This is a genomic window from Pseudomonas asturiensis, assembly GCF_900143095.1.
In the GTDB taxonomy this organism is placed as follows: Bacteria; Pseudomonadota; Gammaproteobacteria; order Pseudomonadales; family Pseudomonadaceae; genus Aquipseudomonas; species Aquipseudomonas asturiensis.
In genome coordinates this window covers 1-115,343 of record NZ_FRDA01000003.1, presented here as the reverse complement: position 1 = coordinate 115,343, position 115,343 = coordinate 1, and the positions used below count along the sequence as shown (strand labels likewise).

General features: G+C 59.7%; 102 protein-coding genes (1 of these 102 running past the window's edge). 65 read left to right on the top strand and 37 right to left on the bottom strand.

The annotated features are described in order from the left end of the window. Both BUB69_RS06185 and edd read right to left on the bottom strand, forming a co-directional pair. Positions 1 to 691 carry the 5' portion of a glucokinase gene (locus tag BUB69_RS06185; protein ID WP_073163463.1) on the bottom strand. It extends 275 nt beyond the left edge of the window, so only the first 691 of its 966 coding nucleotides appear in the window; it begins with the start codon at positions 689 to 691; its stop codon lies beyond the left edge, outside the window. Further along, positions 688 to 2,514 (bottom strand): phosphogluconate dehydratase, encoded by a 1,827-nt coding sequence (gene edd / locus BUB69_RS06180; protein WP_073163461.1) that lies wholly within the window; start codon positions 2,512 to 2,514, stop codon positions 688 to 690. Before edd ends, BUB69_RS06185 begins: the two co-directional genes overlap by 4 nt. A 219-nt stretch (positions 2,515 to 2,733) precedes the next feature. Here edd and gap point away from each other — a divergent pair, with 219 nt between their 5' ends. The 16 genes from gap to BUB69_RS06100 all read left to right on the top strand — a co-directional run bounded on the left by gap (position 2,734) and on the right by BUB69_RS06100 (position 21,990). Beyond that, positions 2,734 to 3,735, top strand: a complete 1,002-nt coding sequence (gene gap, locus BUB69_RS06175) for a type I glyceraldehyde-3-phosphate dehydrogenase (protein ID WP_024686710.1) — start codon at positions 2,734 to 2,736, stop codon at positions 3,733 to 3,735. 141 nt (positions 3,736 to 3,876) lie between these two features. Further along, the gene (locus BUB69_RS06170) at positions 3,877 to 4,395 is read left to right on the top strand and encodes an RNA polymerase sigma factor (protein WP_122697256.1); all 519 of its coding nucleotides are present in this window, start codon (positions 3,877 to 3,879) and stop codon (positions 4,393 to 4,395) included. Positions 4,396 to 4,505: 110 nt separating this feature from the next. Beyond that, positions 4,506 to 5,411, top strand: coding sequence for a FecR family protein (locus tag BUB69_RS06165; protein ID WP_073164327.1), 906 nt, complete (start codon positions 4,506 to 4,508; stop codon positions 5,409 to 5,411). A gap of 117 nt (positions 5,412 to 5,528) precedes the next feature. Next, positions 5,529 to 8,102 carry a TonB-dependent receptor gene (locus BUB69_RS06160; protein ID WP_073163459.1) on the top strand — a complete coding sequence of 858 codons (2,574 nt, stop codon included), beginning with the start codon at positions 5,529 to 5,531 and terminating at the stop codon, positions 8,100 to 8,102. A gap of 109 nt (positions 8,103 to 8,211) precedes the next feature. After that, positions 8,212 to 8,826 (top strand): biliverdin-producing heme oxygenase, encoded by a 615-nt coding sequence (locus BUB69_RS06155; protein ID WP_073163456.1) that lies wholly within the window; start codon positions 8,212 to 8,214, stop codon positions 8,824 to 8,826. Continuing rightward, positions 8,823 to 9,293: a YbaN family protein gene (locus BUB69_RS06150; RefSeq protein WP_073163454.1), complete on the top strand. Its 471-nt coding sequence runs from the start codon at positions 8,823 to 8,825 to the stop codon at positions 9,291 to 9,293. The genes BUB69_RS06155 and BUB69_RS06150 overlap by 4 nt, the downstream gene beginning before the upstream one ends. 70 nt (positions 9,294 to 9,363) lie before the next feature. Beyond that, positions 9,364 to 9,720 (top strand): DUF5064 family protein, encoded by a 357-nt coding sequence (locus BUB69_RS06145; RefSeq protein ID WP_073163452.1) that lies wholly within the window; start codon positions 9,364 to 9,366, stop codon positions 9,718 to 9,720. Positions 9,721 to 10,143: 423 nt separating this feature from the next. After that, positions 10,144 to 11,652, top strand: coding sequence for a sigma-54-dependent transcriptional regulator (locus BUB69_RS06140; RefSeq protein ID WP_073163449.1), 1,509 nt, complete (start codon positions 10,144 to 10,146; stop codon positions 11,650 to 11,652). Between the two features lie 170 nt (positions 11,653 to 11,822). Continuing rightward, the gene (locus tag BUB69_RS06135; RefSeq protein ID WP_073163447.1) at positions 11,823 to 13,553 is read left to right on the top strand and encodes a PAS domain-containing sensor histidine kinase; all 1,731 of its coding nucleotides are present in this window, start codon (positions 11,823 to 11,825) and stop codon (positions 13,551 to 13,553) included. After that, on the top strand, positions 13,538 to 13,939 hold the full coding sequence (locus tag BUB69_RS06130; protein ID WP_073163445.1) for a response regulator: 402 nt from the start codon (positions 13,538 to 13,540) through the stop codon (positions 13,937 to 13,939). Before BUB69_RS06135 ends, BUB69_RS06130 begins: the two co-directional genes overlap by 16 nt. Further along, entirely contained in the window at positions 13,936 to 16,044 is a 2,109-nt protein-coding gene (locus BUB69_RS06125; RefSeq protein WP_073163442.1) for an EAL domain-containing response regulator, read from the top strand. The genes BUB69_RS06130 and BUB69_RS06125 overlap by 4 nt, the downstream gene beginning before the upstream one ends. Positions 16,045 to 16,357: 313 nt before the next feature. After that, on the top strand, positions 16,358 to 16,741 hold the full coding sequence (gene gcvH, locus BUB69_RS06120; RefSeq protein ID WP_024689095.1) for a glycine cleavage system protein GcvH: 384 nt from the start codon (positions 16,358 to 16,360) through the stop codon (positions 16,739 to 16,741). A 10-nt stretch (positions 16,742 to 16,751) separates the two neighbouring features. Continuing rightward, complete coding sequence (gene gcvP / locus BUB69_RS06115; RefSeq protein ID WP_073163440.1) at positions 16,752 to 19,616, top strand: aminomethyl-transferring glycine dehydrogenase; 2,865 nt, start codon at positions 16,752 to 16,754, stop codon at positions 19,614 to 19,616. A gap of 73 nt (positions 19,617 to 19,689) precedes the next feature. After that, positions 19,690 to 20,814 (top strand): glycine cleavage system aminomethyltransferase GcvT, encoded by a 1,125-nt coding sequence (gene gcvT, locus BUB69_RS06110; protein ID WP_073163438.1) that lies wholly within the window; start codon positions 19,690 to 19,692, stop codon positions 20,812 to 20,814. 394 nt (positions 20,815 to 21,208) lie between these two features. Further along, the gene (locus tag BUB69_RS06105) at positions 21,209 to 21,421 is read left to right on the top strand and encodes a cold-shock protein (RefSeq protein ID WP_003227496.1); all 213 of its coding nucleotides are present in this window, start codon (positions 21,209 to 21,211) and stop codon (positions 21,419 to 21,421) included. 83 nt (positions 21,422 to 21,504) lie between these two features. After that, entirely contained in the window at positions 21,505 to 21,990 is a 486-nt protein-coding gene (locus BUB69_RS06100) for an RDD family protein (protein ID WP_073163437.1), read from the top strand. A gap of 73 nt (positions 21,991 to 22,063) precedes the next feature. Here BUB69_RS06100 and lptG read toward each other — a convergent pair whose 3' ends face one another. Continuing rightward, positions 22,064 to 23,125 (bottom strand): LPS export ABC transporter permease LptG, encoded by a 1,062-nt coding sequence (lptG, locus tag BUB69_RS06095; protein WP_024689100.1) that lies wholly within the window; start codon positions 23,123 to 23,125, stop codon positions 22,064 to 22,066. Next, a complete protein-coding gene (gene lptF / locus BUB69_RS06090; protein WP_073163435.1) occupies positions 23,118 to 24,239 on the bottom strand; it encodes an LPS export ABC transporter permease LptF in 1,122 nt (373 codons plus the stop codon). The genes lptG and lptF overlap by 8 nt, the downstream gene beginning before the upstream one ends. Positions 24,240 to 24,557: 318 nt before the next feature. Between lptF and BUB69_RS06085 the strand changes: the two genes are divergently transcribed. The 3 genes from BUB69_RS06085 to BUB69_RS06075 are packed head-to-tail and all read left to right on the top strand — an operon-like array spanning position 24,558 to position 26,987. Beyond that, positions 24,558 to 26,048, top strand: a complete 1,491-nt coding sequence (locus BUB69_RS06085) for a leucyl aminopeptidase (RefSeq protein ID WP_073163433.1) — start codon at positions 24,558 to 24,560, stop codon at positions 26,046 to 26,048. A gap of 56 nt (positions 26,049 to 26,104) precedes the next feature. Next, a complete protein-coding gene (locus BUB69_RS06080) occupies positions 26,105 to 26,533 on the top strand; it encodes a DNA polymerase III subunit chi (protein WP_073163430.1) in 429 nt (142 codons plus the stop codon). A gap of 7 nt (positions 26,534 to 26,540) precedes the next feature. Next, entirely contained in the window at positions 26,541 to 26,987 is a 447-nt protein-coding gene (locus tag BUB69_RS06075) for a DNA polymerase III subunit chi (RefSeq protein WP_073163428.1), read from the top strand. Between the two features lie 29 nt (positions 26,988 to 27,016). Here the strand turns inward: BUB69_RS06075 and BUB69_RS06070 are convergent, their stop codons facing one another. Next, complete coding sequence (locus BUB69_RS06070; protein ID WP_073163426.1) at positions 27,017 to 28,114, bottom strand: RHS repeat-associated core domain-containing protein; 1,098 nt, start codon at positions 28,112 to 28,114, stop codon at positions 27,017 to 27,019. Positions 28,115 to 28,295: 181 nt separating this feature from the next. Here BUB69_RS06070 and BUB69_RS06065 point away from each other — a divergent pair, with 181 nt between their 5' ends. Together BUB69_RS06065 and rlmF are read left to right on the top strand one after the other, a co-directional pair. Then, positions 28,296 to 31,142, top strand: coding sequence for a valine--tRNA ligase (locus BUB69_RS06065; protein WP_073163424.1), 2,847 nt, complete (start codon positions 28,296 to 28,298; stop codon positions 31,140 to 31,142). 210 nt (positions 31,143 to 31,352) lie between these two features. Then, complete coding sequence (gene rlmF / locus BUB69_RS06060; protein WP_073163421.1) at positions 31,353 to 32,357, top strand: 23S rRNA (adenine(1618)-N(6))-methyltransferase RlmF; 1,005 nt, start codon at positions 31,353 to 31,355, stop codon at positions 32,355 to 32,357. A 489-nt stretch (positions 32,358 to 32,846) separates the two neighbouring features. Here rlmF and BUB69_RS06055 read toward each other — a convergent pair whose 3' ends face one another. Further along, positions 32,847 to 33,128, bottom strand: coding sequence for an HU family DNA-binding protein (locus BUB69_RS06055; protein ID WP_004882926.1), 282 nt, complete (start codon positions 33,126 to 33,128; stop codon positions 32,847 to 32,849). A 394-nt stretch (positions 33,129 to 33,522) separates the two neighbouring features. Here BUB69_RS06055 and yejK point away from each other — a divergent pair, with 394 nt between their 5' ends. Both yejK and BUB69_RS06045 read left to right on the top strand, forming a co-directional pair. Beyond that, complete coding sequence (gene yejK, locus BUB69_RS06050) at positions 33,523 to 34,524, top strand: nucleoid-associated protein YejK (protein ID WP_073163419.1); 1,002 nt, start codon at positions 33,523 to 33,525, stop codon at positions 34,522 to 34,524. Between the two features lie 5 nt (positions 34,525 to 34,529). Further along, positions 34,530 to 34,880: a glutaredoxin family protein gene (locus BUB69_RS06045; protein ID WP_073163417.1), complete on the top strand. Its 351-nt coding sequence runs from the start codon at positions 34,530 to 34,532 to the stop codon at positions 34,878 to 34,880. Positions 34,881 to 34,914: 34 nt separating this feature from the next. Here the strand turns inward: BUB69_RS06045 and BUB69_RS06040 are convergent, their stop codons facing one another. From BUB69_RS06040 to BUB69_RS05995, 9 genes are all read right to left on the bottom strand, one after another. Beyond that, entirely contained in the window at positions 34,915 to 37,122 is a 2,208-nt protein-coding gene (locus BUB69_RS06040) for an alpha/beta hydrolase (protein WP_141121824.1), read from the bottom strand. Between the two features lie 192 nt (positions 37,123 to 37,314). Then, positions 37,315 to 38,247, bottom strand: a complete 933-nt coding sequence (locus BUB69_RS06035) for a glutathione S-transferase family protein (RefSeq protein ID WP_073163413.1) — start codon at positions 38,245 to 38,247, stop codon at positions 37,315 to 37,317. Positions 38,248 to 38,311: 64 nt separating this feature from the next. After that, complete coding sequence (locus tag BUB69_RS06030; RefSeq protein WP_073163411.1) at positions 38,312 to 38,632, bottom strand: GIY-YIG nuclease family protein; 321 nt, start codon at positions 38,630 to 38,632, stop codon at positions 38,312 to 38,314. A gap of 10 nt (positions 38,633 to 38,642) precedes the next feature. Beyond that, positions 38,643 to 39,134 carry a nuclear transport factor 2 family protein gene (locus BUB69_RS06025; protein WP_073163409.1) on the bottom strand — a complete coding sequence of 164 codons (492 nt, stop codon included), beginning with the start codon at positions 39,132 to 39,134 and terminating at the stop codon, positions 38,643 to 38,645. An 84-nt stretch (positions 39,135 to 39,218) separates the two neighbouring features. Then, positions 39,219 to 40,451, bottom strand: coding sequence for a CynX/NimT family MFS transporter (locus BUB69_RS06020; RefSeq protein ID WP_073163407.1), 1,233 nt, complete (start codon positions 40,449 to 40,451; stop codon positions 39,219 to 39,221). Between the two features lie 167 nt (positions 40,452 to 40,618). Further along, on the bottom strand, positions 40,619 to 41,383 hold the full coding sequence (locus tag BUB69_RS06010) for an amino acid ABC transporter ATP-binding protein (RefSeq protein WP_004886196.1): 765 nt from the start codon (positions 41,381 to 41,383) through the stop codon (positions 40,619 to 40,621). A gap of 10 nt (positions 41,384 to 41,393) precedes the next feature. After that, on the bottom strand, positions 41,394 to 42,491 hold the full coding sequence (locus BUB69_RS06005; protein ID WP_073163404.1) for an amino acid ABC transporter permease: 1,098 nt from the start codon (positions 42,489 to 42,491) through the stop codon (positions 41,394 to 41,396). Between the two features lie 10 nt (positions 42,492 to 42,501). Then, positions 42,502 to 43,683: an amino acid ABC transporter permease gene (locus tag BUB69_RS06000; RefSeq protein WP_073163401.1), complete on the bottom strand. Its 1,182-nt coding sequence runs from the start codon at positions 43,681 to 43,683 to the stop codon at positions 42,502 to 42,504. 70 nt (positions 43,684 to 43,753) lie between these two features. Then, on the bottom strand, positions 43,754 to 44,782 hold the full coding sequence (locus BUB69_RS05995; protein WP_073163399.1) for an amino acid ABC transporter substrate-binding protein: 1,029 nt from the start codon (positions 44,780 to 44,782) through the stop codon (positions 43,754 to 43,756). A 483-nt stretch (positions 44,783 to 45,265) separates the two neighbouring features. Here BUB69_RS05995 and BUB69_RS05990 point away from each other — a divergent pair, with 483 nt between their 5' ends. Both BUB69_RS05990 and rhlB read left to right on the top strand, forming a co-directional pair. Continuing rightward, positions 45,266 to 45,925 carry an alpha/beta hydrolase gene (locus BUB69_RS05990; protein ID WP_073163395.1) on the top strand — a complete coding sequence of 220 codons (660 nt, stop codon included), beginning with the start codon at positions 45,266 to 45,268 and terminating at the stop codon, positions 45,923 to 45,925. Positions 45,926 to 46,042: 117 nt separating this feature from the next. Next, positions 46,043 to 47,509, top strand: coding sequence for an ATP-dependent RNA helicase RhlB (rhlB, locus tag BUB69_RS05985; protein ID WP_084537056.1), 1,467 nt, complete (start codon positions 46,043 to 46,045; stop codon positions 47,507 to 47,509). An 83-nt stretch (positions 47,510 to 47,592) separates the two neighbouring features. On the opposite strand, the gene BUB69_RS05980 is transcribed toward rhlB, so the two are convergent. The 8 genes from BUB69_RS05980 to BUB69_RS05945 form a co-directional block, all read right to left on the bottom strand. Beyond that, on the bottom strand, positions 47,593 to 48,243 hold the full coding sequence (locus BUB69_RS05980; RefSeq protein ID WP_073163393.1) for a DUF799 domain-containing protein: 651 nt from the start codon (positions 48,241 to 48,243) through the stop codon (positions 47,593 to 47,595). Beyond that, a complete protein-coding gene (locus BUB69_RS05975; protein WP_175561662.1) occupies positions 48,240 to 48,641 on the bottom strand; it encodes a DUF4810 domain-containing protein in 402 nt (133 codons plus the stop codon). Before BUB69_RS05975 ends, BUB69_RS05980 begins: the two co-directional genes overlap by 4 nt. Then, positions 48,641 to 49,330, bottom strand: a complete 690-nt coding sequence (locus BUB69_RS05970; protein WP_425439352.1) for a CsgG/HfaB family protein — start codon at positions 49,328 to 49,330, stop codon at positions 48,641 to 48,643. Before BUB69_RS05970 ends, BUB69_RS05975 begins: the two co-directional genes overlap by 1 nt. A gap of 201 nt (positions 49,331 to 49,531) precedes the next feature. Beyond that, positions 49,532 to 49,981 carry a molybdopterin synthase catalytic subunit MoaE gene (gene moaE / locus BUB69_RS05965; RefSeq protein ID WP_073163391.1) on the bottom strand — a complete coding sequence of 150 codons (450 nt, stop codon included), beginning with the start codon at positions 49,979 to 49,981 and terminating at the stop codon, positions 49,532 to 49,534. A gap of 2 nt (positions 49,982 to 49,983) precedes the next feature. Then, entirely contained in the window at positions 49,984 to 50,229 is a 246-nt protein-coding gene (gene moaD, locus BUB69_RS05960; RefSeq protein WP_024686407.1) for a molybdopterin converting factor subunit 1, read from the bottom strand. Further along, positions 50,226 to 50,711: a cyclic pyranopterin monophosphate synthase MoaC gene (moaC, locus tag BUB69_RS05955; protein WP_073163389.1), complete on the bottom strand. Its 486-nt coding sequence runs from the start codon at positions 50,709 to 50,711 to the stop codon at positions 50,226 to 50,228. The genes moaD and moaC overlap by 4 nt, the downstream gene beginning before the upstream one ends. A gap of 235 nt (positions 50,712 to 50,946) precedes the next feature. Continuing rightward, positions 50,947 to 52,341 (bottom strand): PhoH family protein, encoded by a 1,395-nt coding sequence (locus BUB69_RS05950; protein WP_073163387.1) that lies wholly within the window; start codon positions 52,339 to 52,341, stop codon positions 50,947 to 50,949. A gap of 294 nt (positions 52,342 to 52,635) precedes the next feature. Beyond that, positions 52,636 to 53,814 carry a polysaccharide deacetylase family protein gene (locus BUB69_RS05945; protein WP_073163385.1) on the bottom strand — a complete coding sequence of 393 codons (1,179 nt, stop codon included), beginning with the start codon at positions 53,812 to 53,814 and terminating at the stop codon, positions 52,636 to 52,638. A gap of 183 nt (positions 53,815 to 53,997) precedes the next feature. On the opposite strand from BUB69_RS05945, the gene yaaA reads away from it, so the two are divergent. From yaaA to BUB69_RS05865, 16 genes are all read left to right on the top strand, one after another. Then, entirely contained in the window at positions 53,998 to 54,777 is a 780-nt protein-coding gene (gene yaaA, locus BUB69_RS05940) for a peroxide stress protein YaaA (RefSeq protein WP_073163383.1), read from the top strand. Positions 54,778 to 55,593: 816 nt separating this feature from the next. Continuing rightward, entirely contained in the window at positions 55,594 to 56,910 is a 1,317-nt protein-coding gene (locus BUB69_RS05935; RefSeq protein WP_073163381.1) for a nucleotide sugar dehydrogenase, read from the top strand. A gap of 98 nt (positions 56,911 to 57,008) precedes the next feature. Then, the gene (gene alg8, locus BUB69_RS05930; protein WP_073163378.1) at positions 57,009 to 58,490 is read left to right on the top strand and encodes a mannuronan synthase; all 1,482 of its coding nucleotides are present in this window, start codon (positions 57,009 to 57,011) and stop codon (positions 58,488 to 58,490) included. A 40-nt stretch (positions 58,491 to 58,530) separates the two neighbouring features. After that, a complete protein-coding gene (locus BUB69_RS05925) occupies positions 58,531 to 59,700 on the top strand; it encodes an alginate biosynthesis protein Alg44 (RefSeq protein ID WP_073163376.1) in 1,170 nt (389 codons plus the stop codon). A 2-nt stretch (positions 59,701 to 59,702) separates the two neighbouring features. After that, positions 59,703 to 61,115 (top strand): alginate biosynthesis TPR repeat lipoprotein AlgK, encoded by a 1,413-nt coding sequence (gene algK / locus BUB69_RS05920; RefSeq protein WP_073163375.1) that lies wholly within the window; start codon positions 59,703 to 59,705, stop codon positions 61,113 to 61,115. Next, a complete protein-coding gene (locus BUB69_RS05915) occupies positions 61,112 to 62,593 on the top strand; it encodes an alginate export family protein (protein ID WP_073163373.1) in 1,482 nt (493 codons plus the stop codon). The genes algK and BUB69_RS05915 overlap by 4 nt, the downstream gene beginning before the upstream one ends. A 26-nt stretch (positions 62,594 to 62,619) precedes the next feature. After that, entirely contained in the window at positions 62,620 to 64,230 is a 1,611-nt protein-coding gene (gene algG, locus BUB69_RS05910; RefSeq protein ID WP_073163371.1) for a mannuronan 5-epimerase AlgG, read from the top strand. Between the two features lie 14 nt (positions 64,231 to 64,244). Beyond that, entirely contained in the window at positions 64,245 to 65,684 is a 1,440-nt protein-coding gene (locus tag BUB69_RS05905) for an alginate O-acetyltransferase AlgX-related protein (protein ID WP_073163369.1), read from the top strand. 8 nt (positions 65,685 to 65,692) lie between these two features. Next, positions 65,693 to 66,832 (top strand): mannuronate-specific alginate lyase, encoded by a 1,140-nt coding sequence (locus BUB69_RS05900; protein ID WP_024686395.1) that lies wholly within the window; start codon positions 65,693 to 65,695, stop codon positions 66,830 to 66,832. 133 nt (positions 66,833 to 66,965) lie between these two features. Continuing rightward, positions 66,966 to 68,522, top strand: a complete 1,557-nt coding sequence (locus BUB69_RS05895) for an MBOAT family O-acyltransferase (RefSeq protein WP_073163367.1) — start codon at positions 66,966 to 66,968, stop codon at positions 68,520 to 68,522. Between the two features lie 10 nt (positions 68,523 to 68,532). Next, a complete protein-coding gene (locus BUB69_RS05890; RefSeq protein WP_073163364.1) occupies positions 68,533 to 69,708 on the top strand; it encodes an alginate O-acetyltransferase in 1,176 nt (391 codons plus the stop codon). A gap of 12 nt (positions 69,709 to 69,720) precedes the next feature. Next, positions 69,721 to 70,386, top strand: a complete 666-nt coding sequence (locus tag BUB69_RS05885) for an alginate O-acetyltransferase AlgF (RefSeq protein ID WP_024686392.1) — start codon at positions 69,721 to 69,723, stop codon at positions 70,384 to 70,386. Positions 70,387 to 70,500: 114 nt separating this feature from the next. After that, the gene (locus BUB69_RS05880) at positions 70,501 to 71,952 is read left to right on the top strand and encodes a mannose-1-phosphate guanylyltransferase/mannose-6-phosphate isomerase (RefSeq protein ID WP_073163362.1); all 1,452 of its coding nucleotides are present in this window, start codon (positions 70,501 to 70,503) and stop codon (positions 71,950 to 71,952) included. Between the two features lie 261 nt (positions 71,953 to 72,213). Next, positions 72,214 to 73,581 (top strand): PI-PLC domain-containing protein, encoded by a 1,368-nt coding sequence (locus BUB69_RS28810; protein WP_175561654.1) that lies wholly within the window; start codon positions 72,214 to 72,216, stop codon positions 73,579 to 73,581. Between the two features lie 713 nt (positions 73,582 to 74,294). Next, entirely contained in the window at positions 74,295 to 74,759 is a 465-nt protein-coding gene (locus tag BUB69_RS05870; protein WP_073163358.1) for a multidrug transporter, read from the top strand. Between the two features lie 17 nt (positions 74,760 to 74,776). Further along, complete coding sequence (locus tag BUB69_RS05865; RefSeq protein ID WP_073163355.1) at positions 74,777 to 75,595, top strand: SDR family oxidoreductase; 819 nt, start codon at positions 74,777 to 74,779, stop codon at positions 75,593 to 75,595. Positions 75,596 to 76,469: 874 nt separating this feature from the next. Here the strand turns inward: BUB69_RS05865 and BUB69_RS05860 are convergent. The 4 genes from BUB69_RS05860 to BUB69_RS05845 are packed head-to-tail and all read right to left on the bottom strand — an operon-like array spanning position 76,470 to position 81,216. Next, positions 76,470 to 77,324 carry an efflux RND transporter periplasmic adaptor subunit gene (locus tag BUB69_RS05860; RefSeq protein ID WP_073163353.1) on the bottom strand — a complete coding sequence of 285 codons (855 nt, stop codon included), beginning with the start codon at positions 77,322 to 77,324 and terminating at the stop codon, positions 76,470 to 76,472. Positions 77,325 to 77,347: 23 nt separating this feature from the next. Next, on the bottom strand, positions 77,348 to 77,548 hold the full coding sequence (locus BUB69_RS05855; RefSeq protein ID WP_073163351.1) for a DUF1656 domain-containing protein: 201 nt from the start codon (positions 77,546 to 77,548) through the stop codon (positions 77,348 to 77,350). Then, complete coding sequence (locus BUB69_RS05850) at positions 77,538 to 79,724, bottom strand: FUSC family protein (protein WP_073163349.1); 2,187 nt, start codon at positions 79,722 to 79,724, stop codon at positions 77,538 to 77,540. Before BUB69_RS05850 ends, BUB69_RS05855 begins: the two co-directional genes overlap by 11 nt. A gap of 1 nt (position 79,725) precedes the next feature. After that, positions 79,726 to 81,216, bottom strand: a complete 1,491-nt coding sequence (locus tag BUB69_RS05845; RefSeq protein WP_073163347.1) for an efflux transporter outer membrane subunit — start codon at positions 81,214 to 81,216, stop codon at positions 79,726 to 79,728. Between the two features lie 184 nt (positions 81,217 to 81,400). Between BUB69_RS05845 and BUB69_RS05840 the strand changes: the two genes are divergently transcribed. Both BUB69_RS05840 and BUB69_RS05835 read left to right on the top strand, forming a co-directional pair. Then, positions 81,401 to 82,348 (top strand): LysR family transcriptional regulator, encoded by a 948-nt coding sequence (locus tag BUB69_RS05840; protein ID WP_073163345.1) that lies wholly within the window; start codon positions 81,401 to 81,403, stop codon positions 82,346 to 82,348. Between the two features lie 88 nt (positions 82,349 to 82,436). Continuing rightward, positions 82,437 to 83,411 carry a 2-hydroxyacid dehydrogenase gene (locus BUB69_RS05835; protein ID WP_073163343.1) on the top strand — a complete coding sequence of 325 codons (975 nt, stop codon included), beginning with the start codon at positions 82,437 to 82,439 and terminating at the stop codon, positions 83,409 to 83,411. A 173-nt stretch (positions 83,412 to 83,584) separates the two neighbouring features. Here BUB69_RS05835 and BUB69_RS05830 read toward each other — a convergent pair whose 3' ends face one another. Continuing rightward, a complete protein-coding gene (locus BUB69_RS05830; RefSeq protein ID WP_073163340.1) occupies positions 83,585 to 84,487 on the bottom strand; it encodes a DMT family transporter in 903 nt (300 codons plus the stop codon). A gap of 136 nt (positions 84,488 to 84,623) precedes the next feature. Between BUB69_RS05830 and BUB69_RS05825 the strand changes: the two genes are divergently transcribed. Further along, positions 84,624 to 85,502: an AraC family transcriptional regulator gene (locus BUB69_RS05825; RefSeq protein WP_073163338.1), complete on the top strand. Its 879-nt coding sequence runs from the start codon at positions 84,624 to 84,626 to the stop codon at positions 85,500 to 85,502. Here the strand turns inward: BUB69_RS05825 and BUB69_RS05820 are convergent. The 3 genes from BUB69_RS05820 to BUB69_RS05810 are packed head-to-tail and all read right to left on the bottom strand — an operon-like array spanning position 85,499 to position 87,749. Beyond that, positions 85,499 to 85,828 (bottom strand): DUF3325 domain-containing protein, encoded by a 330-nt coding sequence (locus tag BUB69_RS05820; protein ID WP_073163336.1) that lies wholly within the window; start codon positions 85,826 to 85,828, stop codon positions 85,499 to 85,501. The two genes, BUB69_RS05825 and BUB69_RS05820, sit on opposite strands and share 4 nt — an antisense overlap. Next, a complete protein-coding gene (locus BUB69_RS05815) occupies positions 85,828 to 87,378 on the bottom strand; it encodes a PepSY-associated TM helix domain-containing protein (protein WP_163032074.1) in 1,551 nt (516 codons plus the stop codon). Before BUB69_RS05815 ends, BUB69_RS05820 begins: the two co-directional genes overlap by 1 nt. Before the next feature lie 20 nt (positions 87,379 to 87,398). After that, on the bottom strand, positions 87,399 to 87,749 hold the full coding sequence (locus BUB69_RS05810) for a DUF3649 domain-containing protein (RefSeq protein ID WP_073164308.1): 351 nt from the start codon (positions 87,747 to 87,749) through the stop codon (positions 87,399 to 87,401). A gap of 163 nt (positions 87,750 to 87,912) precedes the next feature. Here BUB69_RS05810 and BUB69_RS05805 point away from each other — a divergent pair, with 163 nt between their 5' ends. The 6 genes from BUB69_RS05805 to BUB69_RS05780 all read left to right on the top strand — a co-directional run bounded on the left by BUB69_RS05805 (position 87,913) and on the right by BUB69_RS05780 (position 94,383). Further along, positions 87,913 to 88,443, top strand: coding sequence for a sigma-70 family RNA polymerase sigma factor (locus tag BUB69_RS05805; protein ID WP_073163331.1), 531 nt, complete (start codon positions 87,913 to 87,915; stop codon positions 88,441 to 88,443). Then, positions 88,440 to 89,417: a FecR domain-containing protein gene (locus BUB69_RS05800; RefSeq protein WP_073163329.1), complete on the top strand. Its 978-nt coding sequence runs from the start codon at positions 88,440 to 88,442 to the stop codon at positions 89,415 to 89,417. The genes BUB69_RS05805 and BUB69_RS05800 overlap by 4 nt, the downstream gene beginning before the upstream one ends. A gap of 357 nt (positions 89,418 to 89,774) precedes the next feature. Next, positions 89,775 to 92,123, top strand: coding sequence for a TonB-dependent Fe(3+) dicitrate receptor FecA (gene fecA / locus BUB69_RS05795; RefSeq protein ID WP_073163326.1), 2,349 nt, complete (start codon positions 89,775 to 89,777; stop codon positions 92,121 to 92,123). Positions 92,124 to 92,620: 497 nt separating this feature from the next. After that, entirely contained in the window at positions 92,621 to 93,049 is a 429-nt protein-coding gene (locus BUB69_RS05790; RefSeq protein WP_073163324.1) for an HPF/RaiA family ribosome-associated protein, read from the top strand. Positions 93,050 to 93,492: 443 nt separating this feature from the next. After that, positions 93,493 to 93,825, top strand: a complete 333-nt coding sequence (locus BUB69_RS05785; protein ID WP_073163322.1) for a DUF3509 domain-containing protein — start codon at positions 93,493 to 93,495, stop codon at positions 93,823 to 93,825. 228 nt (positions 93,826 to 94,053) lie between these two features. Continuing rightward, a complete protein-coding gene (locus BUB69_RS05780) occupies positions 94,054 to 94,383 on the top strand; it encodes a YXWGXW repeat-containing protein (RefSeq protein ID WP_073163319.1) in 330 nt (109 codons plus the stop codon). Between the two features lie 50 nt (positions 94,384 to 94,433). On the opposite strand, the gene BUB69_RS05775 is transcribed toward BUB69_RS05780, so the two are convergent. Then, positions 94,434 to 94,922 (bottom strand): phosphate-starvation-inducible protein PsiE, encoded by a 489-nt coding sequence (locus BUB69_RS05775; RefSeq protein ID WP_073163317.1) that lies wholly within the window; start codon positions 94,920 to 94,922, stop codon positions 94,434 to 94,436. A 348-nt stretch (positions 94,923 to 95,270) separates the two neighbouring features. Between BUB69_RS05775 and BUB69_RS05770 the strand changes: the two genes are divergently transcribed. From BUB69_RS05770 to BUB69_RS05745, 6 genes are all read left to right on the top strand, one after another. After that, the gene (locus BUB69_RS05770) at positions 95,271 to 95,537 is read left to right on the top strand and encodes a YebG family protein (protein WP_073163314.1); all 267 of its coding nucleotides are present in this window, start codon (positions 95,271 to 95,273) and stop codon (positions 95,535 to 95,537) included. Positions 95,538 to 96,224: 687 nt separating this feature from the next. Further along, on the top strand, positions 96,225 to 97,463 hold the full coding sequence (gene wecB / locus BUB69_RS05765) for a non-hydrolyzing UDP-N-acetylglucosamine 2-epimerase (RefSeq protein ID WP_073163312.1): 1,239 nt from the start codon (positions 96,225 to 96,227) through the stop codon (positions 97,461 to 97,463). A 163-nt stretch (positions 97,464 to 97,626) separates the two neighbouring features. Beyond that, complete coding sequence (locus tag BUB69_RS05760) at positions 97,627 to 99,843, top strand: cellulose biosynthesis cyclic di-GMP-binding regulatory protein BcsB (protein ID WP_073163310.1); 2,217 nt, start codon at positions 97,627 to 97,629, stop codon at positions 99,841 to 99,843. A gap of 12 nt (positions 99,844 to 99,855) precedes the next feature. Further along, positions 99,856 to 101,976: a glycosyl transferase family protein gene (locus tag BUB69_RS05755; protein ID WP_073163308.1), complete on the top strand. Its 2,121-nt coding sequence runs from the start codon at positions 99,856 to 99,858 to the stop codon at positions 101,974 to 101,976. Further along, positions 101,973 to 103,937: an NfrA family protein gene (locus BUB69_RS05750; protein WP_073163305.1), complete on the top strand. Its 1,965-nt coding sequence runs from the start codon at positions 101,973 to 101,975 to the stop codon at positions 103,935 to 103,937. The genes BUB69_RS05755 and BUB69_RS05750 overlap by 4 nt, the downstream gene beginning before the upstream one ends. Positions 103,938 to 103,971: 34 nt before the next feature. Further along, positions 103,972 to 104,844: an alpha-amylase family protein gene (locus BUB69_RS05745; RefSeq protein ID WP_073163302.1), complete on the top strand. Its 873-nt coding sequence runs from the start codon at positions 103,972 to 103,974 to the stop codon at positions 104,842 to 104,844. Positions 104,845 to 104,937: 93 nt separating this feature from the next. On the opposite strand, the gene BUB69_RS05740 is transcribed toward BUB69_RS05745, so the two are convergent. Then, positions 104,938 to 105,957, bottom strand: a complete 1,020-nt coding sequence (locus tag BUB69_RS05740; protein WP_073163300.1) for a Leu/Phe/Val dehydrogenase — start codon at positions 105,955 to 105,957, stop codon at positions 104,938 to 104,940. Between the two features lie 163 nt (positions 105,958 to 106,120). Between BUB69_RS05740 and BUB69_RS05735 the strand changes: the two genes are divergently transcribed. Beyond that, a complete protein-coding gene (locus BUB69_RS05735; RefSeq protein ID WP_073163298.1) occupies positions 106,121 to 106,924 on the top strand; it encodes a SirB1 family protein in 804 nt (267 codons plus the stop codon). A gap of 185 nt (positions 106,925 to 107,109) precedes the next feature. Here BUB69_RS05735 and BUB69_RS05730 read toward each other — a convergent pair whose 3' ends face one another. The 3 genes from BUB69_RS05730 to BUB69_RS05720 all read right to left on the bottom strand — a co-directional run bounded on the left by BUB69_RS05730 (position 107,110) and on the right by BUB69_RS05720 (position 109,378). Beyond that, the gene (locus tag BUB69_RS05730) at positions 107,110 to 107,667 is read right to left on the bottom strand and encodes a hypothetical protein (RefSeq protein WP_073163295.1); all 558 of its coding nucleotides are present in this window, start codon (positions 107,665 to 107,667) and stop codon (positions 107,110 to 107,112) included. A gap of 235 nt (positions 107,668 to 107,902) precedes the next feature. Continuing rightward, the gene (locus BUB69_RS05725; protein WP_073163292.1) at positions 107,903 to 108,814 is read right to left on the bottom strand and encodes an SDR family oxidoreductase; all 912 of its coding nucleotides are present in this window, start codon (positions 108,812 to 108,814) and stop codon (positions 107,903 to 107,905) included. A 111-nt stretch (positions 108,815 to 108,925) separates the two neighbouring features. Beyond that, entirely contained in the window at positions 108,926 to 109,378 is a 453-nt protein-coding gene (locus BUB69_RS05720; RefSeq protein WP_073163290.1) for a flavodoxin, read from the bottom strand. 152 nt (positions 109,379 to 109,530) lie between these two features. Here BUB69_RS05720 and BUB69_RS05715 point away from each other — a divergent pair, with 152 nt between their 5' ends. Together BUB69_RS05715 and BUB69_RS05710 are read left to right on the top strand one after the other, a co-directional pair. Continuing rightward, positions 109,531 to 109,986, top strand: a complete 456-nt coding sequence (locus tag BUB69_RS05715; protein WP_073163288.1) for a PAS domain-containing protein — start codon at positions 109,531 to 109,533, stop codon at positions 109,984 to 109,986. A gap of 77 nt (positions 109,987 to 110,063) precedes the next feature. After that, positions 110,064 to 110,666 carry a hypothetical protein gene (locus BUB69_RS05710; RefSeq protein WP_073163286.1) on the top strand — a complete coding sequence of 201 codons (603 nt, stop codon included), beginning with the start codon at positions 110,064 to 110,066 and terminating at the stop codon, positions 110,664 to 110,666. Between the two features lie 210 nt (positions 110,667 to 110,876). On the opposite strand, the gene BUB69_RS05705 is transcribed toward BUB69_RS05710, so the two are convergent. Next, positions 110,877 to 111,839, bottom strand: a complete 963-nt coding sequence (locus BUB69_RS05705; RefSeq protein ID WP_073164303.1) for a MerR family transcriptional regulator — start codon at positions 111,837 to 111,839, stop codon at positions 110,877 to 110,879. Positions 111,840 to 112,073: 234 nt separating this feature from the next. Here BUB69_RS05705 and BUB69_RS05700 point away from each other — a divergent pair, with 234 nt between their 5' ends. The 6 genes from BUB69_RS05700 to BUB69_RS05675 all read left to right on the top strand — a co-directional run bounded on the left by BUB69_RS05700 (position 112,074) and on the right by BUB69_RS05675 (position 115,238). Continuing rightward, positions 112,074 to 112,643, top strand: a complete 570-nt coding sequence (locus BUB69_RS05700; protein WP_073163284.1) for a putative antibiotic biosynthesis monooxygenase — start codon at positions 112,074 to 112,076, stop codon at positions 112,641 to 112,643. A 259-nt stretch (positions 112,644 to 112,902) separates the two neighbouring features. Further along, positions 112,903 to 113,607, top strand: coding sequence for a dihydromonapterin reductase (gene folM / locus BUB69_RS05695; RefSeq protein ID WP_175561660.1), 705 nt, complete (start codon positions 112,903 to 112,905; stop codon positions 113,605 to 113,607). Positions 113,608 to 113,628: 21 nt separating this feature from the next. After that, positions 113,629 to 114,192, top strand: coding sequence for a GTP cyclohydrolase I FolE (gene folE, locus BUB69_RS05690; protein WP_073163282.1), 564 nt, complete (start codon positions 113,629 to 113,631; stop codon positions 114,190 to 114,192). Beyond that, positions 114,192 to 114,563 carry a dihydroneopterin triphosphate 2'-epimerase gene (gene folX, locus BUB69_RS05685; RefSeq protein ID WP_024688638.1) on the top strand — a complete coding sequence of 124 codons (372 nt, stop codon included), beginning with the start codon at positions 114,192 to 114,194 and terminating at the stop codon, positions 114,561 to 114,563. Before folE ends, folX begins: the two co-directional genes overlap by 1 nt. Before the next feature lie 44 nt (positions 114,564 to 114,607). Then, complete coding sequence (locus BUB69_RS05680; RefSeq protein ID WP_073163279.1) at positions 114,608 to 114,904, top strand: DUF1244 domain-containing protein; 297 nt, start codon at positions 114,608 to 114,610, stop codon at positions 114,902 to 114,904. Continuing rightward, positions 114,897 to 115,238, top strand: a complete 342-nt coding sequence (locus BUB69_RS05675) for a HopJ type III effector protein (protein WP_073163277.1) — start codon at positions 114,897 to 114,899, stop codon at positions 115,236 to 115,238. The genes BUB69_RS05680 and BUB69_RS05675 overlap by 8 nt, the downstream gene beginning before the upstream one ends. Positions 115,239 to 115,343 lie beyond the last annotated feature (105 nt).

The following is a 115,343-nucleotide window of genomic DNA, read 5'->3' as shown; positions in this document are numbered from 1 at the left end:
CCGCGACCGGGTCGCCTGCCAGGGCTGCCGTGGTGATTGCAGCCGGCGACTTGAGCTCAGGCTCGATATCGTCCAGCGCGCAACTGACCTGATACAACAGCAACAGGCCCGCACCGCTGAGCACCACTTCGGCGCTGACATGTTCGTGCTCGGCCATCAGACGGGTCCACAGCAGGGCCTCGCGCGCGGTACCGATCGGCAGATCGACGTGCCCGCCCTCACCCGGCAAGGCCAACCAGCGGGTTTCGCTCTCCTTGATCAGCGTACCCACCCCCAGCCCGGTGCCTGGCCCGACCACTGCGCGTGGACGGTCCGGCTTGCCGATCCCGTGACAGACTGTCAGGTACTCGTCATCCTTGAGCCGGGTCATGCCCAGCGCCATGGCGGTGAAATCGTTGATCAGCAACAGGTGGTCGACTTTCAGGTCGGCGCAGAACTGCGTGCGGCTCAATTCCCAATGACTGTTGGTGAACTGGAACAGGTCGCCATCCACCGGCCCGGCCACTGCCAGGCAGACGTAGCCGATGTCGCCGCGCTGCAACTCCAGGTCCTGAAGGTAGACCTCGATGGCTTTCTCCGGCCCGACATAGTCGATGGTCGGGAATACCCGGACAGAATGCAGTGTGTCGTCTTCCCAGATGGCAAAACGTGCATTGGTACCGCCTATATCACCGACCAGGGCCAACTTCACTTAAGCGTCTCCAGACTAGAGGTAAAGGCGCTGGCGCCCTGCTCTGCGGAGCTGAAGGCCATGCGCATGAATCCAAACAGCTCCCGACCGCAACCGACACTGTTGTCGATCTGGCAGGTAGCAGGTTCTCTGGCGTTCAATTCTGACGCCTCGACCAGAACTTGCAACGTCCCTTTCACACCATCCACGCGAATCACGTCACCATTCCGCACTAGTGCCAAAGGGCCACCAACAAAGGCTTCCGGGCAGACGTGAATGGCGGCCGGAATCTTGCCCGAAGCACCGGACATCCGTCCATCGGTGACCAACGCGACCTTGAAGCCGCGGTCCTGCAGCACGCCCAGAAACGGCGTCATCTTGTGCAGCTCAGGCATACCGTTACAGCGCGGCCCCTGAAAACGCATGACCGCGACGAAATCGCGTTCCAGCTCGCCCGCCTTGAATGCGTCGGCGAGTTCCTGCTGATCCTGGAACACCCTGGCCGGGGCTTCGACGATCTGATGCTCAAGCGCCACGGCAGACACTTTCATCACGCCACGGCCCAGGTTGCCTTCCATGACCCGCAGGCCGCCTTCCGCAGAGAACGGACGGGACACAGGGCGCAGGATGTTCTCGTCGAGGCTTTCCAGCGGACCTTCGCGCCACACCAGTTTGCCGTCTTCGAGGAACGGCTCTTTGGTGTAACGACTCAAACCGAAGCCGGCTACGGTATTGACGTTTTCGTGCAGAAGACCGGCCGCCAGCAGTTCGCGGATCAGGAACGACATGCCGCCTGCTGCCTGGAAATGGTTGATGTCGGCTTTGCCATTCGGATAGACGTGGCTGAGGGTCGGCACGACTTCCGACAGATCGGCCATGTCCTGCCAGGTCAGCTTGATACCGGCGGCCATGGCGATGGCAGGCATGTGCAGGGTGTGGTTGGTCGAACCGCCCGTGGCGTGCAGAGCGACGATAGAGTTGACCAGCGAACGCTCATCGACGATTTCACCGATCGGCATAAAGCTGCCGCTCTGCATGGTCAGGCGCGTCACCTGATGCGCCGCCTCGGCGGTCAGCGCATCACGCAGCGGGGTGTACGGATTGACGAACGAAGCGCCAGGCAAATGCATGCCCATGACTTCCATCACCAACTGATTGGTGTTGGCAGTGCCATAGAACGTGCAGGTGCCGGGGCCGTGATAGGACTTCATCTCCGAGTCCAGCAATTCTTCGCGGGTCGCCTTGCCTTCGGCATAGCGTTGGCGCACGTCGGCTTTTTCCTTGTTGGAAATACCGGACACCATCGGACCGCCCGGCACGAAAACCGTAGGCAAGTGACCGAAGCGCAATGCCCCCATCATAAGACCCGGCACAATCTTGTCGCAGATACCCAGCATCAGCGCGCCGTCGAACATGTTGTGCGACAACGCAACCGCCGTGGACATCGCAATCACTTCGCGGCTGGCAATCGCCAGTTCCATGCCCGCCTCACCCTGCGTCACGCCATCGCACATCGCCGGTACACCGCCGGCAAACTGACCGACCGAACCAATGTCACGTAAAGCCTGTTTGATCAGGGCAGGAAAGTGTTCGTAAGGCTGATGCGCCGAGAGCATTTCGTTGTAGGAGGAAACGATGGCGATGTTGGCCGCGTTCATCATTCGCAGGCTTTGCTTGTCTTCAGGACCGCAGGCGGCCACGCCGTGAGCGAAGTTGGCACATTGGAGTTTGCCGCGCATCGGGCCATCGCTCGCTGCGCCGCGAATCAATTGGAGATAGCGCTGACGGGTATCGCGACTGCGAGCGATCAGCCGCTCGGTTACCTCAAGAATGCGGGGATGCATGTGATGAACTCCAGGCTAACGTCTATGGTCACCCGTAAAGACGGTTCCGATGATCGGGGCCGAATGCTTTTTCGCAAAGGCCTGATTTCGATCAATGGGGCATGCCTTTCAGGCTTGTAGTTGTAGATAAAACAAAATATTGCCACTAAAAAGGCTTGTTTTCTATTTCTATGAGAATAATCTTGTAATTCCAACAACAAATTTATGAAGGACGGCTGTATGACTCTTCGTATCGCAATCAACGGTTTTGGCCGCATCGGCCGCAACGTCCTACGCGCACTCTATACCCAAGGTTACCGACAGGACCTGCAGGTCGTCGCCATCAACGATCTGGGCGATAGCGAAATGAACGCTCACCTCTTGCGCTTCGACACTGTACACGGCCCATTCAGCGGCACAGTCGAATGCGACAAGGAAAGCCTGACGGTCAACGGCGACCGCATCTCCGTGAGCGCAATCCGCAATCCTGCGGAGCTGCCATGGAAGTCGCAGAATATTGATGTGGTGTTCGAGTGCACCGGCCTGTTCACCAGCCGTGATAAAGCGTCCGCCCACCTGACTGCCGGCGCACGCAAGGTCATCATCTCCGCTCCGGCCAGTGGCGCAGATGCGACCATCGTCTATGGCGTGAACCACGACACGCTGCGTCAGTCGCACCAGATCATCTCCAGCGCCTCGTGCACCACCAACTGCCTGGCGCCGGTTGCCCAGGTGCTGCACCGTGAGCTGGGTATCGAAAGCGGCCTGATGACCACCATTCACGCCTACACCAACGACCAGAACCTGATCGACGTCTACCACACCGACCCGTACCGCGCGCGATCGGCCACGCAGTCGATGATCCCGAGCAAGACCGGCGCCGCCGAAGCAGTGGGCCTGGTGCTGCCGGAACTGGCTGGCAAGCTGACCGGCATGGCCGTGCGAGTCCCCGTGATCAACGTGTCGCTGGTTGACCTGACCGTCACCCTGAAACGTGAAACCACCGCTGAAGAAGTCAACGCGCTGATGAAAGAAGCCAGTCAGCACTCCAAGGTACTGGGCTACAACACCCTGCCGCTGGTCTCTCACGACTTTAACCACAACCCGCTGTCGTCGATCTTCGACGCCAACCACACCAAAGTGAGCGGCAAGCTGCTCAAGGTGCTGTCCTGGTACGACAACGAGTGGGCGTTCTCCAACCGCATGCTGGACAACTGCCTGGCGCTGCACAACGCCGAGTAAGGCAGCCAGCCCGATCGTGCCGATGCTCTGCATCGGCGCGCTCAATCTGCGCCTGGACACATAAAATAACCACGGCCCACTTGACCAATGACGCAGATGATAAGCATTATCATTTGGTTCAACCGCTGGTCGAGCACCTCTGTGTCGCAGTCTCACTTCAACGATGTCTTTATCGCCCGGCGCGATGTGCTGCTGCGCACGTTGCAGCGCATGGTGGGCAACCGTAGCGCTGCCGAGGATCTGCTTCAGGAAACCTGGCTGCGTGTCAGTCGGGCGCTGAACGAACGCCCCATCGATCATCTTGAGCCCTTCGTCTTCCAGACTGCGCGCAACCTGGCGCTGGACCATCTGCGTGCCCGGCGCATTCGCGGCCGTACGCTGATCGAAGACGTCCCGCTCGCCCAACTGGAAAGCGTCGTGGCTCAACTGAGCGCGCCGGAAGATGCCGCTCACGCCAAACGCCTGATCGACAGCCTGAGCGCGAGTCTCAGCACCTTGACCCCACGCCAGCAGTCGATCTTCACCCTCAGCCGGCTCAACGGGCAGAGTTATCTGCAAATCGCCGAGCAGTTGAATGTCTCGGCCAGCACCGTACAAAAAGAACTGAAACTGATCATGGCGATCTGTGTCGGCGTCGTCTCAAGGCTTGACCCGCCCTGAGTGCTGACGCAGGCTGCCAGTCCCTCACCCCGACCGCTACCGATTCAGGACTGCCGAGGAACACCGTGCCCCCAGAAACACCAGCACAAGACGTGCTGAGCAACCGCGCAATGGATCAGGCGTTGACCTGGCTGATTGAGCTGGAAGGCGCTGATGAGCAACAAAACAGGCTCTTTCAGGAATGGCTCAATGCCGATCCTGAACACGCGCGCGCCTTCGACAAAGCCCAGGCGATCTGGAATGGCGTGCCCGTGCAACAGGCTGCCGCGCAACTCGCCGAGCCTGGCAAGCGGACACCCTGGCAGCGCGCTCGTGCGCACTGGAAACCCTTGGCCACGGCAGCGGTTGTACTGCTCGCAGTGCTGAATTTCAGCAACCTGCCGTTACGCCTGCAGGCCGATCATTTGACCGTGGTCGGCGAGCGCCAGCGTCTGGAGCTGGCCGATGGGTCGCAGGTACTGCTCAATACCGACTCGGCGTTTTCCAGCCAGATTGGTGATACGCAGCGCTCGGCGCGCCTGTATCAGGGCGAAGCGTACTTCAACGTGCCTGCTCGCCCCGGCCTGCCGATGGAAATCGAGGCCGGTCCAGTGCGCATGCAGGCCGACAGCACTGACTTTTCCGTGCGCTATCTGGACGGCGTTGCGCAGGTGCAGGTCCAGCGAGGCGCGGTGAACGTGCAGGCCATTCGCGGCGACTCAAGCGTTAACCTCGGTGCCGGGGAAAGCGTACGCATAGGGCCCGGGGGCTTTGGCAATCGAGAAAAACTCGACGCCAATCGTGATCTGGCCTGGGTGCAAGGCCGCCTGATTTTTGATAACTGCCCGCTGAGTGAAGTGCTGGCCGAAGTGCGTCGCTACTACCCCGGCTGGATCATCAACACCAATGCACAGCGAGGACACATAGCGGTGACCGGCAATTATCGTCTGGACAATCCCCTGGACGTGATTCGCTCGCTGGCACACATCACCTCCGCCAGCGTGCACGAGATGCCCGCGCTGGTGATCATCAACTGACCGAACTTTTTTTACTCGATAGCCGCTGGTCGTTCGTCTAGTCATTGTCAATGCAAATTATTCTCATATGAGAAACGTGCGCAACACTAGAACGAAAACCCACAGGGAGCGTTATCGATGTCGTCCAACCCTACGCCCGCTGCTCATCACCGAGCACGGTTTACCCTCTCCCTTTTGACGCTTGCGGTGCTGAGCGCCGGCTTGCCGATGACGTCCGCAAGCGCTGCCGACGAGAACGCGCACCCCACTCGCGCCGCAGGTACCTACGCGTTTTCGATTGAACGACAGCCGCTGGTCTCGGCGCTGAACGCGTTCAGCCGCGTGACCGGCTGGCAGGTGGGCGTGTCCTCTGATCTCACGCAGAACGTGGTGTCATCGGGAGCCAACGGCAACCTGACACCCGCCAGGGCACTGGACGCTCTGCTGGCGGGCAGCCCGTTGAGCTACCGCTCGCTGGGCAACAACACGGTGGTGCTGGAAAAACGCATCGCGGGCGTGATGGCGCTTGAGCAGATCACCGTCAGCGCCACCCGTCAGGCGCAGGATGTGGCCACCGTTCCCAGCACCGTCAGCGTGCACTCACGCCAAGAACTGGACCGCCGTAACGTCAATACCCTTCGCGATCTGGTGCGCAATGAGCCGGGTGTTTCGGTCGGCGGTGCAGGCCAGCGGGCCGGCACCACGGGTTACAACATACGCGGCATCGATGGCGACCGCATTCTGACCCAGGTCGACGGCGTCGAAGTGCCCGACAGTTTCTTCACTGGCCCTTACGCGCAGACCCACCGCAACTACGTCGACCCCGAGATCGTCAAGCGCGTGGAAATCCTCCGCGGTCCGGCCTCGGCGCTGTATGGCAGCAGCGCCATCGGCGGCGTGGTGAGTTATTACACGCTGGACCCGGACGACATCATCAAGCCCGGCAAGGACGTCGGTGCACGGCTGAAAACCGGCTACAACTCGGCCGATGACAGCTGGCTGAATTCTGCCACGCTGGCCGGACGTCAGGGTGATCTCGACGCCCTGCTGCACCTCAGTCAGCGCAACGGCCATGAGACCGAATCCTACGGCAGCACGGGCGGTACCGGTCTGAACCGCACCGAGGCCAATCCGCAAGACGCGCGCACCACCAACGTCCTGGCCAAGCTGGGATGGAACTACGGCGACGGCTCGCGTCTGGGCCTGACCTACGAAAAGTACAAGGACGATCGCGACACAAACCTGAAAAGCGCCGTCGGCGGGCCGTTCAACCTGGGCACCGGACTGGGCATGTATCAGTCGCGCGAAGGCAACGACACCATTACCCGTGAACGTTTCGGCGTCGAAAACAGTTTCGCCCTCGACAGCCTGCTGGTCGACAACGTCAAGTGGAGCCTGAACTACCAGACCGCCAAGACCGACCAGACCACACAGGAGCGCTACTTCCCGTTCTCCCGTGACGTGAACCGCTCTCGCGACACGGTGTATCAGGAGAAGCAGTGGATCTTCGATGCGCAACTCGACAAGGCGTTTTCCATTGCCGGCACCGATCACGTGCTGACCTACGGCACGACTCTCAAGCAGCAGAAAGTCACCGGGCTGCGCAGCGGCAGCGCCACCTGCGCGCGGGTATTTGGCTCGTGCCGCGTATTGGGTGCCGACAGCCCGAGCGACCGCCTGGCGGCGACCAGCGATTTCCCGGACCCGACCATCAACAGCTACGCCCTGTTCGCTCAGGATCAGATCAGCTGGAACAACTGGACCTTTCTGCCGGGCGTGCGCTACGACTACACGAAACTTGATCCGAAGATCACGCCTGAGTTTCTCAACTCGGTCAGCCTGACGGATGCCAGCCAGGCCAGTGACGAAAGCAAGACCTGGCACCGAGTGTCGCCCAAACTGGGCGTGACCTACGCGTTGACCGACCAATACACCTGGTATGGTCAGTACGCCGAAGGTTTCCGCACACCATCGGCCAAGGCGCTGTACGGACGCTTCGAAAACCTGAGCGCAGGCTACGTGGTGGAACCCAACCCGGATCTGGAACCCGAGAAAAGCAAGAGCTATGAAACCGGTCTGCGCGGCCGCTTCGAATCCGGCTCGTTCGACCTCGCGGTGTTCTACAACACGTACCGCGACTTCATCAATGAAGACGCCATCACGCCGGGCTACAGCGCGCTGACGTTCCAGTCCAACAACATCAAGCGCGCCACCATCAAAGGCGCGGAGTTCAAGGGCCGTTTGAATCTGGACAGCTTCGGTGCTCCGCAAGGTCTGTACAGCCAGGCCTCCGTGGCTTACGCCCACAGCCGCAACAACGACACCGGCGAGCCCATCAACAGCGTCAATCCGCTGACCGGCGTGCTGGGCCTGGGTTACGAGCAGGTGCCATATGGCGGCTTGCTGAGCCTGACGCTGGTCAAACGCAAGAACAGCGTGGATGAAACCACCTTCCATACCCCGGACGGCACCTCCAGCCAGTTCAAGACACCCGGCTTCGGCATCCTCGACCTGACCGGCTACTACAAAGTGACTGACGATGTGACCGTCAATGCAGGCCTCTACAACCTGACCGACAGGAAGTACTGGCTATGGGACGACGTTCGCGGCTACGACGGTGTCGGCGAAGCCGGCGTGACCGCGCCGGCCAATCTTGAGCGCCTGACCCAGCCGGGCCGCAACTTCAGCGTCAACGTGGTGTGGGACATCTGAACCGCGCACCAAACCCACGCCGCCGAATCCGACGGCGTGTTTTTTTACGCTCAAGGGTTTGACCATTCGTCTATTCAACAAGCCCCTATGATCAGCAAGGAAGACCTCGATGACACTCGAACACGCGCGCCCGGCCCTGCGCTCCCAACGCCTCAATCAGATTACCCACGCACCGCACGAGCAACTGGACAAGGCCGTCAAGGCACATGCCCCCTTCGACACCCTGAACAGCTACGCGCGTTTTGTGGTCGCCCAGTACCTGTTTCAGGCCGAACTGCAGAGTATTTACAACGACACGGCGCTTCAGGCGATCATCGCCGACCTGCCTGAACGCTGCCGGGCGGAGCAGGCCAGGGCTGACCTGGCGGACCTTGGCCTGCAGACGCCGTCACCGGTTGCCGGTGCCGTGCAGCAGCCGACCCTTGCCCAGGCGCTGGGCTGGCTGTTCGTCTCCGAGGGTTCCAAGCTGGGTGCTGCGTTTTTGATCAAACGTGCCGTGGCGCTGAACCTCAGCGAAAACTTCGGTGCGCGCCACCTGGGTGAACCTGCTGGCGGTCGGGCGGCAGGCTGGAAAACCTTCATCAAGACCCTTGATGAACAGCCCCTCACGGTCGAGCAGGAAGCTGAACTGGATCAGGGCGCTGTCGAGGCGTTCGAGCGTTTCAACGTTCTGTTGCAGCACGCTTACGCCGAAGCGCCTACAGCCGAAGTGGCACACGCATGAAAAAGCGCCCGGTGCTGTTAAGCTGGCCGGGCTTTTCGAACCTGCCTGTAGGAAACATGACGTACAAACCGCCCGGCTCCAGACTTTCACGCTTTCTGTTTGGCATCCTCGCCTATGCCAGCCTGGGCATAGGCATTGCCGCGATTTTCATCCCGGGGCTGCCCACCACCGAATTCATCCTGCTGGCCGCCTGGGCAGCAACGCGCAGTTCGCCACGCTTGAATGCCTGGCTGGAAAACCATCGCGTGTTCGGTCCGATCCTCTACAACTGGCGCAACGGCCGACTGGTCACGCGCCGCGCCAAGATCAGCGCCACCGTCAGCATGCTCTTCTGCGCAGTCATGATGCTGAGCCTGCTGACCCATGTCTGGTGGTTGTACCTGGCGATTGCCGGCATGGGCCTGGGCAACCTGTGGATATGGTCGAGACCTGAGCCGGTCAGGGCTGAGGGTTCCCCGCCCCGCTGATGCGTGCGGCTGAACCGCTCTGGCACCCGCGGTGTCCTACAGGGACACTCAATTTTATGGGGCAATCTCCATGTTCGAGCCAGGCCATTTGCACATGACTCACGCGGCGTTTCAGCGATCGGATGTTTCCTACGACATCCACTTGCGTTACGAACTGAGCCAGGACCCCAAGGAAGGAACCGGCATCCACTTCACGATGCAGGGCCAGATCAATGACAAAAGCTTCTCCGAGGTGTTCCGACTGCCCGGTGACCTGGCCTTCAACTTTGCCCACGACGCCGGGCGCATCGCCCTCAGACACGGCCTGCCCCATAGCGACGCACTGCCGATTGCCAAGCATCCCGAGTACGACCGCATGTTCCAGGATATCCGCGACAAACTCGGCGCAGAGTCCGGCGACCCCGTGAAGCCTGAGCATCTGGAGTAACAGGAGCCTGCCTGCCGACCGATGAGAGTGATGCTGCTCTTGTCGAACCGCGACTAATCTGCTGAATAAACACGGTTTGTGGGAGCGAGCTCGCTCGCGAAAGGGCCGGCTCATCCCACAGAGATGTCGTGGCCGGTTGCCTGCTTTGATCGCTGCCAGAACACAAGGCGATCTTGCTGACTGAATGCAACACCTGTGGGAGCGAGCTTGCTCGCGAAAGGGCCGGTCCGTCCAAACGAGAGGCTGTGCTTGAAACATGGCCTTCGCGAGCAAGCTCGCTCCCACGGCTACTCTGCATGCTGCCAGACAGCGCCGCCTCGAAAGGGCGCTGCTTACTTGCATGCCACGACACGCTGAACTTCACCAAATCCCGCATCACAAGGCATACTTGCCACCCTCCCGTGCCCGGACCAGCACCGCCCCATGCGTATCCATGTCTGCTTCATCGACCGCGTTGGTATCACCCAGGAAGTGCTGGCGATTCTGGGTGGGCGCAATCTGAATCTGGACGCCGTGGAAATGGTGCCGCCCAATGTCTACATCGACGCCCCCACCCTCAGCCATCAGATGCTAGAAGAGCTCAAGGACGCGCTGTTTCGCGTACGAGGCGTGGAAGCGATCACGGTGGTGGATATCCTGCCCGGTCAGCGTCGTCACTTGCAGCTTGATGCCCTGCTGGCGGCAATGGCCGACCCGGTACTGGCGCTCGACAGCGGCGGGCATGTGCTGCTGGCCAACCCGGCCTTGATCACACTGATCGGCCGCGAACCTGCAGGCGAGCCGATTGGCGAACTGTTTGCCGATCCTGGCCTGCAGTCCGCGCTGCTGGAAAACGGCTTTCGTCTGCCCTTGCGTGAAATCACCCTCAATGGCGAGGCGCTGCTGCTTGATGCCACACCCATCACCGAAGCCGGCGCGCTGATCACGCTGTACCTGCCCAGCCGGATCGGCGAACGCCTGTCAGCCCTGCACCACGATCACGCCGAAGGCTTTGATGCACTGCTGGGTGAGTCTGCCGCCATCCGCACGCTCAAGGCCCGCGCCCAGCGGATTGCAGCCCTGGATGCGCCGCTGCTGATTCAGGGCGAAACCGGCACTGGCAAGGAACTGGTCGCCCGTGCCTGTCATGCCAGCAGCGCCCGACATGGCGAGCCCTTTCTGGCCCTCAACTGCGCGGCGCTGCCGGAAAACCTGGCTGAAAGCGAGCTGTTCGGCTATGCCCCGGGGGCTTTCACCGGCGCCCAGCGCGGCGGCAAGCCGGGCCTGATGGAACTGGCCAACCAAGGCACCGTGTTTCTTGACGAGATCGGCGAGATGTCGCCCTATCTCCAGGCCAAGCTGCTGCGTTTTCTCAACGACGGCAGCTTTCGACGCGTGGGCGGCGACCGTGAGGTCAAGGTCAACGTGCGTATTCTCAGCGCCACCCACCGCGACCTGGAAAAAATGGTCAGCGAAGGCACGTTCCGCGAAGACCTGTTCTATCGCCTCAACGTCCTCAATCTGGAGGTGCCGCCCTTGCGTGAGCGCGGCCAGGACATTCTGCTACTGGCGCGGTATTTCATGGAACAGGCTTGCGCGCAGATTCAGCGCCCGGTCTGTCGTCTGGCGCCTGGCACCTACCCGGCCCTGCTGGGCAATCGCTGGCCCGGCAACGTTCGGCAATTGCAGAACGTCATTTTCCGCGCCGCCGCCATCAGTGAAAGCGCGCTGGTCGATATCGGCGATCTGGACATCGCAGGCACCGCCATCTCAGGCCAGAATGCCGTTGAAGTCGACAGCCTGGAACATGCCGTGGAATCCTTTGAAAAGGATCTGCTGGAAAAGCTCTACGCCGACTATCCTTCCACCCGACAGCTGGCCGCTCGTCTGCACACCTCGCATACCGCCATTGCTCAGCGACTGCGCAAATACGGCATTTGCTCCAAGCGTTAGCGCTGCCTGGGCGTCAGGTAAAAAAATTTTCACAATGCGTCATTTAATCTCCGTCGGTCGGCAACTGTTCTGTTAAGGTCCAAGAACCTCTTGTCATCCATCTAAACGGATGTACGCGCGTATTAAATAGTACAGAACGCAGGCAGGTTCACGAAGTCACGGGAGCAATGATGCAGACCCCGCCAGTAGACCGCCCGCCCATAGACCTGCCGTCTCGCGCCGAGAACATCGTCGAGTCACAACGACAGAAAACCCTGCTCAAGACCGGCGCGCTTCAGGACGCGATTTTCAACAGCGCCTACTTCTCCAGCATCGCCACGGATGAGCACGGCGTCATCCAGATCTTTAACGTCGGTGCCGAGCGCATGCTCGGCTATCAGTCCGAAGACGTGGTCGACAAGATCACGCCTGCCGACATTTCCGACCCCGCCGAGCTGATCACCCGCGCATCCGCCCTGAGCCATGAGCTCAACACACCCATCAATCCCGGTTTCGAAGCCTTGGTGTTCAAGGCCTCTCGCGGCATTGAGGACATTTACGAACTGACCTACATCCGCAAGGACGGCAGTCGCCTGTCGGCCATGGTCTCGGTCACATCGTTGCGTGACAGCAGCGAGACCATCATTGGCTATCTGCTGATAGGCACCGACAACACGGCGCGCAAACAGGAAGAAGAAAACCAGGCCATGCTGGACCAGCGTCTTCGCGATCAGCACTTTTATACCCGCTCACTGATCGAGTCGAACATCGATGCCCTGATGATGACGGACCCGCAAGGCATCATTTCCGACGTCAACAAGCAGATGATGGCGCTGACCGGGCGAACCAGGGACGAACTGATCGGCGCGCCCTGCAAGAACTTTTTTACCGATCCGGCCAGTGCAGAAGCGGCCATCAAGCGGGTGCTCAGCGAACACACCGTCAGCGATTACGAACTGACCGTGCGCGCCTACGACGGCACCGAAACCGTGGTTTCCTACAACGCCGCGACCTTCCATGACCGCGACCGCAAGCTCAAGGGCGTATTTGCCGCCGCCCGTGATGTCACTGAACGCAAGCGCTTCGAACGCACGCTGGAAGAGAAAAACATTGAGCTGGAACATGCCAGCCACATGAAGTCCGAATTCCTCGCCACCATGTCGCATGAGTTGCGCACGCCACTCAACGCCGTCATCGGTTTTTCCGAGGCGCTGCGGGACGGCATGGTGGGCGAGATGACCGACACGCAGCGCAGGTACATCGGCGACATTTACAACAGCGGCCAACACCTGCTGTCGTTGATCAACGACATCCTCGACCTGTCCAAAGTCGAAGCGGGCATGATGGAGCTGGAGCTGGAGTCGGTGGAACTGGCTGAACTGCTGAGCAACAGTCTGCTGATCGTGCGTGAACAAGCCGCACTGCAGAGCATTCAACTGAAGCTGGAAAGCGAAGCCGATTTCGGACTGCTGGAGCTGGACCGCCGCAAGACCAAGCAGATCGTCTACAACCTGCTGGCCAACGCAGTGAAGTTCAGCGCGCCTGGCGGCTGGGTCACGCTGTCCGTGCGCCAGGTGCCGCGCGCACTGGCGGGCAGCATAGAGGGTGACTGGCCCACCTACGGATTCGAGCTGGCACCAGGCACGCACGAGCATTTTCTGGAGTTGAGCGTCAGCGACACCGGCATCGGTATCGCGCAGAGCGATATGAGCAAGCTGTTCAAGGCGTTCAGTCAGATCGACAGCAGCCTGTCGCGCAAATTCGAAGGCACAGGGCTTGGCCTGGCAATGGTCAAGCAATTGGTCGAATTGCACGGCGGCAGTGTCGCGGTCGCAAGCGTCAAGGATCTGGGCGCGCGCTTCGTGGTCTGGCTGCCCATTCGGCCTCATCTACCTGTGGAGGCGCAATGGCCCAAATCCTGATCATTGAAGACAACCCGGCCAATATGCGTCTGGCCGAACTGCTGCTGACCAGCGCCGGGCATAGCGTGATCGCTGCAATCGATGCCGAGACCGGCCTGAAACTGGCGCGCGAGCATCAACCGCAACTGATCCTTATGGACATTCAATTGCCCGCCATGGACGGCCTGCAGGCCACGACCCTGCTCAAGGCCCAGGCCAGCACGGCGAGTATTCCGGTCATTGCCCTCACGGCAATGGCCATGAAGGAAGACGAAGAAAAAATCCGCCTGGCCGGCTGCGACGCCTACATCATCAAACCCCTGAGCTACAAAGAGCTGTACCGCGTCATCGACACCCTGCTGGAAAAGACCTCAACTGAACGGCAATCCTCCGAGTGCTCGCCATGACCGAAACAGCCGCAACGATTTTGATCGTCGATGACGACGTTCATGTACGCGATCTGCTGGAGGTGCTCCTGCAGAATCAGCATTACCAGACTCAGACGGCGGAGTCCGGCGAGCAGGCGCTGGAGATGATCGCAAGGCATGCGCCCGACCTGATCCTGCTGGACATCATGATGCCGGGCATGGACGGCTATGAAGTGGCCAGCCATCTCAAGTCGGGGAAGACCACCTCCAATATCCCCATCATCATGCTTTCGGCGCTCGATGAGCGCAGCGCGCGTATTTCCGGGCTGGAGGCGGGTGCCGAAGAGTACCTCAACAAACCGGTAGACAGCGCCGAGCTGTGGCTACGCGTGCGCAACCTGCTGCGACTCAAGGCGTTCGGCGATTACATGAAAGGCCACAACCTGATTCTTGAGGACCAGCTGCAACAGCGCACCATCGACCTGGAGCGCTTTCGCTCGGTGATGGACGCCTCGGACGACGCGATTATCCTGATTAACCGCAACACCATGAGCCTGATCGAATTCAACCGCCGCGCCTGTCAGTTGCTGGGCTATACCGCCGACGAATTGCTGCACAAGACGCCTGCGGATCTGGGCGAAAGCTCCATGGAACAGCTGGAAGTGGTCTATGACCAGATCATCGCCGGCAAAGGCCCGAGCGAGCCGCTGGAAACCATGATCCGCGACAAAAGCGGTCGCGATGTGTCGGTGGAGATCCATCGCCAGGCCTACCAGGCGGGCGATGACTGGATCATCGTCGGCATCGTGCACGACATCACCCGGCGCAAGGAATCCGATCAGCGCTTGTTGAAGATGGCTCATTACGACAGCCTGACCGGCCTGCCCAACCGCGACCTGTTTTTCACCAGCCTGCAGATGGGCCTGACCCAGGCAGCCGTGAGCCGCTGGAAGCTTGCGGTGATGACGGTCAACCTGGACGGGTTCAAGAACATCAACGAGACCTGGGGTCATGTACTCGGCGACCAGACCTTGCTCGAAGTCAGCCGACGCCTGGCGAGGTGCCTGAATGCCAGCGACACGCTCGGCCGGGTGGACGGCGATGAATTTGCGCTGATTCTGATGATCCGCGAGGGTCAGGCTGATACTCAGCAGATTCTGGAGCGCATCCGTACAACCCTGCGCACGCCGTTTCAGATCGAAGACCAGCGCATTGTCATGACCGCCAGCATCGGCGTGGCGCTTTTCCCGGAAGACGGCGAAGACGCCCGCGAACTGGTGCGGCACGCCTATACCGCGATGAATAACGCGAAGAAAAAAGGCGTGGATGGCTACCGGTTCTATACCGCGCAAATGAACACTGAGGTCTCGGAGCGTCTGGACCTGGAAACCGCTCTGCGAGAGGCCGTGCATCAGCGCGCCTTCGAGATTGCCTACCAGCCCAAAGTCACCCTGGCGGACGGCAACGTCTGCGGCCTGGAAGCCTTGCTGCGCTGGAAACGCCCTGGCCAGTCAAACATCTCGCCGGCCGTCTTCGTGCCGGTGCTGGAAAGTCTGGGCCTGATTACCGAGGTCGGAAACTGGGTAATCGACAGCGTCTGTGCGCAGATTGCCCAGTGGCAACGCTCTGGGCTGGGGTCGTTTCAGGTAGCGGTCAATGTGTCCGGCCAGCAGATCGCTGAAAGCGGCCTGATTGCGGACATCAGCGGCGCTCTGGAACGGCATCAGGTTGACCCGCAGTGGCTGGAAGTGGAGCTGACGGAAAGCTCGCTGATGGAGAACACCTCGCACACCATCGCCACCCTGCAGTCCCTCAAAACCCTGGGCGTCAGGATTTCCATCGACGATTTCGGGACCGGCTATTCGAGTCTGGCGTACCTGCGCCGATTCCCTATCGACAAACTTAAAATCGACATCGCGTTCATTCGCGAAGTGACCACTAACCCACAGGACGCCGCTATCGCCCGGGCAATCATCGAGCTGGCACACAGCCTTGGCTTGAAGGTCATCGCAGAAGGTGTCGAAACGCCTGAACAACTGGCGTTTCTGACTGAAAACCAGTGCGATCAGGTTCAGGGGTATCTGGTGAGCCGGCCGTTGCCGCTTGCCGAACTGGAGACGTACCTGCAAACGCAGGCCCATTGACCGCAACGACCGCGAGTGCTGCGACCAAGTTCTGCTGAAAAGCACAGACAGCTGCGCAGCGTGTAACGCTTTCACTCCAGTGGAACGATTACATTCCACGCCAGGCTGATGTATAGCTATCAAGGCTTTGATCGGGCAGGATTTTTCAGGGACGCTACAACTGTAGCGATTTCGCTACACCTGCGAGCTCAGGCAGGTATTGAAAAACCAACAAGACATTGATTTATAAAGAAAAATACAAATTGGCAGTGAAATTGCTTTGCTTCAGGGATAACGCCGCGCCCTGCGCGAGATTCAGTCCCGAGGAGTTTTTATGAGCGAGTTGCGCTTCACTGTCGATCACGAATGGCTGCGCGCCGAAGCCGATGGCAGTGTCACCGTTGGCATCACACCCTATGCGCAGGAGTCGCTGGGGGATGTGGTGTTCGTTCAGCTCCCTGAATTGCAGGTCTACACTCAGCACGCTGAAGTGTCGGTGGTGGAATCGGTCAAGGCCGCCAGCAGCATCAACATGCCGCTGGACGGCGAAGTGGTCGACGTCAACACGGCCCTCGACGCCACCCCGGAACTGGTCAACGAAGACGCCTTGGGCGCAGGCTGGTTCTTTCGCTTCATCCCGCAAGATGCCAACGCCATCCACGGCCTGCTGGATCAGGACGCCTACGACCGCCTGATCAAAGCCAACGCCGAAGCCTGAGGAGCGAGCCATGACTGACCGTATCGAACTGAGCACCGCCAACGAATTCATCGCCCGTCATATCGGCCCGCGCGCCGACGACGAGCAGGCCATGCTGCAAACCCTGGGTTTTGACTCCATCGAAGCGCTGAGCGAAAGCGTGATCCCGGAAAGCATCAAGGGCACCAGCGTGCTGAACCTGCCGGCCGGGCAAAGCGAGGCCGACGCACTGGCGTCGATCAAGGCCATCGCCAACAAGAACCAGCTGTTCAAGACCTACATTGGCCAGGGTTACTACAACACCCATACCCCCGCACCGATCCTGCGCAACCTGCTGGAGAATCCGGCCTGGTACACGGCCTACACGCCCTATCAGCCGGAAATTTCCCAGGGCCGCCTCGAGTCGCTGCTCAACTTTCAGACCCTGATCAGCGACTTGACCGGCCTGCCGATTGCCAACGCCTCGCTGCTGGACGAAGCCACTGCTGCTGCCGAAGCAATGACCTTCTGCAAACGCCTGAGCAAGAACAAGGGCAGCCAGCAATTCTTCGCCTCCAGCCACTGCCATCCGCAAACGCTGGACGTCCTGCGCACTCGCGCCGAACCACTGGGCATTACGGTGGTGGTGGCGGACGAGATCGAACTGGGCGATGTCAGTGACTACTTCGGCGCGCTGCTGCAATACCCGGCCAGCAACGGCGATGTATTCGACTACCGCGACCTGGTCGAGCGCTTCCACGCCGCCAATGCACTGGTTGCCGTCGCAGCCGACCTGCTGGCCCTGACCCTGCTGACGCCACCGGGCGAGTTCGGTGCGGACGTCGCTATCGGCACCGCACAGCGCTTTGGCGTACCGCTGGGATTCGGCGGTCCGCATGCGGCCTACTTTTCGACCCGCGATGCGTTCAAGCGCGACATGCCGGGCCGCCTGGTCGGCGTGTCGGTAGACCGTCATGGCAAGCAGGCCCTGCGCCTGGCCATGCAGACTCGCGAACAGCATATTCGCCGCGAGAAGGCCACCAGCAACATCTGCACCGCGCAAGTGCTGCTGGCCAACATTGCCAGCATGTACGCCGTTTATCACGGGCCGCGTGGCCTGACGCAGATTGCCAACCGCGTTCATCACCTGACGGCCATTTTCGCCGAGGGTCTGGGCCAGTTGGGTCTGAAAATCGAACAGCAGCACTTCTTCGACAGTGTCACCCTGCACACCGGCCACAGAACCGCAGCCCTGCACGCGGCGGCCCGTGCCCAGCACATCAACCTGCGTGAAATCGACGATGAACGCCTGGGCCTGTCGTTCGACGAAACCACTTCGCCATCCGCCGTTGAAGCCCTGTGGGCGATATTCGCTGCCGACGGTCAGAACACTCCCGACTTCGAGGCTCTGTCGGTCAGCGTCCAGTCGCGCCTGCCTGCCGCGCTGACACGTCGATCGGCGATCCTCAGCCACCCGGTGTTCAACCGCTATCACTCCGAAACCGAACTGATGCGCTACCTGCGCAAGCTGGCCGACAAGGACCTGGCACTGGACCGCACCATGATCCCGCTGGGTTCGTGCACCATGAAGCTCAACGCTGCCAGCGAAATGATCCCGGTCACCTGGGCCGAGTTTGGCAACCTGCACCCGTTCGCCCCGGCCGAGCAAAGCGCGGGTTATCAGCAACTGACCGACGAACTGGAGGCCATGCTCTGCGCGGCGACCGGCTATGACGCCATTTCGCTGCAGCCCAACGCTGGCTCACAAGGCGAATACGCCGGCCTGCTGGCGATTCGCGCCTATCACCAGAGCCGTGGCGATGAACACCGCGACATCTGCCTGATCCCCTCCTCGGCCCACGGCACCAACCCCGCCACCGCCAACATGGCGGGTATGCGCGTGGTGGTGACGGCCTGCGATGCACGCGGCAACGTGGACATCGAAGACCTGCGCGCCAAAGCCCTTCAGCACCGCGACCAGTTGGCGGCGCTGATGATCACTTACCCGTCGACCCACGGCGTGTTCGAAGAAGGCATCCGTGAAATCTGCGGCATCGTTCATGACAACGGCGGCCAGGTTTACATCGACGGCGCCAACATGAACGCCATGGTCGGCCTTTGCGCACCCGGCAAGTTCGGCGGCGATGTCTCACACCTGAACCTGCACAAGACCTTCTGTATCCCCCACGGCGGCGGTGGCCCTGGCGTCGGCCCGATTGGCGTCAAGTCCCACCTTGCGCCCTTCATGCCGGGCCATGCCCGCATGGAGCGCAAGGAAGGCGCGGTCTGCGCAGCGCCGTTCGGCAGCGCCAGCATTCTGCCGATCACCTGGATGTACATCCGCATGATGGGCGGCGAAGGCCTCAAGCGCGCCTCGCAACTGGCGATTCTCAACGCCAACTACATTTCCCGTCGCCTGGAAGACCACTACCCGGTGCTGTACACCGGCAGTAACGGTCTGGTTGCGCACGAGTGCATCCTGGACCTGCGTCCTCTCAAGGACAGCAGCGGCATCAGCGTCGACGACGTGGCCAAACGCCTGATCGACTTCGGCTTCCACGCCCCGACCATGTCGTTCCCGGTGGCCGGTACCTTGATGATCGAGCCCACCGAAAGCGAATCCCGTGAAGAGCTGGACCGCTTCTGCGACGCCATGATCAAGATCCGTGAAGAGATTCGCGCGGTAGAGAACGGCACGCTGGACAAGGACGACAACCCGCTGAAAAACGCACCGCACACCGCCGCCGAAATCGTCGGGCAGTGGACCCATCCGTACAGCCGCGAACAGGCGGTCTACCCGGTCGCCTCGCTGATCGAAAACAAGTACTGGCCTCCGGTCGGCCGCGTCGACAACGTGTTCGGGGACCGCAATCTGGTCTGCGCCTGCCCGTCCATCGAGAGCTATCAGGAAGCCTGATCACTCATGCCATGCGCTGCCCGCACCCGACGGGCGGCGCTGTCTGCACGGCCCGACCTACAAGGAATTGAACATGTCCACAGAATCTCTGCTGACCACACCGCTGCACGACTTGCACCGTGAACTGGGCGCAAAGATGGTGCCTTTCGCCGGTTACGACATGCCTGTGCAATACCCGGCTGGCGTGATGAAAGAACACCTGCACACCCGCGCCCAGGCCGGTCTTTTTGACGTGTCACACATGGGCCAGATTCGCCTGAGCGGCATCGATGCCGCCAAGGCGCTGGAAACGCTGGTGCCGGTCGACATTATCGACCTGGCGGTCGGCATGCAGCGTTACGCCATGTTCACCAACGAAACCGGTGGCATTCTTGATGACCTGATGGTCGCCAACCTGGGCAACGATCAGTTGATGCTGGTGGTCAATGCCGCCTGCAAGGACCAGGACCTCGCGCACCTGTGCAAGCATCTGGCAGGCCATTGCAAGATCGAGCCGCTGTTCGAAGAGCGCGCCCTGCTTGCGTTGCAAGGCCCCGCCGCCGTGACCGTACTGGCGCGTCTGGCGCCTGAAGTCGCGAACATGACCTTCATGCAGTTCAAAAGCGTCGAGTTGATGGGTGTTGCATGCTACGTCAGCCGCTCGGGTTACACCGGCGAAGATGGCTATGAAATTTCGGTGCCGTCCGACAAGGCCGAAGCGCTTGCACGCCGCCTTCTGGACGAGCCGGAAGTTGCGCCCATCGGCCTGGGTGCCCGCGATTCGCTGCGCCTGGAAGCTGGTCTGTGCCTGTACGGTCACGACATGGACACCGACACATCGCCCATTCAGGCCAGTCTGCTGTGGGCCATCTCCAGGGTCCGCCGTGCGGACGGCGCGCGCGCTGGCGGTTTTCCAGGCGCGGAGCAGATTTTTGCCCAGCAGCAGTCGGGCGTGGACAAGAAACGCGTAGGCCTGTTACCGCAGGAGCGCACGCCCGTGCGTGAAGGCACGCAAATCGTCGATGCTGACGACAACGCAATCGGCACGGTGTGCAGCGGCGGATTCGGTCCGAGCCTGGGCGGCCCGCTGGCAATGGGCTATCTGGATAGCCGATTCACGGCACTGGACACGCCTGTGTGGGCGATGGTGCGTGGCAAGAAAGTCCCGATGCGGGTTACAAAAATGCCTTTCGTGGCGCAGCGTTACTTCCGCGGCTGAATAGGCACGTCAAAAAAGCATCAAGGGCCGGTGATCATTCAGCGCTGTTCTGTCCCCTCCTTCGAACGGACAGAACAGCCTTCTGGATGGACCGAAACTGCACTGTCGAAGTGCAGAAAAATGCTGAAAAACATTCACTGCCCCGATACAGGGAAATATCCTCACAACCGCCTCAACCCCCTGCAAACAGGGTGTTCAGCAGGGGCTTGTTTTTGTAACGAGACTTGGCGTAGAGTTTCTGAACTGTGTTTGCATAGGTCGCTGAATCGGGACCTGGGCAGTAGCTCTAGGTTTGCTACATCCCGCTCTACGTTTCTTACTTCCTGCAACCAGCCCCAGTACTCTTTCACGTGAAAGGGACTGTCATCAATTCAAGCGTCAAGGAAATAAGAAAATGTCTACACGTCAGAGCGGCACCGTCAAGTGGTTCAACGACGAGAAGGGTTTTGGTTTTATCACCCCAGAGAGCGGTCCGGATCTGTTCGTGCATTTCCGCGCGATTCAGGGCAACGGCTTCAAGAGCCTGAAGGAAGGTCAGAAAGTCACCTTCGTCGCCGTACAAGGTCAGAAGGGCATGCAGGCTGACGAAGTTCAAGCCGAAGCCTGAGTGCCCCCAAAAGCCTCTGGTATCCCTACCAGAGGCTTTTTTGCAGCTGTACCGCAACACGCCTCGTGATCGAGAGCCCTACGATGCCCCGACACGTGCTACAGCCCCAGGGCGATTTCCCGCCCGCCAGCCTGCCCCGCCGCCTGGCCGCCATCAGCTACGACGCCCTGCTCTGCCTCGCCATACAGCTGGTTACCGCCTTCCTCTACAAACTGGTACAGATGGTCTTTATCGGCGAAGCGCGCCTGCGCCAGCTGTCCGAATCGGGCGCGCTTGATGGCGACCCGCTGCTCTCCTCCATTCTGCTGCTGGTGACATTTGCGTTTTTCGCCACATTCTGGACCCATGCCGGCCAGACGCTGGGCATGCAAGTCTGGGGTATCCGCGTTCAGAATGCCGACGGCACCGCAATTACGCTCACTCAGGCGCTGCTCAGGTTTCTGGTCGCTATCGCGTCATGGTTGTGCATCGGGCTTGGGTTCATCTGGAGCCTGTTCGACGGCCAGCGTCGTACTTGGCACGACCGCTATTCCGATACCCGACTGGTGCGTGTCACCCGACACACCTGAGACAGGCCGAACCAAAAACCTTCACCCATGAAAAAGCCGACATCGCTGTCGGCTTTTTCAGATCTGCACCTGACTATCCCGCCCGGCGCAGCAACCACAGCCCGGCCAAGGCACAGAACGAGGCAGGCACGAGCACCGCCAGCAACGGCGGGAAACCGAATACCAGACTCGATGGCCCTAACAGGTCCTGCACGATGCGAAACGTGAAGCCCACCAGTACGCCCGTGAACACGCGCTGACCGAGCGTGACAGAACGCAGCGGGCCGAAGATGAACGAGATCGCCATCAGCACCAGCGCCACCGTCACCAGCGGCTGCAAAACCTTGGTCCAGAACGCCAGCCAGTAGCGGCCATTGCTCAGTCCCTGATCAGCCAGGTAGTGGGAATAGCTCCACAATCCGCTGATCGACAACGATTCAGGCGGCATGACCACTGTGCTCAGCAATTGCGGGCTCAACGATACGTCCCAGCGCTCGACCGGCGTATTGATGACCTCGGTGCTGCCATCGCGGAAATAGGTCGTGGCGACGTCGCTCAGTTCCCAATAGTCCGTCTTGAAATTGGCCTGACGGGCGAAGCTCGACGTCAGCATGTGGCGCTGCTCGTCGAAACGATAGCGCGTCACGCCGTACATCAGCCCGTTAGGCTGGACGGTGTTGATGTGAATGAACTCATCACCCTGACGGTGCCACAGACCATGCTTGGCGCTCTGCGCATCGCCCGTGCCCTGAGCCAGCGAACGATTGGCCTGTGCCTGATTCTCGGCATAAGGCGCCACGTACTCACCCACCAGCACACCGGCGACCATCAGGAACAGCATCGGCTTCATCACGGCCCACACGATGCGGCCGATGGAAACACCCGCCGCGCGCATGATGGTCAGCTCGCTGCTGCTGGCCAGGCTGCCGAGGCCGATCAGGCAGCCGATCAGCGCCGCCATCGGCAACATGTCGTAAACGCGACGCGGGGCAGTCATCAGAACGAAACTGCTGGCATCCCACAACGTGTAACTGTCCGAGATGTCGCCCATCTCGTCGATGAAGGCAAACAACGAAGCCAGACCCAGGATGATCCCCAGCACGGCGAGGATCGCCATGAAAACGCTTTTACCGATATACCGATCGAGCTTAACCACGAGCCACCTCCGCAATGCTACGGCGACTCGCCATTTTCAGCCGCAAGGGCTCCCAGTAGAACAACCCCAGACCGATCAGCAGGAACAGCCCGTGGACCCACCACATGCCCAGCGCCAGCGGCAGCTTGCCTTTCTCCAGCGCGCCGCGAACGGCAATCAGGATGGTCAGGTAGGACATGTACAGCAGAATGGCCGGCAACAGTTTCAGGTAACGCCCCTGACGTGGATTGACCCGCGACAGCGGCACAGCCATCAGGGTCACGATGAACACCAGAATCGGCAGCGAGATGCGCCACTGCAATTCAGCCACGTAGCGCGGCGTGTTATTGCCGAACAGCTCGGTGCTGGGAATGGCTTCGCGGTCGGTGATTTCGTCGCTGATTTCCGGTTTGGGCAGCATCGCGCCATAAGTGTCGTACTTGATGACGCGATAGTCGGCCTGGCCTGGGTTACCGTCATAACGGTAGCCGTTTTCCAGGATCAGGAAGCGACTGCCGTCCGGCCGCACTTCCTGGTGCCCCTTTTCAGCCACCAGCACCGTGATGCCACGGTCCTTGCTCGTGCTTGTGGACAAACGCTTTTCAGAGATGAACACCCCGCCCAGACTGGAGCGGTCTTCGGACATCTCCTGGGTGTAGGTAATCCGCGTGCCATCGCGCAGCGCCTGAAAACGGCCCGGCACCAGCGTGTCGAACTCGGTCATGGCGTCCTGCTTGTTGATCAGCAGCGAAAACTGCGTGGCACCCTGCGGCGCCAGGCTGAAGCTCAGCCACGCCACCAGCAAGGCCACCAGCGCGGCCGGTGCCATGGTAATCGCGAGCAGACGCTGCTGGCTCATGCCAGTGGCAGCCAGCACGGTCATCTCGCTTTCCAGATACAGACGCCCGTAAGCCAGCAGGATGCCCAGGAACAGCCCCAGCGGCAGGATCAGTTGCATGAACCCTGGCAGACGAAAGCCCATGATCATGAACAGCACACCCGGATCCAGCGCCCCAGAGGCGGCCTGAGCCAGGTATTTGATGAAGCGTCCGCTCATGATGATGACCAGCAGCACAGCACTGACCGCGCTCAAGGTAACCAGCACTTCTCGGGACAGATAACGAAAGACAATCAAACCAGACACTCCAGAGTTGTCAGGCTCAGGCAGCCAAACAAGGAAAATTGTGAGCCACGGCAACCGGATATTCGTGCTCGCGCAAACGCGAGGCACCCAAAAATATGCGGCATTATCCTGTGATTGAGTGTTTCTGTCACTGCGCACTCGGGATAGTTCACAAACCCGTTGGCCACAAGCGTCTCAGTGGGGTTGTCATCCGTCATGCGCCGGGGTCAAACTGCGAGGCTTATCGCAGGCATCGTCCTTGAAAAGACCGCAGTCATGCCGCGTTCATCATTCGTATTGCGAATCTCATCGTTCAATCGAGGACCCCACATGGAATTGGTTGTTAAAAGCGTAAGCCCGGAAACCCTGAAAACCGCAACACTGGTCGTCACCGTGAGTGAAAACCGTGTGCTGGGGAGCGCTGCGCAAAGCATCGATACCCTCAGCGGTGGAGCCATCGCAGCCGTCCTCAAGCGCGGCGACCTGGCGGGCAAGGTCGGCCAGAGCCTGCTGCTGCACAACCTGCCCAACCTCAAAGCCGAGCGCGTGTTGCTGGTTGGCGTCGGTAAAGAAGCCGAATTGTCCGATCGCCAACTCAAGAAGATCGTTGCGGGCGTCCTGTCGACCCTCAAAGGCCTTGGCGGCACCGATGCGACCCTCGTACTGGACGATCTGGCGGTCAAGCATCGCGACACCTACGGCAAGGCCCGCCTGCTGGTCGAGGCCCTGGCCGACGGCGAATATGTGTTCGACCGCTTCAAGACCCAGAAAGCCGAAGCCCGCGCCCTGAAGAAAATCACCCTGCTGACCGCCAAGGTCAGCGTCGCCGACGTCGAGCGCGCAGCCACCCACGCCCAGGCCATCGCCACCGGCATGGCGCTGACCCGCGATCTGGGCAACCTGCCGCCGAACATCTGCCACCCGACTTACCTGGGCGAAGAAGCCAAGGCGCTGGGCAAGGCGCACAAAAACCTGAAAGTGGAAGTCCACGACGAGAAGAAGCTCGCCGAACTGGGCATGGGTTCCTTCCTGGCCGTGGCACAAGGCAGCGCCCAGCCACCACGCCTGATCGTCATGAACTACCAGGGCGGCAAGAAAAGCGAGCAGCCGTTCGTGCTCGTGGGTAAAGGCATCACCTTCGACACTGGCGGCATCAGCATCAAGCCCGCCGCCGGCATGGACGAGATGAAGTTCGACATGTGTGGCGCAGCCAGTGTATTCGGCACCCTGCGTGCAGTGCTTGAACTGAAGCTGCCGATCAACCTGGTGTGCATCCTGGCCTGCGCCGAGAACATGCCGAGCGGCACCGCGACCCGTCCGGGCGACATCGTGACCACCATGAGCGGCCAGACTGTCGAAATTCTCAACACCGACGCCGAAGGCCGTCTGGTGTTGTGTGACGCGCTGACCTACGCCGAACGCTTCAAGCCGCAGGCCGTGATCGACATCGCAACCCTGACCGGCGCCTGCGTGGTTGCACTGGGCGGTCACACCACCGGCCTTCTGGGCAACAACGACGCGCTGATCAACCAACTGCTCGACGCGGGCAAACTGGCTGATGACCGCGCCTGGCAATTGCCGTTGTTCGACGAGTACCAGGAACAACTGGACAGCCCGTTTGCCGACATCGCCAACATCGGCGGTCCGAAAGGCGGCACCATCACCGCAGCCTGCTTCCTGTCGCGCTTCACCAAGGCCTACGACTGGGCTCACCTGGACATCGCCGGTACTGCCTGGCTGAGCGGCGGCAAGGAAAAAGGTGCCACCGGGCGTCCCGTTCCGCTGTTGACCCAGTACCTGCTCGACCGCGCGGGAGCCTGAGGAAAGCGCAGGGCGTGCCGATCACTGATCGATACGCCCTGGCTGCCTGAACGAATATGACCCAAGTCGATTTCTACATTCTTCCCAGCGCCGATCCTTCAGCGCGACTGGACTTTGCCTGCAAGCTCACGGAAAAAGCCTGGCGGCTGGGCCATAAGGTCTACCTGCACTGCAGCGATGCCGAGCAGCGCGAAGACCTCGACGCTCGTCTGTGGCGTTTCCGTGGCGAAGTTTTCCTGCCGCACGGCGATGCCGAGAGCGACCATGATGCACCGGTCGTGCTGGGCCTTGGTGATGACGCAGGCCGGCATGAAGACCTGCTGGTCAATCTGGACCTGCGTATTCCGGCCTTCTTCAAACGTTTCGCCCGCGTGGCGGAGGTGGTTGTCGAAGACCCGGCCATACGTCTCGCCGCGCGCGAGAGTTTCCGTTCTTACCGCGAACAAGGCTATCCTCCGCAGGATCACCGATTGCAGCGTCTTTGAGGACACGATGGATACTTCAAAAAAAGCTGAATCCGCGCACTTGCTGGACGATCTCGAATCGATCCGCCAACTGCTCGGCGACGACTCCTTGCAGCCACCGCTGCTGACCGACACTGTGCACCGTGAAGGACAGATTCCACTGCTGTTCGACGTGGTCGGTAACAGGACTCATACCCCCCATGACGACGAATTCGACGAAGCACAGATCCCCACGCTGACGCCGGAAGTACCCGTGGTGGCCGAGCAGCCGGCCGCGCCACTGCTTCAGGCACCTGCGCCTGTCGAGGCGCTGCCCAACCCGGATGCCTTGCTGCACCTGGACGCAGAACTTCGCGCCGCAGCGCAGTTGATCCTGCAGGACGTGATCGACGACTTCGCGCCGCACATCGAGACCGAGATCAAACGGCGGCTGGAGGCCAGGCTGGAGCGATTGCTGGCGCAGCAGCAGAAGTAAGATGAACGGCTTGGCGTGTAGATGCTCTCCTAGCGAGTATTAAGCATAGAGCGTATATTTCTCGCCAAATTAATCGATGTAGAGTGTTGCTGCAGCACTTTTGACTGTTCTGACACCAACTCATTGTAGCGGGTTGATATCACAGCAATGTCCTGCAGCTCCTCAGGAGACCCCGCGTACGCAGCCCGATTTTGCTTGATCCACGAGTTAAATTCGATGGGATTAGCGCGTCTGCCCATCACGCTCTCAGTATATGTTTTTCTTTGCGCGTCGAGATGTTCAACTTTATCCATCATCGCCTTCTCACGACTGATCGCGGCCCGTGCAATGCGCGCTCTATAGAAGTCGTCGTCCTTGAGCCCAGCGGGCGATAAACCCGTCTCTCCGTTCAGATCGCGTTGGATTTTCAATAGTGCCTTGGGGTCTTCAATATCGATTTTTGGCGCTTTTGAAACGTTCGATGCAATCTGATCCATCCGGGTAGACGTTCTGCTTATACTTAACAAATCTTTTCCGGGCAGGTGTTTGAATACCTGTTCCAGTATTTCGTTTGGCAGATCTTGAAGAGTAAAAACCTTCGAAAGAGTCGCCGCTACCGGAATATGCCCACTCGGATCCCTCCTATTAACCGGATCCCCCATGCAATAGGCATACGTATTCAAACCGCCCTGTCCAAACGGGCTCAGATTATCGGGCTGGTTAAACCGCATCAGCACCGGGTTGAACGCACGCAAACCATTACCCAGCAAATAATGCCCGGTCACGCTATCCGGGGGCTCGCCGTTAAACCCCAGAAACGTGACGCCCTGCGAGCGGTGACCATAAGGACTATAAGCAGTTGGCTGCCGCGCCTGCGAGCCCACGCTGTGCAGCACGCTGCGCTGCAGGTCGGTGCCCAGCAAGTCCATTCGGGCGGAAGAACCTTCTGTGCCGTGCTCGGCCAGCAACTGGCCCTCGCACTGAAACACCCGACGATGCTCTGAACCTTGTACCTCAACACTCAACCGGTTCACTTGATAGAAGCGTGACGCCGAGTCGTCTGCCCCGGTCTTGACGCCAGCCAGGCGATCCAGCGCGTCATAGCGATATCGACGCAGCACGGCCCTGGCTCCAGATGTATCGTTCATCGCGGCATCCACCCTGTGATCAGCGGTTGAAAACCGAATTATCTGCCCTCGCCCATTCACCGCACACTGGCAGATCTGCGAGGTATGCGGTCAACTTGTGGCCCGGCGCTTATGGCTTGTCACTTGCCCACAGGGCTATACTTGCCGGTTTCCGAATCAATGCCACAGGTTCCCGCCGCGCATGGACAAGACTTACCAGCCGCACGCCATCGAAACTTCCTGGTACCAGACCTGGGAGTCAGAGAATTATTTCGCCCCTCAAGGCGCGGGTGACTCGTACACCATCATGATCCCGCCGCCGAACGTCACCGGCAGCCTGCACATGGGCCACGGCTTCAACAACGCGATCATGGACGCCCTGATCCGTTTCCGTCGCATGCAGGGTCGCAACACCCTGTGGCAGCCGGGCACCGACCATGCGGGTATCGCCACGCAGATGCTGGTGGAGCGTCGTCTTGAAGCGCAGGGCCTGGACCGTCACGAGTTGGGCCGCGAGAAGTTTCTGGACAAGGTCTGGGAATGGAAAGCCGAGTCCGGTGGCAACATCAGCCGTCAGATTCGTCGTCTCGGCTCGTCAGTCGACTGGAGCCGCGAGCGCTTCACCATGGACGACGGCCTGTCCGACGCCGTGAAAGAAGCCTTTGTACGCCTGCATGAAGACGGCCTGATTTACCGCGGCAAGCGCCTGGTGAACTGGGACACCAAGCTGCACACGGCCATCTCCGACCTTGAAGTGGAAAACCACGACGAGAAGGGTCACCTCTGGAACCTGCGCTATCCATTGGCAGACGGCGCGAAAACCGCTGAAGGCCTGGATTATCTCATCGTTGCCACCACGCGCCCGGAAACCATGCTCGGTGATGCTGCGGTGGCGGTGAACCCGCAAGACGAGCGCTACCAGGCGCTGATCGGCAAGTTTGTCGAGCTGCCGCTGGTGGGTCGTCGCATCCCGATCATTGCCGACGACTATTGCGACCCTGAATTCGGCACCGGCTGCGTCAAGATCACCCCGGCCCACGACTTCAACGACTATGAAGTCGGCAAGCGTCATAACCTGCCGCTGCTGAATATTTTCGACAAGAACGCTGCCGTGCTGCCAGCCGCTCAGGTGTTCAACCTCGACGGCACGCTGAACGACACCGTCGACGGCACCCTGCCTGCCGAGTACGCAGGTCTTGATCGCTTTGAAGCCCGCAAGCGCATCGTGGCCGCCTTCGACGCCGCCGGCCTGCTGGTCAGCGTCGACGATCACGCCCTGAAAGTACCGAAAGGCGACCGTTCCGGCACCATCATCGAGCCGTGGCTGACCGACCAGTGGTACGTCTCCACCAAGCCGCTGGCAGAACCTGCCATCGCCGCTGTCGAAGACGGCCGCATCGCCTTCGTGCCCAAGCAATACGAAAACATGTACTTCTCGTGGATGCGTGACATCCAGGACTGGTGCATCAGCCGTCAACTCTGGTGGGGCCATCGCATTCCCGCCTGGTACGACGAGTCGGGCAAGGTCTATGTCGGTCGCGACGAAGCCGAAGTGCGCGCCAAGCACAATCTGGGGCCGGACGTTGCGCTGCAACAGGACAACGACGTACTCGATACCTGGTTCAGTTCGGGCCTGTGGACCTTCTCCACACTCGGCTGGCCGGAAAAGACCGAAGCGCTGAAAACGTTCCACTCCACCGACGTGCTGGTCACCGGCTTCGACATCATCTTCTTCTGGGTCGCCCGGATGATCATGCTCACCATGCACCTGGTGAAAAATGAAGACGGCACACCACAAGTGCCGTTCAAGACGGTGTATGTACACGGCCTGGTGCGCGATGGCCAAGGCCAGAAGATGTCCAAGTCCAAAGGCAACGTGCTGGACCCGCTGGACATCGTCGACGGCATCGACCTGGAAACCCTGGTACAGAAACGCACCAGCGGTCTGATGCAGCCGCAACTGGCCAAGAAGATCGAGAAGCAGACCCGTCAGGAATTCGCCGACGGCATCGCCAGCTACGGCACAGACGCCTTGCGCTTCACGTTCTGTTCGCTGGCGTCCACCGGTCGCGACATCAAGTTCGACATGGGCCGCGTCGAAGGCTATCGCAATTTCTGCAACAAGATCTGGAACGCGGCGCGCTATGTGCTCGACAAGGGCGAGGACTGCGGCCAGAACGGTGAAGCCGTCGAGCTGTCCCTGGCGGATCGCTGGATCATCTCGCAGCTGCAACGCACCGAAGCCGAAGTGACCCGTCAACTGGAGCAGTTCCGCTTCGACCTGGCTGCGCAGGCGCTGTACGAGTTCATCTGGAACCAGTATTGCGACTGGTACCTGGAGCTGTCCAAGCCGGTGCTGTGGGACGAGACCGCACCGGTCGAGCGCCAGCGCGGCACACGTCGCACGCTGGTGCGTGTACTGGAAGTCGCGCTGCGTCTGGCGCATCCGTTCATGCCGTTCATCACCGAAGAAATCTGGCAGCGCCTCGCGCCGCTGGCAGGCATCCAGGGCAAGACCATCATGCTGCAAGCGTGGCCAGTGGCCAACGAAGCACGCATCGATCAGGCCGCCGAAGACGACATCGAATGGCTCAAGGGCCTGATGCTGGCGGTACGCAACATTCGTGGGGAAATGAACATCGGCCCGGGCAAACCCTTGCAGTTGTTCCTCAAGAACGTTACGGCCGAAGACCAGCGCCGCCTGAGCGAAAACGATTATCTGCTCAAGAAACTGGCCAAGCTGGAATCCATGACCGTACTGACCGACGGTGCCGAAGCGCCACTGTCTGCGACTGCACTGGTGGGCGACATGGAAGTGCTCGTGCCAATGGCCGGGCTGATCGACAAGGGCGCGGAGCTTGCGCGTCTGGATAAGGAAATCCAGCGCCTGCAAGGCGAAGTGCAACGCGTGGGCGGCAAGCTGTCCAACGCAGCCTTCGTCGACAAGGCTCCACCGGAAGTCATTGCCAAGGAGCGCGCCAAACTGACCGAAGCCGAACAGGCCCTGGGCAAACTGGCTGAGCAACACGCTCGTATCGCCAGCCTGTAAGGCGAACGACAACAGCCAGCCCGTTCGTGGGCTGGCTGTTTATTTTGCATCGATAAACGCTGACCTATTCGCGAACAAGCTGCCACTGGGCCCATGCTGAGCGACTGCAGGAACTACCCCCTGCTTCTGACACAGCACGTACAGGACCGTGGGCACGAGCTTGCTCGCGAATAGGCCCGCTAACGCGACACAACGGCTGAAATCATACCCATGACCGACACACCCAAACCGCCCCGCAAAAAACCTCAGCGCAACGTCAAGCCAGCGCCGCCCCGCGAGAAAGCCACGTTGCACCCGCGCAATCGGCATCAGGGCCATTACGACTTTCCCACGTTGATCAAGTCCAGCCCGGAACTGGCGAAGTTCGTGATCCTCAATCCCTACGGCAAGGAAAGCATCGACTTCGCCAACCCGCAGGCGGTGCGGGTGTTCAACCGCGCACTGCTCAAGGCGTTCTACGGCATCGCCCACTGGGACATCCCGGCCGATTACCTGTGCCCACCGATTCCGGGACGTGCGGATTATCTGCATTTTCTGGCGGACCTGCTGGCCGAGGGCAACAACGGCGTGATCCCCCGGGGCGCGTCCGTGAAGGCGCTGGACATCGGGACCGGTGCCAACTGCATTTACCCGTTGCTGGGGCACAGCGACTATGGCTGGCACTTCGTGGGCTCGGAGATCGACAGCACGGCGATTGCCGCAGCAAACACCCTCGTAAAGGCCAACAACCTGCATAAGGCCATCAGCGTGCGCCTGCAGGCCAATCGCAAGCACATCCTGTCGGGGTTGCTCGACAGCAGCGAACGCTTCGAGGTGAGCCTGTGCAATCCGCCCTTCCACGCGTCGCTGGAGGAAGCCCAGCGGGGTAGCCAGCGCAAGTGGCGTGCTCTGGGCAAGGCCGACCCGAAACGCAAACTGCCGGTGCTCAATTTTGGCGGGCAATCTCAGGAGCTGTGGTGCGAAGGCGGCGAGATCGGCTTTGTGACGCAACTGATACAGGAAAGCGCACACGTGCCGAACCAGGTGCTGTGGTTCAGCACCCTGGTCTCCAAAGCGTCCAACCTGCCGCCGATTCAAAGCGCTCTCAAGAAAGCCGGGGCGCTGGAGGTCAAAGTGGTGGAGATGGGTCAGGGGCAAAAGCAGAGCCGCTTTGTGGCCTGGACGTTTCTGGACAAGGCGCAGCAAGACGCGTGGCGGCATTCGACTACCCGATAGTTGTCTATCTGCGGGGTCTTTTGTGACGATCAGGTCAGGTTAACGCCCTACAAGGAGACAGCGCCGGGCCGCTTTTCTAACGCGATGGTGAGTACACCGCCGATCGCGACGCGGGTGAAGGCTGAGTTCTGGCGCTGATTCGGGGGGCAATCGGCATGGATGCCGATTGAGCCGCATTGGGCCATGGATGGCCCGTTGCGGCGACCCCCGAATCAGTGTCAGGACGAAGGAACCCCGGCGAAGCCGGGGCCGGAACCGGAGCTGGGAGTTTGCTTACTTTGCTCCGTCAAAGTAAGTCGCCGAGGGGCGAAAAGGTGACGTGAGCCGTGCGCTCAGCTTACTGAGTCCGCAGCCTGAACCCGCTGTGACACCGAGTGTCACGGGCGGCATGACTACGCAGAATGCAGGTACGATCATTACATTTCACCCGCCCACAAAAAAGCCGTGCCCGGTAATCCGGTGCACGGCTTTTCAACAGCAAGCGGGCGCTTACTTGTTGATCGAGTCGGTCAGCACTTTGGCTGGTACGAACTTGACGACTTTCTTGGCAGCGATTTCGATGGCTGCGCCAGTCGAAGGGTTGCGGCCAGTGCGAGCTGGACGCTCGGTCACTTTCAGCTTACCAATGCCTGGCAGAGTGATTTCTGCACCGTTTTCCAATTGGTCGGCAACGATCTGGCCCAATTGCTCAAGAGCATTACGCGCGGTGGTTTTTGGCGCGTCGATAGCTTCAGCGATATCGGCGATCAATTGGTCTTTAGTAAGAGCCATGGTGGTGTTCCTTCCCTATCAAATTCATTTGGATTGCAGAGCGCAACGTCGGCCAGTAGCCAGGCAATGAACCTGGCCCCCCGCTAGCAGCCACGATTAATCGCGAAATGTAGATACTGAAACCGGGTAATGGTTCGGCCTACGCGTGCACAAACTGCATGCTTGACGCGCTAAGGTGCGCAAGACCGCGCAAAACTAGCACAGAGCCGGGTAAATATCCGCCTCTACCTATCCTTTTGGTCAGGTTTTAACAGCAATTGCACAAAATTTAACCAACAGCCCGGTTCTGCGGGCGAAAACCAGCCGCCTCAGGGCCATTGCGGGCACGCCTGCGTTACACTGACGGCCTTGCAACGAGCTGCACGCTCTTCACCTTTTTCCAGCCGAGAAGCCCATGCCGATCCGTCATTGCATCGTCCACCTGATCGACAAAAAACCCGACGGTACGCCCGCTGTTCTCCATGCACGCGACTCCGAACTCGCTGAGTCACAGGCCATCGAGAACATGCTGGCTGACCTCAACGAGAACTACAACGCCAAACAAGGCAAGGCGTGGGGACTGTTCCATCCCGAGTCCGGCGCGCATCCTTTCAGCGGCTGGCTGAAGGAATACCTGGACGGCGGCAAGGACTTCACGGCGTTCTCCCGCGTTGCGGTCGAGCATCTGCAAAAGCTGATGGAGGAGTCCAACCTGTCGGTCGGCGGCCACGTTCTGTTCGCCCACTACCAGCAAGGCATGACCGACTACATGGCCATCGCCCTGCTGCACCACAGCGAAGGCGTGGCCGTGAACGCCGAGCTGGACGTGACCCCTTCACGCCATCTGGATCTGGGTCAGTTGCACCTCGCGGCGCGGATCAACATCTCGGAATGGCAGAACAACAAGCAGTCCAAGCAGTACATCTCGTTCATCAAGGGCAAGAATGGCAAGAAGGTCTCGGAGTACTTCCGCGACTTCATCGGTTGCCAGGAAGGTGTCGACGGTCCTGGCGAAACCCGCACCTTGCTCAAGGCCTTCAGCGATTTCGTCGAGAGCGAGGACCTGCCCGAAGAGTCGGCACGCGAGAAAACCAAGACCCTGGTCGATTACGCCAGCAGCCAGAGCAAGATGGGCGAGCCTATGGGCCTTGAAGAGTTGTCCGAACTGATCGATGAAGAACGTCCACGCGCTTTCTACGACCACATCCGCAACAAGGACTACGGCCTGTCGCCGGAAATTCCGGCGGATAAACGCACCCTCAATCAGTTCCGCCGCTTCACAGGCCGTGCAGAGGGCTTGTCGATCAGTTTTGAAGCTCATCTGCTAGGCGACAAGATCGAGTACGACGAAACCGCTGGCACCTTGATCATCAAGGGCCTGCCGACCCAATTGACCGATCAGTTGAAGCGGCGGTAACCCACATGCTGATGCGCACGCTCAAAAAGTTCGCCCTGATCATGCTGGTCGTGGTGATCTATCAGAACTGGGGAAAAATCGAGAACTTCGTCAACCCTCCGCCCGCCAGCGTTGCGCAAAACTACAGCCAGGCAAAGGTGGTGATGTACGCGACCCAATGGTGCGGCTACTGCAAGCAGACCCGCCGCTTCCTCGACAGCAAGGGCATTGCCTATCGGGAATACGATATCGAGAAGTCCGAGGAAGGCCGCAAAGCGTATGAAGCGCTGGGCGGACGCGGCATCCCGCTGATCGATGTCAACGGCACGCTGATCCGTGGTTTCAGTCCGGATCAGATACTGGCCGCCCTGAAGTAATCGACGCGCTGACTGCTTTGCGTTCAGCGCCTGCTCAAAGCCGCGGAGTTGTCAGCAGTGCACGCTCACGCCCGAACAAGGCATTGGACAGCGCCCTGACTTCGATGACAGAGACGAACCGTCCAGTGTCGAGGAACTCACCCTTGAAGCCTCCTGCCGGAATCACAAACCTGACCGAGGTCGACTGCATGCCCGGCTCGAATACCGTGGAGGCGTCAAGTCGCATGATGCCCTCGGTGGTATGCACAATGAGCGTGTACACCCGCAGCGAAACTTTCCGGCTCGTGGCCTGCGACAATGTGATGCCAATCTCCAGCACCTGCTCCATGCCCGTCGGTTCGACATGAATATCTTCGACATGGACGAAGGGCAGCGAGAGTGACTGACAGCGTCCCAGAGAAGGCGTCACGAACGCGATGTCGGACAAGTAGACAGAGCCACCACACGGCAGTGTGAATGACAGCGCATCAAGTGGGCCTGAAGGACTGGAAGAGAAGTCGGACAGCGGTACGATGACCTGCTGTTTGAGGAGCGTCCCCAGACCCGGGATGATTTCAGGAATGGGCCACAGATCGACGACCTGTCGATTGAGGTTCAGACGGTTACCGTTCAAAGTCACCTGCAGTTCAACGGTTGCGTCAGTGTTCTCACTCAACAGATGGGCCACGTGAAAGCTCAAGTGGCTGTACGACGATCTGTCTATCGAGCGCTGTGCGTCAACAGGGCGCAGTTCAAGTTCGGCGGGAGACAAAGGGTGTTCGCTTTTAAGATTCAAAAACCCGTGATAGCCGCTGTGGGCATAACGCAGCTCACTATTGAACGATGATTTCTGACACATGACGCCCAGCCCTTCCGTGACCGTCCAGGCCCACGGATCAGAAGTCGATGACGCGCCTTCAGCATAAAGCGTTTCAAAACTCTGGACCGTGTAGCGATCCGAGGAGGGAAAATGCGCTGCGCTTCTGACTTCAGCCTCCGGCAATCCGGGCACGGTCACAGGCGAACCGTCAAACAGCTTCAGGTAGGTCAATTCACCTCCCAGCGTCAGGCGAAAAAAACCCGTGATATAGAAAGAAGCCAGGAGGCGTTGTTGCGTCTGATCAAGCCTCGGGAGATCGATGTTTCCCCACGTTTTAACCGCATCATCTGCGCCGGCCTGGAATCCCGGAGACCAGACATGATTAAAGTAATTATGATTGGCACCCAGCATAAGGACCGTGCTGTGCAGCACATCGTCGTCGAACGCATAGCGGGACAGATCGGAAAATCCCTGCCCCGTCAAATCCAGAACATCGCCGTCCAGAAACGGCAGAACAGTCGCCGTGTGTACGTCGGGGATCGCAATACCTTCGCGCGCCGTGCTGCCCATGAATAAAGCGGCCCGAAGCCCAAAGCCTTTATCCAGCAGCCTGTTCAGCGTGATGGCCCTGGCAATGCCCTCTCCACCACGAGAATGCCCCACAAGGCCGATGTTGTTCAGATCAAGCCTGCCGGACAGTTGCGACAGCTGCGGATACTCGCCTTTGTTCGCGCGAGCCAACAGCTCAAGATGGGCAAGCACCAGATGCCCGCGCAACGTGCTCCCTAACGCAATGGCACCGTTGGCATCGACCGGGTAGATCCCATTGGCGGATATCGAGACAACGGCATAGCCTTGACTGGCAAGTGCCAATGCAATCGTGTCGTAGCCCTCATGGTTGGGACAAGCGTGTTCATCTGCCTTGCATGGCCAACTGTAGCCCGTTGAACCGGTGTTTCCCAAGCATGGGTGATGCCTTCCGTGCAAAAACACGACAACCGGGTGGGGTGTCGGGGTTTCGGTATCCGGGAGGTAAACGGCTGCCCGCAGTTCCACCCTGGCGTCGATACCCGGCAATGTCAGGGCCTCGTCGCCGTAATCGTAATCCTGACGAACAACCCCGTATCGCCCTGACGAAACAGGATCTGGTGCCATAAGCCCGGTCGAACTGCGGGGCGCTTGCATGTGGGGATGAGGATTGCTTGAGGCCCGGCTGGACGCTAAAAAAACCTTGGGCGTCGCAACGTGTCTAAGGGTGTGAACATCGGCGACAGATATCGAGGCTCTCAACGTCTTCCGATCATCGGACAAGCGGGCCGTGCGGACCACGCCGTCGATTATCAATGACGGGTACTCGTTACCCGTATAACCCTCGTCGCCCAGGTAATAGTCCACATAAAACAACGGGCCGTCGCGACCTGTTTTCCAGCTATTTGCATCCATTACCGGACTCCCTTCTCAATAACGACCCCATGCGGCCGCGTATCCCTACACTGAAAAGTATAGAACGGCACGCCCCTCGTCCTTGAGGGGGATTGACCAAAGCTAATAATCGTTTGAACCAAGAGTCAAGTTGATCGGACCCAATCGGTGAGTGCTTCGACCCTGGCGCCCGGCAAGGCGCTCGCGACCTATTTACAGCGCATTAATCACAAACCCAAGCCTGGGGAAATGCACATGGACCACACCGGCCCGATCATCCTCGCGGCGCAGGATCAGTTCTTCACTCCCGACAAACACCAGTGCCCCCTCAACGGCATCCACACCGTAATCCATCGCCGATATCGCCACCTGATCGCCAGCCTTGAAACCATTGGCATCAGCAAAGGTTTCTTCAGGCAGCGGCGCTGGCGTGGCGTTTCGGGCGATCTCGATGGCCTCGGCTGAACTCAGGTCGCTGTGCGCGCCGTGGCCGAAGCCCAGCACACGACCAAGCCATACGCTGACCTCTGGATAGTTATCCACAAAGGGCGCTGTCACCGGCGTCTGCTTAAGGAACCACAAAGTGTGCGCTACGCTGAAATCAGCGATGGACGGCGCGCCAAACAGGAAGTCACCGTTGCGCGACAGTTGCAGCTCCAGTCGCGCCATAAACGCAGGCCATTGATGCCTGGCCTGTTCAGCGGGAAGGCGGGAGGCATTGCCACCATTGAAGAGCGCGGAACGGTCCGCCACGAAGGCCTTGGCAGCTTCCGGCGGCACCTTGGCAAAGCGCACGGCCATTGATTCAGGCTGGAACACCAGGCTGACGGCATGCATGAACATGACCGAGTCGGCCCAGGCGGCAAAACTGGCCACGGTGAATTCCTGTCCTTGCGGGTAGAACGTCGGCGAGGCCTTTTCCTGCTCGAGCCGCCGCGCCATCAAGGCCGTATCGCAGTAGATATCTGCACCAACCTGCAACACCGGCGTCTTGCGATAACCGCCTGTCAGCGCAGTCAGGTCAGGCTTGGGCATGATCGAGGGAATGGTCACCGAGCGCCATGAGAGGCCCTTGAAACCCAGCATCAGACGGGCTTTTTCGGCAAACAACGAGGTGGGGTAATGGTGGAGAATCAACTCGGACATGTTCAGCCTCAAGGCACGTGGAAAGCAGACAGCTTACCCCGCTACCCCCTGACAGCCTACGGCCTCAACTGGATGACACGACATCACGCTCATGGATCGACACGCGCACGGGCTCGCCCTTGTAACTGGCAGCCAGTACTTCTTTGGCCGTTTTGCGCAGCTTCTTGATCAGCCGCTCATGGCGCAACGCTTCACCCTTGCTGACGTGCTGCTCGACATACACCAGCGCCACTGCCGGGCTGCAACAAAAGAAGCGCGCGCCCTTGCCGCTCTGATGAGCGGCAAAACGTCGATCAGGGTCATCACTGATGCCGCAGTACAACGAACCGTTGGCAGCGCGCACCAGATAAACAAACCACGGTTTGCCGGGCGCTTGAGCAGCCATTGCACCTGGATCAGGCACGGCGGCTCTCGGTATAGGTTTTGAGCCCCTTCTGCGCCTGACCGCGAATGGCGTTTTGCACCACCGGTGTCCAGCCCAGCAGCAGGCCTTTGGCACCCAGTGCCTGACGCGACCAACGCCACAGGTCGAAATGATCGTGGTGTTCGCAAATCAGGCCGTCGCGAAAGACAAAGCGCGCCTGTATGTCGTTGACCACCGTGCGCCCGGTCTGGCTGAACAGGTAGGTGGCAACCCAATGGGCGGTGCCGGAGCGATCATCGGCACGTACCTGATCGAACACCACCGAGAAGTTCTTGGCACGCGAGGTCAGCATGCGCCACATATCGCGGGCATGACTGCCACGTAGCTCGCCAAACACCGGATCGCTGAACAGCACGTCTTCGGTATAGCAGGCGCTCATGGCCTCGGCATCCAGTTGAGCGAACGCCTCATAAAAGCGGGTGATGAGCGCGCTATTGGCCTGACTGTCTTCTTCGTAACTCATGCGTGCAGATCCCTTGGCAAAAGATGCGTGCACGATAAGCGGCAAACGCGCCGGGAGCTACCAACATTTAGCATACAAATGCGGTTACTGAGCCTTCTCGCTGCTTACCTGCACGTACAACGAGCGACCCGCGCCCATGCCTGCGATCATCGCGCCGAGACCCAGCACGGCGAAAATCCAGCCAATCGCATTCCAGTTACCCGTCACATCATGCACGATGCCGACCGCAAACGGCCCCATCGAGGCGATGGTGTAACCAAAACCCTGCGCCATGCTCGACAGGTTCGAGGCAACATGGGAGTCACGCGAGCGCAAGACGATCAACGCCAACGCCAGGCTGAACGTACCACCCTGCCCCAGGCCCAACAGAATCGCCCAGCCCCACAGCCCTTCAAGCGGTGCATACAGGCAACCGAACAAACCGGTAAGGGTCAGCGACATGACCAGCATGATCGCCAGACGCTGGTCCTTGCCGCGGGTCGCTAGCCAGGGTGCGCTCAACGCGCTGATAACCTGCACGATGATCGAACCCGACAGCAGCAGTCCAGCCTGGGTCGGGGTCATGCCGCGGCCGATCAGAATCGACGGCAACCAGCCAAATACAATGTAAGACAGCGATGATTGCAGGCCCATGTACAGCGTCACCTGCCAGGCCAGTCGGTCACGCAGCAAACCTTTGACCCGATAAACGTCGCGATGCGTGCCGTGTTTTTCCCGGGCCTGTGGCAACCAGAACAGCGCCGCGATCACGGCCGGGATCAACCAGAAACCCAGACCGATCTGCCAGCTGTCGCCGAAATACTGACTCAATGGCACCGTCGATCCTGCCGCAATCGCTGCGCCCAGACACAACGCCATGGTGTACACGCCCGTCATGGCGCCTGCCTGTTTCGGAAAGTCGCGTTTGACAATGCCCGGCAGCAGCACACCAATGATGCCGATGCTCGCACCTGCCATCAGGCTGCCGGTAAACAGGCCGAACTCACCGAACAGGCTGCGCACGGCCAGCCCCGACGCCAGCATCAGCAGAATCACCAGCACCACGCGCTCACTGCCGAAACGACGCGCCAGAATCGGTGCCAGCGGCGCGAACAGGCCCAGGCACAACACCGGCAAGGTGGTCAGTAAACCCGCTTCGGCAGCGGACATGCCCAGGCTGTCGGAAACATTATTGAGCAGCGGCGCAATGCTCGACAACGCGGGGCGCAAATTGAGGGCGACCAGCACCAGGCCCAGCAGTAACAGCCAGGGGCGCTTGAGAATCGGGTCAGTCGGGGCAGCAGCAGCGTGGGGGCTTGGTTGAGCCTTGGCAGTCATCAATTTCTCGGCAATCAGGTGTGTCGACCCGTTTCAGGGGGCAAGTATCCTGTTGGAGAATGATAGGGAATACAAGGTTCAGGCGAGATTGCATACAAACGCGATGCCTGCACCCGATACGAAAAAACCGGGCGCAAGGCCCGGTTTTCTGTGTGACGGCTGTGAACTCAGTGAATGATCTGACTGAGGAACAGCTTGGTACGGTCGCTTTGCGGGTTGTCGAAGAAGTCGTTAGGCGCGGCCTGTTCGACGATTTCACCCTTGTCCATGAAGATCACCCGGTTCGCCACGGTGCGGGCAAAGCCCATCTCGTGGGTCACACAGAGCATGGTCATGCCTTCTTCTGCCAGGCCCACCATGGTGTCGAGTACTTCCTTGACCATTTCCGGATCGAGTGCCGAGGTCGGCTCGTCGAACAGCATGATTTTTGGCTTCATGCACAGCGCACGGGCAATCGCCACACGCTGCTGCTGACCGCCGGAGAGCTGGCCCGGAAATTTATGCGCCTGCTCTGGAATGCGTACGCGTTCCAGGTAATGCATGGCGATTTCTTCGGCTTTCTTCTTCGGCATCTTGCGCACCCACATCGGCGCCAGCGTGCAGTTCTGCAAGATGGTCAGGTGCGGGAACAGGTTGAAGTGCTGGAACACCATGCCGACTTCACGGCGAATGGTTTCGATCTGCTTCAGGTCAGACGTCAGCTCCGTGCCATCAACGATGATGCGGCCCTGCTGGTGCTCTTCCAGACGGTTCAGGCAGCGAATGGTGGTCGATTTGCCCGAACCCGAAGGGCCGCACAATACGATTCGCTCGCCCTGACGCACATTCAGGTTGATGTCCTTGAGCACATGGAACTGGCCGTACCACTTGTGGACGCCCTCCATGCGGATCATGCCTTCAGCGCCCAGAGGCTTGGTGATAACTTCACTCATGTCAAAACTCCTAACGCTTGTGGCCTGTGTCCAGCTTACGTTCCAAGTGCATGGAATAGCGGGACATACCGAAACAGAAGATCCAGAACACCAGGGCCGCGAAGACATAGCCTTCTGTGGCCATACCGAGCCATGACGGATCGGCAGTGGCTTGCTTGACGCTGTTGAGCAGGTCGAACAGGCCGATGATGATCACCAGGCTGGTGTCCTTGAACAGGGCAATGAAGGTGTTGACGATGCCGGGGATGACCATCTTCAACGCCTGCGGCAGGATGACCAGCCCCATGCTGCGCCAGTAGCCCAGGCCCATCGCGGCAGCGGCTTCGTACTGCCCCTTGGGAATGGCCTGCATACCGCCGCGCACCACTTCGGCGATGTACGCCGACTGGAACAGAATGACGCCGATCAGCGCCCGCAGCAGTTTGTCGAAGTTCATCCCTTCAGGCATGAACAACGGCAGCATCACCGAAGACATGAACAGAACGGTGATCAACGGCACGCCGCGCCAGAACTCAATGAACGTCACGCACACCACACGCACAGCCGGCATGTTGGAGCGACGCCCTAGCGCCAGCAGAATACCCAGCGGCAAGGCACCGACGATGCCCACGGTGGCAATCACCAGGGTCAGCATCAGACCGCCCCACTGGCTGGTCGGTACGTTAGTCAGACCAAACGCGCCGCCGTGCAGCAGGTAGAACGCAACGATCGGGTAGATCACCAGAAAGGAGACGCCGTACACAGCCTTGCGCGGAAACTTCGAAATGAACAGCGGCGCAGCACCGACAATCGCCAGGATTGCGGTCAGATCGACCCTCCAGCGCAGTTCATTGGGAAAGTAGCCGTACATGAACTGACCGAAGCGCTGCTCGATGAAGACCCAGCAGGCGCCCGCCTTGGTGCAGTCTTCCTTGGTCGTGCCGATCCAGTTGGCGTCCAGCAAGGCCCAACTGAGAATCGGCGGAACGACCAGATAGATCAGATAGAGCGACAACAGGGTCAGCAGGGTGTTGATCCAGCTGGAGAACAGGTTCTGCCGCATCCACGCGACCGGGCCGAACACTTTGCCCGGTGGTGGCATATCAGGTTTGAAAGTATGAGTCGTCATGCGCTTTTCCTCACCGCTCGATCAGCGCAATGCGCTTGTTGTACCAGTTCATCAGCAGGGAAATGCTGATACTGATCGCCAGGTACACACTCATGGTGATGGCAATGACTTCGATCGCCTGCCCGGTCTGGTTGAGCACCGTACCGGCAAACAGGGAAACCATTTCCGGGTAACCAATGGCTGCGGCCAGCGAGGAGTTCTTCGCCAGGTTCAGGAACTGACTGGTCAACGGCGGAATGATCACTCGCAGAGCCTGCGGAATGATGACCTTGCGCAACGTCGGCCCAGGGCGCAGCCCCAGCGAGCGGGCGGCTTCGGTCTGGCCGTGGCTGACCGACTTGATACCGGAACGCACGATCTCGGCGATGAACGCCGCCGTGTAGATGGTCAGTGCCAGCGTCAGGGAGATCAGTTCCGGGATCAGCACCCAGCCGCCAACAAAGTTGAAGCCTTTGAGCTGCGGCACTTCCCAATGCACCGGGCTGCCGAAGATCAGCGTGCTCAAGCCTGGAATCACCAGCAACAGCGCGAGGCCCACCCAGAACTTGTGAAACGGCTCGCCGGTCGCCTCGAACCGCTTGTTGGCCCAGCGCACCATCATCACAACCGCGATCACCGCGACCACGATACTGATCAGGAATGCCCATGCGCCCTCGGCAGGCATTGCTCCGGGCATGTTGAGCCCGCGACTGCTGACGTAGAACATGTCCAGATAACCGTGTGCCTGACGCGGACCGGGCAGCGTGAGGAATACGGCGGTGTACCAGAACAGGATTTGCAGCAGTGGCGGAATGTTGCGGAAGACTTCGACATACACGGTTGCCAGCTTGCTGATCATCCAGTTCGGAGACAGGCGAGCGACACCAATGACAAAGCCCAGCAAGGTCGCCAGGACAATACCGATAACCGATACCAGCAGGGTGTTCAGCAAACCGATGACGAACACACGAGCATAAGTGTCCGATTCGCTGTAGTCGATCAGGTGCTGAGCAATGCCGAAACCGGCACTGTTTTCAAGAAAGCCGAACCCCGAGGTAATACCACGGTGTTGCAGGTTGGTCTGGGTGTTGTCGAAAATGAACCAACCAAACGCGATCACCGCCACGACAGTGATGATCTGAAATAACCACGCGCGCACTTTCGGATCGCTCAGAGAGAGCTTTTGCTTGGGTGCGACGATTTGCTTTTCCATGAAAGGCCCCAGGAAAAATCCAACAGAACAACGCCCGACAGGCTGGGAAGCCTGTCGGGCGCCGGGTCAATCAACGAATAGGTGGAGCGTACTGAATGCCGCCAGCATTCCACAGAGCGTTCTGGCCACGCTTGATTTTCAGCGGGGTGCCTTCGCCCAGGTTGCGCTCGAACACTTCGCCGTAGTTACCGACTTGCTTGACGATCTGCACGACCCAGTCCTTCGGCAGGTTCAGGTCCTTGCCGTAAGTACCGTCTGCGCCGAGCATACGGGCTACGTCAGGGTTCTTGGTCGCCTTGGCTTCAGCTTCGACGTTCTTGGAAGTGATTTTGGCTTCCTCGGCGTTGAGCATGGCGAACAGGGTCCACTTGACGATAGCGAACCACTCTGGATCGTTTTTACGCACGACAGGGCCCAGAGGCTCTTTGGAGATCACTTCAGGCAGAACGACATAGTCGTCCGGCTTGGCCAGCTTGCTGCGCTGTGCGTAGAGCTGCGACTGGTCGGAAGTCAGCACGTCGCAACGGCCGCCTTCCAGCGACTTGGCGCTTTCATCGGAGGTGTCGAAGGTGATCGGGGTGTATTTCAGGTTGTTGGAACGGAAGTAGTCAGAGACGTTCAGCTCGGTGGTGGTACCGGCCTGGATGCAGATGGTTGCACCGTCCAGTTCCTTGGCACTGTTAACGCCCAGCTTCTTGTTCACCAGAAAGCCGATGCCGTCGTAGTAAGTCACGCCAGCAAACATAAGGCCCATGGCCGAATCGCGCGAGCTGGTCCAGGTGGTGTTACGCGAAAGGATGTCGATCTCGCCCGATTGCAGTGCAGTGAAACGCTCTTTGGCGTTCAGCTGGCTGAACTTGACCTTGGTGGCGTCGCCAAATACTGCGGCGGCTACTGCGCGGCAGACGTCAGCGTCGATACCAGTGATCTTGCCGGTAGCATCTGGAACGGAAAACCCTGGCAGGCCATCGCTGACGCCGCACTGAACAAACCCTTTCTTCTGGATAGCATCAAGTGTGGCACCTGCGTTCGCAGCCCCCGCCACGCCAAGTGCTGCTACTGCTGTTACGACCGCCAGGGTGGATTTCAACATCTTCATTCAAAATCTCCAGTTTGCTCTTTGTTGTGTGGGAGCTTCAGTGGCGTCGCACCCTTGTGAGGCATAAATGACCCGTGCTGGCTTTTTTTTGGGTCATGCGCGCCGGACCTGAATCATGAACCACCTGTACAAGATCATCTCGCCATGCGTGTTCATTATTCGAAACGGTCCCTAGGACTGTTGCCCCGTGTTTTCCCGAACCCGAACGGTACAGGTTGAATCGTGCCGAGAAACCTGTCGCATGGACTTCCGTGCAGCTTTTCGACCGTTACAACTAATAGCTTTATAGTGTTACCGAACGATGAGAGCACTGAGTCTCCAGTCGTCCTGTAGCAAAGCCCGTACCAGCATGCCAACTGAGCTGAATTCGCGGCAGGTCAAGACAAAAACTTGTACCCTTGCGACATCTTCTTTCATATTTAAACAAGCTGCGCACTTTATTAATGCGCCCAAAAAGCGCCAGCGCACAAAAATGGAGCAGTCATGAGCGAACCCCTGATCCTTGAGCCATCAGGCACCCCTGATGCGTGCGTCATCTGGTTGCACGGCCTGGGCGCCGACCGCTACGACTTCCTGCCGGTTGCCGAAGCCCTGCAAGAGCAATTGCTGACCACCCGATTCGTGTTACCGCAGGCGCCAACCCGCGCAGTCACGGTCAATGGTGGCTATCAAATGCCCAGCTGGTATGACATCAAAGCCATGAGCAGCGAGGCCCGCGCCATTGACCACGATGAGATGGAAGCCTCGGCCCAGCAGGTGCTGGACCTCATCGAGCAGCAGCGCGACAGCGGCATCGACCCTGCGCGGATTTTTCTGGCAGGCTTTTCCCAAGGCGGCGCGGTGGTGTTACACACCGGCTATCGACGCTGGCAAGGACCGCTTGGCGGGGTGCTTGCCCTGTCCACTTATGCCCCTACATTCAACGATCAGATGACCCTATCTGCCAGCCAGCAGCGCATTCCGGCCTACTGCCTGCACGGCCAGCATGACGAAGTGGTACATAACGTGATGGGCCGGACCGCTTACGAGCACCTCAAAGCCCAAGGTGTCACCGTTCAATGGCAGGAATACCCAATGGGGCATCAAGTGTTACCGCAGGAAATTCACGATATCGGTGTGTGGCTGGCTGAAAAGCTTCGCTGAAATCCGATTCGCGAGGCTCTGGACCGAGAGCATCTGTAGCGCATTGCGGATGACACTACGCCGAGCACGGTTCTTGCTTTACACTGCTCGGCGTACATTCCTTAACCAATTGACGAGATGACCGTGCTCAAAGCACTCAAAAAGATGTTCGGTAAAAGCGAGGCCGAACCACTCGCGCCCGCTCCGGCAGCACCCATCCCCGCCCCTGTCGTGCCCGTGCAGAGCCAGAACCAGGGCCAAAGCCAGGGTCGTCCTGACCAAGTGACTGACAAGCCCGCCGAGCCGTCCAGCACGCGAGCACCGCGTCCCGACAAGCCCAAGGCCGAGCGCCCGCGTCGTGAGCGCGTAGCCAAACCGCCCGCGCCAGCCTGGAAGCTCGAAGATTTCGTCGTTGAACCGCAGGAAGGCAAAACCCGTTTTCACGATTTCAATCTTGCCCCGGAACTGATGCACGCCATTCAGGACCTGGGTTTCCCTTACTGCACGCCGATTCAGGCCGGCGTATTGGGTTACACCCTCAAGGGCAAGGACGCCATTGGCCGCGCCCAGACCGGCACTGGCAAGACCGCTGCGTTCCTGATCTCGATCATCGAGCAACTGACCCAGACCCCGCCACCGGCCGAGCGCTACATGGGTGAGCCCCGTGCGCTGATCATCGCGCCGACCCGGGAACTGGTGGTGCAGATCGCCAAGGACGCTGCCGACCTGACCAAATACACCAACCTGAACGTCATGACGTTCGTCGGCGGGATGGATTTCGACAAGCAGCTCAAGCAGCTTGAAGCGCGCCACTGCGACATTCTGGTCGCCACACCGGGTCGTCTGCTGGACTTCAACCAGCGCGGCGAAGTGCACCTGGACATGGTCGAAGTCATGGTGCTGGACGAAGCCGACCGCATGCTGGACATGGGTTTCATCCCGCAGGTGCGTCAGATCATTCGTCAGACACCGCACAAGGGTGAACGCCAGACCCTGCTGTTCTCGGCCACCTTCACTGAAGACGTGATGAACCTGGCCAAGCAATGGACGACGGACCCGTCCATCGTCGAGATCGAGTCGTTGAACGTGGCGAGCGACAACGTCGAACAACATATTTATGCCGTGGCCGGTGCCGACAAGTACAAGCTGCTGTACAACCTGGTCAACGACAACGGCTGGGAACGCGTCATGGTCTTTGCCAACCGCAAGGACGAAGTGCGACGCATCGAAGAGCGCCTGGTGCGTGACGGCGTCAACGCTGCGCAACTGTCAGGCGATGTGCCCCAGCACAAACGGATCAAGACGCTGGAAGGCTTCCGCGAAGGCAAGATCCGCGTCCTGGTGGCGACAGATGTGGCCGGTCGCGGCATTCACATCGACGGCATCAGCCACGTGATCAACTTCACCCTGCCGGAAGTGCCTGACGACTACGTACACCGTATCGGTCGTACGGGGCGTGCGGGCGCAGACGGCGTGTCGATCAGCTTTGCCGGTGAAGACGACTCTTATCAGTTGCCGGCTATCGAAGAAAAGCTGGGCCGCAAGATCAGTTGCGAAACGCCGCCGACCGAGCTGCTGCGCGCCGTCGTACGTCGCACGACCTGACCCCCGCAAGCGGCCATAAAAAAGCGCAACCCGTGACGGGTTGCGCTTTTTTTTGCCTGCTGAAGAATCGGAACGACGATGTATCAGTCAGAACCGTACTTCGGTGAACGCGGACCGTAGAGCAGACCGGCCGGGCGTCCCGCCGAGAGCAGACGGTTGCTGGCAATCCCGGCAATCGGATGGCTGGCATCGGTGGAGCTGTTGATGATCTGCTTGACCGCCGCGGTAACCAACATGCCGACCAGGCCACCGCCGCTGTTATTGCCACCCTCGTCGCTGGACGCGGACGCTGCGCCAGTCCACAACGCAGCACCGGTACGCAGATCCACCAGCCTGGCCGTGACGGTCACGATGGTCTGGCTGCTGATAACGATGTAGCTGGTGCCGTATTGCTTGACCGTGATGTACAGCGCCGCATCCGCGCCAAAGATCTCCCGCAGCTTGGCCGGTGAGGTGGCCTGAATGTCATTGGCGTCGGTCAGGCCGTTGTTGCGAAACGTCTCGTCGACCAGCGCGACGGGCAAGACATAGTAGCCGGACTCTGCCAGTGGATAAGTCACCTGCGAGAACGTGCTGTAAGTCGCCTTGATATCGGGTGACTCGTTGACCGGCGGCAGCACCAGAATCGAACGTGGCTTGCTCTCCTTGAAGGCCGAGTAGTCAACGGTTTTCGGGGTGGCGCAACCCGACAACAAGGCCATCGCAATCAGGCCCATGGCTATTTTCAGTTTCATTTGGCGGCTCCTGCCTTGGCGTTCTTGAGCAGAAAGTCCATGTAAGTAGCCGACTCGGGAAACAACGCCTTTTCGGTCCGCAACTCCTGAACCATCTGATCGTCCTTGCCCAGGCTGCCGTAGAGCATGCCCAGTTGGGCGTGATAGCCCGGTGGTGGGTTGGCATCGCTGGCGCGGATCTTCTGCAGATCCTCTTCCAGTTTCGCGACCTGAGCTTCCTTGGATTCACCCTTGAAATACTCATACACTTCGGGCTGGTAATTACCCCACTGGTACAGGGTTTTCGGTTGCGGGGCGCAACCTGTGATGAACACGCCAGCGACGACAAGCGTTGCGAGACCGCACAACGAACTGCTGTTATGACTTCTAAACACTACAAATCCCTTTTTTGACCGCATCAGTTGGCGACTGGCTTCCACGCGCCGCTGTCCAGCGCACGCACCATGTTGTTGACGGCTTCGCGCATGGCCAGGTCCAGCACCTTGCCATTGAGTGTCGAATCGTAGCTGGCGGTTCCACCGAAACCGATCACTTCACGGTTGGACAGCTCATACTCGCCCGCGCCTTGCGTCGAGAAGACCACTTCGGAAGTGCTGATATTGACGATGTTCAGCGCCACTTTTGCGTAGGCGATCTGCGACTTGCCGCGACCCAGCAGGCCAAACAGTTGATGATCGCCGGTCTCCTTGCGGCCGAACTCGGTCACGTCGCCCGTCACCACGTAGTCGGCGCCTTTCAGACGCTGGGCCGTGGACTTGATGGTGGCTTCCTGCTTGATCTCTGCCATGTTGTCTCGATCCAGCACATTGAACCGATTGGTCTGCTGCATGTGCGTGATCAGAATGGTCTTGGCCTGGCCGCCGAGACGGTCGACGCCGTCGGAAAAGATCCCGCGCATATAGCTTGAGCGATTGTCGAACTTACCCACTGCAACCGGGTAACGAAGCCCGCTGTAGGCAACGCTTGCACTCTCGACCTTGGCAACCGGCAAAGCCCGGGAGCTCTCCGTTGCACAACCCCCTACCAGCGCCAGCGTCAATGCTGTCATCCCTGTTGCCACTACCTGCTGCAGTCTCTTCACGTCCATACTCCGGGCTTGTTGCCGTGACATACGGTCCTCACGCCGCAATCAACCGATAGCAGCACGCGGACGAAAAATTGAATGAGCCCTGCCGAGGGCGGCATGACCGGCACGTTTGACAGCGTTTTTCCAGATAGTTGCAAAGTCAGCCCGCCAACTTCACCCATGGGTCGCAAACACCGCTGCAAGCCTGCTGCTCAACCTGGATCATTTCCAACGGTCAGCGGCCTGATGATCGCTGTGGCGCCCTTCGACCCAACGCTGGCCTTCAGGGGTGTTCTCGCGCTTCCAGAAGGGCGCGCGGGTCTTGAGGTAGTCCATGACAAAGTCGCAGGCCTCGAATGCAGCCTGGCGGTGCGCGCTGGCGACACCGACAAATACGATCGGCTCTCCGGGCTCCAGCACGCCGACCCGATGCAGAACATCGAGCCTGAGTAACGGCCAGCGCTGCTCGGCTTCGGCAACGATCTTCGCCAACGCCTTTTCAGTCATGCCGGGATAGTGCTCCAGAAACATGCCGGACACTTCGCGACCGTCGTTGAAGTCCCGAACGTAACCGACAAAGCTCACCACTGCACCAATGCCGACATTGGCCGCATGCAGTGCATTCACTTCAGTTCCCGGATCGAACGCTGCCGACTGCACGCGAATCGCCATGATCAGCCTCCGGTCACGGTCGGAAAGAACGCGACCTCATCGCCGTCCTGTATCGGCTCGTCGAGCTGACACAGTTCCTGATTGCGCGCGCACATGACGTTCTGTTCACCCAGCACCTGCCAGGCCTCGCCACGCTGCAGCAAATGCTGACGCAGGGCGTCCAGCGTCGCAAAGTCACCTTCGACCCGCTCGCTGTCCAGACCTAACGCTTCGCGATAACGGGCAAAGTACTGGACCTGCACGCTCATTGACCCGCCTCCCCAGCGTCAGCGACAAAGTGACCGCTCTTGCCACCTAGCTTCTCCAGCAGACGCACCGACTCGATGACCATGCCGCGATCCAGCGCCTTGCACATGTCATAGATCGTCAGCGCCGCGACGCTGGCGGCCGTCAACGCTTCCATTTCGACACCGGTCTGCCCCGCCAGTTTGCAGCGCGCCATGATACGAACCGTGTCGTCACCTTCGGCGGCCAGTTCGACCTTGACGCTGGTCAGCATCAACGGATGGCAGAGCGGAATCAGGTCGCTGGTTTTCTTCGCTGCCTGAATGCCTGCGATCCGGGCCACGGCGAACACATCACCCTTGGGATGGCCGCCGCTTGTGATCATTTGCAAGGTGGTGGGCAGCATGCGCACCAGCGCGCAAGCCACGGCTTCACGGGACGTTACCGCTTTATCGGTAACATCGACCATGTTGGCGCGGCCTTGGGAATCGAGATGAGTGAGCACAGTTCTACTCCTGAACAGGAGCGGCGATTGTAAACCTAAAAGCGCGGGAGGGGGCTGACTGAGCACAGACGGCGCAGACCACGCGGGCGCTGGCCTGACAGCAAAGTGGGGCTACAGACGCCGCGGTTCCGGCGCCTGTGCAACCCTTTTGGTGTGCAAGCTCGCGTCCACGAGCTTGCACTTCTCTGGCGACCATTGTGTATCACGCTGTCGCTGAACGTGAACACACGTGGGGTTACAAATGGCTCTCCGCATATTCGGCCAGTATCGAACGTGGCACGCCTTGCAGGGTGATGTGCACGCCGTTGGGGAAGTCTTTGAAGCGCTCCGTCAGGTAGGTCAGGCCCGAGCTGGTGGCTGACAGGTAAGGGGTGTCGATCTGCGCCAGGTTGCCCAGGCAGACCACTTTGGAGCCGGCACCGGCACGGGTGATGATGGTTTTCATCTGGTGCGGCGTCAGGTTCTGACATTCGTCGATCAGGATCAGGCTTTGTTGAAAGCTGCGGCCCCGGATGTAGTTGAGGGATTTGAACTGGAGCGGGACTTTGCTGAGGATGTAATCGACGCTGCCATGAGTGCTTTCGTCATCCATGTGCAACGCTTCGAGGTTGTCGGTGATGGCGCCAAGCCAGGGCTCCATTTTTTCCGCTTCGGTGCCGGGCAGGAAACCGATTTCCTGATCGAGCCCCTGAACGCTGCGGGTCGCGATGATGCGGCGATAACGTTTGGTGACCATCGTCTGCTCGATCGCAGCGGCGAGGGCCAGAATGGTTTTACCCGAACCTGCGGCACCGGAGAGGTTGACCAGGTGAATGTCGGGATCGAGCAAGGCGAACAGTGCCAGGCCCTGATAAATGTCACGCGGCTTCAGTCCCCAGGCTTCCTGATGCAGCAGAGGCTCCTGGTGCATGTCCAGGATCAGCAGTTCGTCGTTCTTGACGCCCTTGATCCAGCCGACAAAACCCTGCTCGTCAACAATGAACTCGTTGATGTGTACCGCTGGAAGGGCTTCATTCAACTGCACGCGGTGCCAGGTACGTCCGCGCTCCTGGCGTGTATCGACCTTGCTGACCCGATCCCAGAAGGAGCCGGTCATGTCATGGTAGCCACGGGACAACAGTGAAACATCGTCCACCAACTGGTCGGTGCTGTAGTCCTCGGCTGCGATGCCGCAGGCGCGCGCCTTCAGGCGCATGTTGATGTCTTTGGTGACCAGCACCACGCTCAGGTCCTTGCTGCGCGCGTGCAAATCAATCAATTGGTTGATGATGATGTTGTCGTTCAGGTGTTCCGGCAGCAGGCTGTTGGGCTCTTCACGCTTGCTCATCAGAATCGACAGAAAGCCTTTGAACACGCCGGTGCCGCGATCGATCGGCACGCCTTTCTCGACTTCTTCAGGAGACGCCTCGCCCAGCGTCTTGTCGATCAGGCGAATCGCCTGCCGACACTCGGCGGCCACTGAATGTTTACCTGCCTTGAGTTTGTCCAGTTCCTCCAGAACGGTCATGGGGATGGCGACGTGGTGTTCTTCGAAATTCAGCAGTGCGTTTGGGTCATGGATCAATACATTGGTATCGAGCACGTAAAGGATTGGCTGGTTAGTGGAGGGGGTGCGTCCGTGATCATCCATACTCGCTCACCTTTGTAGTAGCCAGGCGACGCAGAACCGCAACAGGACTGCGCCACGAAAAGGCCGCCGGTGTCCGCCCTTCAGGCAGGGTAGACGTGTTGCTCAAGATGGGTCTTTGAGGACGCCACCTGTGTTGCAGGTTTCGGCGGTCTGTATTCGTAATACAGCAAAAGGGATGACAGAAAAAAGCTCTTTGACAGTTTTTTGAAGTTTATTTCACAGGATGACGAATAGCGCTTGGCGGACGTTCCCGGCGCGTTTACAGTCGGAAGTCAGCTACAGCCGATTTACCCGTCACTCCCCCTCCGGCGCGTCTTCGCCACTCTCCTCCAGCCCTTGCTCCACGGGCGTTTCATACAGATTCCGGCAGTCATCCCAGACCAGTTCGCTTTGCGCGGTATTGGCCAGCAGCAAAGGCACTGCCGACTGCGCCTTGTCGGCGGTGTCGTGGAACACCACAGTGCCGCGACGCCATAACAGCATCAGCGTCAACACGCGGTCGCCGACCTGCTGCGCCGAGAGACGACCGGTCTCGTCCTGGGACTCGATATTCCATAACGAGACGCGCAAGTGCTGCGCGCGGAAATAGTCGCCGCTGTCGGCACGTCGATGGCCGTAGGGCGGACGAAACATCGGCACGTAGTTGTCCGGCAGAATCTGCTGAACCAGCGCCACACTGCGCTCAATGGAGTCCTGCCAGTCCAGCCACTGGCTGTGCGAGCGATACTCCCAGCCCTGAATGCCTACGCATTGCTGGCGGTAAAGCGACTGCAGGCTGCTGGCCGAACTGCTGTCCAGACGGCCCTGAAGGCTCTTGCCCAGCACGAAGAAGGTCGCCGTCATCTTCTGCTGACGCATGAAGTCGGCCAGCCAGTCCGTTGCACCATCGGCTGCGCTCGGCCCGCTTTCGAAGTTGAGCATGAAGGTGCGGTCCGGCATTTCGTCGCCGCTCATTTCATCGGAGTTGTAACGCTCGATCTTGCTGCTGGTCTGCGGAAACAGCGCGGCCATGAACAACAGTTCGTTGAGGTAGCGCTGGTGGAAGACGGCGCTGGGTCTGGCCCAAGCGGCATAAAAGGAATCATCGCCGACCTGGTATTCCTCGGCGCGCTGCCGCAACTGGTCCATGTCCTCGACCAGCACGCAGAAGTTGGCATCCTGCTCGCAGCTTTTCTGGGCGTTCTGGTAGTTTTCCAGCAGGCGTGACCACAACCGGTGACGAACCACATTCAGCGACGCCACGTTGACGTAGCGCAGCCCGAGGCGCTGCTTGAGGCCGTCCTCATCCAGCTTCTCGCTGAGAAACAACTGGTGAGCAAAGGCCAGGATCTCGGCACGAGACGCCACGTCGAACAAGGCAGGCGTCTCCAGGCGCTCAGGCCAGACACTGCGATCCATCGTGGCGATGACCGGCGCGGCTGCCTGAGCCTGAACCCAGAACAAACCCGCGAAAACTGCTAGAACGATACGCAAACCCTTTGCCCTCTCACTCGACCGTCAACGCGCGCCACTATAGCTGATATGGGTGGCACGCCTGATGTCAGCTTGCATACAGATGCCGAGCAAAGGCCAGACAGGTTCTCTCTATTGCCACCATTACTGGAGTCGGGCGCTGGCAGCCCATAGAATCGTGCGACGTTCAAAGGAGACGACTTCATGCTGATGGTGATTTCCCCAGCGAAAACCCTCGATTTCGAAACGCCGCCCACCACCAGGCGCTTCACCCAGCCGCAGTATCTGGATCACTCCCAGGAACTGATCAGCCAGCTTCGCGAACTGACGCCGGCTCAGATCGCCGAGCTGATGCACCTCTCCGACAAGCTCGCAGGGCTCAATGCTGCGCGCTTCGGCAGCTGGAACCCGGCGTTTACCCTGGATAACGCCAAGCAGGCGCTGCTGGCGTTCAAAGGTGACGTGTACACGGGCCTGCAGGCCGAAACGCTTGACGATGCTCAACTGGACTACGCCCAGGATCACCTGCGCATGCTTTCCGGGCTGTACGGACTGCTGCGGCCGCTTGACCTGATGCAGCCTTATCGCCTGGAGATGGGCACACGCCTGCCCAATACGCGCGGCAAGGATCTCTATGCCTTCTGGGACACGCGCATCAGCGAATGGCTGAATCAGGCGCTGGCCGAGCAAGGCGATGACCTGCTGTTGAACCTGGCGTCCACCGAGTACTTCTCGGCGGTCAAACGCTCGGCCCTCAAGGCCCGTATCATTGATACCGAATTCAAGGATATGAAGAACGGCCACTACAAGATCATTAGCTTCTACGCCAAGAAAGCGCGCGGCATGATGAGCCGGTTCGTTATAGAAGAACGCATCAATACGCCCGAAGCCCTGAAGCACTTCAATAGTCACGGCTATCGCTACAGCACCGAACACTCCTCCTCGTCGAAGTTGGTCTTTCTGCGCGACGCTCAGGACCAGTAACAGCGTCAACGTTGTGTAGCGCTCAGGCGCTACACAACACACCCCTGCTATTTCAACCCCCAAGCGACAGCTTTATGACGCCGGTTAAATGGCAACTAGCATGCCGTTTGTCCGACAAGAAAATTTCTACAAAAAATATACATTTTTTTTCACTAGTGGCGCTTTGATTTTCGCGAGTGATAGCACATTCACATCTATCACTTCTAACCCCCGCCAACTAAGGTCCAAACAGAAAGTGCCATCACCGTGCGACTATTTGTGTCACGCCCTGGATACACGAAATTCTCCAAAACAGGACGAGCGGCCAGGAACTAAATACGAAACCTTACGTTCCTACATCCCGTAACAATTCTCGGTGACCCTGTAAGAGATCACTTACGGACCAGCGAGGATAAAGGGACGTTACCAGCAACACTGTCTTATCCATGAGATCGGACTGTAGGTACTGAAATTAAAACTCACATCACTAGTTGAAGTAGGTAGACAGGCGAAGCACCTGACAGGTGTGACGTGCAGGACTCGACAAGGACTGCCATGGCTCTGGCCAGCGGCTTTCAGCTCCTGATCCGCCGTCCGTCGCCACACAGGAGTAGTTTACTGCATCCAAGAGAGCAGGGCCCTGCCCCATCGGGACAGATCACTTGCCGCTTGTACTTAGTGTCATTTGAGTTCGCCTCGTTTGTTTAGGCACTCACTCATTAAATATGCTTGCGTTAGTTAGATGGCCTTCACAAGCTGTCACGGCTGACGTGTGACATCTGCTGGCCAAAATTAATATCCAGCCAACTTTATGGCGTGAAAATCGAGGAGAGTACGATGCGTATCAGCATCTTTGGTTTGGGTTATGTCGGTGCTGTCTGTGCCGGTTGTCTTTCTGCCCGTGGTCACGAAGTCGTAGGTGTTGATATTTCCAGCACCAAGATCGACCTGATCAATAGCGGCAAATCGCCTATCGTTGAACCAGGGCTGGAAGAGCTGCTGGCACAAGGTATTCGCACAGGCAAACTGCGCGGTACCACAGATTTTGCCGAGGCCATTCGTGCCACTGATCTGTCGATGATCTGTGTGGGTACGCCCAGCAAGAAAAACGGCGATCTGGAACTCGACTACATCGAATCCGTCTGCCGTGAAATCGGTTATGTGCTGCGTGACAAGACTTCCCGTCACACCATCGTTGTCCGCAGTACCGTACTGCCGGGCACCGTTGCCAATGTCGTGATTCCAATGCTCGAAGAATGCTCCGGCAAGAAAGCCGGTGTGGACTTCGGCGTGGCCGTGAACCCTGAGTTCCTGCGTGAAAGCACCGCGATCAAGGACTACGATCTGCCACCGATGACCGTCATCGGCGAATTCGACAAGGCCTCGGGCGACGTTCTGCAATCGCTGTACGAAGAACTGGACGCACCGATCATCCGCAAGGACATCGCCGTTGCCGAAATGATCAAGTACACCTGCAACGTGTGGCACGCCACCAAAGTCACCTTCGCCAACGAAATCGGCAACATTGCCAAGGCCGTCGGCGTCGATGGTCGCGAAGTAATGGAAGTGGTCTGCCAGGACAAGGCACTGAACCTGTCGCAGTACTACATGCGTCCTGGCTTCGCATTCGGCGGCTCCTGCCTGCCGAAAGACGTGCGTGCCCTCACCTACCGCGCCAGCACTCTGGACGTTGATGCCCCGCTGCTCAACTCCCTGATGCGCAGCAACGTTTCCCAGGTGCAGAACGCTTTCGACATGGTCGCAAGCTACGACAGCCGCAAGGTTGCACTGCTGGGTCTGAGCTTCAAGGCCGGTACCGATGACCTGCGCGAAAGCCCGCTGGTAGAGCTGGCCGAAATGTTGATCGGCAAGGGTTTCGACCTGAGCATCTTCGACAGCAACGTTGAATACGCACGTGTTCACGGTGCCAACAAAGACTACATCGAATCGAAGATTCCGCACGTTTCGTCGCTGCTGAACTCCGACTTCGACCAAGTCATCAATGACTCTGACGTGATCATTCTGGGTAACCGCGACGAGCGCTTCCGTGCACTCGCCGACAAGACCCCTGAAGGCAAGCGTGTGATCGACCTGGTGGGCTTCATGTCCAAGGCCACCAGCGAAACAGGCCGTGCCGAAGGTATCTGCTGGTAAATCAGCCGCAAGCCACAAGCGCCAAGCTCCAGGCCACTCGTTCAAGCGCAGCTTGAGCCTGGGGCTTGAGGCTTGCAACTGACTTAGGGATACAGATTATGCAGAGGCTCAAGCACGGCTTGTTACAAGCCGCCGGTTGGCTGTTTTACCTTAGTTTATTAATGGGCATTGCCACGGCATTGCCCACCAGTATCTTCGACTCACAGTCGAAGAACTTTATCTTCCTGATTGGCGCTGTGGGTATCTGGCGCTATTCGATGGGGATTACGCACTTTGTGCGCGGAATGATCTTTCTGTACATCGTCTATCCCCACTTGCGCCGCAAGGTTCGCAAGTTGGGCAAGGCGGCCGATCCTTCCCACGTGTTTCTGATGGTCACCAGCTTTCGTATCGACGCACTGACCACCGCTCAGGTGTACAGCTCGGTGATTCGCGAAGCGATCAACTGCGGCCTGCCGACCACCATCGTGTGTTCGCTGGTGGAAATGTCCGACGAACTGCTGGTCAAGGCGATGTGGGCCAGGCTCAACCCGCCGGATCGAGTGAAGCTGGACTTCGTGCGTATTCCGGGGACCGGCAAGCGTGACGGGCTGGCCTACGGTTTCCGCGCCATCTCGCGCCACCTTCCGGACGAGCGCGCCGTGGTTGCCGTGATCGACGGCGACACCGTGCTCAACGAAGGCGTCGTGGCCAAGACTGTGCCGTGGTTCCAGCTGTTCGACAATGTCGGCGGCCTGACCACCAACGAGTTCTGTGAAGTGCGCGGCGGTTACATCATGAGCGAATGGCACAAACTGCGTTTCGCCCAGCGTCACATCAACATGTGCTCGATGGCCCTGTCCAAGCGCGTGCTGACCATGACCGGTCGTATGTCAGTGTTCCGCGCCACCGTGGTCACCGACCCCGAGTTCATCGCCGACGTGGAAAGCGACTCGCTCAACCACTGGCGTCTGGGCACGTTCCGGTTTCTGACCGGCGACGACAAATCCAGCTGGTTCAGCCTGATGCGCCTGGGTTACGACACCTTCTACGTGCCGGATGCGGCGATCAACACGGTCGAGCACCCACCGGAGAAGAGTTTCCTCAAGGCCAGCCGCAAGCTGATGTATCGCTGGTACGGCAATAACCTGCGTCAGAACTCGCGTGCGCTGGGCCTGGGCATTCGTCGTCTGGGGCTGTTCACCAGTGTGGTGTTGTTCGACCAGCGTGTGTCGATGTGGACCTCCATCCTCGGCCTCACGGTCGCCATCATCGCCAGCTTCAAGTATGGCGGCGCCTTCCTGCTGATGTACCTGCTGTGGATCGGCATGACCCGCCTGATCCTCACGCTGCTGCTGTCCTTCTCGGGACACAGGATCGGACCTGCCTACCCCCTGATTCTCTATTACAACCAGATCGTCGGCGCCCTGATGAAGATCTACGTCTTCTTCCGCCTGGACCGCCAGTCCTGGACGCGCCAGGACACCAAACTCAGCCGCGACATGGCCAGCTTTCAGGGTTGGTTCAACACGTGGTCATCCCGAACCATGACTTTCTCGGCTGGCACCATCTTCGTCGCCGTGCTGTTGACGATGGTTTGACCGGGCCAACGGATTAATCGCTTAAGTAGGAAAATTAGCCATGAATACAGCCGTGAATGCGAACGTCGTACATGAATCCGAAGCCCAGCGCCAACACGCTCGGGTCAAGATCCCAGCCAAGCTGCGCCTGCTGGACATTCCCAGCGCGCCGCTGGTGCGTATCGAAGACCTGTCAGCGGGCGGACTGAGTTTCATTGCGCCGTCGGGCCAGAACTACACCGCCGGTGAAGTCCTCAAGGGCCGCCTGCAATTTCTGATCGACAACCTTGGCCTGGCCATGGACGTGGAAATGCAGGTCCGCTCGGTGGATAACGCCAGCGGCCGTATCGGTTGCCAGTTCCAGAACCTGGAAGCCCAGGATATCGCCACGCTGCGCCACCTGATCACCTCGCACCTGTCCGGTGACATCGTCAGCCTGGGCGAAGTGCTGGCCACCCTGCAGCGCGACAACTTCACCAAAGCACGCAAGGTCAAGGGCAACGACGGCGGCATGAGCGCGATGGGTCGCCTGCGTGCGGTCACTTTCAGCCTCGGTATCTTCATCGTCGGTCTGGCCGCGTTCGGCTTCATCTTCAAGACCGTCTACGGCCTGTACTTCGTCAGCCACGCCTCGGCCGGTCTGGTATCGATCCCGAGCATGGACATCACCATGCCCCGCGAAGGCACCGTGCAGAGCCTGGTTGAGCAAAACGGCGAAACCACCAAAGGCGCGCCGCTGGCAACCTTCAACACCAGCATGCTGGAAATGCTCAAAGGCAGCCTGACCGGTGAAGACCTGCAGCCAGCGAAAATCGAAGAGCTGTACGGCAAGCAAATGAGCGGCACCCTGACCAGCCCGTGTGACTGTGTCGTGGCTCGCCAACTGGTCGCCGACGGTCAGTACGCCAGCAAAGGCCAGGTGATCTTCCAGCTGGTGCCACGCAACGCACCTGCCACGGTTGAAGCTCGCTTCACCTATCGCCAGTTCAACGACGTCAAGCCAGGCACCCGTGTCAGCTTCCAGGTTGCCGGTGAAGACAAACTGCGCACGGGCGAGATCATCAGCAGCACCAACCTGAGCGACACCGACCTGTCCACCGACATCCGTGTGCAGATCAAGCCTGACGAAAGCCTGAGCAGCTCGCTTGCCGGCCGTCCTGTCGAAGTGGTCAGTGATCGCGGTCCTTCCGTGAACTGGCTGATCGATAAAGCCGTGGCTGCGGGTCTGTAATCATGAGCAGCCCACTACGACGCCTGTCGACCCCCACGCTATTGAGCCTCGCCGTCGCGCTCGGCCTGAGCGGCTGTGCCGGCCTGCCTGACCAACGCCTTGCCAATGAAGCCCTGAAAAACGGCGACACTGCATTGGCGGAGCAGAATTATCGGCAGCTGGCGGACCTGGGCTACAGCGATGCACAGGTTGGCCTGGCAGATATTCAGGTCAACACCCGCGACCCGGCCCTGCTCAAGCAGGCGGAAGCCACTTACCGAGCGGCCGCCGAGACCTCGCCTCGTGCGCAATCGCGTCTTGGCCGTCTGCTGGCCGCCAAACCGGATGCCACCGACGCCGAACGCCGCGAAGCCGAAGCGTTGCTCAAGAAAGCCTTCGCCAACGGTGAGTCCGGCACGCTGGTGCCGCTGGCCATGCTCTACCTGCAATACCCGCATACCTTTCCTGAGGTGAATGCGCAGCAGAAGATCAGCCAGTGGCGTGCTGCCGGTTATCCGGAAGCAGGTCTGGCCCAGGTGCTGCTGTATCGCACACAGGGCACCTACGCCGAGCATCTGGACGAAGTGGAAAGCATCTGCAAGCAGGCGCTGAACACCACCGACATCTGCTACGTCGAACTGGCCACGGTCTACCAGACACGCGGTCAGGCTGAGCCACAGGCAGCCTTGATCGAACGCCTGAAAAGCGAACACGCAGCAGGCCGTATCAGCGCTCAGCGCGTGGACAGCGTAGCGCGTGTACTGGGCGACTCGACCATCGGCACGCCGGACGAAAAGACTGCGCAACAGCTGCTGGAAGGCATCGCGCCGGGCTACCCGGTTTCCTGGGTCACGCTGGCCAAACTGCTTTACGACTTCCCCGGACTGGGTGACGTCAACAAGATGATGGAATACCTGAACAACGGCCGCGCCGCTGACCAGCCACGCGCCGAATTGCTGCTGGGTCGCCTGTACTACGAAGGCAAATGGGTCACGCCTGACGCCTTCAAGGCCGAAGCGCATCTGAAGAAAGCCGCAGCGACGGAAATCTCGGCCCATTACTACCTGGGTCAGATCTACCGCCGTGGTTATCTGGGCCAGGTCTATCCACAGAAAGCCGTGGACGAGTTGCTGACGGCTGCCCGTGGCGGCCAGAACAGCGCCGACTTCGCCCTCGCGCAGCTGTTCTCGCAAGGCAAGGGCACCAAGCCTGATCCGGTCAACGCCTGGGTCTTCGCCCAACTGGCACTGACCACCGAAACCCCGCAGGCCACTGAACTGGCCCAGCAACTGAGCACCACACTGCCGCCTGAAAAGCTCGCCGGCGCCAAGGACCTGTTGGCACGTGAGCAAAAAGTCCGGGGCGCAGCCGCCAACCAGAGCGCGATGGCGATGCAGGCCCTGCAAGAAGAAAAAGACGGTGAGGAAGCATTATGAAGTTGAATCCCCTGATGGCCGCTGGTGTGGGCCTTGGCTTCAGCCTGCTGTGGGCCTGCCCGACACTGGCAGCGCTGACTGAACAACAGAATTTCGGCCTGGAAGTGAAAGCCACCGGCCAACTCGAAGACGACCGCGATCTGGGTACTCGCTCGGGCGGCGACGTCACCGGTCTGGGTCTGGACCTGCGTCCCTGGGTCTATGGCGAGCGCGGCAACTGGAGTGCTTACGCCATGGGCCAGGTCGTGACCGCGACCGATACCATTCAGACCGACCCGCTGGAACAATCCACCGGTGCAGGCGACGGCCAGACTCAAGTGTCCCGTGGCACCGCCAGCGAGCGCGAAGTCGAAAAGTCCTACGCTGCACTGCGCGAATTCTGGATCGGCTACAGCGGCTTCACGCCCTACCCCGGCGAGATCCTGAAAGTCGGTCGCCAGCGCCTGCGCAACGACGACGGCCAATGGCATGACACCAATATCGAAGCCATCAACTGGACCTTCGACACCACCCTGTTGCGGGCCGAACTGGGCGCTGCACAGCGGTTCAGCGAATACCGCACCGACCTGACCGAGCTGGCTCCCGATGATGAAAATCGTCAGCACCTGTTCGGTTCGGCCAGCTACCAGTGGACGCCAGGTCACTGGGCAGGCGTGCGCGCGCATCACAGCCGCGACGATGGCAAGCTCAAGCGTGAAGGCCAGGAGCTGGATGATCTGGACAAGACCTCCAACGGCGACCTGACCTGGCTCGGCCTGCAGGCTGACAGCGATGCCTACAACTATCGCAACACCCATCAGCTCAACTACTGGGGCAGCCTGACCTGGCTCAATGGCAACCGCGACGAAATCGGTGTCAACGGTGTCAACGACCAGTACTTCGCCGGCGAGAAGAACAACCGCGACATGAATGGCTGGGCGACCGACCTGGGCCTGCGCCTGCGTCTGGATCCACAGTGGCAAGTGGGCGCCGCCTACTCGCGTGCCAGCAAGGATTACGTGCAGAACGGCCTGGAAAGCAACCGTTCCAACTGGACCGGCACTCGCTCGCGCATCCACCGTTTCGGTGAGGCGTTCCAGGGCGAAATGGCCAACGTGGAAACCGGCTCGCTGTTCGCTTCCTGGCAGATGAACGAGGAATACGACGCCTCGCTGATCTACCACAAGTTCCGCCGCGTCGACGGCAACACCGGCATCGGTGGCTCGGGTATCAACGCTGTTCGTGAAAACGGCAACACCAATACCTTCAGCTCGCTGCCACTGGAAGACGGGCGCAAGGACCTGGGTCAGGAAATGGACCTGGTCGTGACCAAGTACTTCAAACAGGGTCTGCTGCCAGCCTCGCTGAGCCAGTCCTTCGACGAACCGTCGGCTCTGGTGCGCTTGCGTGCCGGTGTCTTCAAGCCCGGCGACGCGTACCACAACGGCGTGGATGAATACATGCACCGCGCCATTGTCGACGTCATCTGGCGCTTCTGATGCGAACCGCCAAAGGAGTGCCACAGATGAACAGTCAAGCAAGCAACGGGCGTAGCCGGACCTGGCCACACGCCCTGCTCGAAAGCGCCGTGCTGAGCAGCGCGCTGCTGATGGCCAGCGGCGCCGCACTGGCCAACGCGCCTGTCACCCCCGAGGCGCCGAAGGCGGTGGTCAAGGAGCTGCAACAGGCCAAGACCTACACCATCACCAGCCCGCCGACCGAGCCACTGGAAATGGCCAAGCCGGTGCTGCCGGACCTCAGCGGCTACACCGCAGACGCGGCGCTGAAAAAGATCGCACGCAACAAACCGGGCAAGATCACGGTTGCGCGAATGATGGAAGAAACCGGCCTCAAGGAATTCATCGGCGGCGACAACAAGATGGCTGAATGGGTGGCCCGTCAGAAGGGTATCCCGCAGGCCATCATGATCTCCGACGGCTACGTGAACCTTCAGGACCTGGTCAGGAAAGTGCCCAAGCAATTCCTGAAAGAGGTGTCGCCGGGCGTCTACGTTGCGCGCCTGCCGATCCTGGTCAAGGAAAGCGGTATCTTCGAGATCGACAGCAAGACCAAGGAATTGCGTCTGTCTCAAGAGGGTGGCTCGTTCATCGTCAGTGAAGGCCAGATGCTGATCACTCACACTCAGGTCAACGCCTGGAGCGAAACCCGCAACAGCCTGGCGACCTATCGCAAGCCTGACGAGTTTCGCCCGTTCGTGCTGACCTGGGGCGGCTCGCAAACCTGGATCGCCAACACCAAGATGGCGAGCATGGGTTACGACCAGAGCAAGTCCTACGGTGTGAGCATTTCGCAGTACACGCCCAACACCGCGAAGATTCTGAAACGTGCCGAGCCGACCGGCTGGATCATTGATTCGGAATTCTCGGACATGTGGTACGGCTTCTACTGCTATGAAACGCGCGACTTTGTGGTCAAGGGCAACACCTACCGCGACAACATCGTCTACGGCATTGACCCGCATGACCGCTCGCACGGCCTGATCATCGCCGAGAACGACGTCTACGGGACCAAGAAGAAGCACGGGATCATCATTTCCCGGGAAGTCGATAACAGCTTCATCTTTCGCAACAAGAGCCATGACAACAAATTGTCCGGCGTGGTCCTGGACCGTAACAGCGTCGGCAACATCGTCGCCTACAACGAGATCTACCAGAACCACACCGACGGCATCACGCTGTATGAAAGCGGCAACAACCTGCTGTGGGGCAACCGTGTGATTGCCAACCGCCGCCACGGTATCCGTGTGCGTAACAGCGTGAACATCAAACTGTACGAAAACATCGCCACGGCCAATGGCCTGATGGGCGTCTACGGCCACATCAAGGACCTGAGCGACACCGACCGCGACATCGAGCTCGACCCGTTCGACGCCCAGGTGTCGCTGATCATGGTTGGCGGCGAACTGGCCAGCAACGGCTCCGGCCCGCTGTCTATCGACTCACCCCTGAGTGTCGAGCTGTATCGCGTATCGATGCTGGCCCCGACCAAAGAAGTCGGCATCAGCCTCAACGGCATCCTGGGTGAGCGTCAGAACGAGATCCTCGACCTGCTGGTGCGCCAGAAGAAAGCCGTATTGATCGACCCCGTCGAAAGCCAGACCGAGCTGCGGGAATGAGGAAGGGTATTGTTATGCACGCACATTTGATCAAGCTGTTGAGCCTGTCCAGCCTCACTGCCGCGCTGATGGCCGCCGCCGGTGTGGCTCGCGCAGACGACTCGCAAGCACCGACCTTCACCGCCGAGCCTTGCTGCAGCCTGTGCCCGGCTGCGCACGACGCGAAAAACTACACCACGCGCTACCAGCAGAACTTCACCACGCTGGTACAGGCTGAAGGCGACTGGCTGTTCCGTACTCAGGAAGACCTGCGTACCGAATTCGACACCACGCCCGCCGGCTATCGCCGCATGAAAGAACTGCACGATGCGTTCAAGAGCAAGGGCGTCGAGCTGGTGGTCGTCTATCAGCCGACTCGCGGTCTGGTGGATCGCAACAAGCTGTTCCCGGCCGAACGCGACAAGTACGACTACGACAAGGCGCTGAAGAACTATCAGGCCATGCTCGGTCGTTTCAGCAAGATGGGTTACTGGGTACCGGACCTGTCGCCGTTGACCAACGAGCAACAGGCGCACGACTTCTACTTCCGCGGTGACCAGCACTGGACGCCATACGGCGCACAACGCACGGCGAAAATCGTGGCCGAGACCGTCAAGAAAGTCCCGGGTTACTCGGACATTCCCAAGCGTGAATTCGAAAGCCATATCTCCGGGCGCATGGGCAAGAACGGCACCCTGCACAACATGGCAGGGCAGCTCTGCGGCACCAGCTACGCCGTGCAGTACATGGACCAGTTCAGCACCGAGCCGAAAGGCGAAGCCGGCGACGGCGACCTGTTCGGCGATTCCGGCAACCCGGAAATCACCCTGGTCGGCACCAGCCACAGTGGCAAGAACTACAACTTCGGTGGCTTCCTGCAGGAATACCTGAGCGCCGATGTGCTGAACGTGGCGTTCCCGGGTGGTGGTCTGGAAGGCTCGATGCTGCAGTACCTGGGCAGCGAAGACTTCCAGAAGCGTCCGCCGAAGATTCTCATCTGGGAATTCTCGCCGCTCTATCGCCTCGACCAGGAGACCATCTATCGCCAGATGATGTCGCTGCTGGACAACGGGTGCGAAGGCAAACCTGCCGTCATGAGCGCCAGCACCACCCTGAAGCCGGGCAACAACGAAGTGCTGGTCAACGGCAAGAACGGCATCAAGGACATTCGCAACGGCAGCAACCAGATCGATATCCGCTTCGACGACACGTCGGTGAAAACCCTTCAGGCCAGACTCTGGTACATGAACGGTCGACACGAAGACCTGAAAATCGAAAAACCGGAAACCTCTGACACCGATGGACGCTTCGCCTTCGAATTGCGCGAAGACGAGGACTGGGCTGACCAGCAATTGCTGGCCCTCGAAATCCAGGGACCGGAAGCAGGCGCAGAACCACAGAAAGTCGAAGCCAAAGTATGCAAACGCAACGTGTTCCCGAGCGCTGCGAAACACACCGCTCAAGCCGGACTATGAGGTGACTTATGCAGACTCCGAAACTGATACGCCCTACCCTGCTGTCGATGGCAATCCTGTCATCGATGGCCTGGGCCATGGGTGCGTCCGCAGCCGCGACGCTGGTTCCACCCAAGGGTTATGACGCACCGATCGAAAAGATGAAAACCGGTGATCACAACTTTACCTGTGATGCGATTCCGACGCCTTACACCGACAAACTGGTGTTTCGCAGCAAATACGAAGGTTCGGACAAGGCACGCGCCACTCTGAATCTGAAGTCCGAAGAGGCCTTTCGGGATGCAACCAAGGACATCACCACCCTTGAGCGTGGCGTCAGCAAAGTCGTGATGCAGTACATGCGCGACGGTCGTCCCGAGCAACTCGACTGCGCCTTGAACATGATGACCACGTGGGCCAAAGCCGACGCGCTGGAATCTCGCGAGTTCAACCATACCGGCAAGTCCATGCGCAAATGGGCACTGGGCAGCATGTCATCGGCGTACCTGCGACTGAAGTTCTCCGAGTCCAAGCCTCTGGCCAACCGCCAGCAGGACGCGCAGATCATCGAAGCCTGGTTCAGTAAACTGGCCGATCAGGTGGTCAGCGACTGGAGCAACCTGCCGCTGGAAAAAATCAACAACCACTCGTACTGGGCGGCCTGGTCGGTGATGGCAACGGCTGTCGCGACCAATCGTCAGGACCTGTTCGACTGGGCGGTGAAGGAATTCAAGGTCGCCGCCAATCAGGTGGACAAGGACGGTTTCCTGCCGAACGAAATGAAGCGTCGTCAACGCGCTCTGTCGTACCACAACTATGCCTTGCCGCCACTGGCCATGATCGCCAGTTTCGCTCAGGCCAATGGCGTGGACCTGCGTCCGGAAAACAACGGTGCATTGAAGCGACTGGCTGACCGCGTCCTGGCCGGCGTTAAAGATCCTTCCATGTTCGCTGAGCACAACGGCGAAAAGCAGGACATGACGGACCTGAAGAAAGACCCGAAATTCGCCTGGCTGGAGCCGTTCTGCGCGCTCTACACCTGCAACGCCGAAACACTTGAAGAGAAACACGAAAAGCAGCCCTTCAAGACCTTCCGTCTGGGCGGTGACCTGACCAAGGTCTACGACCCCGAGCATGAGAAGGGCGACAAAAGTGACAAGGGTTCCTAGGTAAAAAGTTGACCTTGTGGGCGCGAGTCAGCTCCCACAGGTGAAGCTGCAACGACGCGACAACCTCTTTATTCGTAGGGGGGGTTTGGGGGGGCTTTGGGCCCTTGAATGTTGGACAAACGGAGAGATAAGGATGGTTTTCTCATCCAACGTGTTCCTGTTCCTGTTCTTGCCGATCTTTCTCGGCTTGTACTACCTGAGCGGGCAACGCTATCGCAATCTGCTGTTGCTGGTTGCCAGCTACATCTTCTACGCCTGGTGGCGTGTGGATTTCCTGGCCCTGTTCATCGGCGTAACGGTCTGGAACTACTGGATCGGTCTCAAGGTGGGCGCAGCGGGCGTGCGAACCAAACCGGCACAGCGCTGGCTGCTGCTCGGCGTGGTGGTGGACCTGGGTATCCTGGGCTACTTCAAGTACGCGAACTTCGGCGTGGACAGCATCAACGCGGCCATGACCTCCATGGGTCTGGAACCGTTCATCCTGACGCACGTGTTGTTGCCGATCGGCATCTCGTTCTATGTGTTCGAGTCCATCAGCTACATCATCGACGTGTACCGCGGCGATACACCGGCCACGCGCAACCTGATCGACTTTGCAGCGTTCGTGGCGATCTTCCCGCATCTGATTGCAGGGCCCGTGCTGCGCTTCCGTGACCTGGCCGACCAGTTCAACAACCGCACACACACGCTGGACAAGTTCTCTGAAGGTGCCACGCGCTTCATGCAGGGCTTCATCAAGAAAGTGTTCATTGCCGACACCCTGGCGGTCGTGGCAGACCACTGCTTCGCCCTGCAGAACCCGACCACGGGCGATGCCTGGCTGGGCGCTCTGGCGTACACCGCGCAACTGTATTTCGACTTCTCCGGTTACAGCGACATGGCCATCGGTCTGGGTCTGATGATGGGTTTCCGCTTCATGGAAAACTTCAAACAGCCCTACATCAGCCAGTCGATCACCGAGTTCTGGCGTCGTTGGCACATCAGCCTGTCTACCTGGCTGCGCGATTACCTGTACATCACCCTGGGCGGCAACCGTGGCGGCAAGTTTGCGACCTACCGCAACCTGTTCCTGACCATGCTGCTGGGCGGCCTGTGGCACGGCGCCAACGTCACCTACATCATCTGGGGTGCGTGGCACGGCATGTGGCTGGCGATCGAGAAAGCGCTGGGCATCAACACCAAGCCGTACAACTTCAACGTGATCCGCTGGGCACTGACCTTCCTGCTGGTCGTGGTGGGCTGGGTGATCTTCCGTGCAGAGAACCTGCACGTGGCAGCGCGCATGTACGGTGCCATGTTCAGCTTCGGCGAGTGGCAGCTGTCCGAGCTCAACCGCGCAAGCCTCACCGGCCTGCAAGTGGCGACACTGGTGCTGGCTTACGCAACCCTGGCGTTCTTCGGTCTGCGTGACTTCTACCAGAACCGTCAGGCCGACGACGGCAAAAGCACCAAGGCCGACGGCCCTGCCACTGCGCAACCGGGCACCATCAAAGCCGTTCCTGGTGATGCGCCCGGCAGCCTGCACCTGCCCGGCTACACCGTGGGCAGCGAAGCACAGGTGCAACCGGCCTACTGGGTTGCCGACTGGCCCCGCTACGCCATGCGCGCACTGATTCTGCTGCTGTTCGTTGCTTCGATTCTCAAACTTTCGGCGCAGAGCTTCTCGCCGTTCCTTTACTTCCAGTTCTGAGGAGCCTGACATGACCCGTTCATTACGAATCCTCTATATCGCCATCTTCCTGGGTCTGCTGTTGATCCTGGGCGTCTGGTCGCTGCGCAGTTTCAGCACGTTCTCGACCTCGGCCGAGACCACCGTGCTCAACGGCAAGTGGACCAAGGCGGCGGAAACTCATTACGACGATGAGTTCCCGATCAAGCGCCTGGGCACCAACCTCTGGGCGGCCCTGGATTACAAGCTGTTCAACGAAGGCCGTCCCGGCGTCGTGCTCGGCAAGGACCAGTGGCTGTATACCGATGAAGAGTTCGACGCCGTTGCCAATGGCGAGCAGAACGAAGCGGACAACCTGGCGCTGATCCAGGGCGTGCGTGACGCACTGGAAAAACAGGGCACCAGGCTGGTCCTGGCCATCGTTCCGGCCAAGACCCGTCTGTACCCGGAGCACATCGGTGACAACAAGCCGGCCAGCCTGCACGCCGACCTGTACCAGCAGTTTCACGCGCAGGTCGCCAGTGCCGGGATCTTCGCGCCGGACCTGCTCGCACCGCTGCAGGCTGCCAAGCAGAAAGGCCAGGTCTTCCTGCGTACCGACACGCACTGGACGCCAATGGGTGCCGAAGTCGCTGCGCAGCAACTGGGCGTAGCCATTGCCCAGAAGACGCCGCTGGAAGGCGAGCCTGAACAGTTCGTCACCCAGGCCAAGGGCAGCGAGCCGTACAAAGGCGACCTGACCACGTTCCTGCCACTGGACCCGCTGTTCAGCAACATGCTGCCCAAACCTGACGAGCTGCAACAACGCAGTACCGATCCGGTCCAAGGCACAGCGGCTGGCGATGATGCGCTGTTCGCGGACAGTGACATTCCGGTCGGTCTGGTGGGCACCAGCTACAGCGCCAACCCGAACTGGAACTTCGTCGGCGCTTTGAAAGAAGCCCTGCGCAGCGACGTCGTCAACTACGCCGAAGACGGCCATGGCCCGATTCTGCCGATGCTCAAGTACCTGCAGACCGACGCCTTCAAGAACACCCCGCCGCAAGTGGTCATCTGGGAATTCCCGGAACGCTACCTGCCGGCGCACAACGACCTTGGCGAGTTCGATCAGAAGTGGATCGCCGAGCTGAAAAAATCGCGCAACACCCAGGACAACGTGGCGTTGAACGCCAATCCATCCGAGTCGCCCAACCGGGCGCAAAACTGAGAGGACTGACTCATGACCCAACACACCACTGCAAACCGTTCGAAGAACCGCCTGTTCAAAACCTGCGCACTGGCTGCTGGCCTGGGCCTGATGTCCCTGCAAGCCTTTGCAGGTGACTCGGCCCTGTACGGCCCGACCGCACCGAAAGGTTCGACCTTTGTACGTGTCTACAACGCCAGCAGCGCTGAAATCAGCGCCAGCGTCGGCAACACCAACATGAACGAAGTCGCGCCACTGGGCAGCACCGCGTTCAGCTTCATGCCACAGGGCGACTACACCGCCAAACTGGGCAGCCAGAGCGTGCCGGTGAAACTGGCAGGCGATCACTATTACACCCTGGTCAATAACGCCAGCGGCAAACCACAGCTGATCGAGGAACCTCCGTTCAAGAACAAGCAGAAATCCCTGGTTCGCGTGCAGAACCTCAGCGACAAGGCACTGACCCTGAAAACGGCCGACGGCAAGACCGATGTGGTCAAAGCCGTGGCTGCCAAGGGCACCGGCGAGCGTGAAATCAACCCGGTCAAAGTCAGTCTGGCGCTGTACGACGGCGACAAGAAAGTCACCGATGTGAAACCTGTGGCCCTGGAGCGTGGCGAAGCCGCTGTTCTCTACATCACCGGCAGTGGCAGCAGCCTCTCGCCAGTGTGGGTCAAGCCACCGGTTGCAACCCGCTAAAGGATTTGGCCTGCCGGCTCATGGCGAGTCCTGACCGGCAGGCGCGGAACAAGAAAAAGACAGAAACGACAGACAGCACGTACAGCCCATATTGAATGCTATTGGAGAAGTAAAATGATTCCAGTGATCTTGTCAGGCGGTAGCGGTTCACGACTCTGGCCGCTTTCGCGCAAACAGTTCCCTAAACAGTTCCTGGCACTGACCGGCGAGCACACCCTGTTCCAGCAAACCCTGGAGCGTCTGGTGTTCGACGGCATGCAGGACCCGATTGTGGTCTGCAACAAAGAACACCGCTTCATCGTCAACGAGCAACTCGCCGCGCTGAAACTGGAAACCCAGGCGATTCTCATGGAACCGTTCGGTCGCAACACTGCACCGGCCGTGGCCCTGACCGCCATGAAACTGGTCAACGAGGGTAACGATGGTCTGATGCTGGTGCTGCCGGCCGACCACGTGATCGAAGACCAGAAAGCCCTGCAACGCGCGCTGGCGCTGGCCACTGTGGCCGCCGAGCGTGGCGAAATGGTGCTGTTCGGCGTACCGGCCAACAAGCCGGAAACCGGCTACGGCTACATCAAATCCACGGCCGATGCGCTGCTGCCGGAAGGCGTGAGCCGCGTGTCGCAGTTCGTCGAAAAGCCTGACGAGAAACGCGCCAGGGAGTTCGTCGAAGCTGGCGGCTACTACTGGAACAGCGGCATGTTCCTGTTCCGCGCCAGCCGCTTCCTGGAAGAGCTGAAAAAGCACGACCCGGACATCTATGACACCTGCCTGCTGACCCTGGAGCGCAGCGTTCAGGACGGCGATGCGGTTGAAATCGACGCCTCCACGTTCGCCTGCTGCCCGGACAATTCCATTGACTATGCCGTCATGGAAAAAACCCAGCGCGCCTGCGTCGTGCCGCTGTCGGCTGGCTGGAGCGATGTCGGCTGCTGGTCGTCGTTGTGGGAAGTCAACGCCAAGGATGCCAACGGCAACGTCACCAAGGGCGACGTCGTCATCCAGGACAGCCGCAACTGCATGATCCATGGCAACGGCAAACTGGTATCGGTGATCGGTCTGGACAACATCGTGGTGGTCGAAACCAAGGACGCCATGATGATTGCCCACAAAGACAAGGTTCAGGGCGTCAAGCAGATGGTTGCCACGCTGAACGAACAGGGTCGCACCGAAACCCAGAACCACCTCGAAGTCTATCGCCCGTGGGGCTCTTACGATTCCGTGGACATGGGCGGCCGCTTCCAGGTCAAGCGCATCTCGGTCAAGCCGGGCGCGTGCCTGTCGTTGCAGATGCACCACCACCGTGCCGAACACTGGATCGTGGTATCCGGTACCGCGCAGGTGACCTGTGACGAGAACGTGTTCCTGCTCACTGAAAACCAGTCCACCTACATCCCGATCGCCTCGGTCCATCGCCTGAAAAACCCGGGCAAGATCCCGTTGGAAATCATCGAAGTGCAATCGGGCAGCTACCTGGGCGAAGACGATATCGAGCGTTTCGAAGATATCTACGGCCGCTCGGGTGCGCTGGAAGCCGGTGTCAAAACGCAGACCATTGCGCGTTGATCAACGGCTAGCCAACAAGCGGTAGTACACCGGCCTCCAACAACGTTCTGCGTATCCCCATCCGCAGAACGTTGTTGGGGGCTTTTTTGTAGCGTGGTTGCACGTTTTGACAGATCGCTATCGGCGTCCTCAGGCATCGCTGATGCCGCTGATCGCTCTCCCCTTCCCTGCCGAAACATACCTATCAGTTATGCCAGTGGTCTGACAGCACTGGTTTTGCTTTTCTTGAGTCAAGGGTTCGTCACTCATCGGGAGCAGGCCATGAACAGCGAAGACGACAAGAAATCCGGCATTGATCAGCCACACCAGCAGGCCGGGCGCACACGTTTATCGCTATGGCTAAAGGAGTATTTGAGCGTATTGAGAACAAAAATAAACAGCGAGTTACGCTTACTGGAACAGGTACTTGATGAGCACTCACGGTCAGACGGATCTACCTTGAGCGGCTGCCCAGGTGGCGGTGGCGTTTCCGGAGGTATTTGCAGGCCCTTCAATAATGAGGATCGGAGTACCTGGCAGACCACGTATGACGGGGGCCGAACACTGCGCATAATGGATTGTATTTTACCAGGGACTCACAATTCCGGTTTTGACAAAGAGGCCTCTTATCAAAATAGTTGGGAAACCTGTCAGGATGTATCGCCTTGGCGACAACTGATGACGGGCATACGGGTCCTTGATCTAAGAGTGGAGTTTAAAGCGAACGCAAGCGGTGCCCAACGCTTCAGCATTTTTCATAGGTTGAACTCAGGTCGTACCGTTGACGGCGACATCATTCAAGCCGTCATCAACTTCCGCAATGAGCCATCCACCGCAGGGAACCCCCGCAGGGAAATCATCATTCTTGATTTTCACGAATTCAAAAACTTCACCGACGCCGCACATCAAGAGCTTGCACAGCTGATCAAGGTGCGCCTGGGTAGCTTTATCATCCCCCGATGGATGAGCGCACTCACGATTGAGCAAATCTGGAACCACGGTGACTATGGCGTCGTCATTGCCTACCAAGACAGTCGCCGAGACCCTCTGTTCTGGGACGGCGTCAAGCAAAAATGGATAGGCACTGAGTTTCCCTCCACCGATGTTTTGAAGCGTTTCATGGACAGCATCGCACGCCTGCCCAAGCCTTACGACGAACTGTGGTCCATCCAGTGCGCCAAATACAACTTGCCCCCCCTGGGCACACCCGATGACTTCTCCGACAAGATTCGAGAGTGGTTCTATTCGGAGGACCAAGCGTCTTACATTCAACAGTTTTACATTATCAATACCGACTGGTCGTTGAGACAACGGCTCATTGATAACTGTATTCATGCCAACCGAATCAGAGGAGCGTCCATGATATGGGGCGGCACAGTGGACGTGCCCCAATCTGAGGAGTACCAGATCAACTATGTAGGGCGTTACCTCATTGTACGGCTGTGGAATGGGCATTGGACAAGAAAGCTGCTGTTACCGGACAGCGCCCCCGAGAACACCCCCCTACAAATAAAGAGCACCGCCGTTTACTCAACTGAACTAATGCTTACAGGCTCGGACAACCCGGCCACCTCCATCACCCTGAAGACGAACGATGTCATCTCCTTCGTGTTCAGGAGTCAAAAGTGGCGCCTGTTGGGATTAAACTGAACCCGCCTCTTTTTGAATTTACCGAACATACCTTACCGGTGAAGGCCACGTGGGACACTGGCCTTTTTTCAGAAGACCTTATGGCCACTGTTATTTCTGTCAGTAGCGGTTAAACGTGTGTGTCGTTAACGTTGTATTCGTGCCGGTCGCACTTCACTGCTACCAACGGCCTTACTGCTGCGCAGGAGTCGAACATGAATACACCATCCAGACTACCCTCCCCACGCCCTTCGTGCGCAATGCAATAACCCTGAACACAGATAAGGGCAAAGCAAGGCTATCGATCTAAGCAGCGAGATTACACTTGAACTGCCCGCTATCAACGATGCCTCTTGTCCGTTCGTGATACTCACCATGGGCAGTACTGACGGCAACCATAACGCCCAGCTCATCGGTTCTGCCCCCGATCCTGCGAGGCCAACCGACTGTCATCACGCTTTCAAATAAAAAAGATGATCAGTCCACCGTCTTCAATTCAGGGCATCAGGCAACGATCACAGGGTCTGTACAGGTCACCGGGCCGGACCACTGGGTCGACACACCGATATCCGAACGCTACGGGTTCAAGAACTGAACGTGACCGGATCAAAAAAACGGTGGTGCTGTCAGGCACCACCGACGCCGCATGTCTCCCGCGTCGCCCGACCTTGTTGGTCAACCGGCACTGCCTTTCTGTAGGATGTTCAGCACCGCCCCTGCTGGAGACCCTCTGCATGCTGATCGGCATCCTGTTAATCCTGACCTGGCTCATCCTGCTGCTGCGCTATCCTGCCAAGGCCTTGCCTGTGTCGCTTGCGGCCGCTGTTGGCCTGGGAATAGTGGCGGCTATCGTGATCTGGCAAGACAGCCGCGAGACACGCCAGCTGGAGCAACTGGATATGCGGCTGACCTACGCACCGCAGCAGTGCCCCACGGATCGTCCGTTGCAAGTCTCGATCACCAACCGCAACAAGGCGGCGCTGCTCGAGCTTCGCTGGCGGATTGCCGCTTACGCACCAGGCGATACTGTCAATCTGGCGGACAACACCTACACGTCAGCGCGTTATCGCGGGCCGGGGGAATTGCAGGCAGGCGGCCATTGGCAGGATTGTGTACCCGTACCGGCGTTGCGTAATGGCTATCGCCCGCAAACCCTGGAGTTTCGCGCAGAACATCTGCAAGGCAGTTTCTCGGACTGACCCACAAGGACATCGACATGCCCATCGCTCTCATCACAGGTTGTTCCAGCGGAATAGGCCGCGCGCTCGCCGACGCCTTCAAGGCAACCGGCTACGAGGTCTGGGCTACCGCGCGTAAACAGGAAGACGTCGCCACTCTCAGTGCGGCAGGTTTCATCGCCGTGCAACTGGACGTCAACGACCGCATGGCTCTGGAGCAGCTCGCTGCCGGGCTGGAACACAGCGGGCTCGATGTGCTGATCAATAACGCCGGTTACGGTGCAATGGGGCCGCTGCTGGATGGCGGCGTGGACGCGCTGCAGCGGCAGTTCGAAACCAATGTGTTTTCAGTGGTCGGCGTCACTCGGGCACTGTTCCCGGCGCTGCGTCGCAACAAGGGACTGGTGGTCAATATCGGCAGTGTGTCTGGCGTGCTGGTCACACCGTTTGCGGGCGCATACTGCGCGTCGAAGGCGGCCGTGCATGCCCTGAGCGATGCGCTGCGTCTGGAGCTGGCACCTTTCGGAGTCCAGGTCATGGAAGTCCAGCCGGGGGCCATTGCGTCGAGCTTTGCGAAGAACGCCAGCCACGAAGCCGAGCAGTTGATCAGCGAACAGTCGCCCTGGTGGCCGATCCGCGAAGGCATCCGTGCGCGCGCCAGGGCCTCGCAGGACAACCCCACACCCGCCACCGATTTCGCCCGTGACCTGCTCAAGGCCGCCCAACAAACCAACCCGCCGCGCCTGCTGCGCCTGGGTAACGGCTCGCGGGTGTTGCCACTGATGTCATGGCTGCTGCCCAAGGGCCTGTTGGAAGGTGGACTGCGCAAGCGGTTCGGATTGAATGCTTCGCTGTGATCGGGATCTCTTGGCATCCATGATCGTGCCCACTCTCCGCGCTCAGCGTTAATACACAAGTCCAGCGGACGCGTAGAACGGGGCCAAAATGAAAGTGCCTGACTCAATGCGTACCCGTGGGAGGCGGCTTGCCGGCGATGGCGTCAGTTCAGTCACCGATAGGTCGCTTCAGAAAAAGCATCGCCGGCAAGCCGCCTCCCACAGTCCGTTGATTACAGCACGACTTGCGTATAGCGCTGAGTACTCCGCAAGCGCAGGCATCCCGTGACACACAGGCCCTGAAAAGGCGCAAAACGGGCCAAAGCTAAAGCGTCTGACTGAATGCGTACCCGTGGGAGGTGGCTTGCCGGCGATGGCGTCAGTTCAGTCACCGATAGGTCGCTTCAGAAAAAGCATCGCCGGCAAGCCGTATCCCACAGTCGGTTGATTACAGCACGACTTGCGTATAGCGCTGAGTACGCCGCCTGTGCAGGCATCCCGTGACACACAGGTCCTGAAAAGGCGCAAAACGGGCCAAAGCTAAAGCGTCTGACTGAGTGCGTACCCGTGGGAGGCGGCTTGCCGGCGATGGCGTCAGTTAAGTCGCCGATAGGTCGCTTCAGAAAAAGCATCGCCGGCAAGCCGTATCCCACAGTCGGTTGATTACAGCACGACTTGCGTATAGCGCTGAGTACGCCGCATGTGCAGGCATCCCGTGACACACAGGTCCTGAAAAGGCGCAAAACGGGCCAAAGCTAAAGCGTCTGACTGAGCGCGTGCCCGTGGGAGCGGACTTGTCCGCGAAGAGGCCGGTACATCCACCAGAGATGCAATCGCCAAACTGCTGCATTCGCGGACAAGTCCGCTCCTACAATGCGCAAACCGTGGGGAGTGATCAACCCGGCGTCACAATCACCGTGCAGGTCATCCCCGCTGACAGCAACACGCCTTCCGGCACGCGGTCCAGATAAATGCGCACCGGCACGCGCTGGGCCAGGCGGACCCAATTGAAGGTCGGATTGACGTCGGCAACCAGCTCGCGGCTCTGCGGGTTATCGCGGTCGTAGATGCCGCGAGCAATGCTTTCGACATGGCCCTGAATGACCTCGCCGCTCATCAGTTGCATGTCTGCCGCATCCCCCACGTTCAGGTGCGGCAGTTTGGTTTCTTCGAAGAAGCCATACACCCAGAACGAATGCATATCCACCACCGCCATCTTCGCTTCGCCCATTCGCGCGTAGTCGCCTCGATGCACATTCAGGTTAGTGACATAGCCATCCACGGACGCCAGCACACGGGTGCGCGACAGGTTCAGTTCTGCTGCCTCCAGTTGTGCCTGAGCCAGTTGGTAATCGGCCAGCGCAGAAGTCGCGATGGTGCTCGCGTCGTCGCGGTTTTCCGCCGAAATCACCAGCTCGTCCAGGTCGGCGCGGCGTTTGGCGTTGAGCTTGCGCATCTCCCAGGTGGCCTTGCGTGAGGCCAGCAGCGCCTGCGCCTGCTTGACAGCGATCCGGTAATGCTCAGGATCGATCTGCATCAACAGGTCTCCGCGTTTGACCTGCTGGTTGTCATGCACAGGTACGTCGATCACGGTGCCGGACACGTCTGCCGCCACATTGATGATGTCAGCACGCACCCGCCCGTCGCGGGTCCAGGGTGTGTCCATGTAATGGACCCACAGTGTTCGCCCGATCCACAGGGCCAGCGCCAGAAACAGCAACGTGGCGATCACGCTGAAAAACTTTTTCATCCAGAGATTTTCCATGCCAGGCATCAACGATAAAGAGGCAGCGCCAACGCGCCAAACAGACAGACGAACAGGCTCAGGCGCAGCAGCGCCGGATGCCAGACATGGCGATACAGGTCCAGCGCCGCCAACAGACGATCCAATGCCCAGGCCAGAACCATCGCCACCAGAAAAATCAGGGTCACGGTCGGCAGGTACAGGCCGTGAAAGGCAATCTCACGCGGCATGGGCCACTCCCGAAGCACGAGGTATCCGGCCATACGCGGCCAAGGGTGACTGAGGATCCAGCAAAGAGGTGCGGATAAAATGCAGGTAGCTCTTCACTCGGCGCAGCACTGATGTATCAAAGTGCGAGGCAAACGGCTCGTCCGCCTCTTGAACCCGGTTGAGCGCCTCATCGACTGCCAGCAGACAGCGCTGCAGGTTGGTCTCGTCGGGTTGAATGAACAGGCGGACCAACGCGCGCCCCATGACCCGCAGCGCGATGCGCCAGGGTTGATACGCCGCGTAATCGGGATGCACGGGCAGCGTCGCCTGCTCGCGGCGCAGTTCGATGATTGCGTGGCCGATCTCCAGCACCACGAACATCCAGCGCAACAGTTCGCGCTGCACCTCAGGCCGACCGATCGCCAGACCGTATGCCTGATGCATGAGGTCGCGGGTCTGGCTTTCGAAACGCGAACCCAGCCGTTGCACAGGCGCGCTGATCGCGAACACCACCTGATCACGCAGCGCCTGCTCCAGTCGTTGCCACATCCAGCGACTGTTGGGCGGCAGAATGATTGCGCCCGCTGCGGCACAGAACAGCATGCCGATCACCATGGCAATGTAGTCGTTGATAAAGGCGTAAGGGTCATAGACCGTCAGGTTGTCCGGCACCGAACCGATGCTGAAAAAAATCAGCAAGCCCAGACCGTACCCCGTCCATTGCGGCCGCGAACCGAGAAAGGCGCCCAGCACGAAGACCGGTGCCAGCAAGCAGCACAGCAGAACAAAGCCATCGACCTGCGGGAACAGGAAAAACGTTTCGACAAACCCCAACAGCGCACCGAGCAACGTACCGCTGGCCATCTGAAACGACAGGCGTTTGGGGTTGTGGGTGGTGGAAGACAGCGCAACCGCCGCGGCCGAGGCCAGCGTCATGACGGCCCCGCTGGGCCAGGCCGTCAGCACCCAGTAAGCGCTCAGCAGTGCGACCACGCTTGCCGCACGGACGCCGGCCGCAACCGCCGTCAGCCAGTGCGTGCGTGACTCGAACGACTCATTCCACTGCTCACGCACATGGTGGTGATCGGCCAGCGACGCGTGCGTCTGGGCGTAACTGAGCATCTCGTCCAGCAGGCGATACAGCAACTCGAACGCGGTGTGAAAATCCAGCCACTGGGCATCGTTCGGGTCAGCGCTTTCGAACCCCGCACGCAGGCATCTCACCGTGTGGGGCCAATTCGTTTTGAGTGCTTGCAGCTGTGTCGCCAGCCGCATTGCATCGGGGCTGGTCAAGGCCCTGTCGGCGAACGCGTCGAGCAACGAGGTCAATTGATCAAGACCTGGCTGGACATGATTCAACACCGTGTTCGAGCGTTCGATGCGCAGCCTGTCGAGCAACTGATGCAGCGCATTGAAACGCGTGGTGACAGCCATGAATTCGCTGTTCAGACGATTGAGCCGGCCATTACGCCGCCGCATGTGCGGGTCTTCGAACACCGTGACGCTGCGCAACCCCTCCAGGCCGATGGCTTCTGCGACGAATCGCACGTTGCCAGCCTCGAAAACCGCTCGCGCCTGATCACCCGGCAGGCCATCGATCACGAAACGGGCAAACCTGCCAAAACGCAGATACAACGCATTGCGCATGGCCGCGCTGGAACTCTGCGGCAGCAGCACCGCACTGACCGCCGTGGCACACAGAATGCCCAACGAGATTTCCAGCACGCGCCACACCGCTGCCATGAATGCGCCTTGTGGATGCGCCAGCGCTGGCAAACCGACCATCGCAGCGGTGTAGCCGGCCAGCACAAAACCATACGCACGAAAGTTGCGATAACGCGCCGCGCCTGCCGAACACAACCCGACCCACAACGCCAGACAACCGAGAAACGGCACCGAATTCTGGGCGAACAGCGCCATCAGCAGCACCATCATCGCCGACCCCGCCAGCGTGCCCAGCAGGCGATAAAAGCTCTTGGCGAACACCTGCCCGCTCTGCGGCTGCATGACGATGAACACCGTGATCAGTGCCGTGCGCGGCTGCGGCAGCTCCAGACGCAGCGCCAGCCAGTACGTCAGAAACGCCGCGATCAACACCTTGCCGATGTAGATCCACGTGACCCCGTCACTGCGCGCCCAGCTGTTGAGTTCGCGGCGCCAGGGCAAGGCGATGAAACGATGGGCGAGCGTGATCATCTCAGTGGCCGACCTGCTTATCGACGTTCGCAAGCGCAGCGGGCACATCGTCGCCCGCCGACAAGCCGCCACCCAGCGCCACCACCAACCCGGCATACGCGGTCAGGCGCGCCGCCTCGACCTGCTGTTGCACCTGCTGCTGACGAAACAGCAGGGTCTGGGCGTTGAGCACGTTCAGGTAATCAGTCAGCCCGCGCTGGTAAGCGATCAGGGCAATGTCATAGGTCTTGCGTGCCGACGCCACCGACTCGGCGGCGTACACCTGTTGCTTGTCGAGAGAGGCACGACGAATCAACTGGTCGGAGACACTCGTGAGCGCCATCACCAGAGTCTGGTTGTAGTGCGCAACCGCCAGGTCATAACCGGCCGAAGCGCGCCCCAGTTCAGCGCGCAAACGCCCTCCATCGAAGATCGGCAAGGTAAGCGCAGGGCCTGCCTTGTAGCTGAGTTTGCTGCCGGTCAGAAACGCCAGCATGCCGCCCCCCGTGGCCATGTAACCGAGGCTGGCAACCAGATCGACGTTCGGATAGAAACTGGCGTGTGCCACATTGAGGCCTTGCGCCTGAGCGGCCACACGCCACTGACTGGCGACCACATCAGGCCGCTGGCCGAGCAGTTGCGCAGGCAATGCCGAAGGCAGTTTCAGTTCGCTGTTCAATGCCAGACGGGGACGCTGCAGGGTCGAGCCCTCGCCCGGTCCCCTGCCTGCCAGCGCCGCCAGCTGGTTACGCCCCAAAGCAATGGCCTCTTCGAGTTCATCGATCTGTCGATGGATCTCCGGCAACGGAGCCTGGGCCTGGCTGACCTCGAAGTGGGTGCCCAGGCCACCCTTGAGCCGACGTTGCGCCAGCTCCAGCATCTGCTGTTGCTGGGCCAGCGAGGCCTTGGCGATCTCGATACGGGCGAAGTTCAGGGAGAACTGGATGTAGGCGCGAACGATGTTTTCCTGCAGCTCAAGCTGCGCCTGTCGCTGTTCGGCGGCGCTCATGTGCGCCAGGTCAAGGGCCTGTTCACTGACGCTGCGCTCGCGGCCCCACAGGTCCAGCGCGTAACGCATGCCCAGCGACGCATTGTTGTCCCAGGTGTGACGATCGGCGAGCGCGCCGGGGCCATAAAACTGATCGCTCGGCCAGTCGTGACGCGCCAGGTTTGCCGTGCCTTGCACCTGCAACGATTCGGCGGATTCGGCCATTCCCGCCATCGCTTTGGCCTCCCGCACGCGCGCTGCCGCCATGGCAAGGCTTGGACTGCCCAGAACGGCCAGCTCGATCCAGCGGTTCAATTGCGGATCGTTGTAGACACGCCACCATTGTGCCCTGGGCCAGTGCGCATCGAGTGCGGCGTTCTGAATGGCGCTGTCGGTGGCCAGGCTGTCAGCGGACAACACGCTGCCCCTGGGTTCGATTCCACCGGTTGCAATGCAGCCACTGATAACCAACGATAAAGCCAGAAGACCGAGGGGCTTATGCCCTCTGATGATGCGACGCGGCACAGCTGCGAGTTCCCGACCGGTGATGAAACGCCTTGAATGGCGGCGATTCTAGGCGGCGCTCGACATGGCGATAAGCGGGAAGATATGTGAATCTTTATTACCGAAACGGTGATAATCCGTTGGTATGGCTGACACGCGTCCGTTACTTCATGTCACAATTTGTTATCTATTCAGAGAAACATTCATGGACACCCTGCAAAACATGCGCGCCTTCAGTTGCGTGGCGCAAGCGGGCAGTTTTACTGCGGCAGCAGCCTTGCTCGACACCACCACGGCCAACGTATCGCGTGCCGTCTCCAACCTTGAGGCGCACTTGCAGACCCGCCTGCTCAACCGCACCACACGCCGCATCGCCCTGACCGAAGCAGGCAAGCGCTACCTGCTGCGCTGCGAGCAGATCCTGATGTCTGTCGAAGAAGCCGAAGCCGAAGCCAGCGACGCGCATGCGCGGCCGGCCGGTCAGCTCAAGATGCATTCGATGCCGGGTGTCGGTCAGCACTACGTGATCGATGCCATTGCCCGTTATCGCCGCAGCCACCCGGACGTGTCGTTCGACCTGACAATGACCAGCCGCGTGCCGGATCTGCTGGAGGACGGCTACGACGTGTCGATCGTGCTGGCCAGCGAGCTGCCGGACTCGGGCTTCGTGTCCCAGCGGCTGGGCATCACCTACAGCATCGTGTGTGCGTCGCCGGAGTACATCAAGACCTTCGGCACCGCGCACAAGCCCGCAGACCTTTTGAATCACGCCTGCCTGCGCCTGGTGAGCCCGGTGTTTCCGCTGGAAAAATGGCTGTTCGACGGTCCGCAAGGCCAGGAGATGGTCACGATTACCACCTCACCGCTGCTGGTCAATTCGGCGGACGCGATGAAGACGGCTATTTCCAGCGGCATGGGTGTCGGCATCCTGCCGATCTACTCAGCCATCGAAGGGCTGCGCAACGGCACGCTGGTGCGGATCATGTCCGACTACCGTTCCCAGGAACTGAACCTGTACGCCATCTACCCTTCGCGCCAATACCTGGATGCCAAGATCAAGACCTGGGTCGAATACCTGCGTGGTTCACTGCCGGAGATTCTGGCGGCAGATGAAGCAGACCTGCACGTACAGGCGCTGAAAAGCATGTCCTGACGTCGTACAACGGCAAAAACCGGCTGCCAAAGAGCGGGCAGGAATGTTAGCGTGCTACTCATTCAACCCGCTCAAGAGTGACTGCCCAATGAAAAAAACCGTACTCGCCTTCAGCCGTGTTTCCCCTGAAATGGCTGAACGCCTGTCGCAGGACTTCAACGTCGTCGTGCCCAACCCCAAGCTGGGCGACCTCAATGCCCAGTTCGAAGAGGCCCTGCCCGAATCCCACGGGATGATCGGTGCGGGTCGCAAGCTGGGCCGTGAGCAATTGGCGAACGCCAGCCGCCTGGAAGTGGTGTCGAGCATTTCCGTGGGTTACGACAACTACGATGTCGGCTACCTGAGCGAGCGCGGCATCATGCTGACCAACACGCCGGACGTGCTGACTGAAAGCACTGCTGACCTGGGTTTCTCGTTGATCATGAGCAGCGCGCGCCGCGTGGCCGAGCTGGATGCCTGGACCAAGGCGGGTCAGTGGACACGCAGCATCGAAGCACCGCATTTCGGCACCGATGTGCATGGCAAGACGCTGGGCATCGTCGGCATGGGCAACATCGGCGCGGCGATTGCGCGTCGTGGCCGACTGGGCTTCAACATGCCGATCCTGTACAGCGGCAACAGCCGCAAGACCCAACTGGAGCAGGAACTGGGCGCGCAATTCCGCAGCCTGGACCAACTGCTGGCCGAGTCCGATTTCGTGTGTCTGGTGGTGCCGTTGAGCGACAAGACCCGCCACCTGATCTCGCGCCGAGAACTGAGCCTGATGAAACCGAGTGCCATCCTGGTCAACATCGCCCGTGGCCCGATCGTCGACGAACCGGCGCTGATCGAAGCCCTGCAGAACGGCACTATTCGCGGCGCCGGACTCGATGTCTATGAGAAGGAACCGCTGAGCGAATCCCCACTGTTTCAGCTCAAGAACGCTGTCACCCTGCCCCACATCGGCTCGGCCACCACCGAAACCCGCCAGGCCATGGCGGACCGCGCCTACCACAACCTGCGCAGCGCACTGCTGGGTGAACGCCCGCAGGATCTGGTCAATCCGCAGGTGTGGAAAGGTTGAGAGAAATCGGTCAGGCCCGCAGCTCAAAGGAACGCTGTGTTTGAACGTGGGAGGCGGCTTGCCGGCGATGCGGAGTGTCAGGCGACGTGTCAGTGACAGGTCTTGCGCTGTCGCCGGCAAGCCGCCTCCCACAGTTTTATCGGCTACACGACCGCGCTGTACCCGCGTTAGCCTCAGGCCAGTTTCCCGCCCACCGGCACGACCACCGGCTTGGCCTTCCTGAACACAAGCACATTGCCCACCATCACCAGCACCAGCCCGATCAGCGCCACCGGTGTCCACTGATAGCCCTCGACCCACGCCGAAATGTTCAGCGCCACCACCGGGAACAGTACCGTGCAGTACGCGGCGCGCTCTGGCCCCATGCGCCCGACCAGTGTCAGGTAGGCGGTAAAGCCAATCACCGAGCCGGGGATGACCAGATACAGCAGCGAGCCGATGTAGCGGCCATTCCACTCAACCGTGAACGGCGTCCCGCTGAGCAGGCAATACGCACACAGAATCGTCGCGCCATAGAACATGCCCCAGGCATTGGTGGTCAACGGACGCAGACCGGCCTTCTGCTGCATGCTCGACAGCATGTTACCCGCCGAAAAACACAGCGTGCCCAGCAGCGCCAATCCCAGACCGATCAGGGTTTGATGACTGGCGCCATGCCCCGACATTTCAGGCCAGAACAGGCAGGCCAGCCCCAACAACCCCAAGGCACCGCCAGCCAACACATTGCTGGCGACTTTCTGGCGAAAGAACAGCCGCGCGTTCAGCGCGTTCCATAACGTCGCGGTCGAAAAGACGACGGCGATCAGACCGCTGGGGATCCACTGACTCGCGGTCAAAAAGCACATGAAATTGACGCAGAACAGACAGACGCCCTGCGCCAGACAAATCAGCTGGCCACGACGGTTGACCGGTTGCAGCCTTCGGGTGATCAGCAGAATCGCAAACAGCACCAGCGCAGCCAGTGCGAAGCGATAGACAATCGACACGGGAATGGCGACCTCGCCCAGCTGGAGTTTCAGCGCGATCCAGGTCGTGCCCCAGATCAGCACGGTCAGCAGATAAAGCGATAGGTTCATGACGCAGGCTCCTTGATGAGCCCTCAGTCTGCTGCGCGCCTCGCCGCAGGCGTTTGCATAATCTTGCGCATTTGATCGACACGGTGATGGCAGGCGAGCTGCTCGCAGGTACGATGAGCGGCATAGAGGAAACGCCATGCCCACCATCGAATCCATTCAGGTCTTCCAGGCCCTGAACAGCTCGCCCCACTCCTGCCTTGAGCAGAGCGCAACGCTGGGCGACGGTTTGGTGGCAGCGCTGTGGAGCAATCGGCATGACTCCCAGGAGTATCACGCCCCGACCCACCACACGCTGTCGTGCTACATCGAAGACGGCACCGGCACGTTTCGGCGTGATCGGCCGGACCAGAAAGGTTCTCCCGGCAAACTCTGTGTGTTGCCTGCCGGACACGAATCGGCGTGGATCGTGAACGGCGAGATTCGCCTGGCGCATCTGTATTTCAGCGCGGAGCAGTTCGCGTTGAGTTGCGTCACGCTACTGGACCGCGAGCCTCGGGAAATGCAGCTGCGTGAAGACACCTTTCTGGACGATCCGGCGCAGGCGCAGCGTTTCCAGCAACTGATCCGCCTCAACTGGGCCGAACCGGGCGAACGTCTGCTGACCAGCAGCCTGGCCCATGACATGATCGACCACGCACTGCTCAGCCAGGTCGGGCAACGCGAAGGTTTGCGTCTGAAAGGTGGCTTGGCGCCGCACCTGCGAAGGCAACTGGCAGAGTTCATCGAGACGCATCTGGCGGATCCCCTGAGCCTGGGCCAACTGGCAGGATTGTGTGCGCTGTCGGAATACCATTTCGCCCGCATGTTCCGCGAGAGCTTCGGTTTGCCGCCTCATCAGTATCTGCTGGCACGTCGTCTGGAACGGGCTCGCCAGTTACTGCGCACCACCCACAACCCGCTTGGCGACATTGCCCAGGCGTGCGGTTTTGCCAGCGCCAGTCATTTCAGCAATCGGTTTCGCCACGCCATGGGCGCGACGCCCGGCGAATACCGCGCGGCCCTGCTGGCGATCTAAAACACCTGATCGAGCATCGCCAGCGGGCTGAACACAAGCGCGCTACCGGCCAGAGTCAGCACCCAGCGCGGCCGCAATGGTATCAGCGACACCAGCACCACGGCGCTGGCCATCAACACCGCAAACCACTGCACCAGACCGATGTCCCAGCCGTCGGCGTCCACAGCAGGCCAGGGCGAGACGAGCAGCGCGCTCCAGCCGATCAGCTTGAAGGTCAGGCGACGACGCCCGGAGAGCGGGCCTTTGCACAGTTCGCCGTAATGGCGTGGCATGGACAGGCACAGCGACGAAAACCCCAGGTAACACAACAAGGCCGCAAGCAGCATCAACCAGCCTCCTGCGGGCCGGCCTGCAACGGCAGGCTGTCCGGGCGTAGCGCCCTGGTGGCGGGCGACGACGTGAACTTCGTGGCCGTCCAGCCCAGAAACAGCCCCGTCGCCAAGGCCGTCAGGTCAAACGCTGTCAGTACCCAACTGCCCGCAGCCCATGAATCCAGCAGATAGCGACCTGCGCTTAGCAGGTCCAGCAGCGGCAACGCCGTGAACAGAAACGCGCCCAGCCACAGCTGCTCACGCCAGGCAGTGCGACCGCGACGCAGCAACGCATGCAGCACGGACACGCCCCAGACGCTGAAGAACACGCTGACTTCCCAATCCGCACGCCCGGCCAATCCTGCCGGCATCACGCGGTTGGCCCAGAAGAATGCAGCCACCGCGATCATCAAGCCGGACATGCTGGCGATGTTCAGCACTTCCACCAGCCTCAGCTCCAGCGGCAGCGCAGCACTTTTTGCGTGCTTGAGCTGACGTTTGCCCAGCCACATCACCAGTCCCGTGCCGATCATGGCAGTACCCGCGATACCGAAAATGAAGTACAGCCAGCGCAACAAAGGCTCAGCGAAATGCCCGACGTGCAGGCCATACATCGCGCCGGAAACCTGCAACGCCATCGGCCGTTCCGGCACTTCACTCTGCAACTCGCCGCTGACACCGCTGAATGTCAGCGCCCCGCCACGCTCCATGACAATGCTGCCCTTGTCGTCACGGGTCAGCAGGACCGTGGCGGCTGCATCGCCGGGGTTATTGACGATCACGCGCCCGACATGGCCGCTGTCCCAACGCTCGGCGGCCGTCTTGACCAACGGTGCCAGCGCAATCAACGGCGCAGGATTGCCTTCGGCCCTGGCGGACCGGGACGCTGGAAACGCTTCGTTGTAGTACGCCTGAACAGTGCCATAGGCAGTCAGGATACTGGCCGGCATGACCATCGACATGAAGATCACCAGGCTGCTGTAAGTGATCATCAAGTGGAACGGCAGCACCAGCACACCGAGCGCGTTATGCCCGTCAAGCCAGGAGCGCTGGCCCTTGCGCGGCCGGAAGGTGAAGAACTCCTTGAAGACTTTTTTGTGGATGATGATGCCGGTGACCAACGCGACAAACATCACCATCGCAGCGATGGTCGCCAGCCAGCGGCCCCACGGATACGGCATCTGCAACTGATAGTGGAAGCGATAGAAGAAATCCCCGCCCCGGGTGTCCCGCGCCTGCACTTCGGCCCCCGTCTGTGGATCGAGCAGCTTGCGCACGAAATTATTGCGCTGGCCGGCTTTGCCTTCCGGCAGCCAGCCCACCGACAACCCGGGCGTGCGCTCGTCAGGCAGGCTGATGAACCAGCGCGAGGCACCGGCGGCATGGGTTTGCAGGTAGTTCTGAGCCATCTGCACACTGGCGCCGGCATCGAGCGTGCGCACCGGGATTTCCGGCTGCATCCATTGGGTGATCTCGTCCTTGAAGTACGAAAGCGTGCCGGTCAGAAAAATCGCGAACAGCAACCAGCCGAACAGCAACCCGACCCAGGTGTGCAACCAGGCCATCGCCTGACGGAAGCCCTCTTTCACAGCAGCCACCGGCCGCACGCGTACGCCGCACCGAGCGCGGCGCAGGGTGCCAGCACACCGACCCAGGCCTGCAATGCCGTTCGACAAGCGAAGCACCAGAGCACAGCGGCCAGGTAGGCGAGGAACGACAGCATCATGCCGATTCCCACGGCCTCGGCGCGGGGAATCGGCAACCACTGCGCGATGCAGATGCTGGTGATGGAGGCCAGCAGATAACCGGCAAAGATGGCGGCGAGCGCGCGCGAGGTCACGCCGAGTCGGTAAGCGACCGTCACACCTTTGGCCTTGGGCGTTCGCTTCTTGGCCACGGCAGAAGTCGGGGTCGTTACGGCTGTGGAAGCATCCATCGGAGTGTCTTCGTTCGGGACATTAAATGGCAGGTAGCGGGTCATACCGACAGGCATGGCGTCGCAGACAAGTCTGTGTTCGTCATTAACCAGACGAATGAAGCGCAATATTAATGATAAATATTCTCATACGCAAAAGAGTCTGACAGAATCCACGCCATCAATGAGTCCTCGTGGATTGCTCTTCGTGACGCCCAGCACCCATCCTGCTCTCAATCACACTGTCGACGGCCTGTTTCGGGCTCATAACGCCTGGCTGACGAACTGGTTGCGGCGCCGTCTCGGCTGCCCTCACAGCGCGGCAGACCTGGCTCAGGACACGTTCATCAAGGTGCTGGGCGCACGCGACCCGCAACCGATCATTGAGCCGCGTGCGTTCCTGACCACCATTGCCCGACGCGTGCTGTGCAACCACTACCGACGCCAGGATCTGGAGCGCGCCTACTATCAGGCGCTGGCCGAGCTGCCGGAAAGCGTGGCACCGTCAGAAGAAGACCGGGCGATCATTCTCGAAACGCTGGTCGAACTGGACCAGTTGCTGGAGGGACTTCCCGCCCCGGTCAAAAGCGCCTTCCTGATGTCCCAGGTCGACGGCCTGAGCCACGGCGAAATCGCCCGCGCGCTAGGCATTTCCATCGCCACGGTCAAACGCCACCTCAACAAGGCCGCGCTGCGCTGCTACTTCGCCTTATGAGCCTGAACAACGACTCCTTGAATAAATCCGACATTTCGCCTGCGGTCGCGCAGCAGGCCGTCGGGTGGTTGCTGGAAATGCAGGAAGGCGGGCTGAATGCAGGCCGTCAAAAAGCCTGGCAGCTCTGGCTCAATGGCAACGCCGAGCATCAACGGGCGTGGGCGCACATTCAGCGCGTCAATCAGCGTTTGAGCGGCCTGTCCTCGCCCCTCGCGCACGCTGCGTTGGGCGCGCCGAAGTCTGGCAGCCGACGCCATGCGCTCAAATTGCTGTTGCTGCTGGGTGCAGGCTCGGTCGCAGGCTGGAGCCTGCGTGAGCAGATCGCGTTGCAACCCTTGCTGGCCGACTACAAAAGCGGCGTGGGCGAACAGCGCAAGGTGGCCTTGAGTGACGGCAGCCAGATTCAGTTGAACACGGCCAGCGCCGTGGATGTGAAGTTCGACACGCAACAGCGGCTGATTCAACTGCTATCAGGCGAAATCCTGATGACGGCCTCGGCAGACACTCGCCCGCTGAACCTGCTGACCACCGAAGGCCGCGTGAAATCGGCGAGCGGCAGCAGCCGGTTCAACCTGCGTCAGTTGAATGGACGCACCCAACTGGCGGTGTTCGCCGGCGCGGTTGAACTGGCGCCCGCCGATCACGCAGGTTCGCGCCTCACTGTGCAGGCGCAGCAACAGGTGACGTTCAGCCGCAATGCCTGGGACAGCGTACGCCCCGTGGACGCCAGCAGCGGCGCCTGGGCCGACGGCATGCTGGTGGCATCGCGCATGAAGCTGGGTGATTTTCTCGGCGAACTGGGGCGCTACCGTCGCGGCCGCCTGAACTGCGAGGCGAACGTTGCCAACCTGCTGATCTCCGGCAGCTACCCGCTGGCCGACAGCGAACGGATTCTCGACATGCTCGAAATAGCCCTGCCCGTGCGCGTGCAGCGCTTTACCCGGTATTGGGTGAACGTGCAGGCACGGGCTTAAATCCCACTTGTCGTTCTACACAGCTATCCCTGGATGACTGCTCACACGATCAAACTCAGCTTGTAGGAGTGGACCGGGCGGCGTTGCGTTTGTCCACGAAGGCTGCTGTTCAGGTACAACTTCGGCTGAGCCCCTTCGCGGACAAGTCCGCTCCCACGGGAATGTACTGATCTATTCGCGAGCAGGCTCGCTTCCACCGGCTGAAACCATTTTCAGTCCGACTCCAGCGTTTTAGGCCTGTTTTCCTGATTCTTCGTAACGGCGTCATAAAAATATTTCAAAAGACGTGAGCCGTTTCGAGACCCTCGCGTGACAGACAGGAAAAGCACTTCAATCTTCCGGTCAAAGGACTCCTGCATGTCAGCCCGCCCTACCCCACTGTCTCCACTGGCGCGCACGCTGCGCCATGTCATTTTCGGCGCCAGCCTTTCGGTCGGCAGCCTGTCGATGGCCCAAGCCGCCGACGTGGCATCCAGGGTTTACCACATCGCGCCGAGCGAGCTTGAGACGGCGCTGAACCAGTTCGGGCGGGAAGCAGGCGTGCTGATTTCCTATGGCTCACAGATCACCAGCGGCCTGAAAAGCCGTGGCCTGGAAGGTCAGTACACCGCCGAACAAGGCATCAATGCCCTGCTCGAAGGCACCGGTCTGCAAGCGGTGGCCGATGGCAATAATGGCTTCACCGTGCAGTCGGCCAGTGTGGCAGGCGCCCCGATCGAGCTAGGGGTTTCAACGGTCGTCGGCGACTGGCTGGGCGAAGCGCAGCAAACCAACGTCTTCGAACACCCTGGCGCACGCGACGTGATTCGCCGTGAAGAATTCGAGCGGGTCGGCGCGACCTCTGCCCGTGAAGTGCTCAACCGTATTCCGGGCGTCAATGCGCCGGACAACAACGGCACCGGCAGCCACGACATGGCACTGAACTTCGGCATTCGCGGCCTGAACCCACGCCTGGCCTCGCGCTCCACGGTCTTGATGGATGGCATCCCGGTGCCCTTCGCCCCCTACGGTCAGCCGCAGTTGTCGTTCGCGCCCATCAGCATGGGCAACATGGACGCCGTGGATGTCGTGCGCGGCGGCGGCGCAGTGCGCTACGGCCCGCAGAACGTCGGCGGCATCGTCAACTTCGTGACCCGCGCCATCCCCGATGAACCGACGCTCAAAGGCGGCATCCAGACCGAAACCAGTCCGTCCTCCAGCCATGACGGTTTCAAAACCACTGGCAACCTGCTGGCTGGCGGCACCGCCGATAACGGCCTGGGTGGCGCACTTCTGTATTCCGGCGTGCGCGGCGGCGACTGGCGCGAGCACAGCGACACCCAGATCGACGACTTGATTCTCAAGGGCAAATACCAGATCGACGAGGCCAACAGCCTCAACGCCACGGCCCAGTACTATGAGGGCGAAGCCCAAATGCCCGGCGGCCTGAGCGTCGCCGATTACGATGCCGACCCGTACCAGTCGACCCGCCTCAAGGACAAGTTCTGGGGCCGTCGCACCCTGTTCAATTTCGGCTATCGCTACGAGCAGGACGCCCGCGTCTTCACCGCCAACACCTTCTTCACCAAGACCTTGCGCAGCGGTTATCTGGATCAGGGCAGCTTCGTGTCCCTGTCGCCTCGCGAATACTGGGTACGCGGTCTGGAAACGCGTTTCTCCCAAGGCTTTGCGCTGGGCGAAACCTGGCATGAAGTGGGTGTTGGCTATCGCTACGTCAACGAAGCGGGTCACGAAATGCGCTACCGCGAGCCGGTGACCGGGCAACTGCCGACCACCGCCAGCCGCAACGACCGTGACACACGTGGCTCGACCGAAGCCCACGCGTTTTACGTTGATGACCGCATCGACATCGGCAAGTGGACCATCACGCCCGGCATTCGCTACGAGATGATCGACACCGCACAGAACAACAACCTGAGCAACGTCAAGTATCAGGGCGATTACACCACCACCCTGCCTGCGTTGAATGTGCTGTACCACCTGACCGACACCTGGAACCTGTACGCCAACACCGAAGGCTCGTTCGGCAGCGTGCAATACAGCCAGATGCCCAACCGCGTGACCGGTGGCGAAGTGAAGCCGGAGAAGGCACGGACCTGGGAGCTGGGCACGCGCTATGACAACGGCAACCTGCGCGCCGAGATCGGGGCGTTTCTGATCAACTTCGACAACCAGTACGACAGCAACCAGACCAACGACACCGTTATCGCTCGCGGCGAGACGCGCCATCAAGGCATCGAGACCAGCATCAACTATGCGCTGGAAGGCCTGAGCCCGGTGCTGGCGGGCTACGACGTGTACGCCAGCTACGCTTTCGTCGACGCCACCATTCGTGAAGACGGCCCGAACAAGGGCAACCGCGTACCGTTCTCCTCGAAGCACAAAGGCACGATGGGTGTCAGCTACACCGACGGGCCATGGAAGCTCAACCTGGACAGCTCGTTCCAGAGCGACCAGTTTGCCGACAACGCCAACACCTCCGCCGAAAGCGCAGACGGCAGCACCGGACGCATCCCCGGCTACATGGTGTTCAGCACGCGCGCCGGTTACGACTTCGGCCCGCAACTGTCCGACCTGAATGTGGCCGTGGGCATGAAGAACATCTTCAACCGCCAGTACTACACTCGCTCATTCGACGATAACAACCGCGGCAAATACGTGGGCGAACCTCGCACCGTCTACGTGCAGACCTCGGTTGCGTTTTGATGCAATTTTCCTGACGTGATTGATCGCTCCCATGCTCTGCGCTCATCGTTACACCCAAGCCCAGAAGACGCGCAAAATGGGGCCAAAACGAAAAGGTCTGACTGCATGCACACCCCGTGGGAGGCGGCTTGCCGGCGATGACGTCCGTTCAGTCGCCGATAGGTCGCTGCGAAGAACGCATCGCCGGCAGGCCGCCTCCCACAGGTCGTTGGCTGCAGCAGGATTTGTGTATGACGATGAGTGATCTGCATGGGAACGCCTTGCCATTCAGTATCCCGATTTCATCTCCTCCCAGGCGCGTCGGTAGGAAATCGGGAGGGTCAAAGTGTGGAATTTTCGTTCAACCCATTCCTGTTTTTTTCTACTGCGAAATATTTCTTCCATATTGGGGTTGAATTGTTGGGGCATTGCCGCCAACACTGTGAATGAGCGCAAACGAAACCGCGAGCGATCGCGCAGTCCAGGCTCACACGAGCAAGCCCTAATAAGGATTAACTATGCAAATCCAGGTCAATAGCGATAATCACATCGAAAGCAGTATCCGACTGGAGGAGTGGGTTCGTACCACCGTTGAAAGCACGCTCGAACATTACGATGAATACCTGACTCGCGTAGAAGTCCACATCCGCGATGAAAACGGCGACAAGCCCGGCCCGCATGACATCAAATGCCAGATGGAAGCCCGGCCAAAAGGACACCAACCTATTTCTGTTTCCCACAAGGCCGATACGGTAGATCAGGCGGTGGATGGCGCGGCGGTAAAACTCGAGCACGCCCTTGAGCACTTATTTGGCAAATTGCGCGGCAAGCGCGGCGCAGCACCTGTTCTGACCGAGCCGGATGAGGATTCGGTCAGCCCGGACGCATTGCTCGAAGAGGAATTCCTGGAGAAAGAACAGGAGAAAGAAGCCGCTCGTTTGAGCTGATTCAGTTTCGACGCAAGCAACGGCTGCACGAACAAAACAGAAGGGCGAACCTGCAAGGGTTCGCCCTTCTTTGTTGTGGTTTGCACCGAATCCACTCCGACCGCGCACAAGACCCTGACGTTGCGCACAATAATGCGCACCGCACGAGGTCGATGCACATCTTTGGTCATCACAAACCCGGTCGCTTTTCGCAGCCCTATGATCCATGCGCTGCCGTCCATCGAATTAAATAGCGAGGCTCACGCCCGCCTCGTCTAGCAAAACCTGCAAGAGGCCGAGTTCATCGTTTGAGTACCTCGACGAATACACCGCGTCACTCACGGGGAGTGGCCCGAACCATGCATCGTCCTACAACAGGGCAACATGACCGCTGATCAGCGGCTGAGAACCAAAGGGAGCAACACTCGGTCAATTCAGGCAGAACCATTGAGCAGGTAAACGATATGGACAATCCTTTTCAGATGATCACGGACACATTCCACCCTGACTATCGGGTGAATCTGAGTATTCAAGGACTGGACGGCAGCATCATGCTGACGCTTTCCAACGAGCGCGGCGTGGTTGCCAAGCGTTTGATCAGCGCGGCTCAACGCAACGACCCTGAGCGCCTGCGTCGCCTGATCGAAAGCGTGCAGTTCGGCATCGCCATCGAGCGAGGCGACAGCGCGATCAAGATTCTCGCCGCCATGACCGATGGTGCAACCTTGAAACAGCCTCCTGCGCCGTCCAACCAGGACTGGCTGCGCAACCGCCCTCCTCAGGCTGCCGGGCTCTGAACCAGAAGGCATCCCTGCGATGCCTCTGCCCTCGCTCCCGCCCTGCATAGCGTCTTGAACCGACTCACCTGACCCTTCAGATGTTTGCCCGCTGCCCTGAGTCGCTGCAAACGGGTTCAGCGTCAGTACAGATACAACCTGTTACAACAACCCTGAGCAAAGACATTCGAGCCGCCGGGCAACGCCCACGGCTCTACCTGACCTGCGGATGATTTCCGAGGAGGCAGCATGTTCTTACGTTACGGGATACTGGTTGCATCACTGGTTGTAGCATCGGGTTGTGTCGAGGAGCGAATCGTCCATGAGCGACGACCACCGCCCCATGAGTACGTTGAAGTCATCGCGCCACAACCGCCACCTGAACGAATCATCGAAGTGGAACCCGCCCCACGCCAAGGCTACGTGTGGTCACGCGGCTACTGGCACTGGAGCGGCGGACGCTACGTGCCGGTTCACGGCCACTGGGAAGTGGAACGCCCCGGCTATCGCTACGTGCATCCGCACTGGGAACGCGCAGGTGATGGCTGGCACTGGCATGCCGGCGTCTGGATCAACTGATCGTTGCCTCCCATCAAGCGGCATCACTCCCGATGCCGCTTGCACCTGATTCAGATTTCGCCCTTCTCTTCCGTGACCGCGCCTTTGACGGGGCTTGAGGAATCGGGAATCTTGGCCGACGGATATTTGTACGACGCATAGCGCACCACCAGAATCGCAAACGCCAGTAACAGGATGCCGCCACACAGATAGATGATGCCCAGGTCAGGCGGATTATGGTGCGACACGTCCGAAATCAGCAGACGCGTCAACGCAGTGATCGCCACGTAGATCAGGAAGCGCACCGGCATATGGTTGGTCTTGAAATAAATCCCAGTCATCGCCCCCAGTTCGAGGTAGATGAACAGCAGCAGAATGTCATCGACTGTGACGTTACCCTTCTCGACCATGCCCAGAAACGCCACCACCGATGCCCACGCGGTAATGGCCCCGATGGCGAACAGCGCCAGAAAATGAAAGCTTTCCACGCAGAGATTACCCAGCGACTCGGCCTGCGAATGAACGCGCTGGCGCATTTTTTCTGCCCATTTGTTTCCCATGACTCTCTACCTCTGAACCTTCGTGATAACGATCCGCAACGGATCGGATGGTGCTGAATGCGTGTGACGCGCTGTGTGGCATGCTTTTTAAAGCAGGAACAGGGCCATAGGCTATGGTTGAGAGCGCGACGGGTTGTCGCAAGGCACATCGGGGATCGAAAAATATCCGCCCACCACTGTTCAGGCAGGGGTAGATTGGCTTATGCTGGATACTGTACAAAAATACAGTAATGGCCATTTTCACCGGCCAGGCAGGATCACTGTGTTGCACCACCCGCTGGCACGGAGCGTGAATCGCTGAGCGCCCGGGTCTAGCCCTTCCACACTGGATATGACGACGAGGCCAAAATGGCTGTTGAAACCCTTTACCGCAGTACCCGCGATCTGGAGACTACTTTCGTGGACCGTAAACTCGCCGATGCACACGATCAGATGCTTGAGCTGGCCGAGCTGCTGACTGACGTGCTGATCAAGAACGTACCGGGCATTTCGGAAAAACACGCGGAAGACGCAAGCATCTACATGGCCAAGAACCGGGCGGTGTTCGCCGCCGCCTTCAAGAACAACGCCTCTGCACTCAGCGAGCTGACTGACGCTGAGCAAGCGGGCAGCTGACCGACTTCAGTCACCCACGGCCCTTTCGTTCGCAAGGGCCGATATTCAATCTGTCACTTCGCACTGCCGCCCTTAACTAATAATCCTGCGCAACGCCTCTACTTCGCATGTTTCCTACGCCCTCTAACAGCAGATCAGGGCTATCCAGCAAGTTGAACCGCACGGCCTATAATGACTGTTGTCCGGCCCCGCTTACACCGTCATTATATAAACGCCATTTTTCCGATAACCCGATAAGCGATGTGCCATTATTCAGGCGTCAATAAACACACTGCGCTTTTTTACGACCTCCCCCCCTCGAAACACCACAATAACGGCATACAACACCGTATTGCAAAAAGTTCATAAAACGTTATGATCTGCGCCTGAAACCCCCGCATTCATTGGCCTAAACGCCAACAAAAAAGATGCAAAACCCATTACTGACTCGCGTATCAATTTAAAGTTCCCGCCACTTTCAAGCTGTAAAAAACCTGATAAAAAAGTTTGGCATTATCAATATCATCTGCTAATAATCGACACCAATCCGGGTAACAAGGCCTACTGCTACTTCACATTGAAGTGAACATCGAACCATCTCTTTCGATCTCTCCCGCCCGAAAAAACTTAATAAATCGCTGATCGCTTGAGCTGTTCGCAGCCCAGGTCATCTGCTGTGCGACGCCTCTAACGGGCGGGAGGAAATCAATGGCTACTCAGCACGCCAGAATGAAAGTTCTTTCCATTTTTGGTACCCGACCGGAGGCCATCAAGATGGCGCCCTTGGTCAGGGCTCTCGCTGCGGAACCTGGTATCGACTCGCGAATCTGCATCACCGGACAGCACCAGAGCATGCTGCAACAGGTGCTCGACATGTTCGAACTGAAGGCCGACTACAGCCTCGACGTGATGCGTCCTGACCAGACCCTGAACTCTCTGACGGCCGCGTTATACGCCGCCATCGACCCGATCCTGGAAGAGATGCAGCCTGACGAAGTGCTGATCCACGGCGACACGACCTCGGCCATGGTCGCAGCCATGTCAGCTTTTCATCGCCGCATCCCCATTGGTCACGTCGAAGCCGGTCTGCGCACGGGCGACATTCGTCAGCCATGGCCGGAAGAGATGAACCGCCGGTGCATCGATCTGATTTCCGATCACCTGTTCACGCCGACGGCCGAGTCGCGTCGCAACGTGCTGGGCGAGCGCCTTCAGGGTGTGTCCTTCGTGACCGGCAATACGGTAATCGATGCACTGCAGATGACCGCACAGAGAATCGACAGCAATCGCCAACTGCGTCATGCGCTTGACCGACAGTTCTCGTTCCTTGTGCCTGAGCGCAAGGTGTTGCTGGTGACGGGTCATCGCCGCGAGAACTTCGGCGACGGTTTCCTGAACATCTGCAAAGCCCTGCGTGAGCTGGCGCTGCGTGACGATGTGCAGATTGTCTACCCCGTGCACCTGAACCCCAATGTGCTGGGTCCTGTTTCCGAGCACCTGGGCGATCTGTCCAACGTGCACCTGATCAAGCCGCTGGACTACCTGTCATTTGTGCGCCTGATGCAGCGTGCCCATGTGATCCTGACCGACTCGGGCGGCGTGCAGGAAGAAGCCCCATCGCTGGGCAAGCCCGTGCTGGTGATGCGCGATGTGACCGAACGCCCGGAAGCCGTTGCAGCAGGCACCGTACGCCTGGTCGGCACCGAGCCGGACGCCATCATTCAGGGCGTCAGCGCGTTATTCGATGACGACCTGCTCTGGCAGAGCGCATCGCACGCCGCCAATCCTTATGGCGACGGCAAGGCCAGCGCGCGAATTGTCGATGTCCTGATGGGCCGTCCGATCACCGAGTTTGTCGTCGAGCTGCCGCGCCGGCGTTCCGAACCGGTCGGGTTGCCTCCCGAAGCACGAATCCAGCCTGAACCGCTGCGCGCCATGTCGCGTTAGCGCGAGCACGCAAGGCTCGCGAAGAACACACCCGTTAGCCTGCAGGGAACACCCCGCAAACACTTCAGGGCGCCCGGTCCAGACCGAGCGCCGGTACAACCGTTTTCGCGGGCCCGCCCCGCACCTGGACCCAACGGCCTTGAGCCCCAAAGAGATCTGCCTGATGAAATCTTCCGTTACCGTGAACACGGGCGCGTTGAACGCCCTTGCCTGCGGAATGAGCCTGCTGGCTCTGATGCCCACCTTTGCACTGGCTGCAGAAAGCCCGTTGACTCAGGCTATCAACCGCATCACCACCGACGCCCATCAGGAGCGCGTGGTGGAACTGCGAGAATTGGGCATCGACCGTCCGATCATTCTCAGCGCCACCGATGCGCGCCGTGAGTTTTATCTGCCGGTTCCGGCCAACGTCGCATTGACCGACGCGACCCTGAATTTCGATGCCAGCTACCTGAACGGCGAAGCGGGTCGTAATACGCTGCTGCTGTCGCTGGACGGTTATCCGGTGCGCGCGCTGGGTCTCAACGAAGAGCAAGGCAATGCCAGTGCGACGCTGGGCGTGGATAAAAGCAAGCGGGAAACCGGCTCGGTGCGACTGGGCATCGCCTGGTCGTCGGTGATTTCGAAAACCCTCTGCGAAGATCAGCGGGCGATCGGCAATGTGCTGCGCATCGATCCGCACACTCGCCTGACGTACAGCTATGACGCCAGCCAGTTGCAGGATGTCGGCGCGGCATGGAATGCGCTGCCGGGCAAACCCGGCTTGCTGGTCGCGCCCGGTACGTTGTCCAGCGCCAGTTATGACGCTGCCTGGCGTCTGGGTGTCGCGCTGGAACGCATCGGCAAGCAGGCCAGGATTCTGCCGTTTCCGGCCGTGCAGGACAGCATTGACCTCAGCGGCCTGCGTGTACCTGCCGAGCTGAAGCAGATCCCGGCGTTTGCCAGCCTCGACGGCCAGAGCCAGTACACCCTGAAGAATCAGGCAGAAATCGGCGCCTTGCTGATGCTGGGCCAAACCCCGGCACTGCAGGCCGATCTGGCCATCAACGATCCACAATTGCTCAAGGCCATCGACGACTCGCTGAACGCCTTGCAGCAGCAGGTTCAAGGGCTCGATGCCTCGGCCGCCAGCGCACTCGGCCAGTGGCGTGAGCGTCAGGGCAAAAAGCCCATGGCCACGTCTGCCGGTAACGACGTCAGCCTCGCGTTACTGGGCAATCGCGCCCTGCTAATGATCAAGCCTGAATCTGCCGAAAAAGCCATTGGCCTGTTCAGCTCTGCCTGGAACAAGCTGGCGCTCACTCGTCAATTGACCATCGGCGAAGAAGCCGCCATGCCGCTCAGCGAAGACGGCCGAGTGGCGCTGACCCGACTGGGTGGCAAACCCGGCACTGTGGATGTGTTGGCCAAGACCGACTGGAGTGCTTCGTTCCCGCTGGGCAGTGTGGCCTACGACGGTCGTGTCCCGGTGACCGCGATGATCGACGTCGCTGCAGCGCCCGGAGCATCGGGCACACCACCTGTGGCCACGCTATTTCTCAATGACTACCTGATCGGCGCCATGCAACTGAATGCCGATGGCCGCAAAGAACGCATCGAAGCCCGTATTCCGCGTTACGCGCTGGCCGCACAGAACGTATTGCGCGTGTCCTTTCAGCGTCAACCGGTCAGCAACCAGTGCCTGGAGACGCCGCAGGCGTTCCCGATCTCGGTATTGCCCACCAGCCATGTGGTCATCGACAAGGTGACCCCTGACAACGACTTTTCCGGCATGGCGGCGCGTTTCGCCGCCGGCACTCAAGTGATGATCCCCAAAACCTGGCTGGACCGTCCGGCAGACAGCCTGCCACAGGTTATCCGTGTCGCCAGCGCGTCAGGCGTTTCGCCGCTGCGTGCGCAACTCAATGTGAGTGACGACATCAGCGTCGCGGTGACGCCTGAGAAGGCGTTTCTGGCCTTCGAAGTGCCTGTCAAAGACAGCACCGAATCGGTCAGGGTCGGAAGCGACGGGCACCTGCTGATCAATCACAAAGAGCAGACGCTGCTCGATCTCAAGACGCTCAATCACCTCGCCTCGCTGCAAGTGATCGATGCGGGCAGCCAGCATGGCATGGTCTATCGCACCCTCGGCGGACAGGCTCCGGACTTTGCGCGTCCGCTGCTACTGGAACGCGGCAATGCGACGCTGCTGGCAGACAGTGGCCCGATCGTCACGTTCGACGCCCGCGACCCGACCGGCAGCCAGATGATCGAGGACAACGAACCGACCGGTCTGGATGCGTGGCGCAAACCGTCGCTGCTGTGGCTGATTCCGGGCGCTGTCGTGGTCTTCCTTCTGCTGTTGCTGGCTGGCCGTCGCGCCCGTCGCAACCGCTCGTAACAGGAAGCCGCAATGACGTCGCTTTATTGGCCGTACTGGCTGGCCCATTACTACAGCGTGCTGGAAGTCGCGACCATCGTCGTCGGCTTGATCATTCTGGTGTCGAGCATCGATGACCTGATCATCGACGTCTGGTACTGGGCCAGACGGCTGTACCGCAAGTTCACTGCTGAACGCCGCTACCGGCCACTGACCGCCGAACAACTGATGGCCCGCGACGAGCAGCCGCTGGCGATCATGGTTCCGGCCTGGCTGGAATACGACGTCATTGCGCCGATGATCGAGAACATGGTGTCGACCCTCGACTACCAGAACTACGTCGTCTTCGTCGGCACCTACATCAACGACCAGCGCACCATCGACGAGGTGGAGCGCATGCGTCGTCGTTACAAGCAGTTGCACCGTGTGGAGGTCCCGCACGACGGTCCCACGTGCAAGGCCGACTGCCTGAACTGGGTGATCCAGGCCATCTTTCTATATGAGCAGACCCATGCCGTGCAGTTCGCCGGCACGATCCTGCACGACAGTGAAGACGTGCTGCACCCGCTGGAATTGCGCCTGTTCAACTACCTGCTGCCGCGCAAGGACATGATCCAGTTGCCGGTCGTGTCGCTGGAACGCAATTGGTATGAATGGGTGGCGGGCACGTACATGGACGAGTTCGCCGAATGGCACGGCAAGGACCTGGTGGTACGCGAAAGCATGACCGATACCGTGCCGTCCGCAGGCGTAGGCACCTGTTTTTCGCGTCGCGCCTTGATGGTGCTGGCCGATGAAAACCAGAATCAGCCGTTCAACACCGAAAGCCTGACCGAAGACTACGACGTCGGCGCGCGCCTGGCGAAATACGGCATGCAGGCGATTTTCGTGCGCTTTCCGGTGCAGTTTCGTGTGCTGCGCAAATCCTGGTTTCGCAAGCCGTACGAATCGACGCTGGAAATGCCGTTGTGCGTGCGCGAGTTTTTCCCCGATACCTTCCGCACCGCGTTTCGCCAAAAGGCTCGCTGGACGCTGGGCATCGGTCTGCAAGGCTGGGAACAGATGGGCTGGAGCGGCTCGCTTGCCAACCGCTACCTGTTGTTTCGCGACCGCAAGGGCGTGGTGACTTCGTTTGTCAGCATCATTGCTTACATCATCCTGGTGCAGTTGGTGGCGTTGATCGTGTTGCGTGCCAGCGGGCTGTGGAATACCAGTTTCCCCACACCGTTCGAAACCAACGGCATCATCAAATACCTGCTGGTGGCCAACGGCATTGCGCTGCTATGGCGCATGGTGCATCGCTTTTATTTCACGACGATTCTCTACGGCTGGCAGCACGGTTTGCTGTCGCTGCCGCGCATGGTGGTTGGCAATTTCGTCAACTTCATGGCTGCGGCGCGGGCGTGGCGCATGTTTCTGGTGGGCAAGCTGCTCAATCGCAAACTGGCCTGGGACAAGACCATGCACGACTTTCCGTCCACCGACCTGGTTGCCATCGCGCCGCGTCGGCTGGGCAGCGTGTTGTTGTCGTGGCAAGCCATCAACGACGAGAAACTGCAAACCGCGCTGACTGAACAGCAGACCCGCAAGCTGCCGTTGGGGCGCATCCTGCTGAGCCACGGCTGGCTCGACGATGAAACCCTGGCCGAAGCCATTGCGTTCCAGAGCGACCTGCCTCGGGTGTTCGACATCGCCAGCAAACGCGCTACCGACTCGACGCTCGCCGACGAATTCTGTCTGCGCTGGCGCGCCGTGCCCCTGGCCGCCGACATTCAGGGGCGGCAGGAACTCGCGGTTGCCAGCCCGCTTCCCGAAGAAGGATTGCGGCAGATTACCGAGCAACTGGGTGCAGAGCCTGTGCAACTGATCGCGCGCGAAAGCGAAATCGTCGCGCAACTGCGCCTGTTGCAGGCAGTCGACGGTCAACCACTGCCGGCCACAGCGCCACTGCTGGGCGACCTGCTGATCGAACAAGGACTGCTGGAGCGGGAGGTGTTCAGCAAGGCCATGCTCGGCTATCGCCCCCACATACACGGCCGGATCGGCGATTACCTGGTCGACATCGGTGTGCTGCCGCGCGAAACCATCGAGCAGGCCGTGGCGCGTCAGCACGACCATTACCGACCTGACGCCCCCACGGAGCAGCCGCTATGAAGCGCCCGTTCATCCTGTCCGTCATGGCGACCGGCCTGAGCCTGTGTTCATCGTTCAGCCAGGCGCAGATCCTGCCGCTGCCGTTGACCGGCCCCGCCTACGCCGTCGCCAACGAAGCGTACGCGGCCTACAACCGCAAGGATTACGACCTGGCCATTGCCAAGGCGCGTGAAGCCTTGCGCCAGCGCGAGGACGCCGATCAGTTGCGTAAACTGATCGCACTGGCCGAGCGCGACAAGGACCGGCGTGATCATCCGCAACGCTATCCTGCTGCACGACCAAAGCCTGGCTATCTGGAAGGCAATCTTGCCCTGCGTGCCTACGCCAACCGCGACTACGAGCGCTCGGCGCAACATGCGCGCAAGGCCGTGGCCCAGGCACCGAAGAATCTCGACTACCGCATGATGCTGATCGAAGCGCTGCAACGTCAGCAGCGGCTGGATGAGGCTCAAGTGGCAATCGATGAAGCGACTCAGGCGGTCGGACCGCAACCGGCGCTGACCCGACGCCAACAGGCGATTCAGGAACAGTTGGCGGAGAATACGGCTGCCAGCGGCTATGCCGCGCTGGCCCGTGGCGACAGCGAAACGGCGGTCAGCGAAGCCCGTGATGCGGTGCGTCGTTTCCCCCGGCAAGTGGCGTATCGAAAACTGCTGGTCAGCGCACTGATCGCCCAACAGCAATTCAGCGAGGCCCGCTCTGCAGCGACCGAAGCGCTGGCGCTCAATGGCAATGATGCGACCTTGCTCGTCCAGCGCGGGCAAATGCGTCAGCGCCTGGGCGACACCTCCGGTGCCCGCCAGGACTTTGCCCAGGCGCTTGCCGTCGGCAACCTGTCACTGCGCGAACAGGCGTCGCTGTACGCCGCGATGGGGCAGCCCAAAGAGGCCATGCTGCGCATGCAGAAAGCCCGTGACGCTGGCGAGCTGCATCCCGGTGACGAAGTCCAGCTTGCCTATATGCTCAGCCAGGCAGGCGATGATCGCGGTGCGCTGAACGAATTCAAGCGAGTGGACCGGCAGTTCGGGCTCAAGCCCAAGGAGGTTCAGGATGCTGCGTACAGCGCCATGCGTAACGACGATGACGCGCAAGCCATCGCATATTTCCGGCGCGTTCTGGATTACCAGCAGACCGGTGATCTGCGCATGCCCGATCAGCAGGTGTTCGACACTCGCCGCGCAGTCTCGGACCTGTCCCGCGAATGGGGCGTGACCAACACCACCACGTACCGCGGCGCCAGCACCTCAAGCGGCCTGAATGGCGCACCCGGCGGCAACAGTGACAGCGTGCAGAACAGCACCGAAGTGTTCTGGCGGCCGTTCGGCTATCGCAATGCGCGCTTTGTCGAATTGTATGGTCGGGTGACCGACACACTCTGGAGCAAGGAAAGCAGCGCCGACACCGGCGCAGATGCCTTGCAGGGCGCGCTTGGGGTGCGGGTCAAGCCGTTCAGCAGCGTCAACGTGATCGGTGCGCTGGAGCGGACCTTTCCGATCGGCCGTTCGAATATCGACGGCGATTGGCTGGTGCGGCTGGGCTACGGCTCCAGCATCGGTACCGACCTGCGCGTCGATGTGCCCAGTTGGTGGACCTCGCAGCTGTACCTGGAAGGCGGTCGATACCTGCAGGACAAGCGCAATTACTTCAACAGTGAATGGCAGGTCGGCCGCAGTTTCCGCCTGGACAGCATCAGCCCCAGGCTGGTGGTGTTCCCGCATGTGGTCGCCGCGGTGGACTACGACTCGAAAATGCGCAGCGAAGTCGATGCACTGGGCCAGAACCGCACCTCGTCCGGTAATGCGGGCGGGCTGGGCGTCGGCACGGGCGTGCGCTACTGGTTCCGCGAGGACAAGTACAAGGCACCACAGTCCTACGTCGATTTTTCCGTGCAGTACCGCGAGAAGGTATTCGGCGACGATCGCGCCGAGGGCGTGTTCGCACGTATGACCTTTTCATGGTGATCGCACTGGCGCAACGTGGATCGAGGGACAATGCTTGAAGGGCCTCATGTCGCTGTTGCAGGGAAGGCCCTTGATCAAGACCTCGTTGGCGGCGCTGCTGATCGGTGTGCTCGGCATCGTGACGGGCGAGCTCGGTCAGCTGTTTCCCTCCAAAGGCTCGAACATCGTCGGGATCGTCTGGCAGCCAGATAATGCCACCGTGGGCATCAGCGGCGACTGGGACAGGCTGGGCGCACGGGAACTGCTGGTGCAATGGACGGCGGTGGATAACCAGGCATTCATTCCCGGCACCACGCTGCCCACCGTACCGGTTCTTCCAGACTGGGCACGCATTGGCAAAGAGCCTTGGGCACAGGATGTGATTCTGGGACTGGCCGGGCATTTCAGTGAAAACCTGTCGCGCGACAACATTGAGCAACTGGCAACGCTTTCGGCGCAACTGGCCAAGGTCAAGACGCCGCTCAATGTCACCGGCTGGTATTTTCCAGCGGAGGTCGATCCCAGCTGGAGCCGTGCAAAAGAGTTGCCCGCGCTGTTGGCAAAACTGCCAAGACCGTTGTGGATCAGCGTCTATGACGGCGCCAACATCGGCCCTGCTGCGACCGCCGACTGGCTGAAAACCTGGCTGCCGGATGACATCGGTGTGTTCTTCCAGGACGGCGTCGGCGTCTACGCCCGCACCGCCCCGGTCGCACGTACCTATGCCGACGCCTTGCGCGCGCGGCTGGGCAAACATCGCGTGAGGATCATCGTCGAAGCCTTTCGTCCGCAGGTCGGCGGCGGCTTTCGCTCAGCGACGGCGGCCGAATTGAAACCCCAGCTTGCGGCGTATGAGGGCTATCCCCTGTATCTGTTCGACGGTCCGCATTATGTGACGCCTGCGCTGGTGAAGGCGCTGAGCAAATAGACACTCATTTCTGCTCAGTCAACCACAGGCTGTTTGAGAGGCTTGGCCGGATCGGACGGTTCTATCTGAGAAAACGTGTCGTCAAACGAGACGTTACCTCTTCAACAATCGCTCGGCCATGTCATCGGCAATGCGTGCCGCCGAGCGTTTTTCGGCCTGTGAATGGGCGAAAACTTCAGTCAGACGCAGACCGATTCGGGACAAGTGGCTGCTGATCGCGTTTTGATCCTTCGCGTAATGACTGAGGGTGACGTAGATCAGCCCGCCTGAATTGATGACGTAATCCGGCGCATAAAGAATCCCGCGGGCCTCCAGTTGGTCGGCGACCTGCAGGCTGCTCAACTGGTTGTTGGCAGCCCCTGCCACTGCCGCGCAGCGCAATTGCGCGACGCTCTTGCAGTTCAATACATGGCCCAGGGCACAGGGCGCAAGAATATCGCACGGAGTGCTCAGCAGCGCTTCACAGGCGACCGGATGGGCATCGAACTGCTCCATCGCCCGCTGCACACGGTCGCTGTCCAGATCACTGACCAGCAACTCCGCCCCGGCAGCGTGCAGGAGCTCCGCCAGGGGATAGCCCACATGCCCCAGCCCCTGGATAGCCACGCGCAGGCCTTCCAGGTTATCGCTGCCCAGACGGGCCATGGCAGTGGCGCGTATACCGGTAAAAATACCGACAGCCGTGCTCGGCGACGGATCGCCCTCTTCACTGGTGCTGGTGACATGGTGCGTAGCGCGGGCAATGCAGTCCATGTCGAGGCTGGATGTTCCGCTGTCGACCGCTGTGATGTACCGCCCGTTGAGGGTTTCGATGAAGCGCCCCAGTGACTCGAACAGCGCCGGGCGACTGACCAGCCGCGGGGGCCGAATGATCACGGTCTTGCCGCCACCGACCGGAAGACCGGCAAGCGCAGCCTTGTAGCTCATGCTCTTTGCCAGTCGAATGGCGTCCTCTATCGCACTCTCTTCGTCTGGATAGGTCAGGTAGCGACAACCTCCCAGCGCCGGTCCCATCCGGCTGTTGTGGATAGCGATCACGGCGGTCAATCCGACCTGCGGGTCGCTGACCATGTGCAGCGCCTCGACACCGGACTGTTGCATGAGAGCGAACATTTAGAATGTTCCCCGTTCGTTTATCAGGCGAGTATAGGTGCTGGCCTGAAAAACAATCGACCGTTCAGGCAGATACAAGCGGCGCTGGACGAAATACGTGGGCAGGGCTACAAGGAATCATCGACAACACGCTTTCACCGAACCTGTTCGAAGGGAGGGGTTCATGACTCCACGTCAGCATTGTCTGGCCTGCCTGCAGCGCATATCGCCCGCTGTGTTCGAAGCCGCGCTATGGGTTTCGACGGAGCACGACGTCCGGTTTGCTCGCCATGACGTCATGGCCGAGATGGATCATCTACAGCATCACATCGGCAACGCGCTGCCCGTGGCACCCGCCCCCGAACTCGCTCAGTTGATGCTGCGACAGCTCAGCGCGCTGGGTTTTCAACAGGATGACTGGAACCCTCCCCGGCCCGATTCGGCGCTGCTGCACAAAGTGATAGAACGTCGCCGGGGCCAGCCATTGGGGCTGGCAATAGTGGCAATGGAAGTGGCCAGACGGCTGGACATCAGCCTTGAAGGAGTCAATTTTCCAGGGCATTTTCTGCTGCGCGTACCGGGTGCAGATCACCTGCTTGATCCCTGTGGTGGACGCAGACTGTACCCCAGGGACTGCCGCGAACTGCTGGTGCGACAGTTCGGACCGACCATGCAACTGCACGCCGTGCACATGACCCGCGCAACGCCGGTGAACATGCTGCAGCGCCTCTCACGCAACCTGAGGCATCTGCACACGCTCAATGATGATCTGATGGCTGCCCTCAAGGATGCAGACCGCATTGTCGAACTCGGTCAGGCGACCAGCAACGACCACATGGCTCGCGCCAGCCTTTACCAACTGCTGGAATGCCCACAGGCCGAACGTTTCGACCTGCAACACGCCCTGCTGCTCAGCGATGATCCGATACAAAGGCTCAGGCTGGCTGAACGCCTGAGCCAGTTGCCTTCGCATCGCAGCGTGCACTGACCGCTCGACCAGGGTGGGTATTGTTGCGGTCGAGGTAACGCTGCATATCCTGTGCAGGGATGTTTCAACCACGTCATGGGCGTTAACCTGCGCGCCCTCGAATGACGTGGATTTTTCAGCTCCCTGATCAACGTCTGTTTAGCCGCTGCTTGTGCAGCGGCTTTTTTTCGTCCGCAAAGAACGGCTCAGGCTTTGGTGTGGACCGCACCGGATTTGACCCCGCTTTTTTCGTCACTCCGGAATTTGCGTATATCGGGGCTGTCTCCGGATTGTGCGAAAACCTGGAGGTTCTGAATGATATGAATGGCTCTGATGTAGTCGGGCAATAACACGCTGGCGTAAGGATCGCCCATCGACGTCTTTTCTTTCATATCGATAATGCGGTTGGCAAAGAACTCCAGTGCATTGATTTCCTTGTCCGGGTTGAGCACTTTGCCTTTTTTGTCGAACTCGTCACCGGCCCGGTTCAACAGCTCCGCCGTGTGATTGTCGATGAAACCGAACTTGTACAGCATCATGCCCGTCTTGCCGAGTTGCTTGGGGGTGATCTGTTCGGGGTTGAAATCCTTGAACAAGGGTTTCAATTTGCGTTTTTCCATCTCGAACGAGTTGAGCGCAATCGCGTTCTCGCCGACCTCTCTGAGCACCTGACTGACTTGAACGGCAGCCCTCTTGTTTTTGACGCGTGGCGGGGGTGTCTGGATTTCGAAGGGCGGAAGGTCGCCCCAGATTGATCTGGCCATAATGTTCTCCGATTATCAAAGCGTTCAGCAGTCATATCGGAGAACGGGAGACTTAATGAATAGCGTTAAAAAAATCCATACCTGACTTACTTGAATAACGGAAAAACCCTACAACACCATTAGATGCTTCTTACTCCGAAGACAAATGACGCCTCGGAAAATATAAATGTATACATCATGCCGGATAGACCGAGGCGAAACATGCCTGTTTCGCCTGGCCTGCTGTCACGGAAACTTACCTCACAGACTTCTGCAAATTGGCCATCATTTCCTTCAGCGCCTCGATATTGTCGGCCGGGTGTGCCGCGCCTTCAAAATCACCAATGGCCTGCCAGTGGTCGGCGACATCCTGCGGGCTGAAGCCCGCGTGCGGATCGAAACAGGCACCCAGGCTGCGCTCCCAGCGAACCTTGCCGATCCAGCCGCCGCCCACTTCGAACAGGCTGCCGCTTTCCTGGCAAGACTCACTGCCCAGATACACCACCAGCGGGCTGACCAGTTCGGGCTTGAGCAACTCGAATACATTGGCCGGTATCAGCCCCTCGGTCATGCGCGTCCCGCCGGTCGGGGCGATGGCGTTGACGAATATCCGGTTCTTGCGTCCTTCCAGCGCCAGGGTGCGCGTCAGGCCATACAGCCCAAGTTTTGCCGTCGCGTAGTTGGACTGCCCGAAATTGCCGTAAATGCCTGACGTTGATGACGTGAAAATAACCCGGCCAAAATTCTGCTCGCGCAGGTAAGGCCACGCCGCGTGAGTGACTTTGTAGGCACCTTCCACATGCACGCGATAAACCAGATCCCAGTCGGCGTCCTCCATCTTGGTGAAGGTCTTGTCCCGAAGAATGCCGGCGTTGTTGACCACGACGTCGATGCGGCCGAAGGCGTCGAGCGCATGCTGGACAATGTGCCCGCCTTCGGTGACCGAGTCATGGTTGGCGACCGCCGTGCCACCTGCTTCGCGAATCTCGGCCACCACACGGTCGGCAGCCGAGGCGTTGGCGCCTTCACCGTGCGCCGAGCCACCCAGGTCGTTGACCACTACCCGGGCCCCGTGCTTCGCAAACAGTAGCGCATGGGCGCGCCCAAGGCCGCCACCGGCGCCTGTCACGACGACCACTTTGTCTTCAAAACGCACGGACTCGCTCATTGCTGGCTCCACTGGCAGAGGAATGTAGGCAATGAGTGTCGTCCAGCACCGCACGCGTCACAATCAATACGGCCGCCGCTGAATGGTGCGCGATAACGCAGCGCGATAGTTTCAGCCCAGGTGCGTGATGAACTCGGCGAGCCATGGCTCGGCATCGCTTTCAGGCGTCACGCTCTCGCTCGCATCCAGTTGCAGCAGCGCTTGCACCTGATTGACACCCAGTTCTGCGAACAGCTCACGCAGTTGCTCCCCGCCCGCGCAGAACGTATCGCCGTAACTGGCGTCACCCAGACCGATCACACCACCGGGCAGCCCACGCAGGGCGGCGGGCAATTGATCTCGAAGCTGGGAGTAGAGCGGCATGATGTTGTCCGGCAGCTCGCCCATTCCCGTGGTCGAGGTCACTGCCAGCAGCGCCTGAGGCTCGAAGGCCAACAGTTCGGGCAGGGTGATGCGCGAATTGAGCAATGTCTCGTGCCCGGCCGAACGCAACAGGGCGCCAGCATGCCGGGCCACCTCTTCGGCCGCTCCGTAGACCGAACCGCATACAATGGCGACTCTCATGACTCATCCTTTGGCAGCTTGAAAAAGGGCGACAGTATGCCTCAGGCATGGACGTCATTTCAGCCCTGCCGAGCCTGGCATGACAACCTGACTCGCACTCTGGCCGCGCACGGCTCTAGAATGTAGCCCTGAACCACCGGGACGGGTACGCGATGATCAGTGCAACCTTGCTGCAACAGGTAATAGAAGCTTCGACCGACGGTATCGTCGTTGCCGAGCAGGAAGGTGAAGACACCATCCTGATCTACGCCAACAAGGGCTTTACCGCGCTCACCGGTTACTCCCCTGAGGAAGTCCTTTATCAGGACTGCCGATTTCTCCAGGCAACCGACCGTCAGCCCGAGGCACTTGAGGCCATTCATAACGCAATACGCGATGGTCAGTCTTGCCGTCAGATCCTGCGCAACTACCGCAAGGACGGCGGTACGTTCTGGAACGAGCTGTCTATCACACCGGTGCGCAACGAAGCCGACCAGTTGATGTATTACATCGGCATCCAGAAAGATGTCACCGTGCAGGTGGAGAATGAGCAACGAATCGAAGAACTTGTGAAACAGTTGGCAGAGGCCAGGGCGGAAATTGAAGCACTGAAAGCGGGAAATAGCTGAAAATACGACGAGCGGCAGGAACGCCGTACGGATCCAATGGTCTTTTTCATCAATTACCGGTTAGTCCGAGTCACGCCATGCAACCTGATTCACTCCTCACGCAAGCTGAACTGGATTTCATCCAGGGCATGCAGCGCAACCCCAAACTGAACGTGCGTGACAGCACGCGCAGTCTGCTGGTCAATGGCGGCGTGCAGATCCAGGATTTGTTGACGCGCCTGGCGGCTCATGAGCAGGTGACCATTCATGCCCAGTTCAAAAACCAGCAGATGAATTTTCCGCTGCATCTGGTGGAAGATGAATTTCACGCGCTGCACCTTGAACTGGGCGCGCCCAGTATTTTCGAGGAAGGGCCGCAGATTCGCCCATGGCGTCTGGTGCTGGAAGAGCCTGTACCACTGGAAACCGAAAAAGGCGCACTGACCTCGCTTTGGGTTCACGAACTCTCGTTCAAGGGCGTTTTGCTGGAATGCCGAAAGCAGCGCAAGCTGCCCAAACACTTTGCTGCCTGGTTCAATCCGCCGGGACTGGTGCCGATCGCCATGCGCGGCAAGCTCGAACGCCTCAAGGACAATAACGTCGGGGCCTATCGCCTCAGTCAGAGCAAGGAAGATGCGGAGCGATTGCGCCAGTACATCCTGCAGGAACACCAGCGCATACACCCCACCCTGCATCGCTGAGACACCCGCCCCTCTTCCTGCCAAACAGCCTGTACCCACTGAAGAAAAATGATTGTGTGGCAGCGGACAGAGCGTCGCTCCGTTTGTCCGCGAATGCAGCCGTTCAGCTACAGCCTCTTCATCGAATTTATCGACCTTTTCGCGGACAAGTCAGCGCCTACACGATGTGCGGTGCCTCACGTCGAAGACGTGGTGAAGCCTGCCACCTGCTTATGTGTCCATCAGACCGGCCATGAACCGTCTCAACAGTTGCCGCATCGAAAGACCATCGCTGCCCAGACAACCAATGACTGACCCTGCGAGCCCTTCGCCCGCAAGATGCGCCGCTTCGCCGGCCAGCAATACCGGACACTCGATCGCCAGCGCCAGTCGAACCAGACGCGCGGGCAATCCTGCGGCTGGCGGGCTATTGGAAAACAGCACGAGCGCTGCCGGCCTGATCCTGTTGCACACCAGGCCCAGTTCCTCGAATGGCTGGCCGACAGGCAATACCCGCACGCTGTGCCCGGAACTGCCCATCAGCAGTCCCGCCACCCACAACTCAAGCGCCCTGTCCTGTTCGGGCAAGCCGGCAAGTAGCACACAGGACGTACCTGGCTCGATTGCCAGGTGCAAACGTTGCTGAACACGACGCTGCAGGAAAGCGTCGAGGAACAGCCATTCACTGGTACAGCCGAACGTATCCTGATCCAGCAGCAGGTCGCGCCAGATCGGCATGAGAATGTCTTCGAACACCACCGTCAACGAGCAGGTGGAAAAAACCTGTCCATAGACCTGCTCGAGGCGCTGCTCATCGAACCGTCCGATGGCTTCACGCAACATCACCTGCCACCGGGCCCGGTCGGTTCGCGATATCGGGTCGAGTGCCGTATCGCACTGAACAGAGGCGCTCTCGGCGCGCGCCAGCATCCTGCTCACCTTGCTGACCGCCACGCCGCGCTCCGTCCAGACCAGGATACGACGCACGGTCTCGATATCCGACAACGAGTAAAGACGGTGGCCACTTGCGGTGCGCGTGGGCCGAATCAACCCATAGCGGCGTTCCCAGGCACGTAACGTGATCGGGTTGACGCCCGTCAGCCGGGCAACTTCACGAATGGGAAACAGCTCTTTGTGCTTGAAATCGTGGTCGGGATTCTTTTCGACACAGCTGTCATGGGGTGAATGGCTCATACCGATCATCACTTATTAGTGTGCACCGCATTGTAAACAGCCTCATCGAGAGGTCTATCTCGACAGGCCTCAAGGTCTGAGTCCCGTGGCCCGTCACAAAGTTCTACTTGTTTTAGCGGGATTCGGGAATAATCCTTGCTTGCTTCTGACTGAAGCTGACGCGGCCCAACACCCCGGTGCCCTGTCATGTGACCTCCCTATCCGGGATTCTCACGCCTCTACCGGAGATACACAATGTCTACCTCACCCGTCACGCTGATGGTCGCGCGCCGTGTTGCCCATGGCCGCTATCAAGAGTTGATTGCCTGGCTGCATGAGGGCGAACAACTGGCTACCGACTTTCCCGGCTACCTCGGCTCCGGCGTGCTGGCTCCTCCGCCGGGAGACGATGAATTCCAGATCATTTTCCGCTTTGCCGACGAGCAGACCATGCACACCTGGGAGCATTCCGCGTCGCGACGCTCCTGGCTGGTGCGCGGCAGTGGTCTTTTTGCCCAGCCCTCGGAACATCGTGTGAGTGGCATCGACGGCTGGTTCGGTGCTGCCGATCAACGCCCGCCGCGCTGGAAGCAGGCTGTGGCGATATGGCTGGCCTTCTTCCCCGTGTCGTTGATCTTCAACTTCCTGCTGGGCCCATTGCTCAATCATCTCGATCTGCTGCCACGCATCATGATCAGTACAGCCGTGCTGACGCCGCTGATGGTGTATCTGTTCATCCCGCTGTCAACACGCCTGCTCGCCCGCTGGCTACAGAGCACGCCTGCCACGGCCGCACGCCGAGCGCACTCCGCCTCCTCCCGATAAACCGCGACAAGACCTGTACAGAGTTCACGAATCGGTACAGGTCCTGCCCGCGCACAGAGACCGCTCAACCCCCTGACTTTTCGCCCGCCAGACGCGTCGCTTACCCAAAGAGCGTCAGTCTTGTGGCAATCAGGGTTGTACAAAAAAATTCTCTGGTATAAGTTTGCCTTCAGTCCGGGCAACATTTTGAAGCAGGTTGTTTTCCCGACCGGACCGCAGATGCCCTCTCAACAACCCGATGCGTGAACTGCCGATGGACATTTCTTCTGCCCCGATCCTGATCACAGGCGCCAGCCAGCGTGTGGGTCTGCATTGCGCACAGCGCCTGCTGGAGCAAGGGCAGCCGGTCATCATCAGCTACCGCAGCGAGCGACCGAGTGTCGATGAGTTGCGTCGGGCAGGGGCTGTGGCCCTGAAAGGTGATTTCTCCACCGAAGCAGGGATCATGGCGTTTATCGCCGAGCTGAAAAGCCATACCGACAGTCTGCGTGCCATCGTGCACAACGCATCCGAATGGCTGACGGAAACGCCAGGCGACGAAGCAGAGCAATTTGCGCAGATGTTCAGCGTGCACATGCTCGCGCCCTATCTGATCAATTTGCACTGCGCATCATTGCTGCATGTCAGCGAGGTCGCCGACATCGTTCACATCAGTGACGACGTCACGCGCAAAGGCAGCAGCAAGCACATCGCGTATTGCGCCAGCAAGGCAGGCCTGGAAAGCCTGACACTGTCATTCGCCGCACGGCTCGCGCCGCGCATCAAGGTCAATGGCATTGCTCCGGCACTGCTGATGTTCCAACCCAAGGACGACGCTGCATACCGCGCCAACGCCCTCGCCAAGTCGGCGCTGGGCATAGAGCCTGGTGCAGAAGTGATCTACCAGAGCCTGCGCTACCTTCTGGACAGCACTTATGTCACCGGCACAACACTGACCGTAAACGGCGGACGGCACGTCAAGTAGGCCGCCCCGAGGATCAATCTGATGAGCTTATCCCTGCCACAGCATTATCGAGACATTCTGGTCGGCCTCGGTGAGGATCCGGATCGCGAAGGTCTTCTGGACACGCCAAAACGCGCTGCCAAAGCGATGCAGTACCTGTGTCATGGGTACACCCAGAGCGTTGAAGAAATCGTCAACGGCGCTCTGTTCGCGTCAGACAACGATGAAATGGTCATCGTCCAGAACATCGAGCTGTACTCGTTGTGCGAACACCACCTGCTGCCCTTCATCGGCAAGGCTCATGTCGCTTACATTCCGACCGGCAAGGTACTGGGTCTGTCCAAGATCGCACGCATCGTGGACATGTTCGCGCGACGCCTGCAGATTCAGGAGAACCTGACGCGCCAGATCGCCGAGGCGATCAAGGACGTGACCGGTGCTTCCGGCGTGGCTGTTGTGATCGAGGCCAAACACATGTGCATGATGATGCGCGGTGTCGAAAAGCAGAACTCGACCATGAATACCTCGGTCATGCTGGGTGCCTTTCGCGAATCGAGCACGACGCGCATGGAGTTTCTGCAACTGATCGGAAGGAGCAAACAGTAATGGCCCGCCTGGAACCCGGCACCGCTCGCATTCGCGTCAAGGACCTGCGCCTGCGCACCTTCATTGGCATCAATGAAGACGAGATCCTCAACAAGCAGGACGTGTTGATCAACCTGACGATTCTGTATGCAGCCCAGGAAGCGGTCCGCGACAACGATATCGAGCACGCGCTCAACTACCGCACCATCACCAAAGCGGTCATTCAGCACGTGGAAGGCAATCGCTTTGCATTGCTGGAAAGACTGACCCAGGAAGTGCTCGACCTGGTGATGACCCATCAGGCCGTGACGTACGCTGAAGTGGAAGTCGACAAACCGCATGCACTGCGTTTTGCCGAGTCAGTCTCGATCACGCTCGCCGGTCAACGCTGAAACTCTTATCATGACGCGACTTTACTGACTGAAAAGAGCCCGTCATGACCGAGCAAGAACGCCTCGAACTCGAAGCCGCCGCCTTTCGCCGACTGGTCGCCCATCTGGACAGCCGCAAGGATGTCCAGAACATCGACCTGATGAACCTGTCCGGCTTCTGCCGTAACTGCCTGTCCAAGTGGTACAAGGCTGCCGCAGACGAAAAACACATCGACATCAGCCTCGATGACGCCCGTGAAGTGGTCTACGGCATGCCGTACAGCGAGTGGAAAGCTCAATACCAGAAAGAAGCCAGCGCCGAGCAACAGGCTGCCTTTAGCAAGGAACCCAAGCATGACTGAACTGAACACCCTGCGCACACACCTGCGCAGCGGCGAGCACGCCTTTGCCGACACCCTGGCGTTCATCGCCGATACCTATGACTACCAGCCACAAGCGTTCCGTAATGGCGACGTCGACAACGCAGCGGGCCAGAACGAAGGCTCGTGCAAAACCCTGGGCATGGCCCTGCTGGAAGGCCTGAGCGACGAAGAAGCGTTACTCGCGTTCGGCGAACATTACCGATCGGTACTCGCTACACCAGAGGGCAGCGACCACGGCAACATTCGCGCCCTGATCAAGCACGGCCTGGCAGGCGTGAAGTTCGAAGCTGAACCGCTGAAGCGTAAAGGCTGAAACAGCCGGCTACTCAGCGACAGGCCCATGGGCATACCACGCCGACGTGCCCTCTTCGCGGACAAGTCCGCTCCCACGATCACACTCAGCCCGTAGGAGTGGACT

Coding starts and splice junctions, on each gene's coding strand:
- gcvT (WP_073163438.1), top strand. CDS start 19,690: ATGTCCACAGAATCTCTGCTGACCACACCGCTGCACGACTTGCACCGT.
- BUB69_RS05785 (WP_073163322.1), top strand. CDS start 93,493: ATGGACAATCCTTTTCAGATGATCACGGACACATTCCACCCTGACTAT.
- BUB69_RS06000 (WP_073163401.1), bottom strand. CDS start 43,683: ATGGAAAAGCAAATCGTCGCACCCAAGCAAAAGCTCTCTCTGAGCGAT.
- BUB69_RS05870 (WP_073163358.1), top strand. CDS start 74,295: ATGCTGATCGGCATCCTGTTAATCCTGACCTGGCTCATCCTGCTGCTG.
- BUB69_RS06155 (WP_073163456.1), top strand. CDS start 8,212: ATGACACTCGAACACGCGCGCCCGGCCCTGCGCTCCCAACGCCTCAAT.
- BUB69_RS05970 (WP_425439352.1), bottom strand. CDS start 49,330: ATGGACGTGAAGAGACTGCAGCAGGTAGTGGCAACAGGGATGACAGCA.
- BUB69_RS06135 (WP_073163447.1), top strand. CDS start 11,823: ATGCAGACCCCGCCAGTAGACCGCCCGCCCATAGACCTGCCGTCTCGC.
- BUB69_RS05680 (WP_073163279.1), top strand. CDS start 114,608: ATGACCGAGCAAGAACGCCTCGAACTCGAAGCCGCCGCCTTTCGCCGA.
- BUB69_RS05995 (WP_073163399.1), bottom strand. CDS start 44,782: ATGAAGATGTTGAAATCCACCCTGGCGGTCGTAACAGCAGTAGCAGCA.
- BUB69_RS05750 (WP_073163305.1), top strand. CDS start 101,973: ATGAAGCGCCCGTTCATCCTGTCCGTCATGGCGACCGGCCTGAGCCTG.
- BUB69_RS06005 (WP_073163404.1), bottom strand. CDS start 42,491: ATGACGACTCATACTTTCAAACCTGATATGCCACCACCGGGCAAAGTG.
- BUB69_RS06045 (WP_073163417.1), top strand. CDS start 34,530: ATGCTGATGCGCACGCTCAAAAAGTTCGCCCTGATCATGCTGGTCGTG.
- gap (WP_024686710.1), top strand. CDS start 2,734: ATGACTCTTCGTATCGCAATCAACGGTTTTGGCCGCATCGGCCGCAAC.
- BUB69_RS05755 (WP_073163308.1), top strand. CDS start 99,856: ATGACGTCGCTTTATTGGCCGTACTGGCTGGCCCATTACTACAGCGTG.
- BUB69_RS06010 (WP_004886196.1), bottom strand. CDS start 41,383: ATGAGTGAAGTTATCACCAAGCCTCTGGGCGCTGAAGGCATGATCCGC.
- BUB69_RS06140 (WP_073163449.1), top strand. CDS start 10,144: ATGCGTATCCATGTCTGCTTCATCGACCGCGTTGGTATCACCCAGGAA.
- rlmF (WP_073163421.1), top strand. CDS start 31,353: ATGACCGACACACCCAAACCGCCCCGCAAAAAACCTCAGCGCAACGTC.
- BUB69_RS05770 (WP_073163314.1), top strand. CDS start 95,271: ATGGCTGTTGAAACCCTTTACCGCAGTACCCGCGATCTGGAGACTACT.
- BUB69_RS05700 (WP_073163284.1), top strand. CDS start 112,074: ATGTCTACCTCACCCGTCACGCTGATGGTCGCGCGCCGTGTTGCCCAT.
- BUB69_RS05830 (WP_073163340.1), bottom strand. CDS start 84,487: ATGAACCTATCGCTTTATCTGCTGACCGTGCTGATCTGGGGCACGACC.
- BUB69_RS05820 (WP_073163336.1), bottom strand. CDS start 85,828: ATGCTGCTTGCGGCCTTGTTGTGTTACCTGGGGTTTTCGTCGCTGTGC.
- BUB69_RS05780 (WP_073163319.1), top strand. CDS start 94,054: ATGTTCTTACGTTACGGGATACTGGTTGCATCACTGGTTGTAGCATCG.
- BUB69_RS05895 (WP_073163367.1), top strand. CDS start 66,966: ATGGTTTTCTCATCCAACGTGTTCCTGTTCCTGTTCTTGCCGATCTTT.
- BUB69_RS05935 (WP_073163381.1), top strand. CDS start 55,594: ATGCGTATCAGCATCTTTGGTTTGGGTTATGTCGGTGCTGTCTGTGCC.
- BUB69_RS06025 (WP_073163409.1), bottom strand. CDS start 39,134: ATGAGTTACGAAGAAGACAGTCAGGCCAATAGCGCGCTCATCACCCGC.
- BUB69_RS05705 (WP_073164303.1), bottom strand. CDS start 111,839: ATGAGCCATTCACCCCATGACAGCTGTGTCGAAAAGAATCCCGACCAC.
- BUB69_RS06100 (WP_073163437.1), top strand. CDS start 21,505: ATGCCCCGACACGTGCTACAGCCCCAGGGCGATTTCCCGCCCGCCAGC.
- BUB69_RS05990 (WP_073163395.1), top strand. CDS start 45,266: ATGAGCGAACCCCTGATCCTTGAGCCATCAGGCACCCCTGATGCGTGC.
- BUB69_RS05760 (WP_073163310.1), top strand. CDS start 97,627: ATGAAATCTTCCGTTACCGTGAACACGGGCGCGTTGAACGCCCTTGCC.
- BUB69_RS06130 (WP_073163445.1), top strand. CDS start 13,538: ATGGCCCAAATCCTGATCATTGAAGACAACCCGGCCAATATGCGTCTG.
- BUB69_RS06165 (WP_073164327.1), top strand. CDS start 4,506: ATGGATCAGGCGTTGACCTGGCTGATTGAGCTGGAAGGCGCTGATGAG.
- BUB69_RS05835 (WP_073163343.1), top strand. CDS start 82,437: ATGAAAAAAACCGTACTCGCCTTCAGCCGTGTTTCCCCTGAAATGGCT.
- rhlB (WP_084537056.1), top strand. CDS start 46,043: ATGACCGTGCTCAAAGCACTCAAAAAGATGTTCGGTAAAAGCGAGGCC.
- BUB69_RS05790 (WP_073163324.1), top strand. CDS start 92,621: ATGCAAATCCAGGTCAATAGCGATAATCACATCGAAAGCAGTATCCGA.
- BUB69_RS06075 (WP_073163428.1), top strand. CDS start 26,541: ATGGATACTTCAAAAAAAGCTGAATCCGCGCACTTGCTGGACGATCTC.
- BUB69_RS06035 (WP_073163413.1), bottom strand. CDS start 38,247: ATGTCCGAGTTGATTCTCCACCATTACCCCACCTCGTTGTTTGCCGAA.
- BUB69_RS05775 (WP_073163317.1), bottom strand. CDS start 94,922: ATGGGAAACAAATGGGCAGAAAAAATGCGCCAGCGCGTTCATTCGCAG.
- BUB69_RS06030 (WP_073163411.1), bottom strand. CDS start 38,632: ATGGCTGCTCAAGCGCCCGGCAAACCGTGGTTTGTTTATCTGGTGCGC.
- BUB69_RS05975 (WP_175561662.1), bottom strand. CDS start 48,641: ATGCGGTCAAAAAAGGGATTTGTAGTGTTTAGAAGTCATAACAGCAGT.
- BUB69_RS05710 (WP_073163286.1), top strand. CDS start 110,064: ATGCAACCTGATTCACTCCTCACGCAAGCTGAACTGGATTTCATCCAG.
- BUB69_RS06040 (WP_141121824.1), bottom strand. CDS start 37,122: ATGGATGCAAATAGCTGGAAAACAGGTCGCGACGGCCCGTTGTTTTAT.
- BUB69_RS06105 (WP_003227496.1), top strand. CDS start 21,209: ATGTCTACACGTCAGAGCGGCACCGTCAAGTGGTTCAACGACGAGAAG.
- BUB69_RS05740 (WP_073163300.1), bottom strand. CDS start 105,957: ATGTTCGCTCTCATGCAACAGTCCGGTGTCGAGGCGCTGCACATGGTC.
- gcvH (WP_024689095.1), top strand. CDS start 16,358: ATGAGCGAGTTGCGCTTCACTGTCGATCACGAATGGCTGCGCGCCGAA.
- BUB69_RS05800 (WP_073163329.1), top strand. CDS start 88,440: ATGAGCCTGAACAACGACTCCTTGAATAAATCCGACATTTCGCCTGCG.
- BUB69_RS06085 (WP_073163433.1), top strand. CDS start 24,558: ATGGAATTGGTTGTTAAAAGCGTAAGCCCGGAAACCCTGAAAACCGCA.
- BUB69_RS06070 (WP_073163426.1), bottom strand. CDS start 28,114: ATGAACGATACATCTGGAGCCAGGGCCGTGCTGCGTCGATATCGCTAT.
- BUB69_RS05725 (WP_073163292.1), bottom strand. CDS start 108,814: ATGAGCGAGTCCGTGCGTTTTGAAGACAAAGTGGTCGTCGTGACAGGC.
- moaD (WP_024686407.1), bottom strand. CDS start 50,229: ATGAGCGTGCAGGTCCAGTACTTTGCCCGTTATCGCGAAGCGTTAGGT.
- BUB69_RS05905 (WP_073163369.1), top strand. CDS start 64,245: ATGCACGCACATTTGATCAAGCTGTTGAGCCTGTCCAGCCTCACTGCC.
- BUB69_RS05840 (WP_073163345.1), top strand. CDS start 81,401: ATGGACACCCTGCAAAACATGCGCGCCTTCAGTTGCGTGGCGCAAGCG.
- folX (WP_024688638.1), top strand. CDS start 114,192: ATGGCCCGCCTGGAACCCGGCACCGCTCGCATTCGCGTCAAGGACCTG.
- wecB (WP_073163312.1), top strand. CDS start 96,225: ATGGCTACTCAGCACGCCAGAATGAAAGTTCTTTCCATTTTTGGTACC.
- BUB69_RS06020 (WP_073163407.1), bottom strand. CDS start 40,451: ATGACTGCCAAGGCTCAACCAAGCCCCCACGCTGCTGCTGCCCCGACT.
- BUB69_RS05885 (WP_024686392.1), top strand. CDS start 69,721: ATGACCCAACACACCACTGCAAACCGTTCGAAGAACCGCCTGTTCAAA.
- BUB69_RS06150 (WP_073163454.1), top strand. CDS start 8,823: ATGAAAAAGCGCCCGGTGCTGTTAAGCTGGCCGGGCTTTTCGAACCTG.
- BUB69_RS05720 (WP_073163290.1), bottom strand. CDS start 109,378: ATGAGAGTCGCCATTGTATGCGGTTCGGTCTACGGAGCGGCCGAAGAG.
- BUB69_RS05810 (WP_073164308.1), bottom strand. CDS start 87,749: ATGGATGCTTCCACAGCCGTAACGACCCCGACTTCTGCCGTGGCCAAG.
- algK (WP_073163375.1), top strand. CDS start 59,703: ATGAGCAGCCCACTACGACGCCTGTCGACCCCCACGCTATTGAGCCTC.
- folE (WP_073163282.1), top strand. CDS start 113,629: ATGAGCTTATCCCTGCCACAGCATTATCGAGACATTCTGGTCGGCCTC.
- BUB69_RS05925 (WP_073163376.1), top strand. CDS start 58,531: ATGAATACAGCCGTGAATGCGAACGTCGTACATGAATCCGAAGCCCAG.
- alg8 (WP_073163378.1), top strand. CDS start 57,009: ATGCAGAGGCTCAAGCACGGCTTGTTACAAGCCGCCGGTTGGCTGTTT.
- yaaA (WP_073163383.1), top strand. CDS start 53,998: ATGCTGATGGTGATTTCCCCAGCGAAAACCCTCGATTTCGAAACGCCG.
- gcvP (WP_073163440.1), top strand. CDS start 16,752: ATGACTGACCGTATCGAACTGAGCACCGCCAACGAATTCATCGCCCGT.
- BUB69_RS06125 (WP_073163442.1), top strand. CDS start 13,936: ATGACCGAAACAGCCGCAACGATTTTGATCGTCGATGACGACGTTCAT.
- BUB69_RS05825 (WP_073163338.1), top strand. CDS start 84,624: ATGCCCACCATCGAATCCATTCAGGTCTTCCAGGCCCTGAACAGCTCG.
- BUB69_RS28810 (WP_175561654.1), top strand. CDS start 72,214: ATGAACAGCGAAGACGACAAGAAATCCGGCATTGATCAGCCACACCAG.
- moaE (WP_073163391.1), bottom strand. CDS start 49,981: ATGGCGATTCGCGTGCAGTCGGCAGCGTTCGATCCGGGAACTGAAGTG.
- yejK (WP_073163419.1), top strand. CDS start 33,523: ATGCCGATCCGTCATTGCATCGTCCACCTGATCGACAAAAAACCCGAC.
- BUB69_RS05950 (WP_073163387.1), bottom strand. CDS start 52,341: ATGGATGATCACGGACGCACCCCCTCCACTAACCAGCCAATCCTTTAC.
- BUB69_RS05980 (WP_073163393.1), bottom strand. CDS start 48,243: ATGAAACTGAAAATAGCCATGGGCCTGATTGCGATGGCCTTGTTGTCG.
- BUB69_RS06055 (WP_004882926.1), bottom strand. CDS start 33,128: ATGGCTCTTACTAAAGACCAATTGATCGCCGATATCGCTGAAGCTATC.
- BUB69_RS05735 (WP_073163298.1), top strand. CDS start 106,121: ATGACTCCACGTCAGCATTGTCTGGCCTGCCTGCAGCGCATATCGCCC.
- BUB69_RS05865 (WP_073163355.1), top strand. CDS start 74,777: ATGCCCATCGCTCTCATCACAGGTTGTTCCAGCGGAATAGGCCGCGCG.
- BUB69_RS05915 (WP_073163373.1), top strand. CDS start 61,112: ATGAAGTTGAATCCCCTGATGGCCGCTGGTGTGGGCCTTGGCTTCAGC.
- BUB69_RS05675 (WP_073163277.1), top strand. CDS start 114,897: ATGACTGAACTGAACACCCTGCGCACACACCTGCGCAGCGGCGAGCAC.
- BUB69_RS05880 (WP_073163362.1), top strand. CDS start 70,501: ATGATTCCAGTGATCTTGTCAGGCGGTAGCGGTTCACGACTCTGGCCG.
- BUB69_RS06065 (WP_073163424.1), top strand. CDS start 28,296: ATGGACAAGACTTACCAGCCGCACGCCATCGAAACTTCCTGGTACCAG.
- algG (WP_073163371.1), top strand. CDS start 62,620: ATGAACAGTCAAGCAAGCAACGGGCGTAGCCGGACCTGGCCACACGCC.
- BUB69_RS06160 (WP_073163459.1), top strand. CDS start 5,529: ATGTCGTCCAACCCTACGCCCGCTGCTCATCACCGAGCACGGTTTACC.
- edd (WP_073163461.1), bottom strand. CDS start 2,514: ATGCATCCCCGCATTCTTGAGGTAACCGAGCGGCTGATCGCTCGCAGT.
- BUB69_RS05805 (WP_073163331.1), top strand. CDS start 87,913: ATGAGTCCTCGTGGATTGCTCTTCGTGACGCCCAGCACCCATCCTGCT.
- BUB69_RS05715 (WP_073163288.1), top strand. CDS start 109,531: ATGATCAGTGCAACCTTGCTGCAACAGGTAATAGAAGCTTCGACCGAC.
- BUB69_RS05855 (WP_073163351.1), bottom strand. CDS start 77,548: ATGCCGCGTGAGATTGCCTTTCACGGCCTGTACCTGCCGACCGTGACC.
- BUB69_RS05815 (WP_163032074.1), bottom strand. CDS start 87,378: ATGGCCTGGTTGCACACCTGGGTCGGGTTGCTGTTCGGCTGGTTGCTG.
- fecA (WP_073163326.1), top strand. CDS start 89,775: ATGTCAGCCCGCCCTACCCCACTGTCTCCACTGGCGCGCACGCTGCGC.
- BUB69_RS06080 (WP_073163430.1), top strand. CDS start 26,105: ATGACCCAAGTCGATTTCTACATTCTTCCCAGCGCCGATCCTTCAGCG.
- BUB69_RS05860 (WP_073163353.1), bottom strand. CDS start 77,324: ATGAAAAAGTTTTTCAGCGTGATCGCCACGTTGCTGTTTCTGGCGCTG.
- BUB69_RS05730 (WP_073163295.1), bottom strand. CDS start 107,667: ATGGCCAGATCAATCTGGGGCGACCTTCCGCCCTTCGAAATCCAGACA.
- BUB69_RS06145 (WP_073163452.1), top strand. CDS start 9,364: ATGTTCGAGCCAGGCCATTTGCACATGACTCACGCGGCGTTTCAGCGA.
- BUB69_RS05890 (WP_073163364.1), top strand. CDS start 68,533: ATGACCCGTTCATTACGAATCCTCTATATCGCCATCTTCCTGGGTCTG.
- BUB69_RS05900 (WP_024686395.1), top strand. CDS start 65,693: ATGCAGACTCCGAAACTGATACGCCCTACCCTGCTGTCGATGGCAATC.
- BUB69_RS05850 (WP_073163349.1), bottom strand. CDS start 79,724: ATGATCACGCTCGCCCATCGTTTCATCGCCTTGCCCTGGCGCCGCGAA.